93 protein-coding genes (2 of these 93 only partly in view) are annotated in these 115,343 nt (G+C 37.0%); 51 read left to right on the top strand and 42 right to left on the bottom strand.

All coding sequences use genetic code 11. From position 1 onward, the window contains the following. Positions 1-515: the 3' portion of a TonB-dependent receptor domain-containing protein gene (locus CQ022_RS15145; protein WP_105683170.1), read on the top strand. 2,191 nt of this gene lie to the left of the window's left edge; only the last 515 of its 2,706 coding nucleotides appear in the window; its start codon lies off the left edge, out of view; the stop codon is at positions 513-515. 215 nt (positions 516-730) lie between these two features. Here the strand turns inward: CQ022_RS15145 and CQ022_RS15140 are convergent, their stop codons facing one another. From CQ022_RS15140 to CQ022_RS15085, 12 genes are all read right to left on the bottom strand, one after another. Next, the gene (locus CQ022_RS15140; RefSeq protein WP_105683169.1) at positions 731-1,228 is read right to left on the bottom strand and encodes a phosphoheptose isomerase; all 498 of its coding nucleotides are present in this window, start codon (positions 1,226-1,228) and stop codon (positions 731-733) included. Between the two features lie 24 nt (positions 1,229-1,252). Beyond that, a complete protein-coding gene (locus CQ022_RS15135; protein WP_105683168.1) occupies positions 1,253-3,535 on the bottom strand; it encodes a GH92 family glycosyl hydrolase in 2,283 nt (760 codons plus the stop codon). A 21-nt stretch (positions 3,536-3,556) separates the two neighbouring features. After that, positions 3,557-4,417, bottom strand: coding sequence for an ROK family protein (locus CQ022_RS15130; protein WP_105683167.1), 861 nt, complete (start codon positions 4,415-4,417; stop codon positions 3,557-3,559). A 134-nt stretch (positions 4,418-4,551) separates the two neighbouring features. Beyond that, on the bottom strand, positions 4,552-6,960 hold the full coding sequence (locus CQ022_RS15125) for an endo-beta-N-acetylglucosaminidase H (RefSeq protein WP_105683166.1): 2,409 nt from the start codon (positions 6,958-6,960) through the stop codon (positions 4,552-4,554). A 57-nt stretch (positions 6,961-7,017) separates the two neighbouring features. Continuing rightward, positions 7,018-9,171 (bottom strand): endo-beta-N-acetylglucosaminidase H, encoded by a 2,154-nt coding sequence (locus tag CQ022_RS15120; RefSeq protein ID WP_105683165.1) that lies wholly within the window; start codon positions 9,169-9,171, stop codon positions 7,018-7,020. Positions 9,172-9,280: 109 nt separating this feature from the next. After that, a complete protein-coding gene (locus tag CQ022_RS15115; protein ID WP_105683164.1) occupies positions 9,281-10,708 on the bottom strand; it encodes a glycoside hydrolase family 125 protein in 1,428 nt (475 codons plus the stop codon). 32 nt (positions 10,709-10,740) lie between these two features. Then, positions 10,741-12,972 carry a GH92 family glycosyl hydrolase gene (locus tag CQ022_RS15110; protein ID WP_105683414.1) on the bottom strand — a complete coding sequence of 744 codons (2,232 nt, stop codon included), beginning with the start codon at positions 12,970-12,972 and terminating at the stop codon, positions 10,741-10,743. A 116-nt stretch (positions 12,973-13,088) separates the two neighbouring features. After that, positions 13,089-14,060, bottom strand: a complete 972-nt coding sequence (locus tag CQ022_RS15105) for a glycoside hydrolase family 130 protein (protein ID WP_105683163.1) — start codon at positions 14,058-14,060, stop codon at positions 13,089-13,091. Between the two features lie 32 nt (positions 14,061-14,092). Then, positions 14,093-15,391: an MFS transporter gene (locus tag CQ022_RS15100; RefSeq protein WP_105683162.1), complete on the bottom strand. Its 1,299-nt coding sequence runs from the start codon at positions 15,389-15,391 to the stop codon at positions 14,093-14,095. Positions 15,392-15,563: 172 nt separating this feature from the next. Next, positions 15,564-17,189, bottom strand: a complete 1,626-nt coding sequence (locus CQ022_RS15095) for a SusD/RagB family nutrient-binding outer membrane lipoprotein (protein WP_105683161.1) — start codon at positions 17,187-17,189, stop codon at positions 15,564-15,566. 17 nt (positions 17,190-17,206) lie between these two features. Next, a complete protein-coding gene (locus CQ022_RS15090) occupies positions 17,207-20,167 on the bottom strand; it encodes a SusC/RagA family TonB-linked outer membrane protein (RefSeq protein WP_105683160.1) in 2,961 nt (986 codons plus the stop codon). Between the two features lie 386 nt (positions 20,168-20,553). Further along, positions 20,554-21,432, bottom strand: a complete 879-nt coding sequence (locus CQ022_RS15085; RefSeq protein WP_105683159.1) for an AraC family transcriptional regulator — start codon at positions 21,430-21,432, stop codon at positions 20,554-20,556. Positions 21,433-21,632: 200 nt separating this feature from the next. On the opposite strand from CQ022_RS15085, the gene CQ022_RS15080 reads away from it, so the two are divergent. The 6 genes from CQ022_RS15080 (at position 21,633) to fabF (ending at position 26,745) form a co-directional block, all read left to right on the top strand. Then, entirely contained in the window at positions 21,633-22,499 is an 867-nt protein-coding gene (locus CQ022_RS15080) for a helix-turn-helix domain-containing protein (RefSeq protein ID WP_105683158.1), read from the top strand. Positions 22,500-22,587: 88 nt separating this feature from the next. Beyond that, positions 22,588-23,007, top strand: a complete 420-nt coding sequence (locus CQ022_RS15075) for an OsmC family protein (RefSeq protein WP_002982623.1) — start codon at positions 22,588-22,590, stop codon at positions 23,005-23,007. Between the two features lie 172 nt (positions 23,008-23,179). Continuing rightward, positions 23,180-23,785, top strand: coding sequence for a TetR/AcrR family transcriptional regulator (locus tag CQ022_RS15070; RefSeq protein WP_105683157.1), 606 nt, complete (start codon positions 23,180-23,182; stop codon positions 23,783-23,785). Positions 23,786-23,795: 10 nt separating this feature from the next. Then, entirely contained in the window at positions 23,796-25,064 is a 1,269-nt protein-coding gene (locus CQ022_RS15065; RefSeq protein WP_105683413.1) for an acetyl-CoA C-acetyltransferase, read from the top strand. An 11-nt stretch (positions 25,065-25,075) separates the two neighbouring features. After that, a complete protein-coding gene (locus tag CQ022_RS15060) occupies positions 25,076-25,501 on the top strand; it encodes a PaaI family thioesterase (RefSeq protein WP_105683156.1) in 426 nt (141 codons plus the stop codon). Positions 25,502-25,503: 2 nt separating this feature from the next. Beyond that, complete coding sequence (gene fabF / locus CQ022_RS15055) at positions 25,504-26,745, top strand: beta-ketoacyl-ACP synthase II (protein ID WP_105683155.1); 1,242 nt, start codon at positions 25,504-25,506, stop codon at positions 26,743-26,745. Positions 26,746-26,817: 72 nt separating this feature from the next. Here fabF and CQ022_RS15050 read toward each other — a convergent pair whose 3' ends face one another. From CQ022_RS15050 to msrB, 4 genes are all read right to left on the bottom strand, one after another. After that, a complete protein-coding gene (locus tag CQ022_RS15050; protein WP_105683154.1) occupies positions 26,818-27,249 on the bottom strand; it encodes a hypothetical protein in 432 nt (143 codons plus the stop codon). Between the two features lie 110 nt (positions 27,250-27,359). Then, complete coding sequence (locus CQ022_RS15045; protein WP_105683153.1) at positions 27,360-28,115, bottom strand: murein L,D-transpeptidase catalytic domain family protein; 756 nt, start codon at positions 28,113-28,115, stop codon at positions 27,360-27,362. A gap of 194 nt (positions 28,116-28,309) precedes the next feature. Continuing rightward, positions 28,310-28,687, bottom strand: a complete 378-nt coding sequence (locus CQ022_RS15040; protein WP_105683152.1) for a hypothetical protein — start codon at positions 28,685-28,687, stop codon at positions 28,310-28,312. A gap of 6 nt (positions 28,688-28,693) precedes the next feature. After that, the gene (gene msrB / locus CQ022_RS15035) at positions 28,694-29,140 is read right to left on the bottom strand and encodes a peptide-methionine (R)-S-oxide reductase MsrB (RefSeq protein ID WP_228421731.1); all 447 of its coding nucleotides are present in this window, start codon (positions 29,138-29,140) and stop codon (positions 28,694-28,696) included. Between the two features lie 213 nt (positions 29,141-29,353). On the opposite strand from msrB, the gene CQ022_RS15030 reads away from it, so the two are divergent. Then, positions 29,354-30,598 (top strand): DUF445 domain-containing protein, encoded by a 1,245-nt coding sequence (locus CQ022_RS15030; RefSeq protein ID WP_105683150.1) that lies wholly within the window; start codon positions 29,354-29,356, stop codon positions 30,596-30,598. Positions 30,599-30,624: 26 nt separating this feature from the next. Continuing rightward, a complete protein-coding gene (locus CQ022_RS15025; RefSeq protein ID WP_105683149.1) occupies positions 30,625-31,515 on the top strand; it encodes a hypothetical protein in 891 nt (296 codons plus the stop codon). Positions 31,516-31,547: 32 nt separating this feature from the next. On the opposite strand, the gene CQ022_RS15020 is transcribed toward CQ022_RS15025, so the two are convergent. Further along, positions 31,548-32,585, bottom strand: coding sequence for a quinone-dependent dihydroorotate dehydrogenase (locus CQ022_RS15020; protein WP_105683148.1), 1,038 nt, complete (start codon positions 32,583-32,585; stop codon positions 31,548-31,550). 188 nt (positions 32,586-32,773) lie between these two features. After that, positions 32,774-33,469, bottom strand: a complete 696-nt coding sequence (locus CQ022_RS15015) for a pseudouridine synthase (protein WP_105683147.1) — start codon at positions 33,467-33,469, stop codon at positions 32,774-32,776. Positions 33,470-33,664: 195 nt separating this feature from the next. Here CQ022_RS15015 and CQ022_RS15010 point away from each other — a divergent pair, with 195 nt between their 5' ends. From CQ022_RS15010 to CQ022_RS14995, 4 genes are all read left to right on the top strand, one after another. Next, positions 33,665-33,865, top strand: coding sequence for a hypothetical protein (locus CQ022_RS15010; RefSeq protein WP_103231134.1), 201 nt, complete (start codon positions 33,665-33,667; stop codon positions 33,863-33,865). Between the two features lie 51 nt (positions 33,866-33,916). Further along, positions 33,917-35,458, top strand: coding sequence for a glycine--tRNA ligase (locus CQ022_RS15005; RefSeq protein WP_105683146.1), 1,542 nt, complete (start codon positions 33,917-33,919; stop codon positions 35,456-35,458). Between the two features lie 106 nt (positions 35,459-35,564). Next, positions 35,565-36,407, top strand: a complete 843-nt coding sequence (locus CQ022_RS15000) for a hypothetical protein (RefSeq protein ID WP_105683145.1) — start codon at positions 35,565-35,567, stop codon at positions 36,405-36,407. Positions 36,408-36,514: 107 nt separating this feature from the next. Further along, on the top strand, positions 36,515-38,044 hold the full coding sequence (locus CQ022_RS14995; protein ID WP_105683144.1) for a hypothetical protein: 1,530 nt from the start codon (positions 36,515-36,517) through the stop codon (positions 38,042-38,044). A 121-nt stretch (positions 38,045-38,165) separates the two neighbouring features. On the opposite strand, the gene CQ022_RS14990 is transcribed toward CQ022_RS14995, so the two are convergent. Then, a complete protein-coding gene (locus CQ022_RS14990) occupies positions 38,166-39,494 on the bottom strand; it encodes a M48 family metalloprotease (protein WP_228421729.1) in 1,329 nt (442 codons plus the stop codon). A gap of 99 nt (positions 39,495-39,593) precedes the next feature. Here CQ022_RS14990 and CQ022_RS14985 point away from each other — a divergent pair, with 99 nt between their 5' ends. From CQ022_RS14985 to CQ022_RS14975, 3 genes are read left to right on the top strand one after another with little or no spacing between them, the layout of a single operon-like run. Then, positions 39,594-40,727 (top strand): serine hydrolase domain-containing protein, encoded by a 1,134-nt coding sequence (locus tag CQ022_RS14985; protein WP_105683142.1) that lies wholly within the window; start codon positions 39,594-39,596, stop codon positions 40,725-40,727. Positions 40,728-40,732: 5 nt separating this feature from the next. Then, positions 40,733-41,344, top strand: coding sequence for a YdeI/OmpD-associated family protein (locus CQ022_RS14980; RefSeq protein ID WP_105683141.1), 612 nt, complete (start codon positions 40,733-40,735; stop codon positions 41,342-41,344). 11 nt (positions 41,345-41,355) lie between these two features. Next, the gene (locus CQ022_RS14975) at positions 41,356-42,915 is read left to right on the top strand and encodes an AraC family transcriptional regulator (protein ID WP_105683140.1); all 1,560 of its coding nucleotides are present in this window, start codon (positions 41,356-41,358) and stop codon (positions 42,913-42,915) included. On the opposite strand, the gene CQ022_RS14970 is transcribed toward CQ022_RS14975, so the two are convergent. The 5 genes from CQ022_RS14970 to CQ022_RS14950 all read right to left on the bottom strand — a co-directional run bounded on the left by CQ022_RS14970 (position 42,916) and on the right by CQ022_RS14950 (position 48,782). Continuing rightward, positions 42,916-43,827: a hypothetical protein gene (locus CQ022_RS14970; protein WP_123864446.1), complete on the bottom strand. Its 912-nt coding sequence runs from the start codon at positions 43,825-43,827 to the stop codon at positions 42,916-42,918. Between the two features lie 11 nt (positions 43,828-43,838). Continuing rightward, the gene (locus CQ022_RS14965; protein WP_123864445.1) at positions 43,839-44,651 is read right to left on the bottom strand and encodes a hypothetical protein; all 813 of its coding nucleotides are present in this window, start codon (positions 44,649-44,651) and stop codon (positions 43,839-43,841) included. A gap of 11 nt (positions 44,652-44,662) precedes the next feature. Further along, positions 44,663-45,523, bottom strand: a complete 861-nt coding sequence (locus CQ022_RS14960; protein ID WP_105683137.1) for a hypothetical protein — start codon at positions 45,521-45,523, stop codon at positions 44,663-44,665. A 232-nt stretch (positions 45,524-45,755) separates the two neighbouring features. After that, entirely contained in the window at positions 45,756-47,027 is a 1,272-nt protein-coding gene (locus tag CQ022_RS14955) for a Y-family DNA polymerase (RefSeq protein WP_105683136.1), read from the bottom strand. Between the two features lie 171 nt (positions 47,028-47,198). Continuing rightward, positions 47,199-48,782: a Na+/H+ antiporter gene (locus CQ022_RS14950; protein ID WP_105683135.1), complete on the bottom strand. Its 1,584-nt coding sequence runs from the start codon at positions 48,780-48,782 to the stop codon at positions 47,199-47,201. A gap of 234 nt (positions 48,783-49,016) precedes the next feature. Between CQ022_RS14950 and CQ022_RS14945 the strand changes: the two genes are divergently transcribed. From CQ022_RS14945 to CQ022_RS14885, 13 genes are all read left to right on the top strand, one after another. Continuing rightward, on the top strand, positions 49,017-49,517 hold the full coding sequence (locus CQ022_RS14945; protein ID WP_105683134.1) for a M15 family metallopeptidase: 501 nt from the start codon (positions 49,017-49,019) through the stop codon (positions 49,515-49,517). A gap of 191 nt (positions 49,518-49,708) precedes the next feature. Beyond that, entirely contained in the window at positions 49,709-50,746 is a 1,038-nt protein-coding gene (locus tag CQ022_RS14940; RefSeq protein WP_105683133.1) for a patatin-like phospholipase family protein, read from the top strand. A 223-nt stretch (positions 50,747-50,969) separates the two neighbouring features. Further along, a complete protein-coding gene (locus tag CQ022_RS22990) occupies positions 50,970-51,143 on the top strand; it encodes a hypothetical protein (RefSeq protein ID WP_165791668.1) in 174 nt (57 codons plus the stop codon). 230 nt (positions 51,144-51,373) lie between these two features. Then, positions 51,374-53,602, top strand: coding sequence for a M14 family metallopeptidase (locus CQ022_RS22760; protein ID WP_123864444.1), 2,229 nt, complete (start codon positions 51,374-51,376; stop codon positions 53,600-53,602). A gap of 103 nt (positions 53,603-53,705) precedes the next feature. Beyond that, positions 53,706-54,464: a leucine-rich repeat domain-containing protein gene (locus CQ022_RS14925; protein ID WP_105683132.1), complete on the top strand. Its 759-nt coding sequence runs from the start codon at positions 53,706-53,708 to the stop codon at positions 54,462-54,464. A gap of 11 nt (positions 54,465-54,475) precedes the next feature. Next, entirely contained in the window at positions 54,476-56,650 is a 2,175-nt protein-coding gene (locus CQ022_RS14920) for a hypothetical protein (RefSeq protein ID WP_105683131.1), read from the top strand. 7 nt (positions 56,651-56,657) lie between these two features. After that, positions 56,658-60,479, top strand: coding sequence for a hypothetical protein (locus CQ022_RS14915; RefSeq protein WP_105683130.1), 3,822 nt, complete (start codon positions 56,658-56,660; stop codon positions 60,477-60,479). A gap of 73 nt (positions 60,480-60,552) precedes the next feature. After that, positions 60,553-62,517 (top strand): hypothetical protein, encoded by a 1,965-nt coding sequence (locus CQ022_RS14910; RefSeq protein ID WP_105683129.1) that lies wholly within the window; start codon positions 60,553-60,555, stop codon positions 62,515-62,517. Between the two features lie 6 nt (positions 62,518-62,523). Further along, complete coding sequence (locus tag CQ022_RS14905) at positions 62,524-63,423, top strand: hypothetical protein (RefSeq protein ID WP_105683128.1); 900 nt, start codon at positions 62,524-62,526, stop codon at positions 63,421-63,423. A 478-nt stretch (positions 63,424-63,901) separates the two neighbouring features. After that, a complete protein-coding gene (locus CQ022_RS14900) occupies positions 63,902-66,250 on the top strand; it encodes a M14 family zinc carboxypeptidase (RefSeq protein ID WP_105683127.1) in 2,349 nt (782 codons plus the stop codon). Between the two features lie 123 nt (positions 66,251-66,373). Further along, positions 66,374-67,294: a helix-turn-helix transcriptional regulator gene (locus tag CQ022_RS14895; protein WP_105683126.1), complete on the top strand. Its 921-nt coding sequence runs from the start codon at positions 66,374-66,376 to the stop codon at positions 67,292-67,294. A gap of 53 nt (positions 67,295-67,347) precedes the next feature. Beyond that, complete coding sequence (locus CQ022_RS14890; protein WP_228421727.1) at positions 67,348-67,965, top strand: hypothetical protein; 618 nt, start codon at positions 67,348-67,350, stop codon at positions 67,963-67,965. Then, positions 67,965-68,396 (top strand): nucleoside deaminase, encoded by a 432-nt coding sequence (locus CQ022_RS14885; protein ID WP_103288913.1) that lies wholly within the window; start codon positions 67,965-67,967, stop codon positions 68,394-68,396. Before CQ022_RS14890 ends, CQ022_RS14885 begins: the two co-directional genes overlap by 1 nt. Before the next feature lie 92 nt (positions 68,397-68,488). Here CQ022_RS14885 and CQ022_RS14880 read toward each other — a convergent pair whose 3' ends face one another. After that, positions 68,489-69,016: a GNAT family N-acetyltransferase gene (locus tag CQ022_RS14880; RefSeq protein WP_105683125.1), complete on the bottom strand. Its 528-nt coding sequence runs from the start codon at positions 69,014-69,016 to the stop codon at positions 68,489-68,491. A gap of 71 nt (positions 69,017-69,087) precedes the next feature. Then, on the bottom strand, positions 69,088-69,846 hold the full coding sequence (locus CQ022_RS14875) for a type III pantothenate kinase (RefSeq protein WP_105683410.1): 759 nt from the start codon (positions 69,844-69,846) through the stop codon (positions 69,088-69,090). Between the two features lie 382 nt (positions 69,847-70,228). On the opposite strand from CQ022_RS14875, the gene CQ022_RS14870 reads away from it, so the two are divergent. Next, positions 70,229-70,858: a hypothetical protein gene (locus CQ022_RS14870; protein ID WP_105683124.1), complete on the top strand. Its 630-nt coding sequence runs from the start codon at positions 70,229-70,231 to the stop codon at positions 70,856-70,858. Positions 70,859-70,943: 85 nt separating this feature from the next. Here the strand turns inward: CQ022_RS14870 and CQ022_RS14865 are convergent, their stop codons facing one another. The 3 genes from CQ022_RS14865 to CQ022_RS14855 form a co-directional block, all read right to left on the bottom strand. Continuing rightward, positions 70,944-72,782 carry a M1 family metallopeptidase gene (locus CQ022_RS14865; RefSeq protein ID WP_105683123.1) on the bottom strand — a complete coding sequence of 613 codons (1,839 nt, stop codon included), beginning with the start codon at positions 72,780-72,782 and terminating at the stop codon, positions 70,944-70,946. A 216-nt stretch (positions 72,783-72,998) separates the two neighbouring features. Further along, on the bottom strand, positions 72,999-73,469 hold the full coding sequence (locus tag CQ022_RS14860; protein WP_105683122.1) for a DUF1572 domain-containing protein: 471 nt from the start codon (positions 73,467-73,469) through the stop codon (positions 72,999-73,001). A 190-nt stretch (positions 73,470-73,659) separates the two neighbouring features. Then, positions 73,660-75,351, bottom strand: a complete 1,692-nt coding sequence (locus CQ022_RS14855; protein WP_105683121.1) for a DUF6909 family protein — start codon at positions 75,349-75,351, stop codon at positions 73,660-73,662. Between the two features lie 168 nt (positions 75,352-75,519). Here CQ022_RS14855 and CQ022_RS14850 point away from each other — a divergent pair, with 168 nt between their 5' ends. From CQ022_RS14850 to CQ022_RS14835, 4 genes are all read left to right on the top strand, one after another. Continuing rightward, positions 75,520-76,845, top strand: a complete 1,326-nt coding sequence (locus CQ022_RS14850) for a hypothetical protein (RefSeq protein WP_105683120.1) — start codon at positions 75,520-75,522, stop codon at positions 76,843-76,845. Continuing rightward, the gene (locus CQ022_RS14845; RefSeq protein WP_105683119.1) at positions 76,835-77,239 is read left to right on the top strand and encodes a hypothetical protein; all 405 of its coding nucleotides are present in this window, start codon (positions 76,835-76,837) and stop codon (positions 77,237-77,239) included. The genes CQ022_RS14850 and CQ022_RS14845 overlap by 11 nt, the downstream gene beginning before the upstream one ends. 251 nt (positions 77,240-77,490) lie before the next feature. Further along, on the top strand, positions 77,491-79,686 hold the full coding sequence (locus CQ022_RS14840; protein WP_105683118.1) for a glutamine synthetase III: 2,196 nt from the start codon (positions 77,491-77,493) through the stop codon (positions 79,684-79,686). A gap of 339 nt (positions 79,687-80,025) precedes the next feature. Further along, entirely contained in the window at positions 80,026-80,736 is a 711-nt protein-coding gene (locus CQ022_RS14835; RefSeq protein ID WP_105683117.1) for a C40 family peptidase, read from the top strand. A 148-nt stretch (positions 80,737-80,884) separates the two neighbouring features. Here the strand turns inward: CQ022_RS14835 and CQ022_RS14830 are convergent, their stop codons facing one another. The 6 genes from CQ022_RS14830 to CQ022_RS14805 all read right to left on the bottom strand — a co-directional run bounded on the left by CQ022_RS14830 (position 80,885) and on the right by CQ022_RS14805 (position 87,236). Beyond that, entirely contained in the window at positions 80,885-81,460 is a 576-nt protein-coding gene (locus CQ022_RS14830; RefSeq protein ID WP_105683116.1) for a pentapeptide repeat-containing protein, read from the bottom strand. A gap of 100 nt (positions 81,461-81,560) precedes the next feature. Next, on the bottom strand, positions 81,561-82,790 hold the full coding sequence (gene rodA, locus CQ022_RS14825; protein WP_105683115.1) for a rod shape-determining protein RodA: 1,230 nt from the start codon (positions 82,788-82,790) through the stop codon (positions 81,561-81,563). After that, positions 82,787-84,832, bottom strand: coding sequence for a peptidoglycan D,D-transpeptidase FtsI family protein (locus CQ022_RS14820; protein WP_105683114.1), 2,046 nt, complete (start codon positions 84,830-84,832; stop codon positions 82,787-82,789). Before CQ022_RS14820 ends, rodA begins: the two co-directional genes overlap by 4 nt. Then, complete coding sequence (locus tag CQ022_RS14815) at positions 84,829-85,335, bottom strand: rod shape-determining protein MreD (RefSeq protein ID WP_105683113.1); 507 nt, start codon at positions 85,333-85,335, stop codon at positions 84,829-84,831. The genes CQ022_RS14820 and CQ022_RS14815 overlap by 4 nt, the downstream gene beginning before the upstream one ends. After that, a complete protein-coding gene (gene mreC / locus CQ022_RS14810) occupies positions 85,328-86,182 on the bottom strand; it encodes a rod shape-determining protein MreC (RefSeq protein WP_105683112.1) in 855 nt (284 codons plus the stop codon). Before mreC ends, CQ022_RS14815 begins: the two co-directional genes overlap by 8 nt. A 28-nt stretch (positions 86,183-86,210) precedes the next feature. Continuing rightward, entirely contained in the window at positions 86,211-87,236 is a 1,026-nt protein-coding gene (locus tag CQ022_RS14805) for a rod shape-determining protein (RefSeq protein WP_002982450.1), read from the bottom strand. Positions 87,237-87,651: 415 nt separating this feature from the next. Between CQ022_RS14805 and hemA the strand changes: the two genes are divergently transcribed. The 4 genes from hemA to hemE are packed head-to-tail and all read left to right on the top strand — an operon-like array spanning position 87,652 to position 91,640. Continuing rightward, complete coding sequence (hemA, locus tag CQ022_RS14800) at positions 87,652-88,926, top strand: glutamyl-tRNA reductase (protein ID WP_105683111.1); 1,275 nt, start codon at positions 87,652-87,654, stop codon at positions 88,924-88,926. After that, positions 88,913-89,821: a hydroxymethylbilane synthase gene (gene hemC, locus CQ022_RS14795; RefSeq protein WP_105683110.1), complete on the top strand. Its 909-nt coding sequence runs from the start codon at positions 88,913-88,915 to the stop codon at positions 89,819-89,821. Before hemA ends, hemC begins: the two co-directional genes overlap by 14 nt. A 56-nt stretch (positions 89,822-89,877) precedes the next feature. Further along, a complete protein-coding gene (locus CQ022_RS14790) occupies positions 89,878-90,561 on the top strand; it encodes a uroporphyrinogen-III synthase (protein ID WP_105683109.1) in 684 nt (227 codons plus the stop codon). A gap of 47 nt (positions 90,562-90,608) precedes the next feature. Next, positions 90,609-91,640 (top strand): uroporphyrinogen decarboxylase, encoded by a 1,032-nt coding sequence (gene hemE / locus CQ022_RS14785; RefSeq protein ID WP_047376227.1) that lies wholly within the window; start codon positions 90,609-90,611, stop codon positions 91,638-91,640. A gap of 74 nt (positions 91,641-91,714) precedes the next feature. On the opposite strand, the gene CQ022_RS14780 is transcribed toward hemE, so the two are convergent. Then, positions 91,715-92,536 carry a T9SS-dependent choice-of-anchor J family protein gene (locus CQ022_RS14780; protein ID WP_105683108.1) on the bottom strand — a complete coding sequence of 274 codons (822 nt, stop codon included), beginning with the start codon at positions 92,534-92,536 and terminating at the stop codon, positions 91,715-91,717. 150 nt (positions 92,537-92,686) lie between these two features. On the opposite strand from CQ022_RS14780, the gene CQ022_RS14775 reads away from it, so the two are divergent. After that, positions 92,687-92,812, top strand: a complete 126-nt coding sequence (locus CQ022_RS14775; RefSeq protein WP_105683107.1) for a GNAT family acetyltransferase — start codon at positions 92,687-92,689, stop codon at positions 92,810-92,812. A 58-nt stretch (positions 92,813-92,870) separates the two neighbouring features. Here CQ022_RS14775 and CQ022_RS14770 read toward each other — a convergent pair whose 3' ends face one another. From CQ022_RS14770 to CQ022_RS14750, 5 genes are all read right to left on the bottom strand, one after another. Further along, positions 92,871-94,091 carry an aminotransferase class V-fold PLP-dependent enzyme gene (locus CQ022_RS14770; RefSeq protein WP_105683106.1) on the bottom strand — a complete coding sequence of 407 codons (1,221 nt, stop codon included), beginning with the start codon at positions 94,089-94,091 and terminating at the stop codon, positions 92,871-92,873. Between the two features lie 243 nt (positions 94,092-94,334). Further along, positions 94,335-94,982, bottom strand: coding sequence for a 50S ribosomal protein L25/general stress protein Ctc (locus CQ022_RS14765; protein WP_105683105.1), 648 nt, complete (start codon positions 94,980-94,982; stop codon positions 94,335-94,337). 55 nt (positions 94,983-95,037) lie between these two features. Beyond that, positions 95,038-95,976 (bottom strand): ribose-phosphate pyrophosphokinase, encoded by a 939-nt coding sequence (locus tag CQ022_RS14760; RefSeq protein WP_047380211.1) that lies wholly within the window; start codon positions 95,974-95,976, stop codon positions 95,038-95,040. 85 nt (positions 95,977-96,061) lie between these two features. Beyond that, positions 96,062-97,621 (bottom strand): G-D-S-L family lipolytic protein, encoded by a 1,560-nt coding sequence (locus tag CQ022_RS14755; RefSeq protein ID WP_105683104.1) that lies wholly within the window; start codon positions 97,619-97,621, stop codon positions 96,062-96,064. A 12-nt stretch (positions 97,622-97,633) separates the two neighbouring features. Continuing rightward, positions 97,634-98,872: an OmpP1/FadL family transporter gene (locus CQ022_RS14750; protein ID WP_105683103.1), complete on the bottom strand. Its 1,239-nt coding sequence runs from the start codon at positions 98,870-98,872 to the stop codon at positions 97,634-97,636. A 438-nt stretch (positions 98,873-99,310) separates the two neighbouring features. Here CQ022_RS14750 and CQ022_RS14745 point away from each other — a divergent pair, with 438 nt between their 5' ends. The 6 genes from CQ022_RS14745 to CQ022_RS14720 all read left to right on the top strand — a co-directional run bounded on the left by CQ022_RS14745 (position 99,311) and on the right by CQ022_RS14720 (position 107,424). Continuing rightward, complete coding sequence (locus tag CQ022_RS14745) at positions 99,311-100,711, top strand: stage 0 sporulation family protein (RefSeq protein WP_105683102.1); 1,401 nt, start codon at positions 99,311-99,313, stop codon at positions 100,709-100,711. After that, positions 100,704-101,168, top strand: a complete 465-nt coding sequence (locus tag CQ022_RS14740) for a gliding motility lipoprotein GldH (protein ID WP_105683101.1) — start codon at positions 100,704-100,706, stop codon at positions 101,166-101,168. Before CQ022_RS14745 ends, CQ022_RS14740 begins: the two co-directional genes overlap by 8 nt. A 6-nt stretch (positions 101,169-101,174) precedes the next feature. After that, positions 101,175-103,553 carry a transglycosylase domain-containing protein gene (locus tag CQ022_RS14735; protein ID WP_105683100.1) on the top strand — a complete coding sequence of 793 codons (2,379 nt, stop codon included), beginning with the start codon at positions 101,175-101,177 and terminating at the stop codon, positions 103,551-103,553. Positions 103,554-103,628: 75 nt separating this feature from the next. Continuing rightward, positions 103,629-105,170, top strand: coding sequence for a protein adenylyltransferase SelO (locus CQ022_RS14730; RefSeq protein WP_105683099.1), 1,542 nt, complete (start codon positions 103,629-103,631; stop codon positions 105,168-105,170). A gap of 86 nt (positions 105,171-105,256) precedes the next feature. Continuing rightward, positions 105,257-106,072 (top strand): T9SS type A sorting domain-containing protein, encoded by an 816-nt coding sequence (locus CQ022_RS14725; RefSeq protein ID WP_105683098.1) that lies wholly within the window; start codon positions 105,257-105,259, stop codon positions 106,070-106,072. Positions 106,073-106,146: 74 nt separating this feature from the next. Beyond that, on the top strand, positions 106,147-107,424 hold the full coding sequence (locus tag CQ022_RS14720) for a DUF6080 domain-containing protein (RefSeq protein ID WP_228421723.1): 1,278 nt from the start codon (positions 106,147-106,149) through the stop codon (positions 107,422-107,424). A gap of 54 nt (positions 107,425-107,478) precedes the next feature. Here CQ022_RS14720 and CQ022_RS14715 read toward each other — a convergent pair whose 3' ends face one another. Then, a complete protein-coding gene (locus CQ022_RS14715; protein WP_105683097.1) occupies positions 107,479-108,036 on the bottom strand; it encodes a sporulation protein in 558 nt (185 codons plus the stop codon). Between the two features lie 184 nt (positions 108,037-108,220). Here CQ022_RS14715 and CQ022_RS14710 point away from each other — a divergent pair, with 184 nt between their 5' ends. The 6 genes in view from CQ022_RS14710 to CQ022_RS14685 are tightly spaced (at most 25 nt apart) and all read left to right on the top strand, a layout consistent with a single transcriptional unit that may run on beyond the window. After that, entirely contained in the window at positions 108,221-109,579 is a 1,359-nt protein-coding gene (locus CQ022_RS14710) for a c-type cytochrome (protein WP_105683096.1), read from the top strand. A gap of 23 nt (positions 109,580-109,602) precedes the next feature. Further along, a complete protein-coding gene (locus CQ022_RS14705; RefSeq protein ID WP_105683095.1) occupies positions 109,603-112,662 on the top strand; it encodes a TAT-variant-translocated molybdopterin oxidoreductase in 3,060 nt (1,019 codons plus the stop codon). 25 nt (positions 112,663-112,687) lie between these two features. After that, entirely contained in the window at positions 112,688-114,085 is a 1,398-nt protein-coding gene (gene nrfD / locus CQ022_RS14700; RefSeq protein WP_047380200.1) for an NrfD/PsrC family molybdoenzyme membrane anchor subunit, read from the top strand. After that, positions 114,072-114,593: a DUF3341 domain-containing protein gene (locus CQ022_RS14695; protein ID WP_047376185.1), complete on the top strand. Its 522-nt coding sequence runs from the start codon at positions 114,072-114,074 to the stop codon at positions 114,591-114,593. Before nrfD ends, CQ022_RS14695 begins: the two co-directional genes overlap by 14 nt. Before the next feature lies 1 nt (position 114,594). Next, positions 114,595-115,284: a c-type cytochrome gene (locus CQ022_RS14690; protein ID WP_105683094.1), complete on the top strand. Its 690-nt coding sequence runs from the start codon at positions 114,595-114,597 to the stop codon at positions 115,282-115,284. Between the two features lie 8 nt (positions 115,285-115,292). Next, a protein-coding gene (locus CQ022_RS14685) for a quinol:cytochrome C oxidoreductase (RefSeq protein WP_105683093.1) crosses the window boundary here: on the top strand, positions 115,293-115,343 show its 5' end (the start). Its footprint extends 1,281 nt past the window's final position; 51 of the gene's 1,332 nt are visible here — the first part of the coding sequence; it begins with the start codon at positions 115,293-115,295; the stop codon falls past the right edge of the window.

Raw genomic sequence — 115,343 nt, 5'->3', positions numbered from 1 at the left:
TCTATAATCTGGAAGGAAAATCATTTGCAAATTCATTCCAGACTCAGTGGGATTTCACTCCTTTCAAAAACTTTGATGTAAGACTTGCTTATAAGTATTATGATGTGCAGGCTGATTATATCGGTGGAAGAAGAGAAGTTCCTTTTATGGCAAAACACAGAGGTTTTGTGAATTTAGCCTATTCAACCAATAAGAATGATAAAGGAGGATTCTGGAGCTTTGATACGACTTTAAACTGGGTTGGAAAACAGAGACTTCCTGATACATCAAGTAATCCGGCAGAGTTTCAGTTAGCAACCTATTCTGAATCTTATGCCGTTCTGAATGCTCAGATTTCAAAAAATTTCAATAAAAAGATCAGAGCTTACGTAGGAGGTGAAAACCTGACTTCTTATTATCAGAAAAATGCGATTGTTGATTTTAAAAATCCTTTCGGAAATTATTTTGACGGAGGAATGGTATACGCTCCAATTATGAAGGCAAACTTCTATGTAGGACTGGATGTGACGTTTTAAAGGCTGGAAACTGGAAGAATGAAGCTGGGAGTTATATTAGTCGATGGAACTCTTATTTGCGATAAATTACCGGTATACTCTAAATAAAATTTCACAGATTGTTTTAATAATGATATTTAGAGATTCTGAAAGCTTTCAGTAACTTCCTTCTTCCAGCCTCAAGCTTCCTGACTCAATAAAAAAATCCGCTTCAATGAAGCGGATTTTTTTATTATTTATCTTCCAAAGTCATCCTGTACTCTTACGATATCATCTTCGTCTGAAGGATTGGATGCATCGGTATGCTGCCAGATTTCGGCTACAATTCCCCAGCCTGCAAGACCAATCAATCTGTGTCTTTCTCCTTGTTGAAGTTTTACCTGATCTTTCGGACCATATTCTCCCAATTCTCCTTCTTCATCAGTGTTGCTTCTTTTGATACCAACGGTTCCTTCCACCACCTGCCAGATTTCTGCTCTTCTGTGGTGATACTGCCAGCTTAATCTTGTTTCAGGAGCTACGATAAGAATTTTTGGGCTTAGCTTCCCTCCTATTCTAAGGTTGTCTACATCAATCCCATCAAAATACTGATTCGCAAAATCCTGTGCCTGTGTTTCATCAATCACAAAGAATCCGCCCCATGGTCTTGTATCATCTTTTGCTGCGATGGTAAATCCTTGTGTCTGCAGCATACGCTCTACTCTATCGAATATTTCTTTTTTTTCTGTACTCATACAGCTTCTATTTCTAAATTAAAATTATTTATTTGATTCTTCTTTTGACATTGAATAGGGAAAATCTTTTTCCTGTGAGCCTCTTTCTTTGTTAGGCTTACTATCCATTTTAAAATCCAGAACAGCTCCTTTCATCAGTTCTTTATGGCTTAACCAGTTTTTGGAATAAGGCTGCTGATTGACATTCAATGATTTTACATATAAATTCTCCGCATTATTTTCCGGAGCTTTTACTTCAATTTTCTTACCATTTTCAAGATGGATGGTAGCTTCTTTAAATAATGGTGCTCCCAATACATACTGATCTGTTGCCGGTGTTACAGGATAAAACCCAAGGGCCGAGAAAATATACCACGCAGAAGTCTGCCCGTTATCTTCGTCTCCGCAATATCCGTCAGGGGTAGCATGATACAGTTTATTCATCACCTGTCTTGCCCAATATTGAGTTTTATAAGGAGCTCCTGCATAATTGTACAGATAAATCATATGCTGGATAGGCTGATTTCCGTGAGCATACTGCCCCATATTCATGATCTGCATTTCTCTGATTTCGTGAATTACGCCTCCATAATAACTGTCATCAAAAACCGGTGGCAATGAGAATACTTCATCCAATTTGGCTTCAAATTTCTTTTTTCCACCCATCAATTCAGACAGACCATCAATGTCCTGGAAAACAGACCATGTGTAATGCCAGCTGTTTCCTTCAGTAAATGCATCGCCCCATTTGAAAGGATTGAAAGGTTTCTGGAAGTTTCCATCCTTGTTTTTACCACGCATCAATCCGGTTTCTTTGTCAAATACATTTTTGTAATTGTAGGCTCTTTTCTTATAAATATCAATTTCAGAAGCTGGTTTTCCCAAGGCTTTTCCTAGCTGATAGATTGAAAAGTCATCATAAGCATACTCCAGTGTTCTTGCTGCATTTTCGTTAATTTTCACATCGTAAGGGACATAGCCTAACGTATTGTAATATTCCACTCCGGCACGGCCTACAGCTTCTATTGGGCCTTCATGATTCGCACCGTGTTTTACAGCCTGCCAAAGCGCTTCCGTATCATATCCACGAAGTCCTTTGATGTAGGCATCTGCCACTACAGATGCGGAATTATTTCCAATCATAATATCAGAATATCCCGGACTGCTCCATTCTGGTAAAAATCCTCCTTCTTTGTAAGCATTTGCTAATCCTTCCTGCATTTCTACATTGATACTTGGATAAACAAGGTTCAGGAAAGGATACAAAGCCCGGAAAGTATCCCAAAATCCTGTTCCTGCAAACATTCTACCGTCAACAATTTTACCATTGTAAGGGCTCCAGTGTTTTATTTTGTTCTGAGCATCTATTTCATATAATTTTTGCGGGAAGAATAAAGTTCTGTATAAAGAGGAATAAAAAGTTCTCATCTGCTGGTCTGTTCCTCCTTTTACCTCAATCTTTCCTAATGTTTTGTTCCAGATATTTTTAGCATCGGTTTTTACCTGTTCAAAATTTCTGGTTCCGATTTCTCTTTTAAGATTCAGTTCTGCCTGCTCAAAACTGATGAATGAAGAGGCTACTTTTGCATAAACCGTTTCTTTATTTTTAAGCTTAAACCCTACTACAGCTCCTGTATGATCACTGGTAATTTCCAACTGATCATTAACCAGCTTATCATCTTTCCATGTTTTCGTCAGTTCAAAATCTTTATCAAACTGAATGACAAAGTAGTTTTTAAAATTCTCATATTTCCCGGTAGAATACCTCGTTGTATAACCCAGGATTTTTCTTTCCTTCGGTAAAATCTTGATATAAGATCCTTTGTTTAATGCATCAACAACTACGTAAGCGCTGTCTGTTTTGGGAAAATCAAATTTAAAATAAGAGGCTCTTTCCGTAGGGGTAAATTCTGTAGTAACATTGATATCTGCCAGATAAACACTATAAAAGTAAGGCGTAGTAACCTCAGCTTTGTGACTGAACCAACTTGCTCTTTCGTCTTCTTTAAATTTTACTTTTCCCACTCCCGGCATGATGGCAAATGCGCCATAATCATTCATCCATGGAGAGGGTTGGTGCGTTTGTTTAAATCCTTTTATTTTATCTGCATCGTAGGTATATGCCCATCCGTCACCCATCTTACCGGTCTGGGGAGTCCAGATATTCATTCCCCATGGAAGTCCGACGGCCGGATAGGTATTTCCATTGGATAAAGAGGGTTTGGATTGTGTTCCCATTAAAGGATTCACATAATCTACGGGAGATACATTCTGACCTAAAGCCCAGGCCTGTAATAACAGGAAGCAAGTAGAAAATATAAACTTCATTGTATCGTTTCGTTTGTTAATTTATATAAGCTTTTTTAATGCATAGCTGGCAGCTCCAAGAATGGCCGCATCTTCAAATATAGCAGAAATTTTAACCTGCAAGTTAATATTATTCTTTGTTAAATTCTGAATAAATCTTTGCTCGAAATGAGGATAAGCTTTGGCAATATTTCCTCCTATAACTAAAACTTCCGGTTTGTAATAATCTACATATCTGATAATAAATTCTGAAAAAGAATCTGCGTATTCATCAAACATTCTGTTCTGTATTTCTATGGGTTTATCCAGCAAATCTTTGGTTCCGGAGATTTCCTCTCCTGTCAGTTCTTTATAATGATTCACAAACCAGCGTGTTGCCAGATAATCTTCACAGATAGAGTTTCTGAAGGGAGAATCCCATAGATCTTCATCCGTTGCAAATTCTCCGTTGAAGAAGGTAGTTCCCAGCCCTGTACCGAGTGTCACTCCAAAAGCACTTTTGAATCCCTGAGCACATCCTCCGAACACTTCTCCTTCTATGAATGCTGCAGCATCATTTACAAAATGAATCTGCTCCTGAGAAATGGAAAGTCTTTTTGCCAGTTCTTCTTTAATATTCACCTGATAGATATCTATAAATTTCCCCTGCTGCATCAGCGATATTCCATTTTCATAATCGAAAGGTCCCGGCATTGCGATACCAATGAGAAGATTTTCTTTTACCAGATCATGAGCCACTTTATGAATGGCGGAAACCCAGGCAGTGAAAATAACTTCTTTATTTTCGAAAGCATCTACATGTTCTCTTACATAGGTAGAAGAAATGATTTCACGTTTTTCCGGATCTACCTGAGCCAATGTGATGTGCGACCCTCCGATATCTATTCCTACAATATTCTGCATTATTTTTTTATTTTAAATTCAAGACATCCCTGTGACTGAAAAAACAGACAAACAGAAGTATGCCCCCTGTCTGTCTGCTTTGTATTTCAGACTTTATATTTATAATCCTGATAATTATATCATTATCTGAATTTTTACTTCACGATAATTTTACCAGTTGATAATACTTTATTGTTTGAGGATGTAATCTTGTAAATATAAGTACCACTGATTAAATCCTGTGTATTCACTGCATTATTATTTTGATTAATACTCTGTTTTTTGAATAATTTTCCTGATGCGTCATACAATGCCACTTCAGTTGCCGAATTATCACTAATAGCAAAATGAATGTCATTTCCTCTTTTAACCGGATTCGGATAAGCGGCGTTGTTCTCTTTTACAGATTCAATATCTTTCACGGCAAGAGATGAAGCACAGGCAACATCTGTTCTCCAGTTCGCATCTGTCATATTGATCAGGGTCGCAAAATGGGTATTTGTTGTAGCATCTAATGCGCCTAAACCACTTCCTTCATCCATTTTCCAATTGGCTTCAAGACCTGTGGAGTTGGCAGGAACATTACAGCTGTTGCTCAGAATTTCCTGTGGTGTTAATGCTTTTTTCCAAACTCTGAATTCATCCAGGAAGCCGTTGATTGTACGGGAATTGTCATAATTTCTTCCCAGATAAAGGATTCCGTTTGCGGTAAAGTTACCCGTTACTGCAAAGCTGGCATCAAGGTTACCATTGACATAAATTTTCATTGCTGCCCCATCATAAGTGGCTGCTATATGATACCATGTATTGGTATTGAATGCCGTATTCGTGTTAAGCTTCACCTGTGATGAACCGAAGCTCAGGATAAACTGAAGTTTGTTATTTGCCAGGTTTCCATCACCGAATCTAAGCATTGCCGAGTTATTATCTCCTACTTCCACTCCCATTACTGATGAAATATAAGGGAATCCTGTTTTGAAAGCATTTACTTTTACCCACCCTTCAAATGTCATGGCGTTTCCGCTCAGGTTAAATTGTCCTGCATTCAGATAGTGAGTACTTCCATTAAAGGAAAGTGACCTCGCTCCCGGACTTGTAACAGGGGCAAAACCGCTGTTGAATGATCCTTCTCCTGAATAGGTACTTGTAGTTCCTCCGGCACACCCTGCCTGTACTTTCCACACATAGCTTGTATTTGGGGTAAGATTTTGAAGTGCGTAAGAATTGGTTGTAATATTCGGAATTTCAGACCATGTTGTAGCTGCTGCTGTTTTGTATTGTAATGTATATGAAGTTGCATTTCCTGCATCCCATGATAGCTGAGCAGTATTACCAAGGAAACTTCCGGAAGTTAATCCTGATGGCGTAGTGCAGCCACTTCCGGAGTTAAACCTTGGTGCAAAAATATAAGTACTTGTTAATGTCGGTGAGCAGTTGGATTGTATTCTCCAATCGTAATTTGTATTCAGGGTAAGGTTATTGATGACAATATTATTTCCTGAATAATTATTAGCCACGTTTGTCCATACTGTAGAGTTGGCCGGTTTGTAGTCAATGTTATAAGACTGGGAAGCGTTGGAAGTCCAGTTCAGTTTTGCTGAAGTTCCTGTTACATTGGAAACATCAAGTCCCAATGGCGGATCACAGGTTTGTCCCTGAGACCATGAATATAATTGACCGCTTAAGAGCGTATTTTCGTTGTAAAGAATATTGGAACCTGTACTCAAATAGCTGGCTACATTGGTTCCTCCCAGGTCATACCACATGAATACACCATATTGGTCATTCTTTGTACTGGTTGCTAAGTTTGCCAGTGTAGTTGCTGACGTAGAACTTGGATTCGAATTTTGGATCCATGTTGCAGCAGCAGAAATTTTAGATTTATCAAGAGGCGGAACAACAGGTGCATTGTATGTACTATACATCGCATTCCATGTATAATTGATATAATTTCCTGCTAAATCTCCATTATAAGTTTGTCTTGTCGTAGCAGGACCGTAATAATAGAATGTAATCAGTTTATCCGGCATTGCAGCTTTCAATTCCTGCAAAAGCATTACGAAAGAACTGTTGTTTGGCTGCCCTGTTCCGTTATTTCCGTACCCTGCATATTCATCATCCAGATCTACTCCGTCTAAGCCATAAGTATAAACGGTATGAGCCACCTGCAAAGCGAAATCTTTTGCTGCTTCACGGTTAGGAAAATTAGAAATTCCTGCTCCCTGGTGATTTCCTAAAAGATCAAGCAATACTTTTATCCCTTTTTGCTGTAAAGGTTTTACATAGGTATTGACATCATTAAGGACTTTGGTAACATTGTTATTGTTTGAGATATAAGCACGGTTTTTGGAAACATCATAGTTGATATTCGCTGCAAAAATAATAGCCACATCAAAAAGCTGTCTGTTTGTATTCTGCAAAGTATAGGAACCTGCGTTCAGCGGATTATTGTTATTTACTTCCACATAGCAGACACCTAAAGGATCAAGCTGCTGTGCTTTGAGTAATGAGGCCGACTGAAGCATTAAGGCCATCAGGGGAATAAAAAAGGATTTTTTTCTCATAGTATATCAATTTTGTAGTAGAAAAGTCATTGGGCTTCGGCCCAATGACTGAGGTTATTATTTTACAATTAGTTTTTCGGATTGTTTTAAGCTTCCATCATGAGATTCAAACTGAAGGATATAGTTTCCTGCAGAAATTCTGCTCAATTCGTATTGATTGTCTCCTGAGTTCAGGGATTTTGTGTCTACAATTCTTCCGTTAAAATCATAAACCGTTAATTTTCCTTTGCTGTATTCATCAGGAACAGAGACTGTAAGTGATGAAGATTTGCTTACCGGATTAGGATATAATTTTATTTGATTTTTAACGCTTATCTGCCCTGCATTTATTGCCTTTTGATTGGTACCCGTTCTTGCCAAGAGAGAACTTCCTGTTGTACATGGTAGATCTGTTCCCCAATTAGAAGCATCAACACCTGTTAATGTTAAAGTCACTCCGTTTCCGGAAATATCCTGAACCGTAGAACCGCTGCCTTCGTTAAATTTCCAGTAGGCAGCCAGTGAAGTAGCCGGAACTGTTACATTACACATATTCTGACTGATTTCTGTCTGGCTCAATGCACGTTTCCAAACTCTTACCTCATCTACTTTACCATTAAAATTTCTGGAAGTGTTATATAAATATCCAACGTTGAACGCTCCGTTTGAATTCACGCTTCCGGTCTGTGCTTTAGTTGCATCCAGAACTCCGTTGATATACAATTTCATATTGCTACCGTCATAAGTAGCTGCCACGTGATACCAGGTATTGGCATTCAGAGCAGTTGCAGAAGCCAGTTTTTGTTGTACATTATTAATACTTACGACAAACTGCAGTTTATTATTTGCCAGACCTGCATCTCCTAATCTTAAGAATGCAGAATTGCTGTCACTTATCTCCGTTCCCATGATCGAAGAAATATATGGAGATGCTGATTTGAACGATGAAGGCTTGATCCATCCTTCAAAAGATAATGCAGAACCGCTTAGATTCATACTTCCCGCAGCTCCTGATTCCGTGCTTCCATCCAGAGACAGAGCGTAAGAACCTGTAGGCGTTGTTCCTGAAGAGCTTGTAAATCTTGGAGCAAACATATAAGCGCTTTTCACACTGCAGTTCGTTCTGATTCTCCAGTCATATTCGGTATTGGCTGTTAATCCGGAAACAGTTACGGAAGTGGAACTTGTTGCTGACACCGCATTCGTCCAGGTTGTTGAAGATGCTGGTTTATAATCAATATCATAAGTATTGGCTCCTACGGCTGACCAGTTTAGTTTTGCGCTTGTTCCTGTAAGATTGCTTGTATACAACCCGATAGGTGCATCACAATTGGTTCCTTGTGTCCATGATTGTAAAGGAGTGCTTAAAACAGTCTGCTCTCCGTATAATGTCTGAGTTCCTGCTGAAAGCTGTGTTGCTTCATTGGTTCCGTGCAAATCATACCACATAAATACTCCATAGCCTCCATTTTTAGTCTGGGTAGCCAGGCTGGTGGTTGTAGAATTGGAAGTATTTCCCATCCATACCGCCGCAGGAGAAATTTGCGCTTTGGTAAGAGGTGGTACATTTGGAGCTGAGAATGTTCCGTACATCGCATTCCAGCTGTAGTTGACATTGTCTCCTACTCTGGCTCCGTTCCAGGAAAGCCTTGAAGCTGCAGGTCCATAATAATAGAATGAAATAATTTTATTCGGTAATAAGGCTCTGAGCTCCTGAACCAACATTACAAAAGAGCTGTCATTAGGCTGCCCAGTTCCGTTATTTCCATATTCTGAATATTCATCATCAAAATCAATCCCATCAAGACCGTAAGTATTCACTGTATTGGCAAGCTGTAATGCAAAGTCTTTTGCCGCCTCACGGGTAGGAAAATTACAGATTCCGGCACCCTGGTGATTTCCCAAAATCGTCAACACTACTTTCATTCCTTTTTGCTGGAGTGGTTTTATGTAGGTATCTGCATTGGTAAGAACTTTCGTAACGTTGTTATTGGAATACAAATAAGCTCTTCCACGGCTGGTATCATAATTAATGTTAGCCGCAAAAATATTGACCACATTGAACAGGTAGCTGTTCGATGTCTGCAGTTTGTACGATCCTGCATTCAGGATGTTGTTGTTATTCACTTCCACATAGCATATTCCTGTAGGACTAAGCTGTTGGGCGTTAATCAGAGAACCTGACTGAAGCATCATGGCAATCAGTGCGGTAAAGATGGATTTTTTTTTCATTGTATAATTTTTTTAAGGTGTTTTGGTGTCTGAATTTTATATAGCATTCCCCTGACTCCTTCTTTTTGGGGAAGGAATCTCAGATGAATACACCATATAAAAGGGAGGGCTATGTCAGTAGCTCAGGGTTTTCGTTAAAGGTTTTCCATAACAGTTCTCCAAACAAGGTATTTGCCCATGCAAACCATTCTCTGGTGAACTTTTTGGCATCGTCTTTATGGAAGGATTCATGCATAAAGCCTGTTCCTCCGTGCGTTTTCTGTAAGGTATCTATACACCATCTGATCTCACTTTTGTCTTTAGTAGTGAGTGCCTTCATTATGATACTCATTGGCCAGATCATGTCAAGTCCGATATGTGGACCTCCTATTCCCTCTGCCAGCTTACCTTTGAAGAAGAACGGATTGTTTTCTGACCACACAAATTTTCTTGTATTCAAATAAACAGGGTCATCAGCTTTCACCGCATCCAGATAAGGCAGTCCCAGCAAGCTTGGGCAGTTCGCATCATCCATCAGGTTGTAACTTCCGAAGCCATTCACTTCAAAAGCGTATATTTTTCCAAATTCAGGATGATTGTAAATTCCGTATTTTTTGATGGCTGCATCTACCTCATCAGCAAGACTGTTCAGTTGTTGAGCCAACGTTTTTTCATTTTTAATCTGAGAAACCATTTCCGCAGCCTGACGTAAGCTTACCACAGCAAATAAGTTGGAAGGAATCAGGAATCCATAAATGGTAGCATCATCACTTGGACGGAACATAGAGCTGATCAATCCTACAGGTTTTGTCGGATAACCATATCCTCCCATCGGTACCCCATCTGTTGCCCAGGCTGTTGTACGCTCGAATTTGTAAGGTCCAAGATCATGTTTTCTCTGCTGTTCTGTAAAGGTCTGCAGGGTAAGTTTAATTCCTTTCAGCCAGTTGGCATCAAAAGGTTTTGTATCTCCTGTTGTTTTCCAGAAGTGGTAGGCCAGACGGATTGGATAGCAAAGCGAGTCAATTTCCCATTTTCTTTCATGGGTTCCCGGCTTCATATCGGTATGGTCGTATTCTTTCCATTTGCTGATCTTCTGATCATCGTTGTAGAAAGCATTCGCGTAAGGATCTTTCAGGATGAATGTGGTCTGCTTGTGGATTACTCCTGAGATCAGTTTGTGCAGTTTTTCATCTTTTTTCGAAAACTGCAGATAAGGGAAAACCTGTGCAGAACTGTCACGAAGCCACATGGCATCGATATCTCCTGTGATTACGTATGTATCAGGCGTTCCGTTGGTTTCATTATAGAAAACAGTAGTATCTAATGTATTGGGAAAGCTGTTTTCAAAAAGCCAGCTTAGCTCTTTGTTTTTCACTTTCTTTTTAAACGCTGCAATAGCATTTTCTACGGATTCGCTGGTAAAATGTCTTTTTTCTTTAGGAACACGGACAACAGGAAAATCGTCCAATACTAAATTTTTAGCAAAAACATTCTGAGTGAACAGCAATCCGGCTCCGGCCAGTGCACTTGTTTTAATAAAATTTCTCCTTTCCATTGATACTTTTGTTTCGTTTATTTTTATTAGTCTTATTTTACCGGTTTACTTCCCATTACAAATCTCAGCTCACCTCCGTTCATAATATCGCTGTGGTTAAGCTCCCAGCTTTTGTATTCTTTTCCGTTCAGGAACATTTTCTGTACATAGATATTCTTGTCAGATATTTTGTCTGCAATTACGGTGAACGTTTTTCCATTTTCTAATTTTAATGATGCTTTCGGGAATTGTGGTGCTCCGATGGCATAAACAGGTTTCCCCGGTGTCACAGGATAGAATCCTAATGATGAGAAAATATACCATGCTGACATTTGACCGCAATCTTCGTTATTGACAATTCCATCAGGTTTAGCGGCGTACATATTGTCGCGGATATATTTCACCATTTTCTGAGTCTTATAAGGACTTCCTGCATAATTGTACAGGTAGGGAACATGATGCCCCGGTTCATCCCCGAATCCTAGAGATCCGATGAATCCTGAGATATCTACATGCTGCTCTCCTTCCATATGAAGCGCTTCTGTAAAGGTTTTATCCAGCTTTTCTTCAAATCCTTTTTTCCCTCCATACAGATTCATCATTTCATCAATCTGGTGCGGTACAAAGAAATCATAGGCCCAGATATTTCCGGAAACCCAGTGTGGTTGCAATTTTTTCCAGTCGTTAAGAGTAAAATCTGCTAAGAACTTACCGTCTTTTTGTCTTGGCCAGAAGTGATTATTTTCTTTATTGAAAGTATTCAGGAAGTTCATAGAACGTTTTCTGTATACTTCAGCTTCGTCTTTTTTTCCTAATTTTTCTGCTAATTGAAGGATACACCAGTCGTCATATGCATATTCCAGCGTTGCTGAAACTGAAGCTCCATTTTCTGATGGTGTATATCCTAATTTGATATAGTCATTAAGTCCTCCGCCACCATCGCTGCTGCTCATTTTATCTGTTAAAGAAGCATCTTTCATCGCAGCAAATGCTTTTTCAGCATCAATCCCCGGAACTCCTTTTGAAATGGCATCCCAGATTACCGAAGCACTGTGATACCCCAACATACAGAAGTTATCATATCCGCAAAGCTCCCAGATCGGCATGTGGTCTTTACGATCCGTATATCTGCTGATTAAGGAATTGGCGAATTCTTTTGTATGTTTCTGATCCATAATGGTCAACAGCGGGTGAGTCGCTCTGAATCCGTCCCAATAGGAATAGGTACTGTAGTTGGTAAACCATTTGGTATTCATATTTTCCTGAGCGGCAACATAGTCTCCATTAACGTCCATGTAAAGGTTTGGGGCAATGAATGTATGATAAACTCCTGTGTAGAAAATTTTTCTCTGGCTGTCTGTCCCTCCTGTCACCTGGAATCTGCCAATAAGATCTCTCCATGTCTTTTGTGCAGTTTCTCTCGCTTTTGCGAAGTCTATATTTTGTGCTTCGGTATCGAAGTTTTCCTGTGCATTTTCTGTGCTCACCGGAGACAATGATACTTTTACTTCAATACTTTCCTGGTCTTCGGTTGAAAATCTTACGAATGCTTTGGCATCCTTAGCAAGGGCAATTTTTTCATCATTTTTGATTTTTCCGTCAGCATACACGCCATAAGACTTAAACGGTTTGGAAAACTCCATCACGAAGTAAGCAAATCGTTTACCTCCCCAGCCGTTGCTGTAACAGTATCCTTTGATTTTATTATTACCTTCTACACTTACTAACGTATGGTAGATGTTTCCGAAGATTTTATTAGTGGGATCAATAATGATATTGGCTTCACTACTCTTCGGGAAAGTATATTTATGAAATCCTACTCTTGGGGAAGCAGTAAGCTCTGCTTTAATTCCATAGCTGTCCAGCATTACGGAATAATACCCGGGAGAAGCAATTTCTTTATCGTGCGTGAATTTTGAACGGTAACCTGTTTCAGGATTCTCTTCCGTTCCCGGAACCATTTTTACCTGTCCTACGGTAGGCATTACCAGAATATCTCCAAGGTCTGCCCATCCTGTTCCGCTCAAATGGTTATGACTGAATCCCATGATCGTTTTACTGCTGTAGTGATATCCGGAACACCAGTCCCAGTCGCCACTTTTTGTATTCTGATCCGGGCTCAGCTGTATCATCCCGAATGGCGTGGTTGCCCCCGGAAATGTATGTCCATGCCCTCCTGTGCCTATGAAAGGATCTACCCAGGATAAAACATCATTCTTATTTTGCTGGGCATTAGCTACAGAAATCAGGGTGGTAAAAAAGCAGATTAGCAGTTCTTTTTTCATGATAAGAGAGGTATCGGAGATTTTTTTGTTTAAAAATAGGAAAACCATTATAAAATTCCCAGAAAATGGAAAAATTAAGATGATTAACCTATTTTCCTAAACTTTATATTACTTTATTAAATTGAATTCTTTTTCATAAAATCAATGATTTCTGAGATATATCCAAAGGCAATAGCCACTACGGTATCAGCAGCACCATAATATACTGTTACTTTGTCTCCTTCAGTCAATGCCGCACAAGGGAAAACCACATTCGGTACATCTCCTGTCAGTTCGTACACTTCAGCCGGAGCTAACAGATAAGGTTTCGTTCTGTACAATACTTTTGTAGGATCTTCAAGATCAAGCAAAGCTGCTCCCATTGAATATCTGAATCCTCTGCAGGTATTAATTACTCCATGATAGAAAAGCAGCCATCCTTCTTCTGTTTTGATAGGAACCGGCCCACCACCAATCTTTGTACACTGCCATGCACTGTCTTCAAAAGGGGTTACTTTCATCACACAACGGTGTTCTCCCCAGTACTTCATATCAGGGCTATAGCTGATATAAATGTCACCAAAAGGTGTATGTCCGTTATCACTAGGACGGCTCAACATGGCATACTTACCATTGATTTTTTCAGGGAACAACACTCCGTTTCTGTTGAAGGGAAGAAATGCATTTTCACACTGAAAAAATTCTTTAAAATCAAAAGTATATCCAATACCGATGGTAGGTCCATTGTATCCGTTGCACCAAGTAATCCAGTAACGGTCTTCTATAAAAGTGACACGGGGATCATATTTGTAATCGGATTCAATCATATCCGTATTTCCTGCCTGCATTTCAATAGGGTCATGATTAATATCCCAATTGATTCCGTCTTTACTGAAACCAGCAAAAATATTCATCTGTACTGCCTTGTTATCACAACGGAATACTCCTGCAAATCCATCCTCAAAAGGAATTACTGCACTGTTGAATATACTGTTAGATGTTGGTATCGCGTATCTGTTAATGATCGGGTTTTCGGAAAACCTCCACATGATATCATTGCAACCTTCCGGGCGATCCTGCCAAGGGATCATTACTGATTGAGCTGTCATAAAGTATTTTTACTTTTTATTTTTAATTATTATTAATTGATTTGTTGTTCTTTTTGATTTTCCGGATAAGGGAAAGGAACGAATAAAGTGGCTAAAAATGCAGGAATGGTAGCAATCAAGACCCAGATAAAGAACATTTTGTATCCTATCCAGTCACTGATCATCCCACTGAACATTCCGGGAATCATTACTCCAAGATTCATAATTCCTGTTGCAAATGCATAATGAGCGGTTTTATGTTTTCCTGGCGCAATCTGCTGCATCATGTAAAGCATCAATCCTACAAAACCAAATCCATAGCCAAAATATTCCACGACTACAGCAATTCCCACAGGCATTAGATCTGAAGGCTGGTAATGAGCCAGTAGTGCATATACTACAAAAGGAATATTAAATGCACAGCATAGCCATATCAAAGATTTTTTCAGTCCGCGGGCTGAGATAAAATATCCTGCCAATACAGATCCTAAGATAAATGCTGCAGAGCCGTAGGTTCCATAAATAAGTCCGATATCAGAAGTGGATAATCCTAATCCTCCTGATGTTCTTGGAGCTTTAAAAAATAAAGGAGCTATTTTGATCGCAAATCCTTCTGCAAAACGGTACAGAATGATGAAGAGGATACACCATAGAATTTTCTTTTTGGTAAAGAAAGAAGTAATCACTTCTAACAGTTCTGTACGAACATTCCCCGCTGTTTTCTCATCTTTCTTTTCTTCTTTGTTTTCTTTTGGCAGAATGAAATAGTGATAAATCGCTAATACAAAAAACAGTAATGCATAGATCACCATAATGATCATCCAGGCATGAGTAACTCCTTTTGTTTTTTCTAAAATACCTGCAAAATAAACTAATGCACCACTGCTGATAATCTTGGCAAGATTGTAAAAAGCACCCTGCCAGCCGATATATTTCGCCTGCTCTTTATTGGTAAGAAAACCAATATATGTTCCGTCTGCTACCACATCATGGGTAGCTCCACAAAATGCTATTACGGCAAAAAGCGCAATACTGTATTTGAAAAAGTCATGCATTGGAAGACTTAAAGCGACTAATGCAAACAGAATTCCTATAGCAAACTGAGTAGAAATAACAAAGAACTTTTTTGTTTTATAGATCTCCAAAAACGGACTCCAAAGGGGTTTTAAAGTCCAGGAGAATAGGATAAGAGCTGTCCAGAATGTAATCTGCGAATCCGAAACACCCATATCTTTATACATGATTCCTGAAACCGCATTAATGGTTACAAAGGGAACACCCATTGCAAAGTATAATGTGGAAATCCAAAGAATTGGCTGGATCCGGCGGGTTCCGGAGTTGTTTTTTCCCATATTTAAAAATAAGATTCTAAATAAAAGAGAACATCTCAAAAGTTCATTCAGACTAAAAACGAAACTATAATTTTTTTGGAGATTCTACTCTATTCTCCTGTCTTAATGAATGTATCAAATAAAAATCTGATATTGAGATGTCTCTTTATTGATGAGTGATTCTGAATATTTTTTATTTCTTATCCCACCATAGCTTGGTGCCTCCGGTATCAGGTCCGTTCAGCATTTGTGCAGCCTGCTGGTAATTATATAATGAAGTTTTGGTATCAATAGTGAAAGGAATTCTTCTGATCATTGCTTCCGTACTGATCGCTCCGCCGCTGTCATTTTTTCTTACCTTGAAAAGAATCGGGTAGCCTGTTCTTCTCTGCTCAGCCCATGCTTCCGGTCCGTTTGGATAAAGGGAAAGCCATTTTTGGGTAATAATTCTTTCTAATTTTCTTTCGTTGGTATCCCCGTTATTCCATGCAATAGTGATAGTACTTAGCTGAGAATTTCCTACAGCAACATTATTTTCTGCATTTTTTGGATCAACATAAGGAGCTTCTGTAGAAGTTGTATCAGCAAGATAAGCAGCGACATTAGCACTTTTCCCCCATTCCCCGAAAGACTGTTGAACTCCGGTAGTATAGTTGGTTTGAATATCTCCTGCTCCTGCGTATCCTCTCAAAGCAGCTTCCGCTTTCAGGAACCATGTTTCTGCAGCAGTGAATAATTTCATTTTCCCATCAGTTCCGGAAAAATAATCTCCGCTGGCAGATTTTGCCTGTGGTTGCGAGAATGCTCCGTAGGTAGATTTACCATTTAATAAATCAATTCCCTGACGTACTCCTATATATTTACCCTGAACATCAGCATCTTTTGCAGGAATTGCATATGCCGAAAGTCTCGGGTCATTATATCCGTTCATATAAGCCATCAAAGGTGCACCTATTAAACAGTCTCCCCATGAGTAAATGATGAAGCTCAATTCTGACTGTCCTACACTGATCAAAGCATTATCTGCATTGTCAGTAATTAATCCCGCAGGTGAAGCCAAAGCCTCTTCTGCATATTGTTTAGATTTTGCAGGATCAGCATAACTCATTCTCATGGCTAATCTCAGCTTTAGTGAATTGGCAAATTTTGCCCATTGAGCCATATTTCCTCCATACACTAAATCTGCACTTTTCAATGAGGTCTTATCTTCAACATTCTGTATCGCCGTCATTGCAATTACTTTCTGTAAATCTGTAATGGCTGCCGTAAGATCTGCAATAAAATAGTTGTAAGCCTCTTGTTGAGAATCAAAATCTGTAACTCCGTTAGGGTTAGGTTTTTCATATTTACTGTAAACTACAGGACCATGGCTGTCTGAAACTCTTGCCGCTGTAATAACTTTCAGAATTTTTTTCACAGCAAGGGTTCCCGTAAAATCTACACCCGGATAGTTTCCTTTGGCAGCATTATCGATAATGATTGAATAATTGAAAATATCCTGCTGTCTGGCAATAATTCTGTTATTCCATCCGTCCATCATAGAATAAGTAAGGTTATTTACTCCTCCGTTAAATGGTGTTGCGGTACTGAACATTCCACTGTACATATCTGCACTCAGGTTAGGATATAACTGATAATCTGCTTGCAGCCCTCTCTGGATAGATTTCATAGGGTTCACAACCGCGATAAAGTCAGCGTAAAAATTTTCAGGGCCTCCCAGCTTTTCCTGATTATATTGGTCAAAGTCATTAGTACATCCGGAAGCTGAAAACAGAACTGCAGCTCCAAATACCAATGTTTTAATAGTATTGATTTTCATTGTCGTAATTGTAAAAGTTAGAAGTTAGCTTTTAATGATAAACCTATAGATCTGGTAACTGGCAGACCGAATGAATCTACTCCCACTCCACCTGGTGTATTCCCTGATACCTGCTCAGGATCAAACGGTGCTTTCTTGTAGAAGAAAAATAAATTGGTTCCTACTAAACTTACCGTTGCATTTTTCAAATATTTTGAGTTGACATCAAACATATATGAAACAGATGCCTGACGTAAACGTATTGTTGTAGCACTATACAGATAGGCTTCATCAACTCCTTTTCCAAATCCTTCGGTTGTTCCTACTGCTTTATAATAATCTTTAGCATTAGTCAATCCAGTATAAGCCTGCCCTGCATTAGGAGTTCCCGGTGCATACACTGCATTTGGGATTGATACGCCTCCAGCATCTCTAGCATCAGCAGTGGTTTGACTTACTCCATATAAATCATTGGCTTTTTCTGTAAGTGACAATACTTTACCTCCGAATTTCCCATCAATAAGGAAAGATATTCCCAGTTTACCAATATTAAATGAGTTATTGAATCCCATAATAAACTTAGGGTTCGGGTTACCCAAATAAGAAGGTGTACTCTCTGCTAAAGGAACCCCTTTCTCATTCACAAGAACACGGCCCTGATCATCTCTTTTAAATTTGATTCCGTAAAGATCTCCAAAAGAACCTCCCAGTTTTAATCTTGTATAGTCACCACCTCCGGTTAGTGAAAAAGTCAGGTCTTTAGAAACATTGATGCTTGTTGGCAATAATTCAACGATCTTGTTTTTATTGGCCGATGCATTCAATGTAGCAGTCCATCCGAATTTTTCCGAATCAAAGATTTTATAAGATAATGAAGATTCAAAACCTGTATTTCGGATTTTTCCGGCATTAATATAATAGGATCCCGGAGCCAAACCTCCTAAATAAGAAGGAATTGTGGTTTCCAACAACTGGTTACTGGTATTTGAATTATAATAAGTAATATCAAAATTCAGTTTGTTATTCAACATTCTCAACTCAGTCCCTGCTTCAAACGTTTTATTAAGTTCCGGCTTTGGAAGCAATGCCTCAAAACCTGCCCCTGTAGCAAAAGAACTCTTAGGATATACAATCGTTCCTGCATCTACTCCATAAACATATCCTTTATTATATTCAACCATTGCATTGGTGATATTCGTAGGTAATCCCAAACCAACGGTTGCATAAGACCCTCTTACTTTCCAGAAATTAATAACTTCCGGAAGTTTGAAAACAGAAGATAATATAGCATTTGCTCCTACAGATTCATAATCAAATCCGGTTCTTCCTGTTAATGCTAAAGTAGAATCCCAGTCATTTCTGAAAGTCATGTCTACATAGAACATATTTTTGTACCCTACGGAAGCACTCGCAAAAACAGACTGTACCTGTTTTTTCATATTCGTATAGGTATTATGATATCCATCTCCCGGCGCTCTGTTTACATTCCACTGAAGGTTATTCAAGGTGAAAAGATTAGGATTTGCCAGATAAGCATTATCAATTTGTCCTATTTTATTTCTTGTCGTATTGATACTTCCTCCTACTGTAAAATCTAAAGAGATAGATTCACTTACTTTAGGGCTACCGATCAATAAAACATCACCATAAGTAGAAGAATTTTCATAGGTATTTTTAAGCATTCTACCATTAATACCATTAGCCAGTAAGCTTGGCGCTGAAAAAGCAGCAATATCACGCTGGCTGTCTGAAATATTCCAGCTGTAGTTTCCTCTCACTCTTGCAGTCAACCATGGATTAATCTGGTAAGACAATGAAAGGGCACCGTATGTATTTTTGTTACTCACCGTAACCGGGTTTCTGTTTAAAATCCAGTAAGGATTCTGGGTCACAGGATTTCCTTTGAAACTTCCATCCGGGTTTACTTCCCACCAGTTTTGAGCTGGCAAAAATCTTGTTTTATCCAAATAAGAATAATTATCGCCTCCGTATTGGTCAAAATCTACTCCTCTCGGTAACCAGTACAAACTTGTCAAAGGAGAAAAAGAAGCTCCCGGAGTCTGTCTGTTCTTACTTTCCTGTAATGATCCGATGAAATTGGCATCCAATGTCAGTTTATCATCCAAAAATTTACTTGAGTTTCTGAAAGAGACATTATACTGATCAAAATACGACATTGGAACCACTCCTTTATTGGTCGTATTTCCGATAGAGAAATAGTTTGTAGATTTTTCATTCCCTGACTGGAAAGAAAGACTGTTTACCCATGTAGTTCCTGTTTGCAGAAAATCTTTAAGATAATCCTTTGAAGATCCTTTTGCACCCCAGCTGTCTACCGCCTGACCTGGCTGCTGACCAGCAACAGATGGATCATAAGACAAATAACTGTGCTGTAGTTTTGGAAGGCTATACGCTCTGTCTACTGTAAGGCTGGAACTGTAAGTAATTGAACTTTTTCCTGCACGCCCTTTTTTAGTGGTAATCAAAATAGCTCCGTTACCTCCGGCAGAACCGTACAGTGCAGAAGCAGAAGCTCCTTTTAGGAAGTTGATGCTTTCAATATCATCCGGATTGATGGAGCTCAGTACATCTCCCGGATCCGGCATATTAGAATACTGCCCGATATCTGCTGACTTTCCTGTTCCGTTGATAATTGGAATACCATCAATTACATATAATGGCTGTGCATTGTTTACAGATTTATTCCCTCTCATGATCACCCTTACGGAGCTTCCTACACCATTGGTTCTGTTGATCTGTACGTTGGATACTTTTCCATTGATCGAATTTAATAGATTGGGAGTTTTCACTTCTGTAAGCTCATCTCCACCAATCTGCTGACTGGAATACGTCAAAGAGCGGGCCTGCCTTTTTATCCCCAAAGAGGTGACCACGACCTCCTCAATACTGGTTGTCTTCGTAGTGTCGGCCGCTTTTTTCTCCTGTGCATTCGCAGTAAGTGAAAAAACGAACAGAACGGGTATAACTGCTTTTCTCATAAGGTATAGATTCGTTAGATTTAATTGAGAATCAATGACATTGCTTTGTTATTCAATACAAAAAAAATTATTGTTTTTTCAGCAAAATTTTATCGTTTATGTATTAAATAATTTAAAGTTTTGTTAAGATTTAATTCACATTCACAAATCTAAATTTTGTAACCAGTCTGATATAATACTATTTTATCATAAAACGATATTATTTTTTCAGCAATTTTATTAAAAAGCAACTAAACGATTATATATCAATAAAATACACCACATTAAAATCAATAGAAAAAAGGGGATTTATCTTACATTTTATCCAAAAAAAATCGGATATAAATACCCGGTTTTGTGTTTTATTTTAAGCTGATGATACAGAAAAAGTAAGTTGTAAAAGAATATTATTCAATTTTTTTCACTCCTTTAAACTGTTCTTTAAATTCAGTGGGAGTTGTCTTTTTAATGGACTTAAATACCTTATTGAAGTTGGCAATATTATTAAATCCGGCTTCAAAAGCAATTTCAAAGACCGTAAGATTTTTTTCCATCAGCCAGCGTGCAGCATAGCTGATTCTTATCTCATTCAGATAATTAATAAAAGTCTTTCCGGTTCTTTTCTTAATAAACCTATTGAAAGTCACATTGCTCATATTCACCATGGAAGCCACTTTATCCAGCGTGATTTTATTTTCAAAATTTTTATGAACAAAATCGTGGATGATCTTCATTTTATCATTGTCAGCAAAAGTCTCCAGCTCAATACTATAAGACGATAAAAGTATTTTATTTTCAGCAACAGCCAGTTCATTGAGAATCTTCATAATTTCTATGAATGATTCAAAACTGTTCATCTTTGACAGATTGAGAAACGAATCTTTTAGTTTCTCAGCAGTTTCAGCTGAAAAAAGTATTCCTCTAATGGAATCTTTCATCAGATTATTGATAGGTTTAAGAATATTTTTCTCCATCAGCGATTGGTGAAAGAAATCCTGATTAAACTGTATCGTGATCTCGTGGGTTTTTCTGTTTTTGCATCTGTAATTAGCCCAGCAATGGGGTAAATTTGGCCCTACCAATACCAATTCTATATTTCCGATCTCTCCCGTATGATCTCCTACCATTCTGCGGTATCCTTTTCCTTTGTAGATAAAGTTGATTTCAATTTCCGGATGATAGTGATAGGGAAAGTCAAATGATGCTTTAATCCTGTCAAATACGAGAAAACTATCCTCAGGAGACAGTGGAGTTATTTCTCTCAGAATATTTTCTAATTCGCTCATACAGGCAGTTGTGAAAAAAGGGTTAATAATAAAGGGCGGGATACAAATCTTTGTAAAAATGATAAAATAATATCAATGTAAAAACATATTTCCTATTTATTTTATCCCAATTGTCTCTGTCAGGCATCAGAAATTTGGGTTTCAATAATTTAATAGAGTTCAAATCATGCTTTTTTGTATCTTTAAACTAAAGTTAAAGGATGCCGCAACAGCTTATTTTCGAAGACCACTATAAAAGACTCGGCCTGGAAGTATTTTCAGAAGAAAATCTGGAGAATTTCAATGGAAATCGATTCAGCACAGATATCAAAGTATTTTTTATTCCTTCAGGATATGAGCTTACGGTAGACTTTAATCATTACACGACAAAGAAACCCTCGTTATTTTTCCTAACCAATCAGCATCTAAATATTCTAAAAGGAAAAGACGAATCTATTCTTCTTTTCTACAACCGTGATTTCTATTGTATCCAGATTCATGACAAAGAAGTAGCTTGTGATGGGCTTCTCTTCCATAATGTATTCGAAATACCTTATGTAGAGCTTGAGGATTCAGAAACGATGCTTATAAAAGGACTGTTTCAAAATATCCAGGATGAACTGGAATGGAAAGATTCTTCTGCCGAGGAAATGATCAGAACCTATGTAAAACAGATCATCATCCGTGCAACCCGAAAATGGAAACAACAGAATTTAGACAATAACGCAGTCCGAATTCCGGGTACTGAGTTAGATGTTTTCAGAGATTTCAGCAGACATCTGGAAATTCATTTCAGAGAAAAACATAATGTGGCAGAGTATGCAGACCTGCTTCATATGGCTCCAAAAACATTAACCCATAAATTTAAAAGCTTAAATCTGGATTCTCCCAACCAGTTTATCATCAACAGAATCTTGTTAGAAGCAAAAAGATTATTATTCTACACAGATAAACCTGTTAAAGAAATTGCCTATACGCTTGGATATGAAGATCCGGCTTATTTTAACCGTCTTTTCACCAATAAAACGGGAAGCACTCCTGCAAATTTTAAAAAAAATTACTCTTCGGGAAAAAAGTACAATATTTAAGTCTTTTTATCTATTGAATATGCCTCATTGCAGACATACCTTTGTAACATCAAAATCAAACAATACTAAATACAAAAAAACAAACATTATGAGACGTAACGCAACAGCCGTTTGGAACGGTACCATCAAAGAAGGAAAAGGACATTTAACAACACAAAGTACAACTTTAAACCAGACTCAATATTCTTTCAACAGCCGTTTTGCGGATGGTGTAGGTACGAATCCTGAAGAATTACTGGCAGCAGCTCATGCAGGATGTTTCACCATGAAATTAGATGCTGAGCTTTCACAAGCCGGATACAATCCTGAAGAATTAAAAACAACTTCGGTCATCACTCTTGATCCCAATATTGGAAAGATTACAAAATCTGAGCTGACTTTGACCGCTAAAGTTCCAGGAATCTCTGAAGAAGAATTCCAGAAATTTGCTAAAATCGCTGAAGAAGGATGTCCTGTAAGTGCAGCATTCAACTTTGAGATTACATTGAATGCTACTTTGGAAAATTAAAAATCTTAATTTCAACATCAATAGGAACGGGCTTTAGCCCGTTTTTTATTTTAAAAACAAATCCATTGGCTTCAGCCAAAATGTAATCCGCCAATATCTGTATCATGTAAATCTTCAAACAAATATACCGAATGGTATATTTTTGTATATTTGCATATAATTAAGCATTTAAATGTCGAAGGCAGAAAAAACAAAACAGCATATCATCGAGAAAACAGCTACTCTTTTTAATACGAAGGGTTATATTTCCACATCATTATCCGACATTACTCAGGCAACCGGACTGACGAAAGGGAGTATCTATGGAAATTTTGAAAACAAAGATGAAGTCGCTATAGAGGTTTATAAATACAATGCAGGATTACTGGGCAAAACCCTTAGCCGTTCTTTTGGGGGTGAGTTCCCAACTTCTCTGGATAAGCTTCATGCTTTCGTAGATTTTTACCGGAAAAACTGGAAGTTTGTTTTCTCAAACGGAGGCTGTCCCATCATGAATGCAGCAACGGAAGCGGATGATTCTTTCCCTGCTTTAAAAAATCAGGTTAAAAAGTCCTTTGAACAATGGATGTCAAAAATTTCATCAGCTATTGTGGAAGGGCAAAAGAAAGGGGAAATTAACAGCAACGTAAATGCAGAACAATTCGCATCTCTATTCATCATGCTTATTGAAGGCGGAATTCTGCTTTCAAAAACGATGGGTGATCAAAGTTTTCTAAACAATGCTTTAGACAGAATCACCAGCATGATAGATCATGAACTCAATATTCTTCCATCATAAATTATACAATATGGAAACAAAAAAAGTGGCTATTGTAGGATATAACAGAATTCCTTTCGCCAGAATGAATACCGCTTATTCGGAGCAGGGTAATCAGAATCTCCTGCTTGCTTCTCTGAATGGATTAATAGACCGTTATCATCTTCAGGGGAAACGTCTCGGAGAAGTTGCCGGCGGAGCTGTTATTAAACACATCTCTGAAAGCAACCTCATCAGGGAAACAGTGATGAATACCACTCTTGATCCTGCAACTCCTGCCTGTGATCTTCAGCAGGCATGTGACACAGGTATTGAAGCAGCTATTTATATCGGAAATAAAATTGCATTGGGCCAGATAGAATCAGGGATTGCATGCGGTGTGGAAGCAATGAGCAACATCCCGTTTGAGTCTTCGCCAAGATTAAGAAAAGCGCTTTTAAAAGCCAATAAAGAAAAATCTGCCTTTGGGAAAATAAAACAGCTTTTAAGTCCGAAACTGAAAGACTGGATGCCTATTCCTTACAAAGGACAGGAGCCTAAAACAGGTCTGGTAATGGGTGAACACACAGAAATTACTGCCAAATACTACAATATTCCCAGAGAAGAACAGGATTTACTGGCTTTAAAAAGTCATCAGAATATGGCTAAAGCTTATGATGAAGGATTCTTTGATGATATGATTACTCCTGCATTTGGCTTAGATAAAGACAATAACCTAAGACGTGACAGCAGTATTGAAAAACTATCACAACTAAAACCCGCTTTTGATAAACAGAACGGAACGTTAACCGCAGGAAATTCTACCCCTTTTACAGACGGAGCTTCCGCAGTTTTGCTGGCCAGTGAAGAGTGGGCAAAAGCTAACAACCTCCCAATTTTAGCTTATATCAGCTTTTCGGAACTGGCAGGAATAGAATATGTTGAAAATAAACAGGATCTTCTTCTTGCTCCTGTTTTTGCCGCAGAGAGAATGCTTAAAAAAGCAGGGATGAATCTATCTGACTTTGATTATTATGAAATTCATGAAGCCTTTGCAGCACAGGTTTTAGCGACCATAAAAATCTGGGAAAATGAGGAACTTGCCAAAAAATTCGGACTGGAGAAAGCTCTTGGAAAGGTAGACAGAAGCAAATTGAATGTAAAAGGAGGAAGCCTTGCAGCGGCACATCCTTTTGCAGCCACAGGCGGAAGAATTATTGCAACCCTGGCAAAATTACTTAATGAAAAAGGCAGCGGAAAAGGATTCATATCCATCTGTGCAGCCCGCGGGCAGGGAGTAACCATGATTTTAGAAAAATAAAAATTGAAAGTATGGATAGATTAGCACAATTACAGCAATTCATTGGAAAAGAATTCGATCAGTCACCATCGCCTTTTATGAAATGGCTTAATCCCATCGTTCTTTCTGCAGATGAGGGACAACTGGCATTTCAGTATACGGTAAGAGCGGAATGGCTGAACCCCATAGGAAACCTTCATGGTGGAGTTACAGCCGCAATAGTAGACGACATCATTGGTGCCACCATGTTTTCTTTAAATGAAAATTCTTTCATCACCACCATAAATAATGTCATTGATTATTTTTCAACTGCAAAAGAAAATGATAATATTGTAGCCGAAACTAAAATCATTAAAAGAGGTAAGCAATTTGTCAATGCACAATGCGAAATATGGAATGCAGACAAAACACGCTTAATCGCAAGAGGAACCTCTAATTTATTCAAAATCAATAGCTAATTATGAAAAGAGTTGTCATTACAGGTCTGGGCGCAGTGACGCCTTTGGGAAATAATGTCGAAGAATTTTGGCAAAATAGTATCAACGGAGTGAGTGGAGCTAATAAAATCACCCTTTTTGATACAGAAAAATTTAAAGTACATTTCGCATGTGAGGTTAAGAACTTTGATCCAAAACTTCATTTAACACACAACGAAATCAAAAGAAGTGATTTATTTTCACAATATGCCATGTATTCCACTGCGGAAGCTCTAAAAGATTCTGGTCTTGAACTGGAAAATATGGATCCTTTCGATATTGGAGTAATCTGGGGAACCGGACAAGGTGGAATGTGGACTTTCGAAAGTGAAGTCATGAATTTTGCAGCCGGTGACGGAACTCCAAGATTCAATCCATTCTTTGTACCAAAATTCATTGCCAATATGGCATCGGGAATGATCTCTATGAAATATGGTCTGCAGGGAATCAATTATACCACTGTTTCTGCGTGTGCCACCGGAAATACGGCATTAATGGATGCCTTCAACTATATTCGTCTGGGAAAAGCTAAAGTAATCGTTAGCGGTGGATCTGAAGCGGCAATTTCTCCGGCTTCAATCGGAGGATTTTCCATTATGAAAGCAATGTCTACAAGAAATGATGATTTTGCTACTGCCAGCCGTCCTTATGATGCGGACAGAGATGGTTTTGTAATGGGTGAAGGTTCGGGAACATTAATTCTTGAAGAATACGAACACGCTAAAGCAAGAGGCGCAAAAATCTATGCAGAGTTAGTGGGAGCAGCCATGACAGCAGACGCTTATCACATGACAGCACCTCATCCGGATGGTGTGGGAGCTATCAAAGCAATGCAATTGGCACTCAATGAAGCAGGAATCAATGTGGATGATATTGATTATCTTAATCCGCATGCAACCTCTACTCCGCTTGGAGATTTGGTTGAGTTGAACGGAATTAATAAGTTATTTAAAGGAAGTAAAAACCTAGACATCAGTGCCACAAAATCCATGACAGGTCATTTATTGGGTGCTGCAGGAGCAGTAGAAGCCATCCTTTCCATTAAAGCCATTCAAAACGGAATTATTCCTCCTACAATCAATCTTCACCGTATTGATGAGAATATTCCTCAGGATATCAATATTGTATTTGGAGAAGCAAAGGAAAAAGATATTACCTATGCCTTAAGCAATGCTTTTGGATTCGGAGGCCATAACGCGACTTTAGTGTTCAAGAAATTCAGCTAATTTGAATTAAAATAATTGAGAATCCCTGTATGAAAACATACAGGGATTTTTATTCTATCTTATCTTTAGCTGTTACATAAAATCAGCATCAGGAATGAAAAAGTCACTCTCATTCTCTGAAATTGGGATATAAAGCCTCTCCCACTCTTTACTTTCCACCATATCCCAGCTGTGTCCGGCCCCTTTAAGATCTTCAGCCAAAAGGATGATTCCTGGTCTAATAATAAATGTAGCGCCGTCTGTTACTTTAAATCTTATATTCCCTCTGATCGTAATAACATATTGTCTTCTGGGCGCTGGATGATCACTTTTTTCCCATTCTTCCGTTTCATTACTCATCCAGAAAACCGTTGCATTGATAGGTTTAAGCGTGAGCATTTTACCTTTCTCAAAAGTGCATGATCCATCAGGATTATTAATCAGTCTTATAGCGGGAATAAATCCGACAGAAGTTTCCGGATCTACACTTATACTCTTATGATGGTCATGTGGTCCTTTTATCATGCTATGATACTTTAAGGCTAAAAAGTTGATATAAATTTAATTGTTATTTTCGAATTGCAGAACTTATTTAAAAGAAAAAGAGCAGTCAGATTTGACTGCTCTTTTTATCTTTACGCTTTCAACCATTCTGAGGAAGAAAGATAATTCTGATCCGGGTAATAGATGAACAGACAGTTTTTTCCTTTAATCGTATTGATTATAGATTGTGTCAGCTCTCTGGGAACAGCGGGGCATCCCCAACTTCTTCCGATTCTTTTGTGCATAGACGCGAATGCATCACTTACATAATCAGCACCGTGCAAAACAATTGCTCTTCTGTAGGCTGCATCATTAAATCCTTTATCCATTCCCAACAGTTTCAAAGAATATCCGTTGTCGCCCTGATAGGTTGCATCTGTGATATAAAATCCTAAGCTACTCTGTAACGAACTTTCCTTGTTAGAAAAATTCGTCGCAAATTCTTCGCCTGTATTTTTTCCGTGTGCTACCAATGAGTTAAACAGAACTTTTTTGTCTTCCAGATCAATGATCCAAAGTCTTTTTGTATTAGAAGACATAGAAAAATCGCAGATCGTTAATAAATGCGAGTCCTGGGTTAGCAATCCTGCTTTTTTTAAATTTTCATAACCAGTTAATGCTTTTGAGAACACTTCATAATTCAATTCATGTTCAGGGTCAAATGCGATAGATTGGTACAATGCTTCTGATGAAGACACCGCTGTAGTGCTCTTCTCAGATTTCGTTTCAGCTACTTTTTCAGTTTTCGTTGTTTTGACATTCTCACTTTTCGCCACCACTCTTGGGGAAATGTAGAATGAAGTCGTCACCATGTAAACAAGGCCTAATACGCTATAAAATCCTTTCATTCAATACTATATAAATCCAAATTAGTGAGGCAAAAGTATAAAAACATAATTACCAAGGGGTTATAACTCTAAAAAGTTTAACGCTATTTAAGAAACTTTAACGTCCTGATTTCGTGAATTAAAGCACTTATTTTGAAAAATTCCGAAGTAAATAAAGGCTGATAAATACTCAATATTTTCTTCCATTGAAGAAGTCATAACCTCGTTTGATTATAGATTTCTTCAAGTCTTTTCCAATAATCTCTATTTACGGATTCATATATTGGATAAATACATTTGATAGCCAGAATATCCAGCTTACTTCGAAATTCCATCCAGGTCATAATATTTTTAACTAATCTTTTTTCTTCAAAACCAGCCCATTCACCCGCCGGATTCAGAAGATTGGAAAAAAGAACAGGAAAAACTTCATACTGATCTATCTTTTTAATCATTTCAAGGTTAAAAGGGCTTTTAAGGAAAATACCGGTTATATACTGAAATTGCCACTCCTGAAGTTCTGTATCGAGATACAAATCGGAAAGCGCCAGCCATACAAGCTTCCGTTCTTCAAAGAACTCAGGTTCATTCATGGATGTTTAATTCTTAGAATCTGCTACAAATTCAAGGCTCACAGAATTCATACAGTATCTCAATCCCGTAGGTTTCGGGCCGTCATCAAAAACGTGTCCCAAATGGGAATCGCATCTTTTGCAGAGCACTTCTACCCTGTCCATCCCATAAGACTGATCTCTTACATAATAAACACCTTCTTTATCAGCTTCGAAAAAACTCGGCCATCCACAGCTGCTGGAAAATTTTGAAGTAGAACGGAACAGATGGTTTCCACATACGGCACAGTAATACTCTCCTAACTCATCAAATTCGTTATACTTTCCTGTAAAAGCTCTTTCTGTTGCTGCTTCTCGGGCGATTGCATACAAATCCGGAGCAAGGAGTTTTTTCCATTCATCATTGGAAACGTTAAGTTTTGTAGTATCTGTTCTGGAGTAATATGGATTGTTTTTTGCTTCTGTATTTTCCATAGAAGTTTTTTTAATAGGTTCGTATTTCTGCGTACATGCCTGCAGAAAAAATAATAAGGTGAGTGAAACTAAAAATTTCATCGTAAATTTCATTCTTTAACGGCAAAAGATTGGGTTGGCATTATTTTGACTCAAATAACATCAATCTTTATGGTTTAAAAGCTTTTATTAAGATTAAACGGTTTCATAACCAAATTTAGTAAATTTGAGAATATGAATGACGAAGCAAAAAGAAAACAACTCAGAAAATATAAAGCATTTGCCACAGGATTATTTGTTCTGATGGCCATTATTTTCATTGTTACCACTATTGTACAGAAGTCTAATAACTCTCATTGGATTGGCTATGTACGGGCTTTTGCTGAGGCCGCTATGGTAGGTGCCTTGGCAGATTGGTTTGCAGTTACGGCATTATTCCGCCATCCTCTCGGTCTTCCTATTCCTCATACCAACCTTATTGAAAACAGCAAACAGAGACTGGGAGACAACCTGGGGAGCTTTGTAGTAGGTAATTTCCTTTCTCCTCAGAATATACGTCCTTATATTCAAAAGCTTAAGGTTTCCAACTTTGTCGGGGAATGGCTGGGTAAAGAAAAGAGTCAGGATATTTTGATTAAAAATCTTTCTGATATTGTTCTTGACATTCTTAATAAACTTGATGACTCTATGGTAAGTCAATTTATTAGCAAAAAAGTATCTGAAATGACCGATGATATTAAGCTTAATAAAGTAGTAGGAAACGGAATCGGCTATATTCTGGAAAAGAATGACCATCAGAGAATCATCACCAACCTTTCCAAGCAGATCAAGGAATACATCATTGAAAACGATGAAATGATCCAGGAACGAGTGAAGAAAGGCAGCTATTCATTCATTCCTTCTTTTGTAGATACTAAAATTGCAGATAAAATTGCAGACGGGCTTTCTGATTTTTTTAAGGAGATAGAAGAAGATCCACAGCACGAAGTAAGAGGACTGATTACTCAGAAGATTCATGAATTTTCTATTGATCTGAAAGAAGATCCGAAATGGGATGAAGAATTTAAAACGATCAAAAACGGACTTCTGAAAAATGACAAACTGGATGAATACTCCAATGACATTTGGGTTTCTATCAAAAAAACGCTGATGAAAGAGCTTCAGGAAGAAAACTCTTCATTGAAAAATTATCTTACTAAAAACCTGAATGAGTTCGCACAAAATTTAAAGACAGATGAAAACCTTCAGAACAAAATTGACCATTGGGTTCGGGTAACTGCTTATAAATATATTCTGAAAAACACCCATCAATTCGGAAACCTCATCAGTACAACTGTTGGCAACTGGCAGGGAAAAGAGCTCAGTGAAAAGCTGGAACTGGAGGTAGGAAAAGACTTACAGTTTATCCGGGTCAACGGAACACTGGTGGGAGGTCTGGTTGGCCTGATTATCTACACCATTGCTCACTTCTTCATTTAAAAACTAACATCCACGATCACTCAACCATGAAAAAAAATTTTACATTATTCTTTTTCTTATCCCTCACGTTTTTTCTCAGCCAAAAAATTGAATTAAAAAAGGTAACAGATTCTTCACAAACTTTTACAGGACAGATTGGAGGAGCTCCTATTACCCTACAACTCAGCTATACAGGAGTAGTAGACTGTGACCAGTATCAACACTACGTTGATGGATGGTACTATTATGATAAATACAAAAAGAAAATCCCGCTTACCGGAATATATGACTATTATGGTAATCTTTCATTATACAATTTTGGGGCTAAGCAAAAACAAAGTTCCAGGATTCTAAAAGAGCAGATCACTTCCCTTCAGAAAGTAGAAAAAACTGATGAAATAGCCCAGAAGTTACTCCCAAAGGAATCTATCATATTTGATCAATCCACTCTTAAAAACAATCCAATTCCCGGCCATTTTTATCTTGGTAAAAAGGTTCAGCCTGCAACATTATTTACAGGAAATGCTATGATCTACCGCCTCAACAATTATCTGTACTTACCAAATAATAAAAAGATCAATACTTATGATTTCATCAATAAAGCTGGAGGAAATGAACTGCTATCCTTCTCTTCAGGAGAAAATGGGAACAGGGTTCTGCTGTATTTTGAACAGACTTCAAACTTTAATGCCTGCGGACAATGTGGAGCCAGTGATGGAGAAAAAGGCTACAGAGTTCTTTATTTCACAAAAGACTGGAATTATAAAAACTATGAAGAATTCCTGATTGAAAGCTGCTGGGAAAATATTTATGATGTAACCAAAACAAAATCCAAAGACAAACAAATTATACAATATAAGATAGGGAAATCCGAGACAACGCCGGCTCACACACTGACTGTAGATGTAAAAAATGCATCCGTCATCAAATCAAAATAAAAAAGAGAGTCACAATAACTCTCTTTATATTTTTATCTTGGTAATCTGCTTGCTCTTTTCAGAAGTTCCTGATTGATTTCGTTAATCAGTTCCGGACCTTCATAAATAAATCCGGTGTACAGCTGAACCAGTGTGGCTCCTGCATCTAATTTTTCCATCGCATCTTTTGCAGAATGAATTCCTCCTACCCCAATGATCGGGAATGCTCTGTTACTTTTATCGGAAAGGTATTTAATCATCTTTGTACTTCTTTCACGGATCGGTTTTCCGCTTAGTCCGCCATTTCCTATTTGCTCTAAAACTTCTGGTGATGTCTTCAGTCCTTCTCTGTTGACAGAGGTATTGGAAACTACGATACCATCAATTTTCGTTTCTGCAATCAGCTCAATGATTTCGTCTAACTGATTGTTATTAAGATCCGGAGCAATTTTCAGTAAGATAGGTTTCTGTACAGATTTTGACAGGTTTATTTTCTTTACTTCTGTAATCAGCTCTCTCAGATATTCTACATCTTCCAGTTTGGCGTGGCTTCCTACATTCGGACAGCTTACATTCAATACAAAATAGTCTACATGAGGATGAAGACCTTCAAAACAGTCCAGATAATCCTGGGTATAGTTTTCGGGGCTTGTATCTGTATTTTTACCGATGTTTCCACCGATGATTATTTTTCCTTTGTTAGATTTCAGTTTTTCAATAGCCGCTTCAAGACCATCATTGTTGAATCCCATTCTGTTGATGATTCCCCCATCTTCAATAAGACGGAACAATCTTTTCTTAGGATTTCCGGCCTGTGCTCTTGGCGTTACGGTACCGATTTCTACAAATCCGAACCCAAGATCTCCTAATTCGTTGAACAAAACTGCGTTTTTATCGAAACCGGCAGCCAGTCCTACGGGATTTTTAAATTTCAATCCGAAAACTTCTCTTTCCAGACGTTTGTCTTCGATAGGTTTGGGTAAAAACAGTTTGGTAAGAAATCCAAAATTTTTAAGCATTGAAAATGTAAAATGATGAACTTCCTCGGGATCAAATTTGAAAAGAATGGGACGAATGAGCGATTTGTACATTGAAAAAAAGTTTTACAAAAATACTCATTTTAAAATTAATCTTTGATTAACCTATGATATTTTATCAAAATTCCTTTTATATACATCATCTATAAGGCATCGAATATTAGAAATTTGTTTTTTCAGGCCGATGATCCTTGTCAAGGTTTAAAACCTTGACAAGGATATTTAAAATCTTTGGGTTGTCATTAAGAATAGGAACTCAGATCAAAGTTCAGAATATCTCCTACTCTTTTGAACTCATCATCTATAGTGGCGTTTACTGTAATTCTTTCGTTAGAAACAGGATGATTGAAAATCAATTGATGAGCGTGAAGCGTCATTTTGCTGATTTCAAATGTTTGAAGCCACAACTTATTCTGTTTATTGCAGCCATGTTTTCGGCAGCCTAAAATAGGATGCAAGATATGTTTAAAATGTTTTCTCAACTGATGAAATCTTCCTGTTTCAGGAATTGCTTCTACCAAACAATATCTCGAAGTCTGATGTTTTAAAAAAGGCAAATCTATTTCCGAAGTCTGCAAACGGCTGTAGTAGGTAACGGCATTTTGCTTGACTTCATTTTCATTAATTAAATCATAATCAATTGTCTCTTCTTCTTTTGCCCAACCTCGAAGAATGGCCAGATATTTCTTCTCCACTTCACGTGATGCAAACTGTTCACTCATAATTCTAAGGGTATCTTTATCTAAAGTAAACAGCAGGACACCCGAAGTTTTTCGGTCCAACCGATGTACAGGATACACTTTTTGTCCAATCTGTTTCTTCAACTCCTGAATAGCATAGGTATCAGCTTCTCCTGCATAGAAAGATTTATGAACCAACAGTCCGCTGGGTTTGTTGATGGCAATAATGTGCTCGTCACGATAAAGAATTTCTAACATGGTGCAAAAGTAGAAATTTCCGGCCGATTTAGCCCTGATTGAGTGGTATGTTTGAGCTCTTTTCTGTTTTAGGCGGCGGCTTCGTCGCCGCCTAAAACAGAAAAAGCGAGTAGCGAAAGCAGGTTCCCGGCTCCTTCATTACCCTTCAAATAAAAAGGGTATATTCGTAAAAGGTTTTCCCTTAATTTTAAAAAAATGACAGACTATTTTGGTTTTTTTGTGAAATTGATCGTGATCGCTGTTGTTATAACGATCGCTACAATTCTTTTTGTGCCGTTAAAAAAATACAGAATAGCAAAGATATTACTGTTTATTATTGCCGGTATTTTATTTATCATTGGTGTGGGAGGATGCTTTTTGATGACCATCTCTAATGTAGGTTCTTACAGGTATTAATATTTTCCCAATAAAAAACATTATTTTTGCATATCAGACGTTAAAAAAATTATGGCAAAGCAAGAAGATGTTTTCAAGAAAGTGATTTCTCACGCTAAAGAATATGGTTTTATTTTCCCATCGAGTGAGATCTATGATGGTTTATCCGCTGTTTATGATTATGGACAGAACGGTGCCGAACTTAAAAATAATATCAAACAATATTGGTGGAAAGCTATGGTACAGCTTAACGAAAATATTGTCGGCATTGATTCAGCAATCCTTATGCATCCAACAACATGGAAAGCATCAGGCCACGTAGACGCTTTCAACGATCCATTGATTGATAATAAAGATTCTAAGAAACGTTTCAGAGCAGACGTTTTGGTGGAAGATTATTGTGCTAAAATTGAAGATAAAGAGAATAAAGAAATCGAAAAAGCAGCGAAAAGATTCGGTGAGGCTTTCGATAAAGATCAGTTTGTTGCTACGAATCCAAAAATTCTGGAATACAGAGCAAAAAGAGAAGCAATTCTTTCAAGACTGGCAAAATCTCTGGAAAATGAAGACCTTGCTGATGTAAAAGCTTTGATTGAGGAGCTTGAAATTGCAGATCCTGATACAGGTTCTAAAAACTGGACAGAAGTAAGACAATTCAACCTGATGTTCGGAACAAAACTGGGCGCTTCTGCTGACAGTGCGATGGATCTTTACCTTAGACCTGAAACGGCTCAGGGTATTTTCGTTAACTTCCTGAATGTACAGAAAACTTCACGTCATAAACTTCCTTTCGGTATTGCACAGATTGGTAAAGCCTTCAGAAACGAGATTGTGGCAAGACAGTTTATTTTCAGAATGCGTGAATTCGAACAGATGGAAATGCAGTTCTTCGTTGCTCCGGGAACAGAACTTGATTTCTACGAACAATGGAAGCAAAAACGTCTGAACTGGCACAGAGCTTTAGGTTTGGGAGACGAGAATTACAGATTCCACGATCACGAAAAGCTTGCTCACTATGCGAATGCTGCAGCTGATATTGAGTTTAACTTCCCATTCGGATTTAAAGAACTGGAAGGAATTCACTCAAGAACAGATTTCGACTTAAAAGCTCACGAGGAATTCTCCGGAAGAAAGCTTCAGTTCTTTGATCCTGAGAGAAACGAAAACTATGTTCCTTATGTAGTGGAAACATCCGTAGGTTTAGACAGATTATTCCTTTCTATATTTTCACACTGCCTGAGAGACGAAGTATTGGAAGACGGTTCAGAAAGAACAGTTTTATCTTTACCTCCGGCATTAGCACCAATCAAAGCAGCTATTCTTCCATTAATGAAGAAAGATGGTCTTGCAGAGTATGCAGAAAACATCTTCAATGATCTGAAATATGATTTCAACTTATTCTACGAAGAGAAAGATGCTATCGGAAAACGTTACAGAAGACAGGATGCCATTGGTACTCCTTACTGTATCACTGTAGATCACGACTCTTTAGTTGATCACACCGTAACCATCAGAGACAGAGATACGATGCAGCAGGAAAGAGTTCCTGTTTCAGAGTTGAGAAGAATCATTGATGAGAAAACGAACTTCAGAAATTTACTTTCTAAAATATAATTGAAAAGCCCTGGTTTCAGGGCTTTTTTATTTTTCAAATATTCCAGATCAGCATACCACAAAAATTATTATTTTTAGCGGACTAAAAACTAAACGAATAATAACCATGAAAAAACTGATTCTTTCATCACTGGCTGTGGCAGTGCTCTCAAGCTGTGTGTCTAATGATAATCCTGCCGATCACAGAGATAACGTCAAAAATAATAACAACAATAATAACGGAACTCTTCGTCTTGTAAAAAAAGCAACCGACCTTAATCCCGGAGGCCAGCCCTACATGGTGGAGTTTAAGTATAACGGAGATCAGATTATAGAAACTTACAATGCTTCAGATGATGACAGAGTGGTTTATACCTATAGCGGATACAATAGTGATTATATTGCTAAAACTGAAGAGTTCATTGGCGGATCTCTGGTTCTTATGAGAGAATTCACCTATTCTAATGGAAGGCTATCAACAGAAAAGGTAACTGATAAAGAACAGGGAACTCTTATCTACACCAAAATCTATCAGTATATCAGTGATACCCATGTTCAGTTTAATGAGTATAAAAGCGGAACTTATAATCCCTCAACAGGAACATATTCCAATCTTGTATTTGCACAGGTGGATGTTCATTTAAACAACAGCGGAAATGTAGCTTCTGCCAACTATACTCATAACGGAGTTACCTATAATATTATCAATACTTATGACACCTTTCATAATCCTATGAAAGATATAAAGGGTTTTATTAAGATCAATTTATTTGATGTAAGTGATGGACAGATAGGATATAATAATTTACTAACCCAAACCGAAACTTATTCCGGTTCATCCAATGGAATCAACAAAATTACAGCTGTCTACACCCTTAACGGAGACAACTACCCTACCAAAGCTGTCACCACCTATGACATCTCTGGCTATGGAACAAGTACTCATAACTGGCTTTACGAGTACTATTAATCATTATTTTATATTTTTAGATAGCAAGTCCTGGAATTATTTTCAGGACTTTTTATTTTTCGCAACATATAGGTTAATTTATTACTTTTATCCCTCAAATTTTAACCATGAAAAAAATAACTCTGATAATGTTTGGGCTGATCCAGACCTTTGCATTTTCCCAAACTCAGGATCTGACAACACTCGCTGCGGGCGATCATGTAGGAATGAATGCTCTATTCGATGATAAAGACAATCTTTACGGTTACGTTTCTCTCTATTCTTACGGAAAATCCGGTGATAAAACCAAAAAGTTTGAGTATGTTATATTAGATAAAAACCTCAATCCTGTTGCCAACAAAGAATTTGAAGGAGATATCACGGCTGCCTCTTATTTAGGATATGTAGATTTTAAAGGGCAAATTATTTTAAAACCTTCCATGATGGACTATTCCCTGGTAAAAACCAGAGAAGTATTTACTCCCGTTTCTATGGTGATAGATCCTAAAACAAACTCTATTACCAGAAAAATATATTACGACTATCTGGAAAATGGTACTTTCAAAGAAATCAATGAACCGAAAAGCTGGAAAGAACAGCGTAAGGAAAACCGTGAGGAGAAAAAAGATAAAGGCTACAACTACATTTCTGCCGTAGGAGAACTGAAAGAAGGAGGCTACTTTGCTGTGGAATATAAAGATTACGGAAAATACGAAAACAGCAATAGTCTTATTAAGTTTGATGCTAACAAAAAGGAAGTCTGGAGATATAAGTATAACACAGACGGAAGTAAAAAGCTGTATACGACCTTATCCGTTCTGGAAAGAGACGAAAATTATATGTACTGCATCATGAAAAAGGTTAATGACAAGCAGAAAACATTCAGTGTGATGGTTCTTGATATGAAAACCGGAAAAGAAACGTCCAATAAACCGGTTACAGGATTATCTGATGATACGATAGACAATATTGAATCCTTCTACTCCAACTACAGAAAGCTTGATAATGATAAAACTTTTGATGATAAAGTAGTCCTGCTAGGAAGGAACTATGATGATTCCGAATCCGTAGGATTTGCAAGAATAATTCTCAACAAATCTGATTTCACAGTAGATACCAAAGCAATTAATTATGAGCCTAATATCTCTACATTTCTTCCCAAAGTCAATAAATATGGAATGGTAGAAAGCGGTTATATGCTTCAGACCAAAGACATGTATTTTATGAACGATGGAAGCGTAGGTATCTTATCCGAAAAATATAAACCTGCAGGTCAATATAACGCCCCGAAAACTACTGATCTTGTGTATATCTATACCGATAAAGATTTCAAAGTGAAAAATGTTCAGGTTTTTGAAAAGGAAAAATCAAAATGGGTAAACAGTGATTATCTGTTTTCACAGTACCTCAACGGAGGAAAAGATGTGGTATTTTTCTACCGTGACTATCAAAAAGACGAAGTAACCAGGCAGAAAAGATGGAATCTATTTATCAATACCATTATTGATGGAAAGTTCAAACAGGAAATCATTCCCATTTCTGAAAAAGACAACTATGCCGTAACTCCGTATGTTGGAAAAGAAGGCTATATCCTGCTTCGTGAATATAACGAAAAAGAAAAATTCAATAAGATCCGTTTGGAGAAATTAAATTACTAATACAAAAAGAACCCTGATGTTTTGTCAGGGTTCTTTCTTTTTTATATTTGGCTAAAGCCAGTGGAATTTTTTGTTATTTTAAACGGGCTAAAGCCCGTTCCTATTGATCCTTTAATGATGATCAGTTTACCTTCGCTATCATTTCATTGGTCTGATAAAAGTCTGCAATATTCTTTATTTCATCCAGGCTTAAATTCCACATAAAGTTCAGAAACTGCTGATAACTTTCACTTTGATTTTTAGGCTCTATCCGATCCAGATACCGGTTCAGGTTATAATTTTTTCTTGCCTCATATATTTTGGAAAAACATCTTCCCAGCCAGCTTTTATAATACTTTTCCTCTTCATCATCCTGTAAAAACTGCATGGCAGTGTAAATGCCCAGTCCATAATCTTCTGAATGAAAATAATTGGGCAAAATTTCCATCCTGGCTGTTTTTTTCAATGTGAGAAACAGATCCGAAGGTTTTTCCGGAGTAAAAGGTGTTGTAAGTTCTGTAAAAGTCTTTTTAAGCATTTCAATCCTTCTGGATACTTCAGGATGCGATGCCAGGGAATCTTTATTTAGCTTTTCTTTGTAGAAATTATAATTGTACAGGGAGAAGTCTTCCTTCTTCATCCACTTCTCATTGAAAACCTGTTTAGGAAGATTAAAAAGTTTCTTATAGGTATCAACCTTCAATTCTCTTGGTGAAATGGTATCAAAATCCTGAAGCCTTTGAAGTGCATTTACAAATTCAGCTTTCTTGAAATCACTGTTTTTAAAAATGATATATCCTAAAGAATCTGCCTGCATTTCGCTTTGTCTTCTTTCTACCCCTTTTTTGTACGCCGTATTTTTAAAAATGTCAAAAGCTTTCTGATTCTGGCTCTGGCTTCTGCGTGTCGTTGTTGATTTTATATTCTCCACCACCACTTTATCCAGCTTATCCTGTTCGATAATTTTTAAAAAAGTTTTCAGAGAATGTTCTTCTATTTTGTGTCCCAGCTCATGAGAAATCACCGCAGCAATCTGCTCCTCATTGTTCAGCCAGCTGTAAAGCCCCATATTGATTACAAAAGTTCCGTCAGCAAGACAATAAGCGTTGGGGGTATTGTCTTTTGCAATCAGAATTTTCAGATCCTGAGGAATTGCAGGATTACTCTTTTTAAGACGTTGAATCATAGATTGTATACTGGTCTCAAATTCGGATTTAAAGATAAAATCCTTATTCTTTACCTGCTTTTCAAAATCAGTTCCGAATTCTTTATAAATCTTGGATAGTTCAGAGCCTGTTTTCCCAGAATATTGGGATTTTAATCTCTTGACAGTTGCTTCATTATTGCCTTCAAAATTCTTTAAAAATGCTTTTCTCTGTATATAATCTGCAGTATCTATCGGTTTATACATCTGGGCTATCCCCATCATCGAAAGCAGGAAGCAGCCTAATACAATTAGTTTTCTGGTCATAGTTTTCATCAATAAGAACAAAAATAACTTATTTGCTGATTCATTTTAAATTTTATAACCAAATTATTCTAAATTTGTTAGAGACCCATTCATGAAACAATGAGAATACTGAAGTATATGATAGGCGGAGCTGTAGCAGGTGCAGCAGCAGCTTATTTTCTGGGATACGATTATTTATTTAGTGGTATTTCTAAAACCTATCTAAAAGGAAAGTCAAGTGCATACATTGATGATGGAGATCTTTTCCCCAATAATCCTATTGCTACAGAAGAACCCAGACTTTGGGAAGAAGATCCTGACTATAACAAAAAGGAGTTACCTAAGAATTTAGTTGAGAATTTAAAACTTTCCAAAACTGCCGCTTTTGTTGTGATAAGGCATGGTAAAATTCTTCACGAACAATATTGGGATGGCTACAATCAGCTTTCGCAGACCAATTCTTTTTCAATGGCAAAAGCAGTGACAGTAATGCTTTTAGGGAAAGCACTGGAAGAAGGGATTATCCCATCCATTGATGAAAAACTTTCTGACTTTTACTCTGAATTTAAAAATAAAACATTTGGAAATCAGGTTACCCTTAAAAACTTAGCCCAAATGGAAGCCGGACTGGACTGGGATGAAAATTACAACAATCCGTTTCTTCCCAATGCTAAAGCCTATTATGGGAAAAGCCTGGTAAAAGCTGTATTCCCCAGAAAATTTAAAGAAGAGCCGGGCGTAAGATTTGAATATCAAAGCGGTTCCACTCAGCTTCTTGGTTTTGCCCTTCGAAAAGCTCTGAATCAGCCATTGGCAAGCTATTTATCAGAAAAATTCTGGATTCCTTTGGGAATGGAGCAGAATGCGAAATGGAGTACAGACAATCATGGTATGGAAAAAACGTATTGCTGTATTCATTCCAATGCCAGAGATTTTGCCAAATTGGGGCAGCTATTTCTTGATCATGGAAAAGCCGGAGATCAGCAAATCCTCAACGCAGACTTCGTTGAAAAGATGAGAACTCCTACAGAAAAGTCCGAAAACATCTATGGAATGGGGCTTTGGATCAATCATGACAATCCAATCAAACATTATTATTTCCTTGGATTACAGGGGCAATATATTATTATGGTTCCGGAGCACAATATGGTTATTGTAAAGACCGGAAGCTATTCCAACAATCCTAAAAATGACAGAGGAAGACCTGATCAGGTAAAATTCCTTGTCAATGAAATTGTACAATTATTCCAATAAACACTATGGAAAAACACAGCACAAAAGTTGATGAATACATTGAAAAGTCTCCGGATTTTGCAAAACCTATTTTACAGTATCTCCGTGAAACCATTCATGAAGCCTGTCCTGATGCGGAAGAAGCCATCAAGTGGCAGTTTCCTACTTTCATGTACAAGGGAAAGATCCTATGCTCAATTACTGCTTTCAAACACTATTGCAGTCTGGGATTCTGGCTTCATCAGGAGATGAAAACTTTACAGGAAATAGAAACAAACGCTGAAAAAAGTTCAATGTTCAGTTTAGGAAAAGTAACCCGTCTTGAAGACCTTCCTTCTAAACCTCAGCTGAAAAGAGCAATCCAGGAAGCCATGGAGCTTACAGATATGGGAGTTACCATGAAGAAAGCTCCTCCATCCAAAATAGAGATGGAAATCCCTGATTATTTTCAGTCTGCTTTAGATGCCCGGCCAAAGACAAAAGAAATTTTTGAAAAAGCTTCACCATCTTTCAGAAAAGAGTATATTGCATGGGTTACAGAAGCCAAAACAGAAGCTACCAGAAATAAAAGATTGGAACAGTCTTTGGAATGGATAGCAGAAGGTAAAGCCCGTAACTGGAAATACCAGAAAAAATAAAAAAACACACAATGAAGAAAAAAATTATACTCTTTTTCTTCCTTATTATTTCATTTTTTACATTCGCTCAGACATTTGATTTTGAGGGGCAGTACAAGTATGCCCGTATGTTGTCATCCAAAAATCCGGACAGCTCAGAAATTGTTCTGAATAAGATTATAGATTCTGCCCAGAGAAGAAATCTCCCGGAGTTTCTGGCAAAGGCGTATTATTTAAAATCGTTCAACAGTTATTTAAAATCTGATGCTGAAAAAAGTCTTGATTTTGCAGATAAAGCTCTTAAAATAGCTAGCGAGAGCAACTATAATATTGGGAAAGCTCTTGCCTACAGAATGCAGGGAACTCAATATGCAAAGCTTGGACTGCTCAAGGAATCTTCCACAAGCCTCCGAAATGCTATTGCTGAAGTAAAAAATAATAATACAGAGGAAGGACATGAGCTGAAAGGAATGATCTTTAATTCTTTTTTGATCCTTCTCAATAAGAATCAGTACAAGGAAAAAGCATTCTATTCCAAAAGCGCCATTCAGGAATTTCAAAAGCTTAAAAATGCAACCCGACGGAATGAACTTTTGATTTCAGCGTATACCAATATGGGATACAATTTATCTGAGGTAAAAAAATTCAAGGAAGCCAAACCCTATTTTGTAAAAGCCCTTTCTTTGGTGGGAGAAAGCAATTATTATCTCCGGGCAAACATCCTTAATGATATCGGATTTTCGTTTTCAAAACAAAATAAGCCGGACAGTGCGGTGCTTTATTATAAGAAATCTCTGACCATTGTAGATCAGTATGGTTTCAATGAAAAAAAGATTGAGGTTACCAAAAACCTTGAAGAAGCGTATGCTTTGCTTCACGATGATTCCAATACGGAAAAATATAAAATTGAAAATCTTAAATTAAAAGACAGCATCGCCTACAACAAAGCAATGGCTGTCAACAAAACATTATCCCAAAAAGAAGAAAATTTTCATCAGCAGCTCAATGAAAGCCACTCTACTTCAAAAGGACTTATCATAGCCTGTTTTGCGTTGATGATTATCTTAGGAGCTGTTATTTTCAATACCATCCGTCTTCGTAAAAAACATAAAGAAGCTGTTGCCAAAATTTACAGAGACGGTATTTCACCCGTTATTTATGAAGAAGATCCACAGGAAGTATCTGAGGATATTCAAACAAAAAATACCTCTACTCCCACAGAAATAAAAATTTCGCCTGAAGTAGAGGAAAACATATTACACGGACTAAAAATATTCGAAGAAAATCTTGAGTTTAACAGCAAGAATATTTCACGTTATAATCTTGCAAACACATTGAATATCAACACAAAATATCTTTCAACAGTCATCAAGAAACATAAAAAATTTAACTTCAATCAGTACATCAATCATCTGAGGATCAATTATATTGTTAACCAATTGAAAAATGAGCCTCAATACAGAAAATATAAGATCAATCACCTCGCTGAAATTACAGGATATTCATCTCACAGTGCTTTTTCTCTTGAGTTCAAAAAGATCACCGGGCTGCATCCGTCTGCTTTTATTAAAACCCTTGATGAAATCTCCTGATTACTGTTCTGCTATGGTGAGATTATTGTAACCTCCCGTATTGTTGAGCGAAAAATTCGCAACGTTTGAATTATTTAAATTAAACCAAATATAAGGCATCAGTCTCTGCCCTGCTGTCATATAAAACGAGGCTGTACAATTGCTTCCTGCGTCAATATTTACGATGCTGTTTGAGGACATGGTATTGGCACATTTTACAGTATTTACAACATTGGTGGCAGCCAATCCTGCTGTATTATCATAAAGTTGCCAGATGGCTTCTATCTGAATGGGATTTAAAGGGTCTGTAGTATAATTAATGGCTAGCGGAGCCAGATCTGTTGTGAAAGTAGCTACATAAATTCCGTTTCTGGGCGCTGTAAAAATGCCTGTAGCAGCATTGAAACTCGTTCCGGAATTACTTTCAAAAGTTTTGCTCCAGTCTACAAGATAATTACTGGCTCTGTTTTGTAAACCAGCTGTTATTGTTGGGGTAGCCGGAGTTACCAGTTTTACATTATTAGTTGTTTTGGCTGCAATAACAATTATTTTATTACTGGCAGGCTGTGCGGTAAGCAAAGGAAGCCACTCATTTCCATTGGAATATTCCACTCCATTGTTATAGCGTACGGCTCCTTCATCTGCTGCAACCGCTGTCAGTGTGGAAGTTCCAAAACCAATCGCTCCGTTACCGGAATTTCTGGCATCTATTTTTACCGTGGGACTGAGAGTTCCTGCTCCTATTTTCCCGGCACTGTTAACAAGAACATCATTGCTCTGCTGAGCCGGAGTGAATGTAGATCCTGAAGCAGGATTATCTTTTTGCCCGTCAATATGTAAAACACCTTGTGGGTTTGGGCTATTGATTCCAATCTGTGAAAATGCACATTGGAAACTTAAAGTCATTAAAATCAGTAAACAATTCTTTTTCATCATTTATCTTTTTATAATCCGAAAATACTTAAAGAAGTAAGCGTAGAATCAGTGTCCAGTGTTTTTGAACTTCCCAGTTTTTGATTCAGGCTTACCGTAATGTTATCTCCCTGATTGAGGTTAAAAATCCCGGAACAGTTTCCGGCAACACGGTTTCCGATCGTATTGTTTCCCGGGTAGCTTCCTACACATTTAAACACTTTACCGGTAGCGGAAGACGTTGAATTAGTCTGAATCAGCGTTTCATACCTTGAATCATCTGCAATGCTTCCTGAAGTCAGTGAAAAGGTAAAGGATACAATATATACACCCGTTTTGGACGCTATAAAAGCTCCAGTACCAGTATTAAAGCTGCCATTCACATCTGTTTTCTTAGTCCAGCCGGTAACCGCTGTCTGTATTCCATCACTGAAACTTTGCCCTGAAGCATTTTCTGCATCCACAAAATCATTGGGAGCCTTATGAGCCAATGCTACCCAGGCTGTTCCGTTAGAATAGCTTAGGTCCTGAGTTCCGGAATTATACCTCATCGCTCCGGCCTTTGCTGCTGCAGCAGATTGTGAAGTTCCTCCAATTCCAATAGCATTTAAGCGCTCCCCTGATCTCATATCCAGTCTTGTTTTCGGAGATTTTGTTCCGGCTCCTACATTTCCGGAAGAGGTAATCACCACATCATCATAATAACTGGAAGGTATGGAAACATTTGTGTTTTTCTGTCCGTCTATATGTAGTATTCCTTCCGGAGAAGACATATTAATTCCTATCTGAGCTTTCATCCCTATGCCACAGCAAATGAGTAAAGCCAGTCCTAATTTTTTTCTCATATCAAAGTGTGTTATTGTTCTAAAATAGAAAGATTTACGAAGCCGTATTCATTGCTTGCAGAAGACGTATCTGTTCTCAGACTCAGGTTTCCATTATAAACCGACTGATAGATATAGGGCTGAAGAGTATCGCCTTTATTCAACTGAACTCCGGCAACACAGGATCCTGCCACCTGTGCCTGTTTTGAAATATTTGAGTAAGATTTCACGCATTTTTTTACTGTACTGCTTCCATTCACAACATATCTTGCTTCTGAAAAATACCCTGAAACGATAGGAATTCTAACAAAATCGTAGGTAAAAGAAACAAGATATACACCGGTTCTTGGCGCTGTAAAAACACCTGTTCCGGGCGTAAAGTTCCCTGTAGGGTCGGAAACCTCCGTCCATCCTGCAATCCCTGTAGAAACCTGATAGGGAATTTTCACCGCGAAGTTCGCTGCCTGAAGATTGGCTACCACTACTGCTTTGGTTGGGGAAGAAATAAGATCCTGCCATACAATACCATCTGAATATTGCATCTTTCCCCCATTCAGCGGGTTATATCTTACAGCGCCACCTCCTGCAATGGCTGCGGTCTGGCTGGTTTCTCCTATTCCAATTGAGTTGTCTGAATTCGTTGCAGATCGGGTGTCTACTCTGGTAGCAGGAGTTAAGGTTCCAATTCCTATTTCTCCGGTAGAGGTGATGGAGACATCATTGGCAATTTGAGTGGAAGACGGGACTCCGGATGAGGGATTATCTTTTGCCCCATCCACATGGAAAATGGTTTGAGGGTTTGAAGTATTAATTCCTACTTGTGCTTTCGACTGGCTTATCGTAAAGCACAAGGAAATGAGTATTCCCTTTATCAAAATACTTGGATTTTTCATTTAATTTGTGGTTTTAAAACGTGTACAATTCTTGGCCAAAGATAAATGTAAAAGCACATTTCGTACAATAGTGCCATTCAAATCAAAAACACGCAAACCACTGAAAATAAGCTAAATAACACTTTATTTCACAGTATCAAAATACGGAATTTTACTATTTAAAATAAAACAGACATGTTATTTTGTTGAAAAATTTTAAAGAATTTTTATTTTTTGAAGAAAAATTTCAGCACTAATGAAATCTAAAGTTGGCTTCCGGCAATGTATTCTTTTTCAGGAAGGCTTCATATTCGGGAGAAAGCTTTGCCCGCCCAAAAGTATTTTCACCGCTCATACTTCCCAAACGTACTTTATCTTTCCCGAATTTTCTGTTCATGGCATCCATTGCTTTCATTACAGGAAGATGCTGGTTTTGGATATCTTCTTCGAAAAGGCTGATCTGTCTCTGATCTTCAGGCACAAAATCATTCACCATTACTCCTGCTCTTTTATAATGAAACCCTTCTCTGTAAATGGCTTCAAAAAGTTCATTCACTACTCTTCCGATTAGGATGGATGAATTGGTAGGATTGGAAAGAATCCGGGTCATTGCATTTTTATATTCGGGCAGATCTTTTCTAAAACGGTTGGTCTGTACAAAAACCGTAATCATTTTACAGCATGTATTCTGCTTTCTTAATCTTTCTGAACAATACATCCCGAAAGTCTCTACCCTTTCTCTGACTTCTTCTTTCTTTGTCAGCATCTGCATAAAACTACGGGTAACTGCTATGGATTTTTTAGGAGACGGAGTGTCAAGCTCAAGCTGGCGGATTCCCTTCAGTTCATTAATCATTCTTATCCCATGAATTCCCATCACTTTTCGGACCCACATTTCAGGTTTCTGAAGAAGATCCCAGGCTTTATATACTCCACTGTCATTCATTTTAACAGCAAGCCTTCTACCTATTCCCCACACATCTCCTATATTGAGCCACTTCAGGGCTTTTTCAATTTTTTCGGGAGTATCCAGAATATACACTCCCTTAAAGTTATCCGGAAAGTCTTTTACAATTCTGTTTGCCACTTTACATAATGTTTTGGTGGGCGCAATGCCAATACTTACCGGAATATTTTCCTTATCATAAATTTCATTTCGGATTTTAAGACAATAGTTATACATATCAATATACTTAAATCCCGTTAAGTCAAGAAAAAGCTCATCGATACTATAAACTTCATGGTCAATAACATAAGATTTGGCAATATTAATGACCTGCTGGCTTTTATAATTATACAATTCAAATTTTGCAGAAAAGCTTTTCACATCATATTTCTGAAAAAGCTCTTTGTACTTGAATGCAGGAGCTGCCATAGGAATTCCCAGATCTTTTGCTTCTTTACTTCTGGACACCACACATCCATCGTTGTTGGAAAGAACCACAACGGGTTTGCCTTCGAGATCAGGATCTAAAGTCCTTTCGCAGGAAACAAAAAAATTGTTACAATCTACCAGAGCGTACATGACAATTGTATAGTAAAAATATATACAAAATTAGAGTTTTTAAAGAATAAAATAATCTTTTAAACCATAATTAACATCACATTTAACACTCTGAAAAACAAATGGATAAAATTTTTAAATACGACATGTTTTGTCGCATTAGCACTTTAATTTTGTTTTCAAAAATATCCATTAAATCATCCTCAAACGTTCTTCCTCAAGATCAATCTGATAAAGCTGATGGCGGATAATTTCTTCATTCACGGAAATATCTTTGTTAAGCTCTGAGAGAAACTGTCTCTGACTTTCCAGCATTTCAAAAAAGATATCTTTGGTTTTTTCATTCATCCATTCTGCATCATTTGCCTCTATTTTTTCTTCCCAGTGTTTCAGCATTCTTTCTAATCCGGCGTTACTATTCAGTTCATTTTCATGCTTGTTTTTAAGAAAATGATAGACGTGTTGTTTCAGTTTGTGCTTTATTTCTTCTCTGGATTGTTTGTCTTTCTCCTCATCAGTAAAATCATCAAATACATGTCCATATTTTATCAGATATGGGAGTGTAAGTCCCTGAACAAGCAACGTCAGCAAAATCACAACGAAAGTAATGAACAGGATAAGGTTTCTGTTGGGAAAAGGAAGCCCGTTTTCAAGGGTAATCGGAATGGCTAATGCTGCGGCTAATGATACAACACCTCTCATTCCTGTCCACCCAAGCATCAGAGGCATCAGCAAACGTCTTCTTGAGGAAGAAGCACGAGGCGCCACACTTGGCCGGAAAATCAGTGTAGCCAGCATTGCAGCATAAGAGCTTATGATTCTGGCAGCAATCAGAATACCGGTCACCAATATCCCATATTGAATAGCTATTCTCAAAGGAATTCCTTCCCATCGCAGTCCACCAACAATTTCAGGAAGTTCCAGTCCGATAATTAAAAATACAATGCCATTCAGAATAAAGACGAAGCTTTCCCATACGCTGTAACCTCTTATACGGCTGGTACTGTTTAAAAAGATCATCCTTTTAGCAGACATATACAGACCTCCGCAAACTACGGCTAAAACTCCGGAACAATGGAGCTGCTCTGCAATCCAATACATCAGATAAGGCTCAATAAGTGTTAATGCAATATCTGAAGAGGCGTCTGTAGGAAGTCTTTTATGAGCCTGCACAAAAATCCATGCCAGTAATAAACCCATTCCTACTCCTCCGATTAGCATCCATAAAAAATCCAGCGAAGCTTCCTGCCATACAAACTGTCCGGTTCCTACAGCAATTAAAGCAAAACGGAATATAATAAGTGAAGAAGCATCATTCAACAAACTTTCTCCTTCCAGAATAGCAGATGTAGTGGATGGTATTTTTACAAATTTCATGATGGCTCCTGTGCTTACAGCATCAGGAGGAGATACGATTCCTCCCAGCAAAAATCCGAGGGCAAGCGTAAAACCGGGTATAAAGTAATTGGCCGTCACTGCTACGGCCAGTGCGGTAAAAAAGACGACTAAAAATGCAAAGCTTCCAATAATGCGCCACCACCGTTTCATTTCTTTAAAGGAAATAGACCACGCAGCTTCAAATAGCAAAGGAGGTAAAAAGATAAAAAAGATAAGATCCGGATTAATTTTTACAACCGGAAGACCAGGTACAAAGCTAACAAGCAACCCGAATACAACAAGTAAAATCGGGTAAGCAATTTTTAACTTTGCAGCCCACATATTGAGCAGCACAATGGCCGCAATCATAGCCAATAAAAAAGGTAAGATGGTATGCATTACTATTGTGTTTTATCCATCATATTTACTACTTCTATTTGATTTTTAAAAATTAAATAGCAATTTTTCTTATTTTTTGTGTTCACAGATGAATTGATCTGTTTCTAATTTGTTTGTAGATTATGTTTTTCATCTCTGATTGAAGGATATAGAATTTTAATCAAACTTCTAATAAAACACGTCAAGTTTCGTCGTCTTCGCGCTATACTTTTGTCCTGTAACAAAATAGAAAATATGGACAAAGTAACCTTAGAACGAATTCAGAATCTTCATCCGTTGGTAAGAGATGAAGTGAAGCAAATTATACAGGAATGCGATGAAGCCCTTACCGGAAGAGCCAAGATAAGGATCACCCAGGGATTAAGATCTTTTGAAGAACAGGAAAAGCTGTATGCGATCGGAAGAATTACGTCAGGAAAAAAGGTAACCAATGCAAAGGCAGGACAAAGCATCCACAATTATGGACTTGCTGTAGATATCTGCCTGATGATTGACGGAAAAACAGCGAGCTGGGACACTGCAAAAGACTGGGATAATGACCGCGTTGCAGACTGGTATGAGTGTGTCAAAATCTTTGCCCGCCATGGCTGGGACTGGGGTGGCAACTGGAAAACATTTAAAGATCTTCCCCACTTTGAAAAAAAGAATATCCCTTCTAAAAAAGGCTCTGTAAAAACCCGTTGGAGATCACTTCTGAAGATGCCAAAAGACAAGCAGAATTACGTCATTTTTTAGTGTCATTTATTTGAAAATAAATATAATACGACACGTTCTGTCGCTTCCCCACACTACCTTTGCTTTATAAGAAAACAACAAAAAAAGCAATAAAATCTCAATATGGAATCTGAATGTTTTTATGATAAATCAATAGATTCTGTAGATTTAATATTGCATGTGTCCTTTTAACAAAACATTAAAAATATCACATGAAAAAGACAACCATTCTTTCTTTGGACGGAGGTGGAATAAGGGGAATCATAACCTGTATTATTCTGCGTTACATAGAAGAACAGCTCCAGTATTATGATAAGCCCACTGCCAAGCTGGGAGATTATTTTGATCTGGTAGCAGGCAGCAGCACCGGAGGTCTGATTGCTTCTATTATTCTCTCTCCTGATGAAACCCGAAAAGCAAAATATTCTATTCAAAAAGGATTGGAATTATATGCTGAAAAGGGCGGCGACATCTTCCAGGTTTCTTTTTGGGAAAAACTGGTCAATCCATTCGGATTATTGAATGAAAGAATTTCCCAGGAAGCTCTTGAAAAAAACTTAAATGATTTTTTTGGAAATTTAGAATTAAAAGAATTAATAAAACCCTGTTTAATAACAAGTTATGACATAGAGAACAGAAGAGCAAAGCTTTTCAACTCATGGAAAGCTAATCTCAGCACAGACAACTTTTTTGTAAGAGATATCTGCAGAGCGACTTCCGCTGCTCCTACGTATTTTAGTCCTGTTCAGATTAAATCTATGTACGGACAGATTTTCAGTCTCATTGATGGCGGAATGTTTGCCAATAATCCCGCTCTTTGTGCTTATGCTGAGGCAAGAAAAATTCCTTTTGCAGAAGTGTTGAAAAATCATCAGAAAGCCAACCATCCAAGTGTAAATGATATGATTATTATTTCTATCGGAACAGGAATTGAGGCAAGACCTTACCCTTTTAAAAGACTTGAAAAAGCCGGTAAAATTGGCTGGGTAAGCCCAATTATTGACATTTTAATGTCTGCCAATGCAGAAACAGTAGATTATCAGCTGGAACAAATGTTTCAGACACTGGGTCTGAGAAATCAAAAAAATTATTATCGTTTGAATCCATCATTAAAAAATGCTTCTCCAGCAATGGATAATGTGAGAAGATCCAATATTGAAAACCTGATCCAGGCCGGATTGAGCTATATTGATGATAACAGAGAAATTTTGAACCAAATTGTTCAGAAACTCATCAAAAATAAGATATAAGCTTTTTACCTTATAAACAACTCATATAAGCTATTAAGATTATATTTAAAATTAAAAAAATCTTTTTTAAACACGTCAAGTTTTGTCGTTCTCCTCTACTACCTTTGGAGTATCAAAAAAACACAAAACAACAATCCATAAAAACTTTTAAAAGCCATTGAATTCAACATTCTCTTATGCTGAACAGCCTGAAATATGTTCACAACACCTTATAACACAAAACATGGAAACACCACCAGATCACAATACAAATATACTCTTTGATGAAGATCTCTATACCATTGAGTGGAGCGATATTGAAAATACTGAGATGGATTATGAAAACTATCTCAATGACATTGAAAACTTCTTTAGAGAAGATTTTAAAGAAGGAGCACTTGAAGAAGATACTTTTTAAATAAAAAACTAATACACGACAAGTTCTGGCGCTGTTCAACATTACCTTTGAAATCTCTATAATACACGTACAGCAGTCTCATTAAACATTCTCAACACCTTTGAATTCACCATTCACAAAATGCTGGACAGCCAGAACTATGTCTGAAAATATAGCCCAAAAGGATCCTGCTCCACTAAAAGGCAGGACCAAACAATCAATTTATTAACCCACAGATCACACAACGTTTTATGAAAACAAAACAAGAATTAAAACTCTATTTTGAAAATGGAGATATCCCAAAACAGGAAGACTTTTGGGAATGGCAGGACTCGTACTGGCATAAAGACGAGATGATTCCATTAAACCAAATTGAAAACATTGATGCCTTAAGTGTTGGAGGTTTATTAGAGAATATAAAAACAGGAGGAGTTCGGAATTGGGTTCTGGGTTCTTATAAAGCTGGTGAGGTTGTTAGATATCTTGATATTTTATGGAAAGCTAAAGTAGATATTACAAGTGCAGTTCCAGGTAATAATGCTAATTGGGAAGTTTATTTCCCTTTTCCTAAGTCACCAGGTCTTTTTACATCACATTCCACTACTTTGACAATTAATGTTGCTACTAATACTGTTACTTTAATTGGATCTTCAACAAATAAAATTATTACAAACCAGGGTGTATTTAATGTTCGAGCACAATCTGTCGATACCTCTGCAAATCCAACATATTATGCAATTGTTTATAATACATTAAGTACGAATGCAAGAGCAGTTACAATTTATGATAATGCCGCAAGGCCTTTGGGAGTTAATGATTACGTATTATTTTATGTATTAAATCTAAATTCAACACTGCAAGATGTTTTTGGAGCGAAAGGATATACTTTAATCAATACAATAGGAACAACTGCTTACCCAATAAAGCCTGTAGCCCCTGCTGATGTTTTATATAATAAGACATTTTCAACCTGGCAGGGATCGAGAACGTCAGATGAAAAATTTTGGCTTAGTAAATCAATCTTAGATGCTGAATTTTATAATGTAAAAGATAATGCGGTTGTTACATTATATGGACTGGGAAAAAACGTTACCACTACCAATTCATACCTGGGTTTTATTTATGCAGAAACAGGTAAGCCCGCGCTGTTCTTATACGCAGATGAGTTTAATAATGCATTTTCAATGCCGTATGATCCTGTATTGCACTCAGGGATAAAAACATATTATCTCAGATCAGGTACTAAAAGGGAATCTAATACAACAATATATGGAAAAGTAACAATTGATTGGTCTCAGGTTCCTAACGAGAAAAGAGTGGTTGAAAGTAACTCAGGAGTAACTAATAATAGTAATTTAGGTAGAACATTATATAAAAAATCAGAACTTTTTAATAATCCTTTAGGGTTTGTAAAGTTTGCACGGTCTCGTAGTTTCAATGATTATTATTCTGCACCAACACTAGACAGTTACTCGGGGGCGGATGGATCTGGCATTCCCAAAAAACCTTATGAGGATTGTAGAGAATGGTCATTAAAATGGGATGAACTTATCACTAATACTCCTCCTGGATATTCAATTACGAAAGAAACGCTTACAACGGATGTTCCTACAGACACCAATGTTGATGGTAAATTACCAATTTACGGTTATACTTTTCTACCTAACAAGTTAACTGCCGGCGATCCTACCGGAAACAATGCCCAAACATTGCCACGAGTTGTTTTGAATTGTTCAATTCATGGTTTTGAAAAGACCCCTTCTTTTGTTGTTTATGAGTTCATGAAACAGGTTCTTACAAATTGGAAATCACATCCGTTTTTAGAATACTTAAGATTTAATGTTGAATTCGTTATTATTCCGTTCGCAAATCCACATGGATGGAACGCAGGATCTGGCGCAGGAACACGTAAGAATTTTAATTTGGTTGATTTAAATAGAAATTTTCCGACATTCTGGGCAGGCGGAGGTACTTCTGCTGACCCTACGTTTCCTGGTCAAGCAGCATTATCAGAAATTGAATCCCAGGCAATATATACATTCATGCAGGAAAAAATCACATCAAACACAATTATGGGTGTAGATTTTCACAATTTTCACGGCACACCTCAGACAGATCCGAAAAATTACAATATGGCATGGGTTGTAAATCTTGGTTCTGAATTAGGTCAAAATTCAGCTAATGTTTTAATGAAGGAGTTATCAGCAAAATACAAGGCTAAATCTTTATTAATTCCACAATCTGATGATTATTACATTGGGCAATCGAATAACTATAATGGACCGGGATTTAGTGGTTCTACAATGAAATCTCTGGGAGCTTTATATGCTTCAACATTTGAAATTTGTCAAAATTTCCGATTCAATCCAGCTTTTAAAAGCCATGATAGTGACGCTATTACTTTTGGATTGGAAACATTTACCAACTATTTAAGAGTTTTTCTAGCTGAACATTTAGATGAATATAACAGGACAAAATAGAAAGTATTTTCTGTACTGAGAAACTTAGACCTTAATAAGGTAATCATTCCAAAAGCAGCAGCAACTTACACTATTACTATGTAACCCTATCACAATTAACAATATGAAAACAAAACAAGAATTAAAACTCTATTTTGAAAATGGAGATATCCCAAAACAGGAAGACTTTTGGGAATGGCAGGACTCGTACTGGCATAAAGACGAAAAAATTGACACTCAGAAGGTGACAGGCCTTGAAAATGGTACATTCAACCTGCTCTATGCTGAAATGGATGCTGAGAAGAATGCCTCACTGGCGTTCTTTGCACAAAGAAAAATAGTTATAAAACCAGGAACGTTAACTATTCCAAAAAGCTTTACCGGAGGTTTGATCGTTACTGAAGTACAAATTCCTGACAGCGTAACAAGTATTCAGGAACACGCATTTGCAGGAAGCGGCTTAACAGTACTTGAGATCCCTGCCCGCGTAACGGATATTCAAGGCTGGGCCTTTTTCAGCAACCGAATAACATCTTTACATATTCCTGAAAGCGTTACCTATATTGGCACTCAAGCATTTACAGGAAATCAGTTGACTGAAATACGCCTTCCAAAAGGAATAACAGTTATCTCACAAGGGGCATTCTCAGCCAATAAACTAACGTCTATTGAGATTCCAAATGGAGTGACAGAAATTAAATCCGATGCTTTCTACGATAATCAACTAACCTCAGCAACGATCCCCAACACTGTTCTCAATATTGAAGCAGGAGCATTTTCAGGGAACAAACTTACAGAGGTTGTATTAGGTGAAAACACAAAGTATCATACGTATTCTTTTGATACTGATGTTAAGATAACTGGCGGACAACTTACCAATTAAACACTATACAAATGAAAACAAAACAAGAATTAAAAAAATACTTCGAAAACGGAGATATCCCCATCCAGGAAGAATTCTGGGAGTGGCAGGAGTCTTACTGGCACAAAGATGAAAAAATTCCGGCAGATCAATTAGATTATGATCTCTCTCAAAAAGCAGATGTTAATGCCTCCAATCTAAGTCCGCAGAATGCTCAGCTTTGGAAAGATAAGGTTGAAACTCAAACCTCCATTCAGACTCCGCAATTGAACGGGAACATCTTAACGGTATTCTATACTGGAGAGAATGGTACCCAGCAAAGTAAATCTGTTGATTTAAGCAGTTTGATAACCCGTGATATCAGTATTGAGAACGCCACCTATGATGCTTCTCAAAATATTATCACCATTACCCAAAATGATGGCTCAGCCTTTCACATCAATCTTTCGGAATTCAGTATCATTACGACGACCAATTCCGACGGAAGTGTAACCTTGTCACAGGAAGGGCAGGAAAAAGTGTCCCTGAAAAAAGTGGCTGTAACAGGCAGCTATAATGACCTTTCTGATAAACCTACTTTTAGTGGAAATGATAATTTACAAAATGTTATCGACAGAGGAAACGGAACAACCAAGCCTATTATTTTCCAGCCAGCCCAAGGCAGAGCAGGTGAAATAAATTTCAGTCCTACAACGTATTCCTTTTGGTTTGGAAATTTGAATACAGATCATACCGGAGCCTATGGATTAGGGATTGGCTATAATACATTATCAAAATTAACCACAGGGGCAAATAACGTAGCGCTGGGCTCTTATGCTTTAAATGAGCTCACCACAGGAAGATGGAATACAGCAACGGGAGTTTCAAGCGGAACTAAGTTAACAACCGGAAATTTCAATGCTTTTTTCGGAACACAATCAGGAACAGAAACAACAACGGGAACCGGAAATACGTATATCGGAGATGAAGCAGGAAACAAAAATATTACCGGAACAAATAATACAGCTCTTGGTCTTGGAGCAGCTTATTCCTTAACGAATGGAACCCAAAATACTTTTTTAGGTGCTTTTGCCGGAAACATTCATGGTAAAGCAACAGGATCCGGCGCATGGGGTTCCAATACTTTTGTTGGATATAATGCGGCCTCCACTACTCACGCTATGGGTGTTTGGGGTGATAATAATGTCGTTATCGGCTGTAATGCTCCATTAGGAGGTTCAACATTCAACAAGCTGGTTATTGAATCCAATCCGGTAGCAAGACGTCATGATTTTGTAACTCCTTTAATTGGCGGTGACTTTGCTTCAAGAACATTAGATTTTGATGCTGTAGTATCTGCAAAAAGGACGCCTTTAGCTGATAACACCTATACAAAAGTAGCTGTTCTAAATGCCAATAATGTATTTGGATATAAAAATCTTTCAGACTTCCAAAACTACATTCCTCTCACAGGAACAGAAGTAAACAACCCCGTTTCAGGTAATATCCAGTTTACAGATGAAGATCCGGAGGAAAGAATCATTTATAGAACGAATGAACTTGATGGTGTAAAAAATATTCTCGGCTTATTTCCTGAAGCTGCTATGATGTCTTCCGGTAACTTAGATGGAACCAATGCCTCTACTATTTCTGTAAGTAAAGAAAATGGCGTTTTCGCATATGGCCATGGAGCTCGTTTGATGCTGAGTGATGTAGGTGCTGCTTTAAGGCAGACAAACGGAGGAGGGCTAAAAGGAATTTTTGCAAGTCCGAACTTGGATGAACCTGTGCTTATAGAACATGAAGCAACAAATGCCAGAGGATTAAGTTCTAAAACTTATTTTGGAGACAATGCCCAGGAAAATGATTACATCCAGAAACAGTATGCGGATAAGCAACATTCTTACAGCACCAAAGAAGAGCTAACAGGCGGAAAATGGATCAACGGGAAGCCTGTTTACAAAAAAACCTTGTATCTGGATCAGATTCCAAGAACAGGTCAAATTGAATTGAAAGCTGAATTCCCAGATCTTGAAACGATTATCTCCAACGAAATGTTTACGGAATGGTATGATCTGAAAACCGCATTTGCAGGTAACCAATGGAGAACAAAGGCCTACATCACCATAGAAAGGGAAATGGCTATCATTGAACTGTTGAATGTGCCTGATTATGATTATTCTCTTATCAACTCGTTTACTCTAACTCTCGAATACACAAAAAAATAAGCACAAAATGTCAACCAACAATACATCAACAGCAAAATCCGCATTTACCGTCGGAACATCTTTAGTCGGAGAAGGAATTATTAACTATAAAGAAACAAACCCTATGAATACAACCAATAATGCATCACAATCACTTTTCAGATTTGTAAGTCTGAGGAACCCACAATTAACAGAAACTAAAGACAAAAACTTAGGGTTTATCCACAGACCTAAAGGGGTAACCGGCGTTTTTGATACAGCAGTCGCAGGAAGACCTGCCAAAACATTAAAATTTGCAGCCATGAAAAGAGTTGCAGGTGAATTTAACAATGCGGGATTCGAAAGCGAAAAGAAAATTGAAGAAGGTGCATTTAAAGATCTTCTTGTGATTGGAAGAAAGCTTTCTAAAAAAGAAAGATTAGAGAATACCGACTGGGCTCTTGTAACAGACTATTACAAAAGTCTTATTAACACCAACAGACAGCTAAACGCAGAAGGAATTGCTATATTTTCCCAACTTTGGAATAATTATATTCATCAAATTGTTACCCAGGGAGATTTCTATATTAAAGAAGCAATCAGCCACGTTTTAATGGCTATTCAGCTTGGTTTTGCCAGCAATCAGGATCTTACCGATCAGGAAATCATCAAGGTTAATGGTGAAAAACCATTGGAAAAAGCAATGGATGGAAAAATTATACTACCAGCCATCTTATTTTCAGAGGATGTTGAAACGCTTTCAGTTTCTGCAAGAGCTGCTGAAGGTTCTGAACCTGCCCTGAGTGCAAAAACCATTCAAAGACTGGAATCCGAAGCAAGAGCTTCATTGGCTGCCACCAAAGCAATTCATAGAAAAGAATCTTTAAGCACCCTAAACTCTGAGCTTGAAAAACTTCAGAAAAAATTCCACAAATCCAGACATCAGGCATACGAGGATGAGTATTCCAGATATATGGCAGAAAACAAAGAGCGTTTAGAACTCTATGACAAGAAACTGGCTGAAGTAGACAGCAAAATCACTCCGGACATGTCTGAAGAAGAAAAAGAACGTCTTTACAGCACCTTGAAGGAATATGAAGTTGCTCCGTTTGTATTTACTTACAATAATGAAATCAATTTACAAGATTTACAGGCAAAGCTTTCACCAGAATCTTTCGACCTTTTTGTTGAGCTTTTCGGTGAGCCCACAACGGGATTAGTTTCTCTGGCAGAAGAGACAGACAGCCTTCAGATCCTTTCACATAACACCTTAAGAATGGGCGCTCAGACCATTATTCTTGATGATGAGATAGAAAGCTATGCCGATGCTTTACTTGTTGTAAAAAACAATATTTCATCTTCCATGGAAATCGCTCTGCAAAACAGTCCTCTTCCGGAACAGCAGTATGCCAATATCGGTGGAGCTTCAGTTCCCCTTATTCAAAACACTGCCAGAACGCCGATGGCATATAGCTTATACGCACACAGTTCTTACAGGGTGTCCGGGAGCAGAGGATTTGTTAGTTTTTCTTTCGAAGTTGAAGATGTTTCATGGAGCGTTGCCAATGCCAGAATCACTGCTACAACGGATGCAGCCGGAACTTTCGAAGAAAACTACAGCAATATTCCTGTTGTAGACAATAAAATTTCTTTACCTGCAGCTTTGGTAGACAGATTCAGAAGCAGCTTTAGTTTCAAAATAGAAATCATTTTTGATAACGGAAGCGTAGCCTATGGAGAGATTGCTACACAATATCCAAAAGAAGATCTGAACCTTACCGGAATGCTGATCCTGAAACGTGCAGCCATCGAAAACCCGGGGACACCGGATCCGGTAACCATTCAGAAACGTAAAAATTTCGGAATAAAAAGACTGGGTGTAGCAGATTATCTAAAGGTAGTACAAAGTGTTCATGCCTACGTTCCCGGAGAAGTTTCCAATATTGAGAATGTTATGGCAAGCGAATTAAGACATAAATCTTCCGTTTCCAGAGAATATTCTGAAATTACAGACACAACATCTAAATCTCAGGAAACAGAGAAGATGTCTGACACTTCAAAAACTTCCAGAACGGATATGCAGACCGAAGTTGCTAAAGAAATTGAGAAGCAACAAAGTATTTCTGCCTATACAAGATTCAGCTATGGAAATGATAGTGCCATGAAGTTTGAAATCGGTGCAGACTATGCCAATAACACAGCACAGCACGACAGTACAAGACAGGCCGTGATGAAATCTCAGGAAATTACGGAAAGAGCGATGGAAAGAGTTCTGACTAAAATTTCAGAAGAAAGAGTACAGAAAATCATCAAAGAATATACGGAAACCAATGTTCATGAATATGACAACAGAGGAAAAGTAACCAATACTGATAATCCTGATGCTGCACAACCTAAACACATTACAGGAGTGTACAGATGGATCGACAAGAAAATGAAGAACCAGATCTACAACTATGGTAAGCGTACCATGTTTGAATTTATGGTTCCTGAACCTTCAAGATTACACCGTTTGGCTCTTACTGTTGCAAAAGCACAGGTACTTAAAGCTCCTGTAGACCCTAGAAAAGCACCGGAACCTTGGTTAATGCCAGATCCAAAATCTGCAACTATTGTACAGATCCAGCATTGGGCTCAGGAATATGGAGTGAATTTAGTAGCCTTCCCGGAAGCAACCAAACAGGTTATTCATACAGCATCCAGTGTTCCTCAGACAAATGACGATTTTGGAATTGATCATACCCAATTTACCATCCCGGACAACTATGCCGGAAAGAATGCAAGCTTCGCCTGCAGATCAACAAGAAACAGAGGTGGCGGATGGTCAGGATCACGTTATTCTGAAGTAATGTTCTCTAACTTAAAAGGAGATATGATTGGTCGTTCTGAACGTGGTGGAGACCTTAATTTTGATGACGGATCATCTGGTTTCAATATCACAGGGAATGTAACTTTTCAGGTGAAAGGACACAATGTTAGAAGCTATACCATCAAAGTGGTTGTAAATTGTGAGCTAAGTGATACATTTATCAATCAATGGAAAACTGAAAGCTTCAATGAAATTATTAAAGCCTATGAAGCTGCTTATGCAAAATTCCAGGAAGATCAGGCAAGATTGGATGCAGAGCAAAAAGAAAAAGAGGCACAGCTTAAAGAAAGACAGGATACGTTCTACCGTTATATGGAGCATGATGTATTAAAGCACAACTGTATCGCTTACTTATTACAGGATTACCTTTATACATTAGGCCAGGAAACAACCAATGGTGCCGATGAGAAAACAAAAATGGATAATTTCCAGGTCTACCTGAATGAAAATCTGGACCGATATACCGCACTTGCCAAATTTATGGAACAGGCATTTGAATGGGAAATCATGGATTATACCTTCTATCCATACTATTGGGCTAATCGTAAGAGCTGGCAAGAATTCTACATCAGTGAAAGTATGGATCCTCTATTCAGAAGCTTCCTACAGGCAGGTATGGCAAGAATTATCGTTACCGTAAAACCAGGTTTTGAAGCAGCCGTTCAGTTCTTCCTTGAAACCGGATTAATCTGGAATGGCGGATCTGTACCGGTAATCGGAGACCCAATGTACATGAGTATCGTGGACGAAATGAGACAGCCAACAGGAGAACCTCAGGGTAAATACTGGATTACCAGAATCCCTACTACACTGACGATTCTTCAGGATAAGTCTACAGGACTTCCCGTGAAGCAGCCTCTACCGATTTTCCCGGAAAATGATCCTAAGAATTGTGAGAATCCTTCAGAACTGGAGTTTGAAACAAGTTTCTCTCTGGATACTGATGCTCAGTTGTCACATAGTGATGGAGCTACCACATTACCTACAACAATTGTTGGATAGTATTAACCTTAATGGCGGTGTGAAATATCACCGCTATTTTTTTACAATTTTTAATTTCAAAAAACTTTAAAAAATGAAAAATATAGATATTAGAAATCTTGCAAAGATTGGTGTGGCCGATGTGGATGTTTATAAGACGGACAGAAGAAAATACTCAAAATATAAGCTTGAAGGAGATGTTACTTTTTATCGTTCAAAAACAAGTATGATAGATAAATTGACTAAAAAAGAGAGAATAGGTTTGAATGACTCCGGATATATAGGGCAATTTGGATTTGACAAATATAATGCGGAACACTGTCCTACTGGGAGCATAATATATTACAGAAATAAAGAAGGTAAGAAAATTACTGATAAGCTTTATACAGGATATTCTTGTCCGTACGTAAGTATTTGGCCACCTAAAATAAATAAAGAAAAAAGCTATGTTTTTTTATATGTAAGTACAGAAAATAATAATGCTGTTCCTGAATTGTTAGAATATGAATGTAAAGAATTGAATGAAAATAATGAATCATTTATATCTATAACTAACAAAATAACTGTAACTAAAGAACGTACAGAAACTGTTCCTAATTCTGATGACAAATTTTATAAAATAAAAATAGAGTGCTTGGAACCATTTGAAAAGGATATTAGTGTTGAAGCCAAGTATGAAGGAAAAACAGTTGGAAGGCTAATTGTAAAAGCAAATGCTAAAGTATATGAAACAACCATACAGCCAGTTTTTGTTTCTTTTGATTCCGTTCCCTCTACAACTGTTGAATTAAAAGACCATAAAGAATTTGAATTTGTTAATAAATTACATAATTTCTTTAATAAACAATCTTTTAACCAAGCATATATTAAAGGCAATCTTGCTGAGCATACTCACGTTGTAAAATTTGACAAAACTGATTTTCTTAAAGATGATGTAGTTAAAATGAAAGGAAAAAATCTATTCGTAAACTACCAAGAAAATAACCAAAGAAATGCATTGATTTATAATGATTTAATCGAAAACAAATATTCCGCATTATTTTACAATGTAGTAGAAATACAAAAAAATATTGAAAAAATGCAAGCCTGTATAAAAACAATATTACAAGCATTCAAAAAAAATTTTAAGTATGATAATGAATCTAATCTGAAGAAAGCAAAAAAATTTCATGAAGATCATACGGCTACAAATGCCTGGAACCCAATAAAGGATACATTATATAAGGAATATTTAAATTATAAATCAGAGTATTTAAAAAGTAAAATTGTACATCTTAATCAGGATAAAATTGTTTATATATTTGTCAACATGTCTGTGGAAGGTGGTAAAAATGAAGATGCTAAAACACAGGCTTATTCTTATCGAAATTCAGGAATTACACATATTTTCAAAAGTGCTATTAAGGATGAAGATGCCCTTTCTCTAGTTATTCATGAACTTGGACATTCTTTGGGATTACTCCACACTTTCGAAGACGAAGCCAGTAAAGAAATAAATAGATTAAACACTTTAATAACACGAAAAAAAGCAGAATTAGATGAATTAAATAATGTCAAAGTTGACTTAAAAAAATATTTTACACTTGATACAAAATATAGAGTTATACAGTCTGTTATTGAAAGTTCTGAAAAATCTTTGGTTGATATTGAAGAATTCGAAAAAAGATTTTTAATAAATATTGTCGGTGAAAGCTCTTATTTAAATGAAAAATCGGAGCTGGTTACCGATAAAAAAACCTCAGTAATAGAACTTGAAAGTATTAATTTGCCGGATTTTGATGTTAACACAACAAAAAATAAAGTCATAAATGATATTAAAAGTTATGAGAGTCAAATTGCAAAATGGACTCCTTATTTAGGTATTGTAAAAAATCAAAGTGAAACTTTAGAAAACATAATGGATTACAGACAATTTGCCGATTTGCAAGAAAGCAATGCAGGAGAAGATGGGAAACCAAATTTTAATCAAAAGTTTAAATACAAATCCTTTTATCAATGGCAATGGCAAAAAATGGTAGAAAAGTCTGTCGATTATGATTATATTAGTCCAATAAAATAGTAAACAATGAAACATATTATTTTCTTACTTATATTTTTAGTAAATTTCTTGGGTGCACAAGAATTCCCGACAAAATTTGAAGAAAATGGTAAATTTGGATTGAAAGATCAAACTAATATATTATTACCCGCCATCTATGATCGGATAACTACCGATATATTGATTGTAACACACAAAGCGAACGAAACAACCATTTATGATCAGAAACTATCCATGCTCTATAAAGAGCAGGAGATTTTAACCTATAGGTATTCCGAAAATCCAGATATTTTACAAATTATTTTAAATAACGGAACTTTGGTTACTTATACACGGGATGGATTACTGAGCAATACTTCTCAATTATCCCCACAAAAAGAATCTGATAAATCATATAAAGAAGACAAAAACAATGGTTATCAAATTTATACGATTGAAAAAAATAAAATCCGGGAAAAATCATTTAATATTTTTATGGATCCTGAAGATGAACTTTTAAATATTAAATATCCTTCTTATGGACAAGATCCAAAATTCTTAAATAATAAAAAGAGTTTGGAAATTGAATATACTTTGAGAAGAAAAAGTACATCGAATGAAAAAATTATAGATTATGGAGATAGTGAGGAAAGATTATTTTCTCCATTAAAGATATCATATATTATTTCAAAACTAAAAAATAAATATGGTGTTTGGGATTTCAAAGAGCAAAAAGAAATTATTCCATTTCATTATAAAAAAATTATTTCTTATCAGAATTATTTATATCTGGAAAAAGACGGATTGTCTACCTTCTATCCTAATATAGGCACTGATCCAAAATATAAAAAACTTGAACCTTATATTGGAGCTTTTGCCAGGTTTGAAACTCCGGATGGCAAAAAGGGATGGGTAGATCGAAAAGGGAAAGAATATTTTGATCAATAATAAATAAGCCACAGAAGTACTGTGGCTTTTATTTTTTTTAAATTAAAATCCTGTCACATTCTTGCTATATTCATCACCTATAAAATATTACAAGTCAATTAAAAATATGGCAATATTAAAAATTATACAGAGTATAAAGCCCATAACAACGTAGAATACGATGGAACTTATAAAAAATGGGATGAAAATGGTAATTTGATGGCATCCTTCTAATAAAAATATAATAGATAAAAAATAAAACACGTCAAGTTTTGTCGTTTTCCCTCCCTACTTTTGAAACACAAATAAAAACACAAAAAGCAATCTTAAAATTCTAAAAAAAACTTTGAATTTAACGTTCACAAAATGCTGGACAGCCAAAACTATGTCTAAAAACCAGAAATCTGAAATATAGCTATACACCTTTTAAACAAAGCCCTGCCTTTGAAGGAATATTCTAATCTTAACCTATTTAATACAAAAATCACCGAATTTTATTATGAAAACAAAAGAAGACTTAAAACGATACTTTGAAACCGGAGACATACCCACACAAGAGCATTTCTGGTCCTGGCTAGACTCTTATTGGCACAAAAATGATCTGATCCCCTTAAACCAAATTCAAAATAGTGATCAAATTATCCAACAAAGCAGCAGTTTTAAGGATTATATGAATCCCACTCTGGAAGTTGGAGCACTCGCAATTTCTGGGTCTGTTGGATTTCCCACAGGATCAACGATGAGAGGTAGAACGGATTCCTTTTTAGATATCATCTATGCCAACCAAATTGAACTTCTGGGTGATATGTTGTTGCAAACTATTTTCTATTATACTGATAAAAATGTTTTTATTGCAAAACAGGATATCAATGCAAAAACTTTCACTCCAGCCCTTCCTGCAACAGCAAAAAAATGGAAAGTTTCCCTACATCATACGGACAAGACACAAACAGTCACTCAGTCAGAATTAAATGCAATCAAAATTAATTGCTACTCATCTGAGTTAATTACATTTAATGATATCGTAGAAAATACAAAAGTATCTGCAAAGGCTATATCAGAATACAATGATTTTGAAATTAATTTAGGAGAAAGTATCACTACAGAAATAGGTAGGATAGCAGTGAATAATGGCTTCAACTCTACCTCCGATACAGGAATACGAACCGCTTTAATTCCTGTAGTTACGGGTAACTATTGGCTAAATCCAAAATCAGGATATAAAATATCCCGTGTTGTTTTCTATAAGGATGGAATATTCGCCAACCAGAATGTTACTACCAATGACTTTTCAGTAGATAATGCAACCTCTAATCAGGTAAGAATAGTTTTTGAAAAAAATACTCCCACGGACATTATTACTGAGCAGGATCGCTTTGATTTCACCTATATTTTAAAGAATATTAGCGCCAGTAAGTATGATCAATTATTAAATGAAAGTAAAAAAAGCAAGCCCCTTCCATCTACGATTTATACAATAAATGAACAGGTTGCCATCCTAAATACTAATGATACCGACATCAATTTTGATTTAGCGAATCGTAAGATCATAATTTCCGGGGGAGCAATCATTGACACAGGAAACACAACCGTAGGGAGAATTAGTTTGCCCACTACTACCGCGGGTATAGATATGCCTTCTGCAATAACAGCCGGCGTTGTATTGTATAATAAAACAAACAATACAATCATTGTTCAAAATCAAACAGCTGCACCCTTATTAAATCATTTGATTTTGTTTACTTATCGGTATAGTGGTTCGTTCAATAGTTTTTATGTTACCGGTCTTAAAAATTATTCTGTAAATGGAGTCTCTATATATCAAAAGGACGCACGGCAAATGAATAAATTTGCAGTCGATAATTTCGGGATTAAATATTGGAGTGCTCCGGTTTATCCTGCCTTCAATCCTTTAACTCTAAATTCGGATGTTCTTTACCCAATGTATGATCGTGTAATAGCCCCTTTCTCTAATAACGTCACAAAAACAGTTATCGGTCAAACAGAAGGTCCAACACCTTATGATATTTTACGGATTGATATTTCATTTAACAGGAAAACAGCGCCAACACAAAGGCGCAGAAAGCCACGTATATTTGTATGCGGAGGTACGCATGGGGGTGAAAAGTTAAGTATTTACACTACCTATTTATTTTTTAAACTCTTGCTTGAAAATCCTGATAAGGACGAAATAATAAACGTCTTACGATCTAATTATGACTGGACATTTATTCCTTTGGTTAACCCATATGCATTAAATGTTGGAAATGTAGGGGGTACAGAATCGGTAAGATGGAATCATAATGGTGTGGATATTAATAGAAATTTTGATTATCGCTGGGCAGAATATGCAGACGGAGGCGCTGGATCACAATCTTATAAAGGCACTGCACCATTCAGCGAAAAAGAATCACAACTGGTGAGAGATACTTTTAATACGATTAAAACAGACACCGTATTATATATTGATTGCCATAATTTTGGTTCAGGGGTTACTATTGATTATCGGGCAGCCTGGTTTGCATCATCATTTAACACTGTTCAAAATGCGATATATTCATTATGTGACAGATTAGATGCTGAAATAAGGAAACGATATAGTTATCTAGCTGATAAAGACCTCCTTGCATTTTCCGATATTGACGGCAGTTCCCCGATGTCTCAGGCCTGGATGGGGAATCAGCAGGTAGCAGCAATGACAATGGAAACAGATCAGGGAGACTTTTACAACCCAACAGATCCTACATCCTTTAACAGTAATGTTATTACAAGAAGTATAGAAACCTATGTCAATACATTCTATTCTATGGGTAAATATGCTGTTGATCTTTATAACAGCAGAATATAATAATTCTTCATAAAGTTTCCACAAAAAATAAAACACGACACGTTTTGTCGCATTAACCGCATATATTTGTCTTATAAAACTTTACCATGAAACGCAGCACTGCTGCACCCTAAAAATAGAGAAATGAAGAAAGATTTTTATCTGACAAGATATGCCTTAATTATTAAAAGATTAGAGAGTTCTCCGGCTACTTATTCCCAGCTGGAGAGCTATCTTTTAAATTCTTTTGAATTCCAGGATGCTGAAATCAAGAGCTACTCTATCCGTACCCTGCAGAGAGATATTCGGGAGATTTCCAATCTTTTTAATCTCTCCATTCACAACAAAAAAAAGGGAGACAACCGATATTATATTGAGAGTCGTCCCATTATGGAAGTGGATGAATACAACCAAAAACTGCTGGAATCTTTCCAGGTAAGTAATGCCCTGAATCTTCACCCGGATTTTTCAGATTTTATCTTTTTTGAAAGCCGTAAACCTACCGGTGTAGAACACTTTTATGATCTGTTCTTTGCGATTCGAAATAAAAGGGTGGTGACATTTGAACACTACAATTACAAAAACAAACTGATGACCTCCAGAAAAGTTCATCCTTTGGCGTTAAAAGAATCTAAAGACCGATGGTATCTCATTGCCATCGATACAAAAGATAAAGTTTTAAAATCATTCGGGCTAGACAGAATCAACTATCTGGATGTTGCTAAAAATCAGTTCAGAGAGAAGTACAAATACAATTTCAGGGAGCATTTCAAAAATGCATTCGGGGTGATGAATCTGGCAGAGCAGAAACCTCAAAACATTGTATTGAAATGCAGCCGTCATCAGGGAGAGTATATCAGAAGTTTCCCTCTTCACCAATCGCAGAAAGAGACTAAAGAAACACCTGAAGAGATTTATTTCGAGTTTTTCCTCCATCCGACGTATGACTTTATGCAGGAAATTCTTTCTTTCGGAAAAGAAGTCACCGTTCTGGAACCTAAAGGTTTAGTTGATGACATTCGCAATCATTTACAGGAATCTTTGAACCGCTATCTTGAAAGCTAAGCACAAAGAATATATTTCATATTTTTTGTTATATTTACATAAATATACCCTTATTGAAAACTTTATTCATTGGCCTCAGCTGTTTTATCTCTTCCTTTTTTCTCGCACAGCAGAAAGAAGAGTTCAGACTCGTAAAGAGCTATTATAACCAGCACAGAAATATGCTGAATAAAGAGTTCAAAAAGAAATTTGATGCAGAATCCAACACCGTAAAAAAAGCGGCCATAAAGGGGGATTTCCTTTTTTTCATGAAAAAAATGGACAGCATTGAAAATAATGCACTGATCGGAGCTTTATTAAAAGTCAGAAATCTTGAAGATCTTCAGACTATCAAAAACCCAGGATTTGCCTCATCTGGAAAATTTTCAACCGCTGAAAAGAGTGCAGATTATCCTGGCGGGATCAATTCTCTGAGACAGGAAGTCGCCAATCTGCTGTATGTTGACGGGGTATATTCTGAAGTAAAAATGATAAAAACAGATGTCGCTTTTATTGTTGAGAAAGATGGAACAGTCAGCAATGTTCATGCACAAGGGGATAATTTCACCTTCAACAGACAGGCAGAAATTGCATTATATTCTCTGGCAGAAAAATTTTCTCCGGCAATGATAAAAGGTGACCCTACCATTTACCATTTTAAACTTCCTTTAACTTTAACCATAACGGATTAATGTTTACAGACGAATATTATATGAAAATGGCACTGCAGGAAGCAGAAGCCGCATTAGAAAAAGATGAGGTTCCTATTGGATGTGTTGTGGTTTCCAATAACAGGATTATTGCAAGAGCCCATAACCTTACTGAAACACTGAATGATGTTACCGCACATGCTGAAATGCAGGCGATCACCTCAGCAGCAAACTTTCTTGGAGGAAAATACTTAAAAGACTGTACACTTTATGTAACCATGGAGCCATGTGTCATGTGTTCCGGCGCACTTTCCTGGTCTCAGATCTCTAAAGTAGTCATTGGAGCCCGTGATGAACAGAGAGGGTTTATCAATAAACATCTTTCGCTGCATCCGAAAACAGAAGTTATCACAGGAATCATGGAAGCCGAATGCTCTTCAATCGTTAAAGATTTTTTTAAAAGCAAAAGATAGTCTTTTAATCATCACATAAAAAAAGGGGCGGATATTTTCCAATATCCGCCCCTTTTATTTTATAGCGTATAGAATTCTGTATTCCTCTCGAATCAGTCATTAAAAATAGAATATCTCACGATATCAAAATATTCTCCGTCTTTCTTAATTTCCTGTTTTAAAACGGCTTCCTGCTCCATTCCTATTTTTTCCATAATTCTTCCGGATGCCGGGTTATGAAGGAAATGAGTCGCAAAAATTTTATTGAATTTCAAGGTATTAAAACCAAAATCTACAACAGCTTTTGCAGCTTCGGTCACATATCCTTTATTCCAATAAGACATTCCTATCCAATAGCCAAGCTCTGCTTTATCATCATCTCTGTCATGAAGGCCGATTGCTCCGATAATATGTCCATCTTTATTACGAATCCCAAAAGTATATCCGGTATTGTTATCAAAAGCTTCTTTTGACATTTCCAGCCAGGATCTGGCATCATTTTCTACGTAGGGATAAGGAATATTGGAGGTAAGATCAGAATAAATTCTATGCTGAAGATATTCAACAATAAAAGGAATATCCTTCTCCTCCAGTTGTGAAAGAATAAGCCTTTCAGTTTCTATAATCGGAAATTTTTTCATGATAATAAAATTAAGGTTGAGGTGAAGACTAAGGCATTACCCGGATTCAACCTGAACCTTAATCTTTTAATTTATAAATCTTTTCCAAGGAAGTAAAGTCCTTTCAGGGTGTGAAGTCTGTCCATCACATGAATTTTGTCTGTCAAAGGTTTATAGACGTGGGAAACTCCTCCCGTTGCCACTACAAAACAATCATCATTAACTTCTTCATTGATACGGTTGACAAAACCTTCTACCATTCCTAAGAAGCCATACACCATTCCACTCTGCATACAGGTTACGGTATCCAATCCCAAAACAGATTTTGGCTTTTTCAGTTCGATATCCGGAAGCTGTGCCGTCTGGTTGATGAGTGAATTCAGAGAAGTAACAATTCCCGGAGCAATAATTACACCTAAGGTCTCTCCGGTTTCAGCCACACAACTTGCTGTAAGAGCCGTTCCGAAATCGATAACAATCTTTTTCTTACCAGGATATAGATTATGGGCTGCTACAAGGTTTGCATAGATATCTGTACCCATCTGCTTGGATTTTGCCTGCACCGCTGAAGGAGTATTCCTATCAACAATAACAGCAGTAGTTCCATGAATTTTTTTGATTCCTGAGCTCATTACTTTGGTAAGCTGAGGTACTACGGATCCGATAATTACCTTATCGATTTCTTTGGGTTCAATTTTATACGTCTGGTAAAGCATCAGCATCTGTACATAAAGTTCATCTGCCGTTCTGTAAGGCTTTGTATTGATTACCCACGAAACATCACAATTATCACCATTGAAAAGACCAAATCTGATATTGCTGTTCCCTACATTGATTACGATTGAATTCATTGACATATTTTTCAGAAGAAATTCATTATATATAATTGAAATTCCTGCTCGATTTTGAGGGATTAAATTTAATCATTTTTATAAAAAACCAGCCCCCAATCTCTTATAAATTAAGTTTATCTTAAAAATACTTCTGTAAAAAGCGCTTCAATGCAAAATAAGTACGTTTGAAACCTGCACGATCCCTCTGAAGATTACAAACAAGGTTGTTTTTCTTTTTCCGAGATATCGGAAAGTCTTAACCAGGCTGCGGGAAACAAAATGAGGCGTATTTTTATTATTACAACATACATTTGGTTCATAAAGCTAAAAAAAATCTATAGAAACCTATTGCTGAGTGATTAAAAAAAATTATCCTTGTACAAGAATTAAAAAACAAAAAATGGATAAAAATTTAAAAGCTATCGCCTATTTTTTATTTATAATTATGAGTTGTAGTATAAATGCACAAACTAATTATAGTTTCGATTATAAGTTTCTGATAAAAAGCAGTCATAGTCCTATAAATAAATCCCAATTCCTGATCAACTCTGAAAATCCAAAGTATATCATGTATAAATATAATGACGATATATCAAAGTTATATGATTATGAAAATAATGAAGTTATAATGCTCAATCACAAAACGGATCCTAACAAGAATATTTATAACTTCATTTCTTCTCACAAACTTACCTCTCAAAATACATTTATAACCGATGATATTATCGTTGAAAAAATCGGAGAAAATAAATATTTAATACAATATTCCCGCATTTTTGAAAATACAAATAGGAAGATTAAGCTAAAGATCAAATTGAAACCATGGGATAAAGATTTAATTCGATTCTATTATTCAGACCTGGGTGATGATATTGACAAAATGCTTCTCTCAAGCTTAAAAGAAAAATTGAATGGGAATTATGATTTTATTATAGAAAGCTATACTATAGATTATAAAAATGGCTTTAAGGTCACTAATTCAATAAAAAATGTAGAGAAAATCAATTTGAAAATAGCACTTCAAAATTAAGATAAAACCGCAGAGAATTCAGCAGCATCTATTATGTACACTATAAAAAAAGAGCTATCTCAAAATGAAATAGCTCTTTTTTAGTTTATTTTACTTCTACAAAATTATTCTCCATATTTACATCTGCAATTCTCTGACTGAAATCAATTCCCAAAACAGATAACTGAGATTTGGTATAAGGAATGGTAAGCGTGTATTCTTTCTGAGTCCAGGGCCAGTAAGGCATTGTTTTAAGCTCTCCATAGATATCTTTTTCTTTCCATGTATGAGTCATATTCAATGGGATCTGGTACGTAATAACTTTCTTATCCGCTGTCATCACTCCAAAATCAATAGGCATTGGAACCTGACCATTATTAACCAATGTAATAGTGGTGGACTTGGTATCATATTTTACCTCTTTAATTCCGTAATCGATTGTCTTTGTTGTATTAATCCAATAGTTATGGAACCACTTAAGATCCATTCCGGAAACCTTTTGGGCAATGTGAAGGAAATCTCTGTCTGAAGGATGTTTCATACTCCATTGATCATAATATTGTTTTAACGTTTCTGCAAGGTTCTGCTCTCCCATAATGTATCCAAGCTGTACCAGATATAATTCTCCTTTTACATAAGATGCATAGGTATAAGACGTACCGTTATCATGATGATCTCCTAACCAAACAGCCGGTTCTTCAATTCCTTTTTTGATAAATTTTCTGTAACCATCAAGCGTTTTTGCAAATGGGTTCGGCAGATCTTCAGGGAACAGCTGATACATGGTATATCCTTCTGCATAGCTTGTGAACCCTTCATCCATCCATGGACGAACAGATTCGTTAGTAGCCAGCATTTGCTGATACCATGAATGAGAGCCTTCGTGAGCCATTAAGCCCATTAAATCTTTAACATTTTTAGCTTCCCCTAAAATCATAGTACACATTCCGTACTCCATTCCGCCATCTCCTCCCTGGATAAAGGCATAAGTTGGGTATACATATTTTCCAAAGTGAGCATTCATGATCTGGAAATACTTCGTGATATAAGGCTGAGATTCACCCCAGGCTTTTGTTTTATCATTTTTCTGATAGACCAGATATACTTTTGGGCCCTCAGGAACATTGAAGCTTTCTACAGAATAATCTCTGTCTGCACTCCATGCAAAGTCAAGGATATTTTTTGCCGTCCATTTCCAGGTTGCCTTTTTATCTTTTTCTGTTTTTATTTTAGCATTGGCATCGTAGCCTTTTACTTCTGTAGGGTTCTCCAGAATTCCTCCTGCTCCCACTACATAATCTTTATTAATTTTAATGGTAACATCAAAATCTGAGAACGGCGCATGAAATTCTCTTCCCAGATAATCAAAAGTTGCCCACCCGTCATAATCGTACTCCGCAATTTTCGGGTACCATTGTGTCATTGTCATATCTACACCTTCCCTGTTGTTTCTTCCGCTTCTTCTGATCTGCTGAGGGATTACAGAATCCCAGTCCATCGTAAACGTAGTGGTAGAATTTGGCTTGATAGGTTCTGCCAGGTATACTTTCATAATGGTTTCCTGAACTTCAAATTTCAGGTCTTTTCCATTTTGTTTAATCCAGTGAATATTCTGAGCACCTTCCTGATCTTTTGGAATAGAAGCCAGTCTTGAAATTCCGTCTTTCTGCAGTCTTCCGTCACCATTTTTTCCTTGGGAAGCCACTCTCTGATCCATCATAGAATTAGGTTTGAAAGCATTCCAGTATAAGTGGAAATAAACCACATTCAGCTCATCCGGCGAATTGTTGGTGTATTCTAATATTTGTTTTCCCTGATAGGTAAATTTTTCAGCATTGACATCAATATCCATCTTGTACTTCGCAGCCTGCTGATAATAAGCTCCTTGCTGAGCCTGAAATTGTGAAATGATAAACGCAAAAATGATTGCAGCCGATTTTCTCATTTAAAATTTTATTTTTTCTTAAAGGTAGGTAATTTAAATAAAAGCCTCAAATAGGAGTTATTTTGAGGTTTTATTCTGTTTAATATGGTTTTAGATAGATTTTAACCTGAATTGTTAAATTATCTTTTGAGCTTTATTTTCAACAATCTTTGTCAAGGTTTAAAAGCTTGACAAAGATCACCGATTCACAGCTTTTCAAAGGTGTTTTATTTATTTTCAGAGGCTTTTTAATAGTTTTTTGATTAAAGTAATTTGTCCCAGATGATAATAGCTGTGTTCAATCATTCCATCGATATTCCTACAGTAAGTTCCGTACTTTTCATCTGCAAAAACCTCATCAAGTTTAGAATCAGGCATCTGTTCCAGAAGTGCTGCGAATTTTTCAGAATTTTTCCAAAATTTATCCAACAGATCCTCCCATTGCTTCTGCGATTCTATGGGAGGAAGATCAAAACTGAATTGATCTTTAATTTCAAGATTCCCACCTTCAAAAACATTAATAATTCCTGCAATATAATAATCAATATGAAAAGTGAGCATTGCAATGGTATTAAGAGAGTCTATCTTTGTCACAGCCTGTTCCCAACTTACATCTGAAAGCTGATCTTTAAAATTGGTATTGGCGATCCAGAGACCATCCAGCAGAACCTCTCTGAATCTTTTCGCAAGTTGTGAAACTGAGCTCATGGATATTTTATTTATGTTTCCTAAAGATAGGTTTTTATTTAAACACAAATTTCACCAATGAAAACCACTATTTTAAACACAATAAAATAGTGCAATTTGTGCAAATAAATTTGTGATATTAGTGTTTAACTAATTACAAAAAACCTCAGATACAAATGCATCTGAGGTTGATATTATAATGAAAATATAATTATTTTTTAGTGGAAACTTCTTTCTTTCCACTTCTTAAAATCTTTTCAAGGATTCTTAAAGTGATCAGATAGGTTGGTTTTACTCCTGTAAGACCTAAGCCTCCTGAAGACAGTGTACTTCCTGTTTCCAGCGGATTATCCGATGCATAATAAGCATACATTACAAACAGATCCGGTGAAATGTGATGTCTGATTTTAGAGGCTACCTGAATGGCTTTCTGATAATGTGCTCCTTCCATTTCAAGACCAATAGCCTTCCATGAAGTATTCATAAAGTAAGAAAGGATATCTTTATTCTGAAGAGAAGTTCCTAAAACAGTAATCATTGGTCCTTCAAAAGCTTTCAGTTCATCATCGTTGAAATCTTCCAGCTTTAAAGCATTTTCAAAAGGATAGTTATCTGCTGTTCCTTCAAAAATATGAGAAGTAGGAATCATAATATCTCCTTTTTCTCCGGTAAGGATACCTGCTTTCCCCATAATGGAAACAGATTTTACATGCATCATATACACTTCACCTTTATGCTCAAAAGGTCTAAGTAACTCATCCATTACTTCGAACGCCTGTTCACCGAATGCATAATCAAAAACCATCACCACATCATCTCCTCCGAACTTGCAATCAGCAAATGGTGTATTCTTCAGGTCTGTTTTGCTGAGGTCTATAATCTGAACATCAATATTGCTCCCGCTTTTGTCACCAATATGAATCATCCCTTCATCCAAAGCATATTTCAATACCTTATCACGAAGTTCTTTTTTGTTTGAAATTTCTTCGTACAGTTTGTAATCAATTTCATGATGCTGCTTCTTTTTAAGGGCATTATTGGCATACAGCATATTTTTCACCGAATGCATATTGGCAGAAATAATATGTAACGGACGCATGTGAAGATTGTTTTCAAATAAAACCTCTTTCACTTTGTTGGCCCATTTTTCTCCAAAATAATGGTGTCCTACTCTTTCTTTTAATATAGAACTGAAATGAATTTCTCTTTCTCTGCTTCCTTTTGCATCATCAAGACTTACTTTTCCTAAGTTGTAAATGATTTTAAACAAACGGTCAGGATTTTGATCGTCACCAAAAGTATTGTAAGCCCTTAAAGTTTCATCAAAAGATCTTCCTATTAAAGAAGAAAGATGGATAAGCGCCACTTCTTTTTCTTTTCTGCTGAATTTCTTTTCTCCTTTTACTACTTCTTCAATGATTTTGAAGGCGCGTGTAGGCTTCCAGTTTTCATCCTGAATGAATGCCAGGTTACGGATTTTATCTGCTTCTATAAAAAGGAAGGTAAGGTGGGTAAGAATGTCATAAATTTCGGAACGGCCCAAAAGAACCTCAATATTCATCTGGTGTTCGTCTATTCTATAACAGTTTCTTCTTCTTTTCTTGGGAACAATGGGTTCGAAACTTCCTTTATCAAACCCTTCATCAGATGTAAGATGAATAAAAGCACATTCTTCAATTCCTTCCGGAAGTCTGTCCAGTACATACATCAAGCCGTCAAGCTCCAGTTTGCTTGGAATATTCATGGTTCCATAAATTTCCGGATTGATGGTCTTTAACAAACTTCTGATACTCTCTCCTGAAACTCCACCCGGCTTGAAAAATCCTCTATAAAATAAATGTCTCATAGAGATGTATAGTCTTTCAATAGCCTCTGTTGTTTCTCTTGCTCTAGAATTTGTCATAAAATAAATTTCACACAAATATACAAAATCTTTGCCCATTTTATTTTAACTGTCTTTTAACAAGTCGTTTAAAACATATGCTTCAGACTAATGAATATTTGTTTTAATACGTCGAGATTTGGCGTCTGCTAAGGCTAAGTTTGCCATAATCACACTAAACATATACAGATGAGCTATCCAAAAAGATTAGGATTACATACGCAATATCCATCGATGAGTATTTCAAATATTACACAACAGGAAATATTAACAGTAAAAGACAGGGAGGAAGATGATTTTCTTTATCTCAATAAAACAGAACTTAATACGGTAAAAGCTCTTTTTCAGATTCGTAATGCAAATTATTACAGAAAACATATTAAGCCCATTCAATTATCTGATTATTCCACAGATATTTTCCCTAAAGAAAGGGTCTTTATTATAGGAAAAATATTTCCGGTAATCAATATTCTTTTCAACTACGCAGGAGTAAAAGATGTGGAACAAAATGTCAATCCGCTTGTTATAGAAATTGTAGAAGGAGCTTCTAAGGTAAAATATTTTGATTCCGCCATTCATCATTCAAAATATATTAATATTGATGGAGGTAAAATTAAAATACTTCTTCCAAAAAATTATATTGGCAATAACTTTCCTCAATTGATGTATGATTTCCTAACCAACAAAAATTCTGTAGAAAAATATATTGGAGGAGAATTTCCTGATTACGAAACTTATCAACTTGCTTTACGAAACAAAGCGATAAAAATACAAGACTGGAAAGGACAGGATGGTTCATGGCTGACAAAAGACAGGGCAGAAAACAATGATACCTGGAGAAGAGCTTATTCTTATATTATTGAGCACAAAATACCTGGAAGACTTGCTCCTTTTAAACAAATTTATGATTTTTACGAGGGTGTAGACTGGAATATTAAGAACCGTTTCGGGCATGAAGTAAAGTGGTGCAAAGGAGCTAAAGGACTGGTAAAAGCATTATCGAACTCACTGGAAGGAGGAAATAGCTTTTTAGCCAATGATGTTGAAACTATTCTCAATGAATTAAATTTAGGTATTTGTGATTTTGCCATAACCAAATTTCATGAGCTGATGTATGGACAATATGCTAAAACTCCTTTAAAAGGCGACGCGGCCTATACTTGGGATAAAGAATTTATCCAACATGAACAAGGGGTTGTAGCCCCGCCCATTTATGGAAAAACGAGTTCATCAACTATATCCAGATTCCAGAATATGGCAGACAAAGACCCTTTCGGCGGATGGCATGGAGCCGGAGCTCAGGCAATTAGTTGGTTTAACGACATTGTTCCGGCATTTGATGATTTTACACCTAATGCTAAAGTAACAGATTCACAATTCAGGATAGATTTACCATTATTAATGCTATATTTATCAAAGCATAAACCAAAGTGGTATGGATTTAAAGGCAAATTACATTCAGATGGAACTGTAAATAATGAAATTGTAAAAATTATTAAACCTTATGAAAAGTAAATTAAATAGAATTTCTCTTTTTTGGAAAATATGGATTTGTCATATCTTTATATACTTTCCTATTAGAGCTTTATTTTTTTTGTTTCAGCTTGATGAAGCACCAGATTTCACTCAAATTGTTAAATCAATTCTGATTTCTCCTTTTGCCGGAATATATGGATTATTTGATAAGTTCCCTCTGGTAATCCTCCTTCAAATGCTGGTCATGTTTTTTATAAATGCAGTTATTTCTTCTAAAAAAATACTACCTTATCTCTTGATAACTTTTGCAACTCATATCTTATTCTATGCATTTGATATTTATGACATGGATTATTTTAAGCCTTTTCTCTATTCATTTTTTATTTTTCTGCCGATCTTTTTATTTATTTTCAGGAAAAATCTCAAGAATTAGTTTAAATAATTGTAAATTTAATTCGATATATATAGGAAGACAGCAAATACAATCTTTTTTGCACCGCCTAGGCAATTGACGTTCTTATTTTACAATTGTTTTTAAACAGAAAACACAAAACACCCTGTTAAAAAACACCAAACAATCGTTTAAATTGCATAAATTTTCAAAAGACCCCTAAAATTTTTAGGGTTAAAATATTTTCGATTCATTTTTTTTGTAAATTTGCCCTGTAAAAAATCAACCCAATTATGTCAACCTTAAGATTCAAAGCATTAGAAACCCTTCCATTTAAGGATTTCAGAAAAGACAACTCTGTTGAGATCCCTGCGAAATTATCAGAGCTATTCTGTAAAAATGTTTTCTCAGAAGAAACCATGAGAGAATATTTAACGAAAGAAGCATTCGGTTCTATCATGGATGCGATTAAAAAAGGAACTAAGATCCAGAGACATATTGCAGACCAGGTAGCTGTAGCAATGAAAGACTGGGCAATGAGCAAAGGTGTAACACACTATACTCACTGGTTTCAGCCTTTAACAGGTACTACTGCAGAAAAGCACGATTCTTTCTTCACTCCGATTGAAGGAGGCAGAGCTATTGAAAGATTCAGTGGAAACATGCTTATCCAGCAGGAGCCTGACGCATCGTCTTTCCCTAACGGAGGTATCAGAAATACTTTTGAAGCAAGAGGTTATACAGCTTGGGATCCTACATCTCCGGCATTCATTATGGGAACTACATTATGCATCCCTTCAATCTTTATCTCTTATACAGGAGAAACATTGGATTATAAAGCACCTCTTTTAAGAGCTTTGAGTGCTGTAGATGAAGCGGCAACAAATGTAATGCAGTATTTTGACAAAAACGTAACGAAAGTAACGCCTACTTTGGGTTGGGAGCAGGAATATTTTCTTGTTGATTCAGCATTATACCAATCACGTCCGGATCTTGTATTAACAGGTAAGACATTGTTAGGACATTCTCCGGCAAAAGGTCAGCAGCTGGACGACCACTATTTCGGTTCTATTCCTACAAGAGTAATGAACTTCATGAAAGAGCTGGAAATCGAGTGTATGAAATTAGGTATTCCTGCTACAACAAGACACAATGAGGTGGCACCTAACCAGTTTGAGCTTGCGCCAATGTTTGAAGAAGTAAACGTTGCTGTAGACCACAACTCTTTGTTGATGGACATCATGGCAAGAGTAGCTCACAAACACCACTTCCACATCCTTTTCCACGAAAAACCATTCGCTGGAGTAAACGGAAGCGGAAAACACAACAACTGGTCTTTAGCAACAGATACTGGAGAAAACCTGTTAAGCCCAGGAAAAAATCCAAAGAAAAACTTACAGTTCTTAACATTCTTTGTTAACACCATCAAAGCAGTTCATGAATATGCAGACCTTTTAAGAGCAAGTATCGCTTCTGCAAGCAATGACCACAGACTTGGGGCTAACGAAGCTCCACCGGCAATTATTTCCGTATTCATCGGAAGTCAGTTGTTCAGCGTATTGGAAGAACTTGAAAAAGTAACCAACGGAAAATTATCTCCGGAAGAGAAAACAGAATTAAAATTAAATGTAGTTGGAAAAATTCCTGAAATCCTGTTAGATAATACAGACAGAAACAGAACTTCTCCATTTGCATTTACAGGAAATAAATTTGAAATCAGAGCGGTAGGTTCTTCTGCAAACTGCGCAGAGTCTATGACTGTAATGAACACCATTGCAGCAAAACAGTTAAATGATTTCAAGAAAGAAGTTGATGCTTTAATTGAAACAGGTCTTAAGAAAGATGAAGCCATCTTCAATGTATTGAGAGAATACATCAAGCAGTGTAAAAACATTATGTTTGAAGGTGATGGATATTCTGATGACTGGGCAAAAGAAGCTAAGAAAAGAGGATTAAACAACCTTAAAACAACTCCTGAAGCTTTAAAGCAGGAAATGGACAAGAAATTCTTAGATCTATATGAAGAGATGGGAATCTTTAACCACAGAGAAGTTGAAGCAAGAAATGAAATTAAATTAGAGAAATACTCTACTGTTATTGATATTGAGGCAAGAGTTTTAGGTGATATCGCAAGAAACCACATTATTCCTTCTGCATTAAACTATCAGAACAGATTAATTGAAAACGTAAAAGGTCTTAAAGAAATCTTTGGTGATAAAGAATTCAAAACTTTAGCAAAAGAACAAATGAGTTTAATTACAAGCATTTCTGAAAATGTTTCTAAAATTAAGCTTGGTGTTGAAGATCTTTTGAAAGCCAGAGAAACCGCAAAAAGTACATCAGACAGCCAAAAACAGGCAGAAAGCTATTGTAATAAAGTAAAACCATTATTCGATCCAATCAGAGAAGCTTCTGATGCACTGGAAATGATGGTAGACGATGAGCTTTGGCCGATGACAAAATACAGAGAAATGTTGTTTACAAAATAACGTCCTGTAAAGTTCCATATTAGTTTAAATTCCTCGGTTTTCCGGGGAATTTTTTTGTTTTATTAACAGTCCTGAAAATTAGAGTTTTAAATCACAGAACCTGATATATAGAAGAAAGTCGATAGAGTTTGTTAAAGAATCTTAATAAAAAAAACCGCACACTTACCAAAAATAGGCCGTTGCGGTTTATTTTTCTTTAACATATGTAAATTATATGTTAAAATGTGTTAAAATAAGATCCTGACAATTATCATATCAGGGGTCTTTTACTCGGAATCTCTACTTTTGTATTGCTTTTGAAAATAAATATTCCTTTTTAACACGGATAATCAAATATATATGAAGAAAAGAGTTTTGTTTTATTTAGTTGCTTTAGTTACTACAGTTTCATTGCAATCGTGTGCTACAAATTATGTGGTTTCAAAACCAGCAACTTACACAAAAGAATACAAAACAGATGCCAAACTAGCTTCTATAGATAACAAAAAAATAGAGCAGGATAAGCAAAGACTTATCGACTCTTTCCTTGCTGAAAAGGCAGCATCTATCGCTAGTGCTAAAAAAGCAGTTAAGAATTCTGAGATTGCAAAAGCAATCAAACATAATAAAACCATTGACGGTATCCTTGAAGAAGCTGAAACATACCTTGGGACTCCTTACAGATACGGAGGGACAACCAGAAACGGTATCGATTGTTCAGCTTTTGTTCTTTCTGTATTCGGAGCAGCAGCAGGGCTTAGCTTACCAAGAGTAGCAGCATCTCAGGCTCAGGAAGGTGAAAGAGTAGAAAAAGGAGAACTACAGAAGGGAGATTTGATTTTCTTCTCTCACGGAAGAAGAATTTCTCACGTAGGTATTGTAGAAAGTGTTTCTGAAGAGGGTGAGATTAAATTTATCCACGCAGCAACATCAAAAGGAGTAATGATTTCTTCACTGAATGATTCTTATTGGGGTCCTAAGTTCAGATTTGCTAAGAGAGTGATCAACGAAGAAGGAGAAAATTATAACAACTTAGCAGCGACTACTCCAGCTACACCAGCAAATTTTTAATTTTATAAATAATTGATTTAAATAATGAAGCCATCAGAATTCTGATGGCTTTTTTATATGTGCTGTTTACATTAAGTCTTGGCTAAAGCCCATTCCTGTCGAATGAATTTCTATTTATTTTAGATGTGTTATTCCACAATTACCGATATCAGCCATTCTTATCAATTTCAATATCCAGTTTATAGAGCAGTCCATAGATTTCAGAAAGCGAAAATCTGGCCTTTTTAAGCCTGTTTAAAGCCGGATCTATTGAATAGTTAACCGATGTACGGAAATCTGCTTTTTCAAGGTTTGTACTATCGAAAACAGCGCCCGAAAAATCGCAGTGAGTGAAGACTGCATTTGACAGATCACATTCAGTAAAATCCACCTCTATTAATTTGGTATTTTTAAAGACAGTCTTCTTAATGGAAGTTTGATAAAAAACTGAATTATTTAAAGCACTTCCATCAAACGTGAAAGATAATCCAAAAGCATTACAATCATTAAACTGAAGTCCAAACATTTTACATTCTTTGAAAACTACCTCATGGAAGGCCGTTTTGACAAGCTTTATCATGCTTAGATTACAATCTGTAAATTCACAGTCTGTAAAACTGAAACCGGATAGATTTCCGTATTCAAAATTACAGTTTCTGAATGTACAGTTTTCATATTCTCCTTTTTGTAATTGGGTAAGATCAATATTTTCAAAATCCTGATCCAGGACATAAGCATCTTTCATTTTTTTACGATTTATAGAACGACAATATACTCCGCAATCTGCAGATGGGTAAAGAAGAAGTATTACCTTTTCGCGATTTTATATTTTCGCTTCAAAGATATTACACCAGGCTATTCTTATCCGAATAATTAAGTTTAAAGAAAATAAATGTCATCATGGAGAAGGCCAGTAAAGAACTTCCTCCATAACTGAAATACGGGAGAGGAATCCCAACTGTTGGGAAAAGCCCCATAACCATACCTAAATTGATCGAAAAGTGCATCAGCAGAATCGAGGCAAAGCAATACCCGAATACACGGTTAAAAGTAGATTTCTGTTTCTCTGCCAGATAATATATTCTTCCAATATAGACCATGTAGCATAAAATAAGAATTGCGCTTCCTAAAAAGCCCCATTCTTCTCCTACTGTACAAAAGATATAATCTGTTTCCTGTTCAGGTACAAATTTCCCCTGGGTAACAGATCCTTCACGGTATCCTTTTCCCCAAAGACCACCGGATCCGATAGCTGTTTTGGAATATAACAGATTGTATCCTGAAGTATCTCTAAATGCCTTTTCACCTTTGTAAAGAACCTCAATTCTTTCTCTTTGGTGTTTAGGAAGTTTTTCTAAAATATAAGGAGATCCGAAAGCCAGACCGCACAATAAAAGAATGGAACCGGTAATTCCTGAAATAGAGATTACATCCCATGACATTTTATGATAATTCATGGCAATAAGAACCCCTGCAATAAGCAAAACCGCTATGGCAACATAAACGGGAGGAACCGCTAATGCAATCAGAAAAACTCCGGCGAAAATAAATCCAATACCAAATAAAAGACCACTCAGTCCTTCTCTGTACAAAGCAATAAAAAACGCTATAAATACGAGCATGGAACCCACATCAGGAATGGCCAGAACGACTGCCGCAGGAATTCCTATAACAGCAAGGGCAGTCCAAATAGATTTTTTATTTTTAATATTAAAATCCGGGCTTGAAACAAAATTAGCCAGCATCAAAGCAGTTCCAATTTTTGCAAACTCCACGGGCTGCATGGTAAAACTTCCAAACTTATACCAGTTCTTTTGCCCCAGAATTTCTTTACCAAACGGGAAAAGCCCTATCAATAACAAAACTCCTCCAATGTAAATAATCCCGGCCATATTCTCAAAGAATTTGCTTCTCCCAACGAATATAATAAGCCCGACAAATACAGAAATACAGAAAAAAACCAATTGCTTCTCTCCTAGTTTCTGGTCTACACTGTAGATGTTTGCAATCGCAAAAATGCAAAGCAGGAAATACAGCCCAAGGCCCAGTTTATCTATTCCTTCTGTCCATTTCATTGCTTCACAGGTTTTTTAGCAGTGTTATTTTTTTTAGCTTCCTCTTCTATTTTCTTTTGCAGTTTAGCTTTTTGTTGCTTTACCAACTCCAGACTATCCTTAATTCTTTTCTGTTTAATGGAATCAGGTTTAGGATCCACATACAAACCTTTACGCTTCAAATCAGCAATCCATTGCCTTTTATATTCAGGCATGAAACTCGAGGTAATCATTTTCTTATAAAGATTTTCTCTTTTCAGATCACCTGTAATATATTTTTCAGCAATCACTGTACAAGCCGGGCCAGCCCACGTAGCTCCAAATCCAGCATGTTCCATTACTGCTACTACGACAATTTTTGGTTTATCAGCAGGAGCAATCAATACAAAGATAGAATTATCCTTTCCTTGGGGAACCTGTGCTGTACCTGTTTTGGCTAATTGCGTAAAATCATTCGATTTCAAACCTCTTGCTGTTCCTCTCAAAACTACAGCTTCCATCCCTTTCAGAACTGGTTCAAAATGTTTTGGATCTACTAACGTTTTATGTTTAACCTTGAATCTTGAATCAGGATTGGGCTTTCCATCGATAGCTTTTACAATGTGAGGGGTATAATACCATCCTCTGTTAGCAATAGCGGCCACATAATTGGCAAGCTGAATAGGTGTTACCAAAACATCACCCTGCCCCATTCCATTATAAATAGCACCGGTTGACATTTCGTCCCAGTTGGTAAAATCCTTTCTCTGGGAGCCACTTGCCTTCATGATGGCTTTAAATCTTTTTTCGTAAAAATCTCCGGAAGGGATTCTTCCTTTTGCTCCAACAGCAAAATCATTATTTAAAAACTCACCCACCCCAAAACTACTCATGATTTTTTTCCATTCATCAACACCTTTAGAAGGATTTCCCGGGTATTTTTTGATGATGGCAATAAATGCATAGGTAAAGAAACAGTTACTGGAAACCTGAATAGAAGGAATTAACGGATCAGCGCCACCATGTCCTTTAATTCTTTTGCCTTTATAGAAGAATCCTCCTCCACAAGGAAAGATTGTTTTTTCATCCATTACTCCCATTTGCATGGCCGCAAGTGCTGTCAGCAATTTGAAAGTTGATCCCGGGGGATATCCTGCCTGTAAAGAACGGTCAAAAGTAGGTTTATTCTCGTAAAGAGTATCTTTTGAAAGGGCGTATAAATTTTTTGATTTATAAGGTCCGGTGAAAAGGTTCGGATCAATATCCGGTCCTGTTGCCGCCACTAATACTTCCCCATTATTAGGATCTAAAGCTACAATAGCACCATGTTTGTTGACAAGCATTTCTTCAGCTGTTCTCTGAAGATCATAATCAATGGTTAAGGTAATATCTTTACCTGTAATCACATCTTTATCTAAAGATCCGTTTTTATAGGAACCGATATTTCTGAGCCTGATATCTTTTTGAATATATTTTATCCCTTTTACTCCTCTAAGTTCTTTTTCGTAGGATTTTTCAACTCCTGTTTTCCCGATAAAATCTCCCGGTAAATAGTAGACAGAATCTTTTTTAATATCTCTTTCGTTCACCTCACTGGTATATCCCAGAAGGTTTCCGGATGTGGAGACTTCATACTGACGCTGAGGTCTTGATACAATATTGAATGCGGGATACTTAAAAATAATTTCCTGAACTCTTGCAATATCTTCCCTGCTGAGATCTTTAATGAAGGTCATCGGGGTCAGCTTCGAATAATATTTCTCCTTTTTGATAATATTGACTCTATTGATAAAATCCTGTTTTGTAATTTTCATCAAACTACAAAAAGCCAGTGTATCAAAATCAGGTTTCATCAAAGCCTGAGTAAATGAAATTTCATAAGCAGGCTGATTACCTACCATGATTTTACCATTTCTATCAAAAATAACTCCACGCTGTGGAATAACATATTCTGTTTTAATGGAGGTATTCGCAGCATTCAATGCATAACGGTCTGTAAACAATTGCAAATACGCAAGCCTCACCACAAAAATAAGTGCGATGGTAACGAGGATCGAAAAGATTTTTAAATAACGTGTGTTCAAACTTTTTGTTTGATTTTAAATATTAATGCGTAAATGACTATAAAGATAAATGAAATTACACTTGTCACCAACACATTAAATAATATTTCAAAAAACCTGCTAAACTTAAAGAACTCGATATACTGTAATAAAAGTTGATGCAGGAAAATACTTGAAAATAAAAACAGCAAAAACTGCGCCCATTGAAGGGACTGAAAAGAGAAAAAATCCGTAGAAGTATCCGTAGAAGTTCTAAAGATCAACGTTCTGAAATAGGCAATCAGCGTTGTTGCAAACGCATTAATTCCCCACGTATTAAGAAAACCATCAATAGACAGTCCTATTAAAAAGCTCAATGCCAGGAACTGAAATTTATTTCTGAAAAATGGATAAAACATGACAAACACAGGATATAATACCGGAGTATATTTTCCGAAAAGCGTAATCCTGTTCAATACAAAAATTTGTAATGCAACAAGAAAGATCATGATCAATATATCGGTAAATAAAGTTCTGCTAATCATTTTCTTTTTTTATTACAGCCTGCATAGTGTCCTGAATCTTCTGCACTTCTGCTTTCTTAAGATTCTTCACTACATACACTTTATTCAATGCTCCCATTTTCTCACTCAGCTCTACGGAAATATCCCAGAAACCGGTTTTATTATCCACAGAATATCCTGCAATGGTACCAATGGTTACACCCTTAGGAAAAATAGCAGATTTACCATCTGTAACGACCGTATCTCCTACTTTTAAGGCTACATATTTAGGGATATCCGCAAGGTGCATGACCCTTGAGTTATCTCCATTCCACGTTAAGGTACCAAAATATCCTGAGTTTTTAAGTGCTGCATTAATTCTGATCTTGTTGACACTTAACACGGATTGAACTAATGCATAACTATCTGTAGAATTGATTACAATTCCCGCAACACCTCTTGGCGCCATTACCCCCATTTGAGGGAAGACACCGTCTCTTCGGCCACGGTTAATGGTAAAATAGTTATTTCTTCTGTTGATACTGTTGAAAACAATTTCACCATCAACAAAAGTATAGATCTGCCCTCCACCAATGGTATCATGAACTCTTTTGAAAACAGGATTTTTCTCTCCGTCTTTTCCATAGAGTTCAGTCATAAGGGCTTTATTCTGAACCACAAGATCTTCATTGATCTGTTTTAGCTTCAGATAAGAAACTCCTTCATCAATATATCCGGAAACCCAGGAATTGAAAGCAGCCGTTTGGCCTGCAATCCAGGATCTCTGCATGGCATTTCTAGAGAATATCAAAACCAGAGCAATAATTTGCAGGAATATAAAGAAGACGAAAAGAGTATTCTTCGAAAATAATCTCAGCAAAAATCCCATTCAGATATAAAGTCGTAAAAAGTTAAAATTATTTAATTAAGAAATTGAACTTATCCATATTCTTAAGGGCAATCCCTGTTCCGCGAACTACAGCTCTCAACGGATCTTCAGCAACAAATACAGGAAGGCCTGTTTTTTTGTGAATTCTGTCCGCAAGACCTCTTAATAGCGCTCCTCCTCCGGCAAGATAAATACCTGTTTTGTAAATATCAGCTGCCAATTCCGGTGGAGTAAGAGAAAGAGTTTCCATTACAGCATCCTCGATTCTGATGATCGATTTGTCTAATGCACGGGCAATCTCTTTGTATCCAACCATAATTTCTTTAGGTTTACCGGTGATAAGGTCTCTACCCTGTACCGGGATGTCCTCGATATCTACATCAAGATCTTCTACTGCAGAACCTACTTCAATTTTGATTCTTTCAGCTGTTCTTTCTCCGATATAAAGGTTATGGTGAGTTCTTAAGTAATAAGCAATATCGTTGGTAAATACGTCTCCGGCAATCTTCACAGATTTATCACATACGATTCCTCCTAAAGCTACTACAGCAATTTCCGTAGTACCACCACCTATGTCGATGATCATATTTCCTTCAGGCTTTTGTACGTCAATACCTACCCCAATTGCAGCAGCCATTGGTTCGTAGATCAATCGTACTTCTTTTGCGTTTACTTTCTGAGCAGAGTCTCTTACTGCTCTTTTTTCAACTTCAGTGATACCAGAAGGAATACAGATTACGATTCGTAATGCCGGTTGAATGAATTTACCTTTGATTCCAGGAATTTTCTTGATGAATTCCTTGATCATATGCTCAGAAGCATGGAAATCAGCAATAACCCCGTCTTTCAAAGGACGGATAGTCTTGATATCCTCGTGAGTTTTACCCTGCATATGCTTGGCTTGCTCTCCGACGGCAATCGGCTTACCCGATGAACGCTCAATTGCAACAATTGAAGGTTGATCTATAACAATTTTATTATTATGGATGATTAGGGTATTAGCAGTTCCAAGGTCTATCGCAATTTCTTGCGTAAACATATCAAATAAACTCATATTTTTCTTCTGATTTTAAGTTTACAAAGATATAAATTTAACACTACTAAAGAAATTTCCCACCAACTTAATTTGGTTAAAATTTTATTAAAATTTATAATTCTTTATTAACTTTCAATTTAGACATTTACAGAGTTTGATTTCAACTAAAATTCAAGGGATGTTAAAAGGGTTGAAAAGCGAAATCGCAAAAGGGCAGAAAGACTAAGAAAGCAGAGGATTCTGATGGGAATAAAGCTAAAAAATTCAAACGAAAAATAATTCGGACTTTGCTTACAAGGTAATTTTGTCATTTTACCGTTTTGCATTTCTTCCATCAACTCCTTTCCTTCTCCTTTTATAGTTTTTTACGATAATTATCATATACACTTTCAGAGAATGGTTAATTAAAAAAATCGTAAATTTGCGACTGCTTATGTTACAGTATTCCAACATTCATCGAACGTCAAATTTTGCCGTGCTTTCAATAAGCTACGAGAAAGCCGACGTAGAAACGAGAGGAAAGTTTGCATTCTTTGATGAGAACATCAAAAACTTTGTTTCCAGAGTCCATCAGGAAGATCTTGGTGATGCATTTGTGGTTTCCACCTGTAACAGGACCGAAATCTACACCACTTCCCCCAATTACCTTTTGGTGGCTGAAGAGTATTGTAAAACCATCGGAGTACATCTTACAGATTTTCTTCAGTTTGCCAATATTCTTACCAAAGAGGAAGCTCTTATTCACCTTTTCAGAGTAGCCGCGGGTCTTGAAAGTCAGATTATCGGAGATTTTGAAATCATCGGACAGATCAAAAAAGCATACAACCGTTTCAAAAAAGAGAGACAAAATTCTAATCCTTATCTGGAAAGAGCAATCAATGCAGCCATTCAGATTTCGAAAAGAATAAAAAATGAAACCGGCATTTCCAATGGAGCGGCTTCTGTTTCTTATGCAGCGGTTCATTATATTTTAAACAGCCAGAAAAGGATTGCAGAAAAAAACATCCTTCTTCTCGGCGTAGGTGAGATTGGGCAGAATACCGTTGAAAATCTGGTAAAGCATGTCTTTCAGCCGAAAATTAAAATTGCCAACAGAACTCAGGAGAAAGCTGAAAAGATTTCCCAGAAATATAATATTCCTCACGTTGATTATTCTGATTTTGACAAGGAATTAAAAAACACCGATATTCTTATTGTAGCAACAGGAGCCAAACATCCTATTATCAACCAGTCTCATTTCCCGAACGGAAAAGAAACACTGGTGATTGATCTTTCGATCCCTCATAACGTTGAAAAGAATGTTACCGAAAATGAAAATGTAACTCTGATTGATGTGGATGAGCTTTCAAAACAGATCCAGGAAACGATTCAACAGCGGGAAAGAGAAATTCCAAAAGCTGAAAAAATCATTAAGGAACTGATGAAAGACTTTATTGAATGGGAGAAAAAGAGAAAGTTGGCACCCAATATTCATCACTTCAAAGCGGTTCTGAAGAATATGGAACGCAACGAAATGCATAATTTTTATAGAAAGAATAAATACATAAACATCACGGACATGGAACTTTCTGACAAAATGATCCAGAAAATCACCAACCGTTTTGCAAAATATATCATCGACAATCCTTTAAAAGCCGAAGAAATTAGTAAATTAATGCACGAAATATTAGTTGAACAACCAAACAACGAATTCAATGAAAAGCATTAGAATCGGAACGAGAAATTCCGCACTTGCACTTTGGCAGGCTAGAGAGGTTGCGAGGCACCTTCAGAACAACAATTATTTAACGGAAATTGTTCCTATCGTTTCTTCCGGCGATAAGAATCTTAATCAGCCACTCTATTCTTTAGGAATCACCGGGGTTTTCACAAGAGACCTTGATATTGCCTTATTGAATAACGAGATTGACATTGCCGTACATTCTTTAAAAGACGTTCCTACTCAATTGCCTCAGAATATTGAGATGATCGCTTATCTGGAAAGAGATTATCCACAAGACATTCTGATCAGAAAGGAATCAGCAAGAAACAAAGAATTCCATGAGCTTAAGCTTGCCACCAGCAGTTTAAGAAGAAGAGCTTTCTGGCTGAGAAATTATCCGACTACTGATTTTTCAGATATCCGTGGGAATATTCAAACCAGACTTCAAAAACTGGAAGACGGAGATTTTGATGCCACCATTCTATCTTTGGCAGGTATCAAAAGAATGAAAATGGAAATTGATTATGAAATGCTTCCATTAATGATTTGCGCTCCATCCCAAGGGGTAATTTCCGTAGCCGGACATACTGACAAACCGGAGATCAACGAAATTGTAAGCCAGATCAACCACGAGCAGACTCAGATCTGTGTAGAAATTGAAAGAAACTTCCTGAGTACTTTAGAAGGAGGCTGTACTGCACCTATCGGAGCATTTGCAGAAATCATCGGCGACCAGATTCGTTTCAAAGCAGCACTTTGCTCTTTAGACGGGAAAAACTGCATTGCTGTGGATGAAAACTTCGTGTATACTCCGGAAGAAAATTTTGGAGAAAAGTTCGCAAAAGTGGTTCTTGAAAACGGAGGGAAAGAATTAATGGCAGAAATCAAAAGCCAGATCTGATATTTCAGATTGTAAATTCCTTTCGCAGCTCTTTTCATCTTCTTAATTTTACAGACATGAAAATCTTATTTACCAAAAATATAGACCCAACGATTATATCCAAAGAATTAGGAGAGGATATTTCGGTCGACTGTGTTGAGGTAATTAAGACGAAGCCTATTATGATCAGTCCTTTTGATCTGAAAAATTATTCTCTGATTTTCACCAGTGTGAATGGAGTGATTTCATTTTTCAAAAACAGGTTTAAGCCCAATGAGAATTTTACGGCAAAAAACTACAACAAGATCTATTGTGTGGGTGAAAAAACGAAGAGGGAATTAAGAAAACATGGCTTTGGAACCTTTAAGGTGTTGAAAAATGCCGAGACTCTTTCCAGATTTATTATCGGGAAATGCCAGCACGAACAGTTTCTTCACTTCTGCGGCAATCTTGCCATCAATGTCCTGGATCAGGAACTTCCTTTACAAAACATTAAGTACAAAAAAGTTACGATATACAATACTGAGGAAACTCATCCTTTAATAAATGAAAAATATCATGCTGCAGTATTTTTTAGTCCGAGCGGAGTTCGTAGTTTTGCAAGGCGAAATTCTCTGGAAGGGATGAAACTTTTTTCCATAGGCGAAACCACTTCCGGTGAGCTGAGAAATTATACGCAGGACGAAATTTTCACTTCTGAAGAAAATACATTGACCTCCATCTTTGCATTGATCAGAAAAGAAATCAGAAGTAGAATTTAGAATATCTGTTACCAAAATACTGCCGGTAATATTAGTTAAAATTGATTATGATAAAGAACGACCTATATTTAAAAGCACTTCGCGGAGAAACCGTTGAAAGACCTCCTGTCTGGATGATGAGGCAGGCTGGAAGATATCTGCCGGAATTCATTGCCTTAAGAGACCAATATGATTTCTTTACAAGATGTCAGACTCCTGAGCTTGCCGCTGAGATCACTCTACAGCCTATCCGCAGATTTCCTTTGGATGCTGCGATTCTGTTTTCTGATATCCTGGTAGTGCCACAGGCAATGGGAATTGATTTCAAAATGAAAGAATCCGTTGGTCCTTGGCTGGATACTCCTATCAGAACTATGGAACAGGTTCAGAATATTGAAACTCCGGATGTGAATGATACTTTAGGCTACGTTTTTGATGCTATTGAACTGACGCTACAGAAACTGGACAATGACATTCCATTGATTGGTTTTGCAGGTTCTCCATGGACTATCCTTTGCTATTGCGTAGAAGGAAAAGGAAGTAAAGCTTTTGATATTGCGAAATCTTTCTGTTTCCAACAACCTGAAGCAGCTCATTTATTATTGCAAAAAATTACAGATACTACCATTGCTTATTTAAAGAGAAAAGTAGAAAAGGGAGTTTCTGCAGTACAGGTTTTCGATTCATGGGGAGGAATGCTTTCTCCTACAGATTATCAGGAATTCTCATGGCAGTATATTAATCAGATTGTTGAAGCATTAAGTCCGCTTACTCACGTTGTTGTCTTTGGAAAAGGATGTTGGTTTGCACTGGAAGACATGACAATGTCTAAAGCTTCTGCTCTTGGGGTAGACTGGACTATTAAGCCGGAATTCGCAAGAACACTGACCAATCATACAATGACGCTACAAGGAAACTTTGATCCTGCCAGGCTTCACTCAACACCTGAAACGATCAAGAAAATGGTGAACGAAATGATCAACCGTTTTGGAAAAGACAGATATATCGCCAACTTAGGTCACGGAATTTTACCTAATGTTCCTGTTGAAAATGCTGAAGCATTCATCAGAGCGGTGGTTGACTGGAAGCCGAATTTATAAAATTATTTCTTTTTGAAAATACAAAAAACCTTATAGAATGTTCTATAAGGTTTTTTTGTTCCTTTTTTCAATGATTATTCCTTCATTATTTTCCTCTTAACAATTTTCCCATCATGATTAATGATTATTATAATATAGACTCCTTTGGGCAGATCTGATACATCATAAGAATCTGATCCCTTACTAAATATCTTCACCAGCTTCCCTGACTGATCAACCACAGAAATCTTTTCAACCTTATTTTGAGAGCTTTGTTTAATATAAAGATTTCCCTTAACCGGATTTGGGTATACCTCTATATGGTCAGCATATGAAACCTCTGAAGTTGCCAAAATACCACTCGTAATCATCACATTATCTACTACAACACCGTAAGAATAGTCTCCGGCATCATCATAAACAAATCTGAGTTTAAAAGCCGCATTAGCATAGGGTGTCAGATCTATATTTGCAGCAGTATCATAACTTGTTACTACAAATGTAAAGGTGTTAAAATCAAGATCCCACACTCCTGCGTCACCTGAAAAAGTAAAAACCTGAATCCAGGAAGTTCCATTGAAAACTTCAACTTTTAAAGTAGAATCCAGATTATCAATCATATTAGCATAATTAAACGACAGCTTTGGGTTTACTACTCCGGTAAGGTTAATTACAGGAGAAATCAGTCTGGCATTCGTATTAATCCCGGTTGGCCCCGCATCATCATCATCAAAAAAAGCTGCCCCATCGGGAAAGCCTGCGAAACCATTCTGTGAACCCACATTCCAGTTAAAAGAGTTATCCGGATTCTCTACCGTCCACCCGGTTGGCAAAGTATTACCGTTGAAGTTTTCAGAAAAAATCTGTGCATTACATAAACCACAAATGGACAAAAATAGAATAAATAGCTTTTTCATAATAAAATATTTGATGTTTATATAAAATTAGCGAATTATATTTCATAAAAAATAATTATACACAAAATAAATACATTATATATATTTTAAAAAGAATGAGAATTTTATCTATAATTTATACCTTTATGTTTAAACTTTAAATCACATCCTATGAAAAAACTAAACAAAGAAAGAATGAAAAGCATTATAGCGGGAGGAGAAATCTGCCTTGAATGCGCCATCGGATATTATCAGGTTATTATTGATGGCCGATGCTATTGTGTTCCAATAGACTAATAAAAAAAGCAGCTATTAAGCTGCTTTTTAATTTATATCTTAAAGAATATCGTATTGATTAACTCAACATTCTTTGTGCTTTCTTAACTCCTTCTACCAGGATATCAATCTCTTCAAAAGTATTATACACCGCAAAACTTGCTCTTACCGTTCCGGCAATATTAAAGAAGTTCATGATCGGTTGTGTACAGTGGTGGCCTGTTCTTACAGCAATTCCCATTTTATCAAGGATCATTCCTACATCAGAGGCTATACCCACTCCTTCCAGATTAAAGGAAACAACCCCGGTTCTCTTTGCTTTTTCACCATAGATCTTAATTCCTTCTATTTCCAAAAGCTGTCTTTGAGCATAGTCTAATAAAGCATTTTCATGATTCTGAATATGAGTATGCCCTACTCTGTTCATAAAATCAACAGCAGCACCTAAGGCAATATTTCCTCCTACATTGGGTGTTCCTGCTTCATATTTAAAAGGAAGACCAGCATAGGTAGTTCCTTCGAAAGAACAGGTTGCAATCATCTCTCCTCCTCCGTGAAACGGTGGCAATGCTTCTAATATTTCTCGTTTCCCATATAAAATCCCTGTTCCCATAGGAGCATACATTTTATGGCCTGAGAATACAAAGAAGTCACAATCCAGCTTCTGAACATCAATATTGAAATGCGGAGCAGACTGAGCCCCGTCAATAACGATGTAAGCATCTGTATTCTTTCTTGTTTTTGCAATAATCTCTTCTACAGGATTCACAATTCCCAATGCATTGGAAACCTGATTCACAGAAACAACCTTTGTTTTTTCGTTTAAAAACTGGTCAAAATGGTCCATCTGAAGAATTCCGTTTTCATCAATAGGAATAACGCGAAGTTTAGCTCCGGTTCTTTCACAAAGCATCTGCCATGGAACAATATTAGAATGGTGTTCCAGATATGAAATGATGATCTCATCATCTTTCTGCAGTTTCTGTGTTAAAATATAAGCGATAAGGTTCAGCCCTTCTGTTGTTCCTTTTGTAAAGATGACTTCAAAATCATGTTCAGCATTGATGAATTTCTGGATTTTTCTTCTTGAAAGCTCCATTTCTTCTGTTGCCAACTGGCTTAGCGTATGAATTCCTCTGTGAACATTGGCATTAAGTTCTGTATAATATGCGTGACAGACTTCCAAAACTGAATTTGGTTTTTGAGATGTAGCTGCATTATCCAGATAAACCAAAGGCTTACCGTTCACTTCTCTGTCCAATATAGAAAACTGGCTTCTTATTTCCTGAATGTCAAACATTTATTTATATTTTAAATTAAAACGTTCTTATTTAGAACTCTTCAAATTTACGGCTTTTTTTCTGAAAGGAAGCATAGGGTTAAAGCCTGATACTTGTCAGCTGATAGAAATATTCGATAGCTCAAGGTGAAGAAAGTCGATAAAGCAAAAAACTTTATAGAAGAGTGCTTGTTCCTCAAATAATGCAAATAAAAAACCTGCCAATACATTGACAGGTTTTTATATTGTTTAAATAAGCAATTCTTATTCTGCTGCAGTTTCAGCTGCTGCTTCAGGAGCTGCACCTTCTTCAGTTGCAACTTCTTCTTCATCTTCATCATCCATTGCTGCTGCACCTCCTTTCATTGCATTTCTAGACATCTTAACAGCAACTACTACTGCATTGTCCGGGTGCATGAAAGAATATCCTTCTGTTTTGATACCACCGATGTAAAGTTTGTTACCAATTCTTAATGGAGTAACATCTACAACGATTTCGTCAGGTAGGTTAGCAGGGATAGCTTTTACTTTTAGTTTTCTGAAAGACTGACGTAAAACACCACCAGCTACAACACCTTTTGAACGTCCAGTAATTCTTACAGGAACCTCCATAACTACTGGCTTATCGTCAGATAGTTGATAGAAGTCTACGTGAAGAATTTTGTCAGTGATTGGGTGAAACTGAATGTCCTGAAGAACAGCTGGAATTGTTTTTCCGTCAACCTCAATAGATACCGTGTGTGCTTCAGGAGTGTATACTAATCCTTTAAAAGCTTTCTCTTCAGCAGAGAAGTTTAAAGGAGCTTCACCTCCATAAACAACACAAGGAACTAATTCAGCATCACGTAAAGCTTTTGTAGACTTTTTGCCCACGTTTTCTCTTTTTGTACCTTGAATTGTAATAGATTTCATTTATAATAAATTTAAAAAATTATTCTTATTTAATTTGCAAATTGCTAAAAATCAATTAAATAACAAACTTACTGCTAATTGATTTATGCTCATGAACCATGGTCATAACATCTGCAAATAATGGGGCGCAAGATAGCACTTTTATTTTAGATGACAAATTATTTTTAACAGGAATTGAGTCAGTTACAATAACTTCCAAGAGTTTTGAGTTCTCAATATTATCATAAGCCTTACCTGAAAGCACTCCGTGCGTTGCCATAGCTCTTACTGTTTTCGCTCCTTTTTCGATTAGGATATCTGCTGCTTTACAAAGGGTACCTGCAGTGTCTATCATATCATCAATAAGGATTACATTCTTACCTGTAACATCACCAATAAGGAACATTTCTTCCACAACGTTTGCCTTTTTTCTTTCCTTATAAGCAATTACTACTTCAGCACCTAAGTGTCCTGCATAGTTTTTAGCTCTTTTCGCACCTCCCATATCCGGAGAAGCAATGGTAAGATTATCAAGATTCAGAGATCTGATATAATCTACGAAAATAGAAGAAGCATACAGGTGATCTACCGGGATTTCAAAGAACCCTTGAATCTGATCTGCGTGAAGATCCATTGTCATTACTCTTGTTGCTCCTGCTGCTGTAAGAAGGTTGGCAACTAACTTCGCACCGATCGGCGCTCTTGGTTTGTCTTTTCTGTCCTGTCTGGCAAGTCCGAAGTAAGGAATTACTACGGTAATGCTCTTTGCAGAAGCTCTTTTCGCTGCATCAATCATTAGAAGAAGCTCTAAAAGATTGTCTGCAGGAGGGAATGTAGATCCAATCAGGAAAACTCTTCCTCCTCTTACAGATTCGTCCAAAACAGGCTCAAATTCCCCGTCGCTGAACTCCTGAAAGTTGATTTTTCCTAATTCTTTCCCATAATTCTGGGCAATTTTCTCTGCCAAGTCCCTGCTGGTTCTTGTACAAAATAGATAACTTAACTGATCGGCCATTTTTACTTTTTAAAAGATTTTGCAAATTTAAAAAAAAACCACAAGATTTACTCCTGTGGTTTCTAAGTTTTTATTTCATCAATTATTAAGGGAATTTAACTCCTGAATATTTGTTCGGATCTACCTGTGGAAGTGTAGATTTATATTTCGCATTGATAGACTTAATAAATTCGTTAGCAACGACACCATATCCGCGGCCTGTAAGGTGAACTCCATCTAGTGAGAACGCTCCTCCTCTAACAAATGTAGCAGTATATTTTACTCCGTCAAATACGATTCCTGACTGTGAATTCAGTTCAAGCATCTTCGCATTAGCATCTACAAATGCAAGCCCATAAGAATCAGCAAGCCCTTTTATAGAAGCATTATATGCAGTAGTTGCTGTTTTTACGTAGCCAGCTTCCGTTTTCGTTAATACATGTTGGTTTTGTAATGGATAAGAAATTCCATAAATATTTACAGGTGAAGGAACTCCTGCAGCAGTACTTCCAATCACAGAACTTGTAGTAAGCAAAATATAATCATCCACTGTAGCTTGTCTTGCCTGGCCAAAGATTTGTCCAAAAGCTGTAGCTGTAGGCAATCCTAAAGAAGGAGTAAGCGCCGCGGTAAGCTGAGCTGAAAGATCTGTCAGCGCAACATCTTTAATTAAAACAGGATTTGGACCTGTAGCGGAAAGTAAATTAATTCTATCCCCAGCCCCAAAAGCCGTAAGAGCCTGCTTTAAAGGACCATACAAACTTGTGTTAAGAGTTGTCAGATTTGAACCTAAAAGAGCTGGTGTCAAAGGATTATAAGGCACCGTAGTAAAGAAAGGAACAGAAGTAACAGAAGGGATATTAGCAATAACACCTTTTGTTGTTCCCACACTTTTAAGACCATCTAAAACCGCCTTAATAGATCCGGCCAAAAGTGCAGGATCAGAGATATCATTTGATTTATAAGTTGTAGGATTCGTATTCCCGGTCTGAACCGTAGCAGCAGTATATGTTGTAACACCTCCTACAGTCTGGGAGTTTGTTCCTCCGTTTGTTGCATATGATAACACATCATTATTTCCTATCCAAAGGGAAAAGAATGTTGCCTTCTGAGCCATAGCATCCGCCAATACACTTGTTGTAGCAGAAGAAGCAAACCTTACAAAATAAGGGTTAGCTGTTCCTGTTAGAAGCCCAGCCTGACTACCATATCCGGGAGCCACTAAATGGAATGACTTAGCACCAGGTACTCCCATATTATTATAAGAACCACCACCTGATAATACATCTAGTGGAGCAGCAGCTCCGCTTGGCACTGGAGATAAAGATCCGTTAACAACCTGAAGAGTCAATTTTCCAGGAAAACCCGGAAGATTGTTAAACCCTCCTATGTCATTAGGCATCAATGGTTGTTTAAAGTCTCCTCCCCCTGCAAGTTTCATCTGTGCAGCGATCATACTTGGATAAGATTCATTTTGGCCACTGCTGTACAGCGCACCATCACGATATCCTGAAGTAAGAGAGTTTCCTAACGATATATATTTTGAAAAATCAGCATCTCCTTTTGTTACCTGGATATCTTTCACATCCGTATCGAAATCCGTATTACAGCTTACTGTAAAAAGAAGTGCAGAAACTGCAATTGTCGATATTATAATTTTTTTCATAGTCTTCTAAAATTAAAATGGATTATAAGATAAACCTAGACCTAGGTAGAATGCTGTTGCTTTTGACTGTCCGTAGAAACCTAAGTTAGCATTATCTACATTTCTGTATTGAGGCATTGCATACCCCCCGGCAATATCCACTCCGAATTGTTTCAGCTTGATACCTATCCCTCCGGTAACCACATAAGTATCATATGAAGGTGTTTCCGGAATGAAGTTATCTGTTGTATAAGGTGCTTCATCATAATAAGCTCCCAAACGTCCATAGATCATATTGGTGAATGCATACTGAGTTCCCAATCTGAAAGTTTTGGAGTTTTTGAAATTCTTAGGATTGGTAAGAATAGTAGGATCCGATGGATTGTTTCCAATAGGAGCATTCTCGAAATCTAAAGTAAGTTTGCTGTATCTCTCCCATCCATGATAGTTAAAGTCTGCAGAAACCTGCCATTTCGGTGTCACTTTATAAGTTAAACCAATGGTATATTCTTCCACCAACGGAAGTGTTGCAGAGAACCCATCCTGTCCGGCAGCATTTAGTTTCAACTGATTATAGATAGATTGAGAAGGGAACTGGAAAGTAGCTGTACCATTCTTAGCTTTCATATCTATTGCTGAACGGTAAGCAATACTTACATCTAATTTCGGATCAGGTCTGAAGTAGAAACCGAAACCATATCCGTGTCCGCTTGCTTTTTTATCATTGATATTTACCTGCCCTCCAAATTGTGTTACTGCTTTATCCCAATCTACAACTCCTTTTGCATAGATATAGCTGGCACCAAAAGATACCCATGGAGCTAGTTTTACAGAAACCATTGGTTGGAAGTAGAAACTTTTCAGTTCTAATTTCTGAACCATTTCTTTACCTTCCCAGTCATTCGGCCACTTAATTGTACTTCCAAAAGGCGTTGTTACACTAAGACCTACGGTAAGCTTTTCTATCGGTCTATAAGTAATCGCGGCATAGAAAGGAGTTCCTACAGGGTTATCTGTCTCTGTACTTTGTAAAGTATTGAAGTTTTGAAAAGTAACCTTGTTACTTGCTGCAAATCCTCCTGCCACTACACTCAGTTTGGAAGGGATAAATGACATACCCGCTGGGTTAAAAAATGTCACACTCGCGTCTTCGGCATGAGCACTAGTATGCGCCATTGCCAATTGTTTTACCCCTTGCAGGGAAACTCTGAAGCCTCCTGCGTAAGATAGAACTCCCGCCAATAAAGCAGTTGATACTAATATTTTTTTCATAGACTATTATTATATAAGCCAAATATAAAATTATTTTGAATACGTCTGTTAATATTTGCCAATATTTTAAACATTATCCTAAAAGAAAACTATGTTTAAAATAACACCTTGAAAGAAACAAAAGGCAAAACAATCATTATTAAAGGTTTAAGAACATGAGAAAACAACACTTAATTCATTGTTTAATTTTAAACAAATGTTTAACATTCTACCGAAGCATAGTAAAAAAACAGTACAGGAAAGCAAAATGATAATGAATGTTAAATTAAAAAAAATCTATACTCATTTATTTCTTTATAGCAGCCTTTATCCAGCCTGCGACGTTCATTCTTACCCGAAATGGGAAAATGTTTTATCCCGAATTCAGGTTATTTAAGTATTTTAGAATCGCATAAAGATAAAAATACATAAATTTGCAGATTATAAATAATAGTAAATATGAGTTGTGGATGTAAAACATCCGGCGATTCTGCACATTCTTGCGGCCCTAAAAAAACCGCAAATGGCTGTGAAAATGTAAATACCTGCGGGAATAGTTATAAATTAAGTGTTTTTGACTGGCTTTCTAACATCAACAATCCGGCACCGAACAGGTGTGATTTTGTAGAAGTTAGATTTAAAAATGACAGAAAATCGTTTTATAAAAATGTAAATAATATTCCTTTACATATTGGTAGTGTAGTTACAGTAGAATCAAGTCCGGGACACGATGTAGGCGTTGTAAGCCTTACGGGAGAATTAGTAAAGATTCAGATGAAAAAGAAAAAGTTTTCTGAAGAATCGGCACTCAAAATATACAGACAGGCCAACCAAAAAGATCTTGAGGTATGGCAGGAAGCAAGAAAAAAAGAAGATGGTGTAAAGCTTGAAGCAAGAAAAATTGCCCAGAGAATAGGCCTCGAAATGAAAGTTACTGATGTGGAATACCAAGGTGACTCTTCAAAAATCACCTTCTATTACACTGCTGAAAACCGAGTGGATTTCAGACAGTTAATTAAAGACTATGCCGGAGCATTCCGTACTAAAATCGATATGAAACAAATCGGTTTCAGACAGGAAGCAGCCAAAGTAGGTGGAATCGGATCTTGCGGACGTGAGCTTTGCTGCTCTACATGGCTTACAGATTTCAGGTCTGTAAACACCAATGTTGCAAGATATCAGCAGCTGAGTATCAATCCTCAGAAGCTTGCAGGACAGTGTGGTAAACTAAAATGCTGCCTTAACTACGAACTTGACAGTTACCTGGATGCTTTGAGCAACTTCCCTTCTTCTTCAACAACGCTGGAAACGGAGAAAGGAAAAGCATTCTGTATCAAAATCGATGTTTTCAAAAAGAAAATGTGGTTTGCTTACGTGGACAGTTCTATTGCATGGTATGATTTCGATATTGACCTTGTTAAAAAGCTGATTTCAAAAAACAAGAGAGGAGAAAAAATACTTCCTCTTGAAGATTTGAAACAGCCGGACACCCCTACCCATACTATTGATTTGATCCAGGAAAACAATGTGGATCGTTTTGAGAAGAAAAACAGAGGAAACAGAAACAGGAATACTCCAAATAAGCAGAACAACAGCCAACAGGCACAGCAAGGACAAGGGCAAGGACAAAAAAGAAACAGACCGGAGAGACAAGAAAGGCCGGAAAGATCTGAAAAAACCGAAAACCCAAATGCTCCTCAGTCCGGGAATCAGCCCAAACCCCAAAAGCAGTACCCACAGCAAAAAGGACCTGTGGAAAAAACTGTGAGTAATTCTGATGCTGATAAAACCCCGCAGAGCAACCCAAACAAGAAGAAATTCAAAAAGAAATATCCTCCAAAAAAAGATAATAATGCATAAAATTTTAGGATTACTTTCACTTATCCTTTTCTTTAGCTGTAACTCTTCCTCAGGAGGAGATGTCATCATGAATTCCGTTGATAACAAATGGAATAAGAAAAGTGAACAAAAATTTAATCTTGAAATTTCAGATCCGCAGAATCCTAAAAATATTATATTTGTCGTAAGAAACAACAATAATTATCCTTACAGCAATATAAGGTTTATTGTAAATTTCACCAATCTCCAGAACAAAAAAAAGGAAACAGATACCTTGAATTATGTACTGGCAAAACCCAATGGAGAATGGCTTGGTACAGGGTTTGGTGATACGAAGGAAACTTTGTTTCAGTATAAATTAAATTACCAATTTCCGGGAAAAGGAAAATATGAAATCGGTCTTACTCAGGCCATGAGAAATGACAACCTTCCGGGAATTGAGGATATTGGGGTAAAAATAGAAACGGCTAAACCGTAACCATAAATGGAAGAAAACAAAAAAAATGCAGGAAATAAGGGGAAAACATTTCCTCTGCCTCCTAAAAAAAAGAAAGATACCTCCTGGAGAAAATGGGTTTCCTTTATTTGGATCGGACTCATTGCGGTAGTTCTTGGAATTTCAGGACTTTTCTTTTCGGTTTCTCAAGGATTCCTTGGGGAAATGCCCGATGTAAAAGAACTTGAAAACCCGGATATCTTTGTTGCTTCTGAAATCATTTCTTCAGACGGAGTAACCTTGGGTAAATTCGAAAAAGAAAAAACTCAGCCAATCGTTTATAAGGATCTTCCTCCTTTTCTTATCTATGCCCTTCAGGCTAAAGAAGATGAGCGTTTCAAAGAACACTCAGGAATCGACTTATATTCCGTTGCCAGAGCCGTAGCATATGGTGGTGGACGTGGTGGTGGTTCTACCATTACCCAACAGCTTGCAAAGCTTCTTTTCACAGGAAATGCATCTCAGAATAAATTTCAAAGAGCATTCCAGAAGCTGAAAGAATGGGTGGTAGCGGTAAGCCTTGAAAAAAGATATACCAAAGAAGAGATCATTACTCTTTATTTCAATAAATTCGATTTCCTTTTCAACGCTAACGGTATTGAAATGGCTTCCCGAGTGTACTTTAACAAGAAGACTTCCGAGCTTACATTACCTGAAGCTGCAACATTTGTAGCAATGCTTGAAAATCCAAGAAAAAACAACCCTTACAGATACCCTGAAAAGGCTAAAGAAAGAAGGAATGTAGTATTGGATCAAATGCAGAAAACCGGATACATTGATGCTGCAACCTATGAAAAAGCAGCCAGCACTCCGATTGAAGTGGACTTCCACCCGATCAAGAGTATCACTGATGGATATTCTGCTTATTACAAATTCTATCTGAGAAAAGAGATTGATAAATATCTTGAAACTCATGAAAAAGAAACCGGTAAAAAACTCAACCTTTACAAGGACGGTTTAAAAATATATGTTACGCTTGATTCTAAAATGCAGAAATATGCAGAAGAGTCAATCAAAGAGCACTTAACAGATCTTCAGAAGAGATTTGATGCTGAACAGAGAGGAAGAAAGAACAGACCTTTCTACTATCTTAATGACAAACAAATCAAAGATGTAATGGTGCAGGCTATGAAAAGAACCGGCCGTTACAAACTGCTGAAAGCTGACGGAATGCCTGAAGACTCCATCATGATGGAATTCAAAAAACCTATCAAAACTTCACGATTCACATGGAGCGGAGAAGAAGAGGTTGAAATGTCTCCATGGGATTCTATCAGATACCACAAACAAATTGCACAGGCAGGTCTGATGTCTATGGTTCCGGGAACCGGAGAGATCAAAGCTTGGGTAGGTGGTATAGACTGGCAGCACTTCCAATATGACCACATCAAGCAAGGTAAGAGACAGGTAGGTTCCACATTCAAACCTTTCGTATATGCAACGGCTATTATGAAACTGGGAATGACCCCTTGTTCAACTGTTTCTAACGGAACTTATGATCATAACGGATGGCATGTACCGGGAAGAGGAGGAATGCTTACTTTAAAAGATGCATTGGCACACTCTCAAAACCCTGTTGCGGCAAGACTTATTGAAATGACAGGAGTAGACGCTGTAATCCAGACGGCAAGAGACCTGGGCGTAACAGAAGATATTCCAAGAAACAATACAATTGCTTTAGGATCATCAGACATTACAATTTATGAAATGTTAGGTGCCTACAGTACTTTTGCCAACTATGGTAACCACAATAAACCGGAAATGATCTGGAGAATTGAAGATGCCAACGGTAGAGTAATCAAAGAAGTAAATGTAGAACCGAAAGAAGTCATGAACCCGATGTATGCTTACACCATGATTGAATTGATGAAAGGTGTTGCACAATACGGAACCGCTTCCGGAGAATTAGGAAGAAGAGGAATATCAAAAGCAGTAGAAATTGCTGCTAAAACAGGAACCACTCAGAATAACTCTGACGGATGGTTTATGGGAATCACTCCAAAACTGGCCACCGGAGCATGGGTTGGATGGGAAGACAGAGCCACCCACTTCTTTGGAACAGGTGAAGGTCAGGGTGCGAAAATGGCATTACCGATCTGGGCAATTTTCATGAAGAAAGTATGGGCAGATAAGAGTCTAGGAGTTACTCCAGATGATAAATTTGTCAAACCTTCAGACTGGAAAGACGGATGTTCAAACCTTAAAGGATTAAGTGGAGGATATGGAGATGACGGAAGTCTTCAAACCATTGACGAAATCAAAAATCCAAGGCCTGCAGATCCTACTCCTAAAAAAACAACAGAAAAGAAAGAAGATAACATCAATGAAAACCTTCATTCTAATGATGAAGTAGATTTCAATAAATAAATTCTCTTTTAGAAATACACAAGACCTTTCAATAATTTGGAAGGTCTTTTCTTTTATAATTAATACCTTTGAAGGATGAATATCGAACGTATCAGACAGCCATTTATTGAAATTTTTCCTGGTGATTTTTCCAACAATTCCATGCAGAGAAATACACCTAAAGTTTTATTTGCCACCATTCAACCTGCCGGCTTCGACAACCCTGAACTGATTGCTTTTAATGAAGTTTTATCAGAAGAAATAGGCTTAGGAAAATATGAAAATAAAGATCTGGATTTTCTGGTTGGAAATAATCTTCCGGAAAACGTTCAAACCTATGCCACAGCTTATGCAGGACACCAATTTGGAAACTGGGCCGGGCAGCTGGGAGACGGAAGAGCCATCCTTGCTGGTGAGATTATCAGTGAGACAGGAAAAAAGACAGAAATCCAATGGAAAGGAGCTGGTGCTACTCCTTACTCAAGACATGCCGACGGAAGAGCCGTATTAAGGTCTTCTGTACGTGAGTATCTTATGAGTGAGGCGATGTATCATTTGGGAGTTCCCACCACAAGAGCATTGAGTCTTGCTTTTACTGGTGAAGAGGTAATGCGCGATATCATGTATAATGGAAATCCAGCGTTAGAAAAAGGAGCCGTGGTTATCAGAACTGCTGAAAGTTTTTTACGTTTCGGACATTTTGAACTGATGTCTGCCCAAAGAGAGTACAACAGCCTTCAGGAACTTGCTGACTTTACCATTGAAAACTATTACCCGGAAATTACAGCAACTGACAGCAAGAAATACAGAGACTTTTTTGAAAATATCTGTACCCGGACTGCCAACTTAATTGTTGAATGGTTCAGAGTAGGTTTTGTACATGGAGTGATGAACACAGATAATATGTCAGTTCTCGGATTAACGATTGATTATGGCCCCTATTCCATGATGGATGAATATGATTTGAATTTCACCCCCAATACGACTGATCTTCCGGGAAGAAGATATGCATTCGGAAAACAGGGACAAATCGCACAATGGAATCTTTGGCAGCTTGCGAATGCCCTTCATCCATTAATCAAAGATGAAAAATTCTTGGAAGACACTTTAAATAATTTTGGCACTTACTTCTGGGAAGCTCATGACCAAATGCTTTGTAAAAAATTCGGTTTTGATCAGCTTCAAAAAGAGGATGAAGAATTTTTCACTAACTGGCAAGGCCTTATGCAGGAACTTCAGCTGGATTACACCTTATTTTTCAATCAACTGGAAAAAATAACCCAGAACACCAATATATCAGAACATTTTAAAGAAGTCTCTTATATTATTTTGAATGAAGAAAAACGGGAAAAACTCAATAGTTTCATCAAAAGCTATGAAGCAAGAATCGCTTTAAACTCAATTTCGAGAGAAGCCTCTTTAGAGATGATGAAAAAAGCAAACCCAAAATTTATCCTCCGAAATTATCTTCTTTATGAGTGTATTGAAGAAATCAGTAACGGCAAAAAAGAAATGCTTGAAAAACTGACCAGAGCCCTCGAAAATCCATATCAGGAAATATACCCCGAGTTCTCGACCAAAAGACCAGCCGGATATGATGACACAGCCGGATGTTCCACTCTTTCATGCAGTTCGTAATTAATAATTTTTTATAAAAAATCAAAAAACGTGTAATTATTTTCATTTTTTTATTACATTTACTGACAACTTTAAACGTAAACCAAATGAAAACAAAATTACTATTCATTTTCCTAGTCTCTTCTATATTTGGGAATGCACAGATTCTCACAGAGACCTTTCAGGGTACGACATTTCCTCCAACAGGATGGACAACCGGAACAAATGTGGCTTCAAGACCTTGGGGATTCACAACCACAATTTTCAATGCAACCGGACAGGCTACATTTAACATCACGGGTGGAAAATCTGCCGGTATAGGATGGATCGCTCAGGCACAGGATGCTCATTTAACAAGTCCTTCTTTCAGTTTAGTAGGAACAACGAGTCCCGTACTTAAGTTCAATGCTAAAATAGGATACGAATACATGGTTGATCCTAATCCAAACGGAGACCTAAAAGTAGAAGTATCTACAGATGGAGGTACTACATGGACTCAGGTATGGGTGGAAGAAAACTATGGATTATTTGTGGATTATGAAACTCTGGCAATTACCGTTAGTTTGTCTTCATATGCAGGACAGGCAAATGTTAAAGTACGATTTCATTATGTAGCCAATGATGCAGACAGTCTTTCAATAGATGATGTGCAGGTTTTAGCAAGTGCTACATTAGCAACTCAGGAAAACAATGCCAAAGTAAAAGGTATTACGGATATCTATCCAAATCCAACGAGAGGAGAAATCAATATAAAAACAGACAAAAAAATCAAATCTGCTACAGTATTTGATGCAAGTGGAAAATCTCTGCTTAACAACAATTCTGAGAGATTGGATATTTCTTCACTTCCAAAAGGAATCTATCTGTTAAAAGTAGACTTCTCGGATGGAACTTCCAAAACGGAAAAAGTAATCAAACAATAAGAACCTTTATACAAACTTTTAGAACCACCAATTTTGGTGGTTTTTTTATTTTACTTTTGCAAAAAATTTGACACGTGTCTTATATCAAAACAAAAATCATCAATTTTTTTAAATTGGTTTTCCCTTCCACTTATACAGAAATGGCAGTATTCCTGTTTTTCATGATCTGTTATGGAATTCTGGGATCTTATATTGCTCTTCATTACCGGATTATTTTTGACAGCAGAATTCCATGGGATGCTTATTTCAGTTTTGATAATAAATCAATCCTGATGACAGGAGGCAGCTTTGAAAGACACCCATTATCCTACTATTTTTTTAATTGGGTAAGAGAATTTTCATTATTTGTTTCCGGAGGAAAAATGGATGCCAATTTCAGGCTCACCCTGGCATGGCTCAGCAACCTGATCATCACATTGAATATTGTTCAGGTTTTCAAATATTTAAAGAATATCATTGACCTTCCTTTATGGCTAAACGTTATAATCATTCTGTTTTTTGGAGCTTTTTCCACTAATATTATTTTGTCATTTACTCCAGAGAATTTCACCTATACCCTATTCTTACTATCACTATACAATCACTATGCAGCTATAAAATTAAGGGAAGAAGAAAAAACTCCTGCTGCAGCATTATCACTAGCGGGGATAACCATCGGAGGACTTACGATTACCAACTTTGTAAAAGTTTTCATTCCTCTTCTTTTTGAGAAAGATCTTTTCAGAAGCTGGAAAAAATTCGGAAATGCGGCATTCAGGGTAATTGTTTCAGTGATCTGCTTTGTGCTTCTTTATTTGAACAGAATTGATTTTAAATACCAGAATATCTTTTCAAAAACAAACCAACAATATGAAAAGTTCTCCAATGTAGAATCCATGCCGACATGGGATATGATTCTTTCATTCTTTTTCGGAGGGAATATTCTTTTCCCGGGATTTATTATGTCTGACAAACATAATATGAAAGGATTTAACTTCAAAGGACTTTATATGGATCTTTATTCATCACCCTTTCCATATCTTTTCATAGCCTTATTATTGATACTGATAAGTTGGAGTTATATTAAAAATTTCAAGAATAAATGGGTTCAGGTAATCGCTATTTCGTTTTTGGTTGACATCATGATCCATTGTGTGATGAGGTTTGGGCTTCACACTTCATATATCTATGGAGGACATTTTGTTTTTGTATACCCGCTTCTTTTAGGATGGCTCTTTTTTGCCTACAGATCCTCTCCGAAAATCATGGCATTTTTAACATTCACCCTGGTGATATTATTTACCTATCTGCTGGTTAATAATATATTCAGAATGACTGAATTTTTCTGGTTTATGGAAAACTATTACCAATAAAAAAGCTGAGAAAAATTTCTCAGCTTTCTGTTTTTATTTTGAAATAAATTACTCCTATTTTGCCTCGGCACAGAAAATTCTGTACTGTACTGCTACAGCAGATTTAAAGTATTCTCTGATTCTGGAAAGATCACTGGCAGCGCTTTGTTTTGTGAAATAACTTCCGGCTAAAATTTTGTAATTAGGTCTTAAAGACGCATCCGTTTCCACTTTCAGATTAGGGAATCTTTTTCTGAAATACGACTTCACCTCATTAGCCTCTTCATTGCTTTTTACAGTTGTAATCTGAATTTTAAACCCTAAAATTCTAGGATTTTTTCTACAAATCTCCGCATTGGTAAGTTCTCTGCTCGGCACAAAGATCTTAGGAGGTTTTGTATTGATTCCCGTAGAAATTCCACTATCATTATTACTTAAATCTTTAGAGGGATTTGTAGGGGCAACTTTAGCACATTTACTTTCAACTCCTTCCAAAGCAGCATTAATTTTAGAATCCATCGTTATGACAAGCTCCGTTCCCGATAGGGTATCTTTTTTAACAACCTGCTGTGCTTCAATATTATAAAATCCAAATAATGATAATATCGAAAATATTTTGATTAGATTTCTCATTTAAACTTGTTTCCGCAAATTTATACAAATTAAAAAACTATACCAAACTGGTTATTTAGAATCAATACAAATTAAACGTAAATGATATTTTCCCTTTTCGATATACCGTTAAATTCCTGTTAAAAATATTATTTTTGCGGAATTGATTGAATGTTCAATAATTTACTAACATAAGATAATTTAAATGATTAGTTGGAGAAAGCATTATAAAAAAACGTTGATCGCAATAGGCTTATTGCTATCAACCAGTGCTTCATTTTACGGGCAAGACGGCGATCCTAAAAACGGAGAGAAACTTTTCAAAGCGAATTGTACTGCATGTCACGCGCTGGACAAACAAGTTGTAGGACCACCATTAAAAGGGGTTGTAGAACGTGTAAAGACAGAAGGTGGTGTAGACAAAGATTGGCTTCACAAGTGGATCAAAGACAACAAAGCTCTAAGAGCTTCTGGGGATAAATACGCCAATGAGATTTTTGAAAAGTTTAACAAGACTGAAATGCAGGTCTTTCCAAATCTTACAGATAAGGATATTGACGACATTTTAGCTTTCACAACTAATCCTCCCGCTCCGGAGGAGAAAAAGCCGGAAGCAACTCCTGCAACTGACGCTACTGCGGCAGCACCTGCAGACAAAACTACAACAAACGTTGTCATCATTTCACTTTTAGCGATTGCAGGTTTACTGGTTTGGATCTTAGTTAAACTAAGACAATTGGTAACTTTAGGTCAATCCGAAGAATTAGCCGGACTTAATGAAACAAGAGTTCGTTCTTTCAGCGAAATGTATGAGAAGTTCCACTTCATTGGTAAAGGGTTATTGGCAATTCTTGCTATTTTAGCCGCTTACGGAGTATGGAACTGGTTAATGTGGATCGGGGTTTACAAAGGGTACAAACCTGAGCAGCCTATCTACTTCTCTCACAAAATCCACGCTGGAGAACAGAAAATTGACTGTCAGTTATGTCACTCTAGTGCTAAATACGGAAAAGTATCTGAGATCCCTTCTATGAACGTTTGTATGAACTGTCACAGAACAATTTCTGAATACAACGCAGATCACTACATGGAGCCAGGAAAAGACAAGGCATTCTATGACGGAGAAATCCAGAAGATCTACGCTGCAACAGGTTGGGATCCTGCAAAACAACAATACACAGGAAAAACACAGCCGGTTGAATGGACAAGAATCCACAACATGCCAGATTTCGTTTACTTCAACCACTCTCAGCACGTAATTGCTGGAGAACAAGCGATCATCAATTCTTTCAACAAAAAGAATCCTAACAACAAAATTGATGTTGTATGTAAAGCTTGTCACGGTAAAATTGACACAATGAATGTTGTTCAGATGGCTAACGACTTTACTATGGGATGGTGTATCGAGTGCCACAGAACGACTGAAGTTGATATGAACAACGGTTATAATAAAGAGTACTTCAAAAATCTACATGACAAGTTGAAAAAACAATATCCACAAGATGGAGGTAAGATCACTGTAGATGCAATTGGAGGTCTTGAGTGTGGTAAATGTCATTATTAATAACTAAAAAATTAGAAGTATAAATGGCTTCAAACAAAATACAATTCAGAAGTATTCATGAACTTAAAGATCCAGCTTTGAATAATAAGCTGGCTCAGAAAGAGTTTCAGGAAGAAATTCCGGTAGAAGATTTCCTTGGAGATGCTGAGACAAACGGATCAAGTACTTCAAGAAGAGATTTCCTTAAATTACTAGGATTCTCTACAGCAGCAGTAACATTAGCTGCCTGCGAAGCTCCGGTAATCAAAACGATTCCTTATGTGGTAAAGCCGCATGATATTATTCCGGGAATCCCTAACTATTACGCTTCAACATATTTTGATGGTTTCGATTTCGCTAGTGTTTTAGTAAAAACTAGAGAAGGTAGACCCATTAAGATTGAACCAAACCCGGCTGGTGGTGATTTAGGTAAAACTAATGCAAGAGCTCAGGCAAGTGTACTTTCTCTTTATGATAATGATAAAGTAAAACAGCCTAAACTAGACGGTAAAGACGAAACTTTCGATAAAGTAGACAGTTTTGTGATCAAAGGTTTGGAAGAAGCTAAAGCGTCAGGCAAAAAGATTGTGGTTTTATCACACTCTTTTGCTTCACCAACTTTCAAAAAGCTATTCGCTGAATTCAAAGCTAAATATCCTACAGCTGAACTGGTAACCTTCGATGCATATCCTTATGCTGCAGGACTAGATGCCGCTCAGGAAGTATTCGGACAAAGAGCATTACCTGTTTATGACCTTAACGGTTCTGAATTGGTAGTTTCTTTCCAGGCTGATTTCTTAGGAGATTATAACGCATCCAGCTTAGAGTCTTCTTATGCAGCAGCTAGAAAACCTAGTGCAACCATGTTGAGACACATCCAAGTGGAATCTAACATGTCATTAACGGGTGCTAACGCTGACTCAAGATACAGATTAAAGCCAAGTGCAGTAAACAAAACATTAGTTGAAGTTTATAACGCAATCGTAGGTGGTGGTACTTCTGATAAGACAGCTACTGAAATTGCAAACGAATTGAAAGCAAAAGGAAGCAAAGCTGTTGTTTTTGCTGACGGTTCTAAAGGAGCACAGGTTTTAGCCCACTTAATCAACCAAAAATTAGGTTCAGTAGCTTTCACTGGTAAAGCAAACTTCCTAAAAGAATTCAACGGTGCAAGATATCAGGAATTCCTAGGTTGGGTAAATGGTGGACAAGTTGGGGTATTAGTTACCAACAACGTAGATCCTATCTATGCTCATCCAAAAGGAGAAGACTTCAAAAAGTCTTTATCAAAAGTTCCTTATGTAATTGCTGTTGCAGATAAGAAAAATGAAATGTACAAAGCAGCGAAAGCTGTAATTCCGGTTGCTAACTGGTTAGAGTCTTGGGGAGATATCGAACCACAGACTGGAGTATATTCATTAATGCAGCCTACAATCCAGAAGATCTACAAATCAAGACAGATTGAAGAATCTCTATTGGTTTGGAAAAATGGTAAAAATAATGCAGCAAACAACTACTACGATTATTTAAAGGCAAGCTCTGCTTCTCTTTTAGGTGGTACTTCTTTCAACAAAGCATTATATAACGGGATCAATGCTTCTACAAATTCAACAACATTATCTTACGCTGGTGGAAACGCGGCTCAGGCTGTTGCTGAATTAGGAAACTTCAAAGCTTCCGAATTAGAATTAGTATTATACACTACGACTTCAATGGGAGACGGAACTCAGGCAAACAACCCTTGGTTACAAGAGTTACCTGATCCAATCACTAGAATGTCTTGGGATAACTACTTGACAATTTCTCCAAAAGATGCAGAAAAGTTTGCGATCGATAACGACCTTAACGCGAGAATGCAGTTAGATGGTTCTATCGTAAACCTTACGGTAAACGGAGTTAAAATAGAAAACGTTCCTGTATTCGTACAGCCAGGTCAAGCAGAAGGATCAGTAGGTCTTGCGCTTGGTTATGGTAAGAAAAATTCAGGAGCAACTGCTGATACAGGGGTAAATGCTTATCCTTTATTCGATGGTTCAAACCTTGTTCTTTCTGGAGTTAAAATCGAGAAGACAGGAGAAGATCACGAATTCGCAGGTATCCAGCTTCAAAATACATTAATGGGTCGTTACGAAATCGCGAAGGAAGTTCCTTTAGCCGAATTCATCAACGTACCATTTGATGACGAGCACAAAGGATGGAACAAGCCTTTGGAATACCACACAATCAGTGGAGCTCTTCCAGCAAGAAAAATTGACCTTTGGGATGCATTTGATGATACTGATGGTCCTCACTTCAACTTATCTATTGACTTGAACTCTTGTACAGGTTGTGGAGCATGTATTATTGCTTGTCAGGCTGAGAACAACGTTCCTGTAGTAGGTAAAGAAGAGGTAAGAATGTCTAGAGATATGTATTGGTTAAGAATTGACCGTTACTATTCTTCAAGACAAAAAGTAGAAGTATACGAAGGATTGAAAGAAGGAATGGCTGTACCAGAATTGTACGGTACTGCTTTCGGAGACGGAGGTGCATTAAACCACCCTGCAGATAATCCGGATGTAATCTTCCAACCTGTAATGTGTCAGCACTGTAACCACGCTCCATGTGAAACTGTATGTCCGGTAGCGGCTACTTCACACGGTAAGCAAGGTCAAAACCATATGGCTTACAACAGATGTATCGGTACAAGATATTGTGCAAACAACTGTCCGTACAAAGTAAGACGTTTCAACTGGTTTACTTATAACCTAAATGAAAAGTTCGATTTCAACATGAACAATGATTTAGGAAGAATGGTACTTAACCCAGACGTAGTTGTAAGAACTAGAGGGGTAATGGAGAAATGTTCAATGTGTATCCAAATGACTCAGAATACTATTCTTGAGGCTAAGAAAGAGGGAAGAAGAGTGAAGGATGGAGAATTCCAGACTGCTTGTTCTAAAGCTTGTTCTACTGGAGCAATGACATTTGGAGACATGAATGATAAAGATTCTTCAATTAGAAAGGTATATGCCTCTAACAGAAGATATTATTTACTAGAGGAGATCGGAACAAAACCAAACGTGTTCTATCACACTAAAGTAAGAAACAGAGTAGAAAAATAAAGTTTAAATAATAAATAGGTAAAAAATGTCAGGACATTACGAAGCTCCGATAAGGGAACCTCTAATTATTGGTCACAAAACTTATCACGATATTACAGAAGATATCGCACGACCTATCGAAGAAAGAGCAGGTAAATTATGGTGGATCTCATTATATGCTGCACTAGTTCTATTCCTCTATGGATTCGGCTGTATCGCGTACACTATCGGGACAGGTATTGGAGCATGGGGGCTTAACAGAACTATTAACTGGGGTTGGGATATTACCAACTTCGTATGGTGGGTAGGTATCGGTCACGCCGGGACCCTAATCTCCGCAGTATTATTATTATTTAGACAGAGATGGAGAATGTCTGTAAACAGATCTGCAGAGGCGATGACGATCTTTGCGGTTGTACAGGCAGCAATCTTCCCTGTAATCCACATGGGTAGAGTTTGGGTTGGATACTGGGTATTCCCTTTACCAAACCAGTTCGGTTCTCTTTGGGGGAACTTTAACTCTCCTCTACTTTGGGACGTATTTGCGATCTCGACGTATTTCTCAGTATCAACTGTATTCTGGTTCATGGGACTAATCCCTGACTTTGCAATGATCAGAGATAGAGCTAAAACTCCTTGGACTAAGAAAATTTATACATTCCTTGCATTCGGTTGGGGTGGTAAAGCAAAACACTGGCAAAGATTCGAAGAACTTTCTTTGGTTCTTGCAGGTTTGGCTACTCCACTTGTATTCTCAGTACACACAACCGTATCTTTTGACTTCGCAACTTCAGTTATTAAAGGATGGCACTCAACAATCTACCCTCCTTACTTCGTTGCTGGGGCGATCTTCTCAGGATTTGCAATGGTACAGACCCTATTGTTAATTGCAAGAAAAGTGTGTCACTTAGAAGAATATATTACAATGTATCATATCGAAATTATGAACATCGTAATCGTTCTTACAGGGGGTATGGTAACTGTAGCTTATGCTACTGAATATTTCATCGGATGGTACTCAGGATCTAGATTTGAAGATTTCACATATCTTTCTCCAGGTGCTGCTGTAGGACCTTACTGGTGGGCATTCTGGTCATTGATCATCTGTAACCTTGTGGTTCCTGCTTCTTTCTGGTTCAAAAGACTTAGAACGAACATTATCTGGACATTCATTGTTGCATTAATCATCAACATCGGTATGTGGTTTGAGCGTTTTGATATCATCGTTATCAACCTTTCAAGAGACTACTTACCAGGATCATGGACTATGTTTAAGCCAACGATCATTGATGTGGGTGTATATTTAGGAACTATCGGATTCTTCTCTGTATTATTCTTATTGTACGCAAGAACATTCCCTGTAATTGCACAGGCTGAATTAAAATCGATTTTGAAAATCTCAGGTGAAACTTATAAAGCAAAAGAAGGAGATGAGCACCACTAAAATTGTATACGGACTTTATGCTGACGACGACGATTTAATGAACGGCGTTAAAGCATTCAACGATAAAGGAATCGCTATAAACGAAGTATATACTCCGTTTCCGGTTCACGGACTAGACAAGGCTTTAGGGTTAAAGAAAACGAGAATTTCTGATGCCGCATTCTTATATGCTCTTTACGGTGTTACTATCGGTGCTACTGTAACTTGGTATGTGATGAATCATGACTGGCCGCAGAATATCGGTGGTAAACCAGCTTTCGACTGGGCACACAACATGCCGGCATTCGTAGTTCCAATGTTCGAATTAATGGTATTCTGTGCTGCTCACATGATGTCTTTAACTTTCTTGGTTAGAAACAAAATGTATCCGGGAGCACCAGCTCAGAACCCAGACCCGAGAACTACTGATGATAAATTCATGATGGAATTTGTAACTGAAGATGTAGAATCTGTAAAACAGTTGCTTATTGAAACTGGAGTTGAAGAAATAACTGTTAAAGACGCTTAAAATGAAAAAGAATGTATTAAAAATTACAGCAGTTTTAGGTTTAACAACAGTTTTACTTAACTCTTGCGGACCAAAGGAGAATACTCCGCTGGTATATTTCCCGGACATGTATTTTCCGGTAGCTTATGATCCATTGATGAAAGCTCAGGATGCTTATTCAGATCATGAAAATGAAATTCCTGCTTTTGTTAAAAATAGTGGTGCAACAGGTCTTTCTCCAGTAGAAGGATCAGTTGCTCAAAATAAAGATGGCGTTTTTGAAGAAAGCTTATTACCTAAAAATGTTGACGAGTACAACGCTGGGTATGAAGCTTCTAAAAAGCTTACAGTATCTCCTCTAAACCCGGCTAATGCAGCTAAGGATATTGAAAGAGGAAAAATATTGTTTGATCACACTTGTGCGGCATGTCACGGAACAGGAGGTGATGGACAAGGACCTATCGTACAAAGTGGGGCATTCTCCGGAGTACCCAACTATGCAGACAGAGAAATTACTGTAGGATCTGTTCATTATGTATTAACAAACGGTAGAAATGCAATGGGATCTTATGCGGGACAACTGAACGCAGGAGACAGATGGAGAGTGGCTTTGTATGTGATGAGTGCTTTCAAAAAAGGAGCAGCAGCACCGGCAGCAGCTACAGCGGCGGCACCAGCAACAACTGAAACGACTACCGAAACTAAAAAATAAGAAAAGAAATGTATAGTTTTTCACCAAAATTAAAATCAACTTCTATAATACTTCTTGTT

The sequence above is a fragment of the Chryseobacterium culicis genome, from assembly GCF_002979755.1.
GTDB classification, from domain to species: Bacteria; Bacteroidota; Bacteroidia; order Flavobacteriales; family Weeksellaceae; genus Chryseobacterium; species Chryseobacterium culicis_A.
This window is presented reverse-complemented; position numbering and strand designations above follow the sequence as displayed.

Excerpts from the sequence above, each read along its gene's own strand:
- CQ022_RS14985 (WP_105683142.1), top strand. The coding sequence starts at position 39,594 with ATGAGAATACTGAAGTATATGATAGGCGGAGCTGTAGCAGGTGCAGCA.
- fabF (WP_105683155.1), top strand. The coding sequence starts at position 25,504 with ATGAAAAGAGTTGTCATTACAGGTCTGGGCGCAGTGACGCCTTTGGGA.
- CQ022_RS14865 (WP_105683123.1), bottom strand. The coding sequence starts at position 72,782 with ATGAGAAAATCGGCTGCAATCATTTTTGCGTTTATCATTTCACAATTT.
- rodA (WP_105683115.1), bottom strand. The coding sequence starts at position 82,790 with ATGAAATGGACAGAAGGAATAGATAAACTGGGCCTTGGGCTGTATTTC.
- CQ022_RS14725 (WP_105683098.1), top strand. The coding sequence starts at position 105,257 with ATGAAAACAAAATTACTATTCATTTTCCTAGTCTCTTCTATATTTGGG.
- CQ022_RS22760 (WP_123864444.1), top strand. The coding sequence starts at position 51,374 with ATGAAAACAAAACAAGAATTAAAACTCTATTTTGAAAATGGAGATATC.
- CQ022_RS14840 (WP_105683118.1), top strand. The coding sequence starts at position 77,491 with ATGTCAACCTTAAGATTCAAAGCATTAGAAACCCTTCCATTTAAGGAT.
- CQ022_RS14940 (WP_105683133.1), top strand. The coding sequence starts at position 49,709 with ATGAAAAAGACAACCATTCTTTCTTTGGACGGAGGTGGAATAAGGGGA.
- CQ022_RS15115 (WP_105683164.1), bottom strand. The coding sequence starts at position 10,708 with ATGGAAAGGAGAAATTTTATTAAAACAAGTGCACTGGCCGGAGCCGGA.
- CQ022_RS14960 (WP_105683137.1), bottom strand. The coding sequence starts at position 45,523 with ATGAAAAATCCAAGTATTTTGATAAAGGGAATACTCATTTCCTTGTGC.
- CQ022_RS14920 (WP_105683131.1), top strand. The coding sequence starts at position 54,476 with ATGAAAACAAAACAAGAATTAAAAAAATACTTCGAAAACGGAGATATC.
- CQ022_RS14855 (WP_105683121.1), bottom strand. The coding sequence starts at position 75,351 with ATGACAAATTCTAGAGCAAGAGAAACAACAGAGGCTATTGAAAGACTA.
- CQ022_RS14850 (WP_105683120.1), top strand. The coding sequence starts at position 75,520 with ATGAGCTATCCAAAAAGATTAGGATTACATACGCAATATCCATCGATG.
- CQ022_RS14980 (WP_105683141.1), top strand. The coding sequence starts at position 40,733 with ATGGAAAAACACAGCACAAAAGTTGATGAATACATTGAAAAGTCTCCG.
- CQ022_RS14905 (WP_105683128.1), top strand. The coding sequence starts at position 62,524 with ATGAAACATATTATTTTCTTACTTATATTTTTAGTAAATTTCTTGGGT.
- CQ022_RS15000 (WP_105683145.1), top strand. The coding sequence starts at position 35,565 with ATGAAAAAACTGATTCTTTCATCACTGGCTGTGGCAGTGCTCTCAAGC.
- CQ022_RS15140 (WP_105683169.1), bottom strand. The coding sequence starts at position 1,228 with ATGAGTACAGAAAAAAAAGAAATATTCGATAGAGTAGAGCGTATGCTG.
- CQ022_RS14945 (WP_105683134.1), top strand. The coding sequence starts at position 49,017 with ATGGACAAAGTAACCTTAGAACGAATTCAGAATCTTCATCCGTTGGTA.
- mreC (WP_105683112.1), bottom strand. The coding sequence starts at position 86,182 with ATGGGATTTTTGCTGAGATTATTTTCGAAGAATACTCTTTTCGTCTTC.
- CQ022_RS14760 (WP_047380211.1), bottom strand. The coding sequence starts at position 95,976 with ATGGCCGATCAGTTAAGTTATCTATTTTGTACAAGAACCAGCAGGGAC.
- CQ022_RS14790 (WP_105683109.1), top strand. The coding sequence starts at position 89,878 with ATGAAAATCTTATTTACCAAAAATATAGACCCAACGATTATATCCAAA.
- msrB (WP_228421731.1), bottom strand. The coding sequence starts at position 29,140 with ATGGAAAATACAGAAGCAAAAAACAATCCATATTACTCCAGAACAGAT.
- hemC (WP_105683110.1), top strand. The coding sequence starts at position 88,913 with ATGAAAAGCATTAGAATCGGAACGAGAAATTCCGCACTTGCACTTTGG.
- CQ022_RS15070 (WP_105683157.1), top strand. The coding sequence starts at position 23,180 with ATGTCGAAGGCAGAAAAAACAAAACAGCATATCATCGAGAAAACAGCT.
- CQ022_RS14875 (WP_105683410.1), bottom strand. The coding sequence starts at position 69,846 with ATGAATTCAATCGTAATCAATGTAGGGAACAGCAATATCAGATTTGGT.
- CQ022_RS15075 (WP_002982623.1), top strand. The coding sequence starts at position 22,588 with ATGAGACGTAACGCAACAGCCGTTTGGAACGGTACCATCAAAGAAGGA.
- CQ022_RS15135 (WP_105683168.1), bottom strand. The coding sequence starts at position 3,535 with ATGAAGTTTATATTTTCTACTTGCTTCCTGTTATTACAGGCCTGGGCT.
- CQ022_RS14770 (WP_105683106.1), bottom strand. The coding sequence starts at position 94,091 with ATGTTTGACATTCAGGAAATAAGAAGCCAGTTTTCTATATTGGACAGA.
- CQ022_RS15120 (WP_105683165.1), bottom strand. The coding sequence starts at position 9,171 with ATGAAAAAAAAATCCATCTTTACCGCACTGATTGCCATGATGCTTCAG.
- CQ022_RS14765 (WP_105683105.1), bottom strand. The coding sequence starts at position 94,982 with ATGAAATCTATTACAATTCAAGGTACAAAAAGAGAAAACGTGGGCAAA.
- CQ022_RS14900 (WP_105683127.1), top strand. The coding sequence starts at position 63,902 with ATGAAAACAAAAGAAGACTTAAAACGATACTTTGAAACCGGAGACATA.
- CQ022_RS15015 (WP_105683147.1), bottom strand. The coding sequence starts at position 33,469 with ATGTTAGAAATTCTTTATCGTGACGAGCACATTATTGCCATCAACAAA.
- CQ022_RS14775 (WP_105683107.1), top strand. The coding sequence starts at position 92,687 with ATGAAAAAACTAAACAAAGAAAGAATGAAAAGCATTATAGCGGGAGGA.
- CQ022_RS14715 (WP_105683097.1), bottom strand. The coding sequence starts at position 108,036 with ATGAGAAATCTAATCAAAATATTTTCGATATTATCATTATTTGGATTT.
- CQ022_RS14705 (WP_105683095.1), top strand. The coding sequence starts at position 109,603 with ATGGCTTCAAACAAAATACAATTCAGAAGTATTCATGAACTTAAAGAT.
- CQ022_RS14885 (WP_103288913.1), top strand. The coding sequence starts at position 67,965 with ATGTTTACAGACGAATATTATATGAAAATGGCACTGCAGGAAGCAGAA.
- CQ022_RS14730 (WP_105683099.1), top strand. The coding sequence starts at position 103,629 with ATGAATATCGAACGTATCAGACAGCCATTTATTGAAATTTTTCCTGGT.
- CQ022_RS14845 (WP_105683119.1), top strand. The coding sequence starts at position 76,835 with ATGAAAAGTAAATTAAATAGAATTTCTCTTTTTTGGAAAATATGGATT.
- CQ022_RS14990 (WP_228421729.1), bottom strand. The coding sequence starts at position 39,494 with ATGACCAGAAAACTAATTGTATTAGGCTGCTTCCTGCTTTCGATGATG.
- CQ022_RS15100 (WP_105683162.1), bottom strand. The coding sequence starts at position 15,391 with ATGGGAAAAAACAACTCCGGAACCCGCCGGATCCAGCCAATTCTTTGG.
- CQ022_RS14805 (WP_002982450.1), bottom strand. The coding sequence starts at position 87,236 with ATGAGTTTATTTGATATGTTTACGCAAGAAATTGCGATAGACCTTGGA.
- CQ022_RS14755 (WP_105683104.1), bottom strand. The coding sequence starts at position 97,621 with ATGAAAAAAATTATAATATCGACAATTGCAGTTTCTGCACTTCTTTTT.
- CQ022_RS14815 (WP_105683113.1), bottom strand. The coding sequence starts at position 85,335 with ATGATTAGCAGAACTTTATTTACCGATATATTGATCATGATCTTTCTT.
- CQ022_RS15025 (WP_105683149.1), top strand. The coding sequence starts at position 30,625 with ATGAAAAAAAATTTTACATTATTCTTTTTCTTATCCCTCACGTTTTTT.
- CQ022_RS15130 (WP_105683167.1), bottom strand. The coding sequence starts at position 4,417 with ATGCAGAATATTGTAGGAATAGATATCGGAGGGTCGCACATCACATTG.
- CQ022_RS14860 (WP_105683122.1), bottom strand. The coding sequence starts at position 73,469 with ATGAGCTCAGTTTCACAACTTGCGAAAAGATTCAGAGAGGTTCTGCTG.
- CQ022_RS15060 (WP_105683156.1), top strand. The coding sequence starts at position 25,076 with ATGGATAGATTAGCACAATTACAGCAATTCATTGGAAAAGAATTCGAT.
- CQ022_RS14975 (WP_105683140.1), top strand. The coding sequence starts at position 41,356 with ATGAAGAAAAAAATTATACTCTTTTTCTTCCTTATTATTTCATTTTTT.
- CQ022_RS15045 (WP_105683153.1), bottom strand. The coding sequence starts at position 28,115 with ATGAAAGGATTTTATAGCGTATTAGGCCTTGTTTACATGGTGACGACT.
- CQ022_RS15065 (WP_105683413.1), top strand. The coding sequence starts at position 23,796 with ATGGAAACAAAAAAAGTGGCTATTGTAGGATATAACAGAATTCCTTTC.
- CQ022_RS14710 (WP_105683096.1), top strand. The coding sequence starts at position 108,221 with ATGATTAGTTGGAGAAAGCATTATAAAAAAACGTTGATCGCAATAGGC.
- hemE (WP_047376227.1), top strand. The coding sequence starts at position 90,609 with ATGATAAAGAACGACCTATATTTAAAAGCACTTCGCGGAGAAACCGTT.
- CQ022_RS15005 (WP_105683146.1), top strand. The coding sequence starts at position 33,917 with ATGGCAAAGCAAGAAGATGTTTTCAAGAAAGTGATTTCTCACGCTAAA.
- CQ022_RS15030 (WP_105683150.1), top strand. The coding sequence starts at position 29,354 with ATGAATGACGAAGCAAAAAGAAAACAACTCAGAAAATATAAAGCATTT.
- CQ022_RS14970 (WP_123864446.1), bottom strand. The coding sequence starts at position 43,827 with ATGAAAAAGAATTGTTTACTGATTTTAATGACTTTAAGTTTCCAATGT.
- CQ022_RS14695 (WP_047376185.1), top strand. The coding sequence starts at position 114,072 with ATGAGCACCACTAAAATTGTATACGGACTTTATGCTGACGACGACGAT.
- hemA (WP_105683111.1), top strand. The coding sequence starts at position 87,652 with ATGTTACAGTATTCCAACATTCATCGAACGTCAAATTTTGCCGTGCTT.
- CQ022_RS15085 (WP_105683159.1), bottom strand. The coding sequence starts at position 21,432 with ATGAGCGAATTAGAAAATATTCTGAGAGAAATAACTCCACTGTCTCCT.
- CQ022_RS15010 (WP_103231134.1), top strand. The coding sequence starts at position 33,665 with ATGACAGACTATTTTGGTTTTTTTGTGAAATTGATCGTGATCGCTGTT.
- CQ022_RS14895 (WP_105683126.1), top strand. The coding sequence starts at position 66,374 with ATGAAGAAAGATTTTTATCTGACAAGATATGCCTTAATTATTAAAAGA.
- CQ022_RS14750 (WP_105683103.1), bottom strand. The coding sequence starts at position 98,872 with ATGAAAAAAATATTAGTATCAACTGCTTTATTGGCGGGAGTTCTATCT.
- CQ022_RS15080 (WP_105683158.1), top strand. The coding sequence starts at position 21,633 with ATGCCGCAACAGCTTATTTTCGAAGACCACTATAAAAGACTCGGCCTG.
- CQ022_RS14910 (WP_105683129.1), top strand. The coding sequence starts at position 60,553 with ATGAAAAATATAGATATTAGAAATCTTGCAAAGATTGGTGTGGCCGAT.
- CQ022_RS14955 (WP_105683136.1), bottom strand. The coding sequence starts at position 47,027 with ATGTACGCTCTGGTAGATTGTAACAATTTTTTTGTTTCCTGCGAAAGG.
- CQ022_RS15050 (WP_105683154.1), bottom strand. The coding sequence starts at position 27,249 with ATGATAAAAGGACCACATGACCATCATAAGAGTATAAGTGTAGATCCG.
- nrfD (WP_047380200.1), top strand. The coding sequence starts at position 112,688 with ATGTCAGGACATTACGAAGCTCCGATAAGGGAACCTCTAATTATTGGT.
- CQ022_RS14835 (WP_105683117.1), top strand. The coding sequence starts at position 80,026 with ATGAAGAAAAGAGTTTTGTTTTATTTAGTTGCTTTAGTTACTACAGTT.
- CQ022_RS14915 (WP_105683130.1), top strand. The coding sequence starts at position 56,658 with ATGTCAACCAACAATACATCAACAGCAAAATCCGCATTTACCGTCGGA.
- CQ022_RS14880 (WP_105683125.1), bottom strand. The coding sequence starts at position 69,016 with ATGAAAAAATTTCCGATTATAGAAACTGAAAGGCTTATTCTTTCACAA.
- CQ022_RS14950 (WP_105683135.1), bottom strand. The coding sequence starts at position 48,782 with ATGCATACCATCTTACCTTTTTTATTGGCTATGATTGCGGCCATTGTG.
- CQ022_RS14830 (WP_105683116.1), bottom strand. The coding sequence starts at position 81,460 with ATGAAAGATGCTTATGTCCTGGATCAGGATTTTGAAAATATTGATCTT.
- CQ022_RS14745 (WP_105683102.1), top strand. The coding sequence starts at position 99,311 with ATGAGTTGTGGATGTAAAACATCCGGCGATTCTGCACATTCTTGCGGC.
- CQ022_RS15040 (WP_105683152.1), bottom strand. The coding sequence starts at position 28,687 with ATGAATGAACCTGAGTTCTTTGAAGAACGGAAGCTTGTATGGCTGGCG.
- CQ022_RS22990 (WP_165791668.1), top strand. The coding sequence starts at position 50,970 with ATGGAAACACCACCAGATCACAATACAAATATACTCTTTGATGAAGAT.
- CQ022_RS14995 (WP_105683144.1), top strand. The coding sequence starts at position 36,515 with ATGAAAAAAATAACTCTGATAATGTTTGGGCTGATCCAGACCTTTGCA.
- CQ022_RS14965 (WP_123864445.1), bottom strand. The coding sequence starts at position 44,651 with ATGAGAAAAAAATTAGGACTGGCTTTACTCATTTGCTGTGGCATAGGG.
- CQ022_RS15020 (WP_105683148.1), bottom strand. The coding sequence starts at position 32,585 with ATGTACAAATCGCTCATTCGTCCCATTCTTTTCAAATTTGATCCCGAG.
- CQ022_RS14780 (WP_105683108.1), bottom strand. The coding sequence starts at position 92,536 with ATGAAAAAGCTATTTATTCTATTTTTGTCCATTTGTGGTTTATGTAAT.
- CQ022_RS14925 (WP_105683132.1), top strand. The coding sequence starts at position 53,706 with ATGAAAACAAAACAAGAATTAAAACTCTATTTTGAAAATGGAGATATC.
- CQ022_RS14740 (WP_105683101.1), top strand. The coding sequence starts at position 100,704 with ATGCATAAAATTTTAGGATTACTTTCACTTATCCTTTTCTTTAGCTGT.
- CQ022_RS14735 (WP_105683100.1), top strand. The coding sequence starts at position 101,175 with ATGGAAGAAAACAAAAAAAATGCAGGAAATAAGGGGAAAACATTTCCT.
- CQ022_RS15095 (WP_105683161.1), bottom strand. The coding sequence starts at position 17,189 with ATGAAAATCAATACTATTAAAACATTGGTATTTGGAGCTGCAGTTCTG.
- CQ022_RS15110 (WP_105683414.1), bottom strand. The coding sequence starts at position 12,972 with ATGAAAAAAGAACTGCTAATCTGCTTTTTTACCACCCTGATTTCTGTA.
- CQ022_RS15105 (WP_105683163.1), bottom strand. The coding sequence starts at position 14,060 with ATGACAGCTCAATCAGTAATGATCCCTTGGCAGGATCGCCCGGAAGGT.
- CQ022_RS15090 (WP_105683160.1), bottom strand. The coding sequence starts at position 20,167 with ATGAGAAAAGCAGTTATACCCGTTCTGTTCGTTTTTTCACTTACTGCG.
- CQ022_RS14690 (WP_105683094.1), top strand. The coding sequence starts at position 114,595 with ATGAAAAAGAATGTATTAAAAATTACAGCAGTTTTAGGTTTAACAACA.
- CQ022_RS15125 (WP_105683166.1), bottom strand. The coding sequence starts at position 6,960 with ATGAGAAAAAAATCCTTTTTTATTCCCCTGATGGCCTTAATGCTTCAG.
- CQ022_RS14870 (WP_105683124.1), top strand. The coding sequence starts at position 70,229 with ATGGATAAAAATTTAAAAGCTATCGCCTATTTTTTATTTATAATTATG.